This window comes from Sphingobacterium spiritivorum ATCC 33861, assembly GCF_000143765.1.
Lineage (GTDB): Bacteria > Bacteroidota > Bacteroidia > Sphingobacteriales > Sphingobacteriaceae > Sphingobacterium > Sphingobacterium spiritivorum.
This window is the reverse complement of the sequence record NZ_GL379772.1, coordinates 172,551-287,893: the sequence shown is the minus strand read 5'-3', so window position 1 is coordinate 287,893 and position 115,343 is coordinate 172,551. Positions and strand designations below refer to the sequence as shown.

Below are 115,343 nucleotides of genomic sequence, written 5' to 3'. Positions count from 1 at the left end.
AGTTTATGTCAGATCGGATAAAACAAAAACTGGAAATACTGGCCGATGCTGCCAAGTATGATGTAAGTTGCAGCTCCAGTGGAAGTAATCGTAAAAATACAAAAAAAGGATTAGGCGATACCGGAGCTGGTATTTGTCATACCTATACCGAAGATGGAAGATGTGTCTCTTTGCTGAAGATATTGCTGACCAATCATTGTATTTTTGATTGTGCGTATTGTGTTTCCCGAAGCAGCAACGATATCGAAAGAGCAGCTTTTACGGTACAGGAAGTTGTGGATCTGACCATCAATTTCTACAGACGTAATTATATAGAAGGACTTTTCCTGAGTTCCGGTATTTTCAAGAATGCTGATTATACAATGGAACGACTTACAAAAATTGCAAAAAAGCTAAGGCAGGAACACAATTTCAATGGGTATATCCATCTTAAAACAATTCCCGGAGCTTCAGATGAACTGATGTTTGAAGCAGGCTTATATGCAGATCGTCTGAGTGTCAATCTGGAAATACCCACAGAACAGGGGCTCAAACTTCTGGCTCCTGAAAAGAACAGAGCAGATATGGATAAGCCAATGGGCTATCTCAAAAACGAAATCATCCGTACCAAAGAAGAAAAGAAAATCATCCGTGCTGCACCCAAATTTGTTCCTGCCGGACAGAGTACGCAGATGATTATTGGTGCATCCGGAGAATCTGACCTGCATATTATGAAGACTGCGGATCATTACTATCAGCAATATAACCTGAAGCGTGTTTATTATTCAGGTTATGTGCCTGTTTCCAATGATAAAAGGCTTCCGGGGCTTGGCTCAGAAGTTCCGATAATGCGGGAAAACAGACTGTATCAGACAGACTGGCTGTTGAGATTTTACGGATTCAAGCGTGAAGATATCCTCAATGAAACACATCCTCATCTGGATCTGGATATAGATCCCAAGCTTGGATGGGCATTGCGGCATATGGAGCAGTTTCCTGTGGATATTAACCGTGCATCGTATGAGATGATTATGCGCGTGCCGGGTATAGGTGTGACATCCGCAAAGAAAATCGTAGCTGCAAGAAGATTTGGGGCCTTACGCCTGGAAAACTTACAGAAAATAGGAGTATCCGTTAATAAAGTTAAATATTTTATAAGCTGTCAGGGATTTGTACCCATTCGTTCGGACAAACCGGCAGAGGTGATCAAACACTATATTCTGACCTCCGGTAAATCCAAATATGAAAAAATGTTCAATCAACAGTTGTCTTTATTTTAAAAATATGATAATCGTACAGTATGATGGAAGCTGGCCTGGATTAATGTCATTAATCTTTGAGGTATACGAATTTAATATGGAAGTTCACGCCATCTGTAAAAGCAATGAAATAAGCCAGCAACATTTATTTGGTGAGACACATATAGTGTATACAGATGGGAATAAGGCTGAGCGGGTACTCAAAGGAATTGCGCTCAAAGCAGGTAAAAGTGTTGTGCAGGAGCTTTACTGCGCTTATCTTTCAGAACAGAATGATATAGAATTACTGATTCTGCGCCTGGTTCAATATTACCTGGGATCAAAGGTTAAGGTATCTGCTAATTACGGACATGAAGATGTGTTGAAGCTCAAGCAAATTATCAAGTCTGTATCCCGTGAACGTCATCGGTTTAAAGCCTTTGTAAGGTTCAGACAGATGGAGGATGGATTGTATATGGCCAAAATAGAACCTGATTTCAATATTTTACCGCTGATCAGTTCTCATTTCAAAAACAGATATGCAGATCAGTTGTGGCTCATCTATGATGTAAAGCGAAATTATGGAATTTACTATGACAAGTCAGAGGTGACGGAAGTTCAGTTTGATCTCATCCCTTCAGATCAGCATGTAATAAATAAGGCTCATGAGAGTGAAGTTTTATATGACGATTTGTGGAAGCGATATTTTCAGAGTGTAAATATTAAGGCGCGTAAGAATATGAAATTACATATACAACATGTTCCCAGGCGATATTGGAAATATCTTAATGAAAAATCGGTAGCTTTGGGGTGACGAATTCAGGATATTCAGTATATCCTTGTTTTCTTATGTATGTTGAATAATTTCATTACCCAAAGTTATTTTAAAAAGCGTTTGAAATCTATTAAGCAGTAACTATATTATATTTTAATGTGTATTTCCATGATAACATTTGACATTATACCTGCATATGTAAATGCATTTATTTTTGTTTTTCTTGCTGTTCTGCATGTATACTGGGTTGTGGGTGGAGAGTGGGGGATAGCGGGTACGATACCAACAGATAGTAATGGGAGACGAACATTTATACCCAGAAAGGGAGGTACTTTAGTCGTCGCTTTGGGGCTTTTTTTGTTTGCTGCGATCAATCTGATGTATATCGGTCTTCTTCGTGTAGATATCGAACAATCTATATTACGTTATGCCATTATCGGAGTCGGAGGCCTCTTTTTACTACGAGCAATCGGGGATTTTAGATATATAGGGATGACCAAGCGGTTTACACGTACTACTTTTGCGGTCAGGGACAAGTGGATTTATATTCCTTTATGTTTAGTGCTGGTGCTGGGACATGTATTGCTGCTGATGTGACAGTTACTCTTTGCTAAATCAAATGGCCCCGTCAGCAAGATCCTGACGGGGCCATTTGATGTATAAGATCTGTGTTGTCAACAAGGTTGATTTATTTCATTTCCAGTAACTGAGAGAATGTTTTTCCGTTCCAGATATAGGTTTCCTGTTTTTTTGTAATTGTCATTTTAGAATCTTCTTCCTCTGATTCGTACCCCTCACCCTCTTCAATTAGTTTGTATACCAGATTCGGGGCTTTTTTATGTTCTGAAGGAAAGAGTATTTTCTCTTCATGGTAGAATATTCCTCCGTCACTTACTGTATAACGATTTGGCATATCAACAAAGTTACTCCCGTTCCAGCCTACATAATAATACTCAGTCGGAATACCACAAGCCTCACCGGCAAATTGAAGTCTTAAAATGTTTTTCAATCCCTCCAATCCCATATTAGGTAAAAGTTTGCTTTGAAAATAGCCTTGATCAAGGTAATCATAGTGAAAATTATATTTACTGATCAGTTGTCCTGTTTTATCCAATAACTTGACATCGCAGCTATAATACGCAGGAGTTTCATTGCGTTCGGGAACGAATCTTTCAAAACCAAAGATATACCGATTACCTTCATTATCTACCTCCTGTCCCAATGCGAGTAATCCCAGCCAGATAAATCCTTTCTTTGTTTCGTTATTCTTTTGATAGGAAACTTCATGCCAGGGAGCATAAAAACCTTTTATTTTATTGCCATTATAACCAGGGCTCAGGATTTTTACAGCTGTTCCCATAGTCACCGAATCTATCAGTTTGGCTGTGGTATTCGGATAGGAGCGTATGTATGCCTGATCTGCTATTACATATGCTGTAGCTCCTTGCTCGAGATTCCAGAAATTATACTCGCTGGCTAATGCATATGCAGCAGGCTCCTGAGCATTACTTTTTAATGAAAAGATTAGAGTAAGTAAGAGTAAAATATAATTATTCATGCCGTGAAGTTAGGATTTAGTTTTTAGAATTAAGAAAATATATATTTAGGTGCTGTGTGGAGCGGATATTTCTTGTGTTTTTAATTTTAGTGAAAGTTGTCTTGGTTAAGAAAGTACGGCAAGTAATCCTTAAATCTTATATTTTTGCGGGTAAAGGATTTATAACAATAATACTATGGAAAGTCAGCCTATACGTATTGAGCAGGTGGTAGCCCCGCGTACCTGGAATATACGTCAACGTATTCTTTATCCGGATGGATCATTGAGAGATGTACAGATTGATGAAGACTTCGAGGGAACACATTTTGCGGCTTATCTGGATAACGAGATTATTGGAGTAATCTCGGTTTTTCGTGATGGCGAATTATTTCAGTTCCGGAAATTTGCGGTACTGGAAGATTATCAGCAAAAAGGTACAGGCAGTTAGTTACTGCTGGCTGTTTTTGAATTCTGTCGGCGTTTTGATGCTGCAGGTATCTGGTGCAATTCCCGTATTCAGGCAAAGACCTTTTATGAGAAGTTTGGTATGCAGCAGGTTGGGGATCCTTTTGTCAAGAATAATATTCAATATGTTCGAATGCAGTTAGCGTTCTGATAGCTTTATATGGAGTATTTTCAGGTTTTGAATACATAAAACTTTTATCTTTCATCATCCGGATGCACATTCACACGACTGTGCATTATTCTTTACAGTATATGATATTCATCATATACTGATTATTCTTTTATACTTCTAAAACATTTTTACAGTAGAAAGGGTTAACTTAGTTATTATCCTATTATTTAAATAAACTATATTACGAAGTATGGAAAACAAAAAAATATCAACATTCGGACGTCAATTTCAGTTAGCTTGTATCGGACTGGCCTGTGGATTATCTCTTTTACCCTCATCACTGGATGCATGTACACGACTGGTTTACAAAGGACCTTCTAACACGGTAATAACGGCCCGCTCCATGGATTGGAAAGACGATATTCCGGCTAACCTCTGGATTTTTCCAAGGGGGATGAAGCGAAACGGTGAAATCGGACAATATTCGCTGGAATGGACATCCCGTTACGGTAGTTTGATAACCAGTGCCTTTGATATTGCGACCACCGATGGAATGAATGAAAAAGGATTGGTCGCTAATGTGTTGTGGTTAGTAGAATCCAAGTATGAAGCGTTTAATCCGAAAGACGGCAAGAAAGGATTGGCTATATCTGCATGGGCACAGTATATGCTGGATAATTTTGCTACCGTACAGGAAGTTGTTGATGCCATGCGTAAGCATGAATTTGTGGTGGTGTCGGATGTAATTCCCGGAACGGATAAATTTACTGCTTTACATTTGTCTGTTTCAGATGCGGGTGGTGATAATGCTATTTTTGAATATATAGATGGTAAACTGGTCATCCATCATGATCCGTCTTATACCGTTATGACCAATTCTCCGGTGTTTGATCAGCAGTTGGCCCTGAGTAATTATTGGTCATCTATTCCTGGTAATATTATGTTGCCAGGGACCAATCGCGCTGCTGATCGTTTTGCCAGAGCCAAATTCTATCTCGGAGCTATACCGCAGACAGATGATACTCGGGTAGCTGTAGGAAGTGTAATGAGTGTTATTCGTAATTGTTCCGTTCCGTTTGGAATATCTTCCGAACAAGAGCCTAATATATCATCCACACGATGGAGATCGTTGTCGGATCATAAAAATCTGGTTTATTATTTCGAGACTGTGCTGACTCCAAATACATTTTGGGTAGATATGAAAAAGGTTGACTTTAGTGAGAAAGGTAAAGTATTAAAGCTTTCAGTTGCTCATAATGAAACGTATTCAGGTGAATCTTCCGGTTCATTTAAAGTCACTGCTCCGTTTAAATTTGCGGGTGCAACTTTTTAATATAAATTTACATTCTACTTTAGAATAAAAAAGCTCTCCATATGCAATTATGGAGAGCTTTTATCACTTTTTTTGTTAACCTCTTATTTTGGAAGTACGGGCTGCTTTTTGAAAGCAGTCAATGCTTCTTCAGCCTGCTTCATCAACCATTCATAAAGCTTGGCCCCGTGACTCAGTCTTTTGACTCCCAGTTCTCCCAATTCATCGAAGTTAGGAAGATTAGGTGTCAGAAAAACATTCAGCGGTAAGGCTACTTCAGTTGTAAATTGTTGAATATCTGTTTTTGTTTCTATAACTGGTACAAATATGCCATCTGCTCCGGCCTCCTGATAAATCAGTGCACGTTCTATAGATTGTTTGAGTGCATCTTCCTGTTTGGTTACATAGGTGTCGGTACGGGCATTGATGTAAATATCCGTTACAGATTTGATTGCTTTTATTTTGTCTGCCAGCAATTGTGCACTTCCAAGACTACGTTTCCCATTTTCAACCTGACCATCTTCCAGGTTGATCCCCGCTACACCAATATCGCTAAGTTGTTTCACATACCTGGCTACAGTTTCCGGATCATCAGCATATCCGGCTTCAAAATCTACGGATACAGGAATTTTTACGGCTTTAACAATTCGTTGTACAATGAAAAATAACTCTTCAAAGGTTATATTCTCTCCGTCTTCATAACCCAGAAGGTTAGCGATAGCATGACTGGAAGATCCTAAAGATGCGAATCCTGCTTTTTCTGCAAGCTGAGCGGAATGTGCATCCCATACATTTCCTAATAGAAGAGGAGTAGACTGTTGATGTAATTGTTTGAATAAGGGTTGTGACATAGACTTTTAATGTTGATAATACCTATTAAACGCCTGTAGGGTACTAATTGTTTGGATAAAAAGCGAACGGAGCTTATGGATGTGTAAATTATCGCTATCAAAATCAGACTAAACAAGATCCCGGTTTTACGCTCAAAAGCGATCATACATACCCAAAAAACCGGTCAGTCCGCCAGTATGAATAAGTAGAATACGGGATTCCGGCTTAAAATAATCCTTTCTGATGAGATCGTCTATTGCGAAAAACAGTTTGCCTGTGTAGGTAGGTTCAATCATAATGCCGGTATGGGATACGAATGCACGTATAAACTCCAGCAGCTCCGGTTTAGTTCTGGCATAACCACCAAAATGATAATCTGTATGTAGTATTATCCCTGAAGGATCTACAGCAAGGTTTTCCACTTCCTTACGAATAAATGCTCCTCCCTTCAAAACCGGTACAGTGTGTAATGTTGTCTTTAGGTTAGCTTTCTCGAGTCCCAGTTGTAATCCGGCTACAGTAGTACCTGTACCTGACGCACAACAGATATGGTCATAATCTTGCTGAAGCTCTTCGATAATATGAGCACAGCCTTCTGCAGCTTCTCTGCTGTATCCACCTTCATCAATAAAGAAGGTATTGTCCGACTGTTCACCAAAATAGTGCAGAAAAAGTGATGTTTTATCCTGATATTGATCCCGGCTTACAAAATGAAGTTTCATGCCGTATAGACGACAAAGTGCGAGTACAGGATTATTGACTTCTTCACCGCGTACCATACCATGAGTCCGGAATCCGAATTTAGCTCCTGCACAGGCTGTTGCCAACAGATGATTGGACCATGCACCTCCGAAAGTAACCAGGATCTGTTTGTTTTGCTTCAGCGCTTTCCGGAGGGGATACTGAAGTTTTCTCCACTTATTTCCCGAGATATAGGGATGAATAAGGTCATCCCGTTTGACATATATCCTTACTTTTTTTTCAATATAGAGAGGGGATACTATTTCTTCTTCAGGGCTGTGAAAATTGAATGTCAATTCCATTGTAAAAAATTAAACCTTATCTGTAGCGTCAAATGACTGACATATTCGGTTACTTTTACAAAAGTAAGAGGATTTTGTCTTAATTCAGTTATTTTTGTATGATGGCAGAAGATTTAGCATTACAGGAACAGGACGAGCAGGAGTTGTTCGAGCATTTGAGAATTGAGGTAGACAAGGGACAGGCTTTGCTGCGTATTGATAAGTTTTTAATGAACAGGGTCGAAAACGCTTCCCGCAATAAAATTCAGAATGCAATAGATGCTGGATCTGTGCTGGTCAATGACAGCGTTATCAAATCCAGCTATAAGGTGAAGCCATTTGATATTATCTCAGTGGTATTACCCGATCCGCCAAGAGATACGGAAGTATATCCGGAAGATATTCCGTTGGATATCATATTTGAGGATGATGAAGTGATGGTTGTTAATAAAGTTGCGGGCATGGTCGTTCATCCCGGATTTAATAATTATACAGGAACACTGGTCAATGCATTGACCCATCATTTCAATCAGTTGCCGACTATGCCGGGTAATGCCGGCCGTCCGGGATTGGTGCATCGGATAGATAAGGATACAAGTGGTCTGTTGGTGATTGCCAAATCAGAATGGGCAATGACCTATCTTGCTAAACAGTTTTTTGATCATAGTATTATGCGAAAATATGTGGCTATGGTATGGGGAGATATCGCAGAAGACGGTACAGTAACCGGTTATATAGGTCGCAATCTGAAAGACAGGAGAGTGATGACGATGTATGATGACTCGGAGAAGGGTAAATGGTCGGTGACTCATTATCGTGTATTGGAAAGATTGGGTTATGTAACGCTGATCGAGTGTCAGCTTGAAACCGGACGTACACATCAGATCCGCGCACATATGCAATCCATCGGACATCCTTTATTTAATGATGTTGCCTATGGCGGAGATCGTATTCTGAAAGGTACGGTATTCAATAAGTACAGACAGTTTGTTGAAAATTGTTTTGCTTTATTACCGCGACAGGCGCTTCACGCACAGGTTTTGGGATTTGAACATCCTAAGTCAAAAGAATTTTTAACATTTGAAACACCATTACCGGAAGATTTCCGTTTAGCATTAGAGAAGTGGCGTGGTTATTCCACAACATCAGGTCAGGAGATCAACTAATTTATATTTAGAATTTTTATGTCTACAACATATATTAATTGCAACGGGAAGATTGTGCCCGAAAGCGACGCTGTGGTGTCGGCAGACAACCGAGCTTTCCGGTATGGTGACGGTCTCTTTGAGACTATGCTTTGGAAAGACGGAGATATCCGGTTTTTACCCTTTCATATAGAGCGTTTACAGGAAGGACTCCGGATGTTACATATGGAAGACACGCATCGGTTTGATGCCTTTTTTATCAAATCCAAGACGGAAGAATTGATCCGTAAGAATAATATGCTGGGGCAGCAGGTACGGGTACGTTTGATCGTCTATCGTGACGGGGGAGGATTATATGGTCCTGAAACTAATAAAACGGCTTATGTACTTCAGATTGCACGTATACCAGAGTCGCTAAGAGATAAGAAGGTTGGCCTTATTGTAGATCTGTATACAGAATATCGTAAACCTTACAGCGATCTTTCTAAATTGAAATCCAATAATGCTTTGATATATGTCATGGCAGGTCTGCATAAACGAAAGCACCGTTTTGATGAAGTATTGTTACTGAATCAGGAAGGCTATCTCTGTGAAGCCTTGTCTTCGAATATATTTGTGTTTTATGAAAAGGTATTATACACCCCTGCGATTTCAGAAGGCTGTATAGCCGGGGTAATGCGCAGAGTCGTGATGGATATGGCTACGGATGAAGGTATAGCTGTAGTAGAGGCCCAGATCAGTCCCGAAATTATGAGCCAGGCAGATGAGATCTTTTGTACCAATGCCGTGCACGGCGTACAATGGGTAATGGGGTACAAGCAAAAAAGATACTTTAATAAAATATCCAGAATACTACAGGAAAAATTGCTGACCTGGAATTATCAAACTGAAGAGTAGAGGTTTATAAAGTTTCTGACTTTTTCTTCATTGTGTTATAAAAAAGCTGTCTTACCATTGGTCAGACAGCTTTTTTATTTACCTGGCTAACCAAGTTTCAATTAGCAATTTAAGTTTAGGGTCACTCGGTCTTGGACTGTCTGTCGTAATGATATTTCCTTTTTTATCAATCAGCATATAACGTGGAATACCGGTTACTTTATAGGCTGCTGAAAGATCATTTCCAGGGCCGGCATGTAGTTGTATACCTTTTAGATTTTTCTCCGGTACATATTTATCCCATGCTTTTTTATCCTGATCTACCGATATGCCGACAAAGGCGATATCTTTCCCTTTGAACTGCTCATTCAGCTTTTCCCAATAAGGTTCTTCCGCTTTGCAGGGACCGCACCATGTTGCCCAAAGATCTATCAAGACCAGCTTTCCTTTCAGGTCGGCCAGAGAAACTTTTTTACCGCTTATGTCCGGATAGCTAAAGGCAACCGCCTGCGTGCCTTCTTTCGTATCTGCCAGCTTAACGGCGATAGCCTGTGCGCGTTCCTGTTGCTCTTTCAATATAAAGTATTGCTTGTATTGATTATACAATTCCTGATATTCGCTATAGGAGCGGGTTGCTGTAAGTCGGGCTAATACATATTGTCCTTTTATGACATCTGCAGGAATAGCTTCTACCTGTTGTCCGAAGGTCGGTTTACTCGCCAGATCTATTTTTTTATACACTAAACTGGTCATGAAACGATCTCCATAAGGGAAGTTTAGCAAGTCTTCTGAAAGAAACGGATCTGATTTGAACTGGATATAGTAATCAGAAAGTTCTTCTTTGCTTGGATGTGCAGAACGAGGTGTATAGAGATAGCCGATAGCCAGATTGGCAAAATCAAAATCAACTATTTTTGGAAAAAAGGCATCAAATTTGGTGTTTCCCGTTTTATTCCGTGATTTGATTGCATCGAGTTGAGTATACATTTCTTCTACTTCAGGAAAGAAATCCATGTAGGTACTTATTGTGGTCCAATAGACAGATTTATCCAATAGCGAATAAGATGCCTTGAACCAGTCCGTCAGTGCAATGTTTTCAGGACTATTGTTTCCGGAAAGCGAATAATTTGCTTTTTCTAAGCGAATGTTCAGTTCGTCATTTCCTTTAAAATAGAATTTAAATACATGACGTAGACTTAGGGCATCCGATCCGCCGACCGCGTACAATCCCTGATATTCAGGCGTGAATTTGAAAGCAAAACGTTCGGATGAGTCAGGCGTAGCCGTAGCTATTTCCACCAGACGGCCATTCAGTACCTTGTAAAGAAATACTTTTGCATAGGCTTTCTTATCTGCAGTTCCGTTTATAATAGTGGCATTTTGGGCCATCAGGCTACTGGTCAGCAGACTCAGTAACAGAATGATTAAGGAAGTTCTCATATGATTTATAATATTATTTTAGTTTAAGGAGTAAGGAATCGTAGTTAATGCGTTGACTGGTTTTAACGCCATTACTGTATTACTTTTGATCGCATTTTCCAGTTCCGCGATTACTTGTGCGGAGATCAGCGGGTTTTCCTCTGCATTCATCTGATTCTTTTTTAATTTCAGAATCTGATCCATAGCGGCTTCTTTATGTCCGAGATATGCCTTGATCAGACTGTATTTATATTGATCAGCAGCGTTTGTTTTCGTGTTTGTCAATGCTGTACGGTATTTTAATTCCAATGCATTCAGGATATCAGTATGCTGTTTCTGATCAATAATAAGCTGTGCATATGCATTACTTTCTGCATCCCATGATGTGAAAGGTTTAAATTGTGCTATGAGTTTTAGGTAATCCGTAGCATTACCACCATTTTTGTAGTAATCTGTAATAAATATGGGTAAATATACAGACCACAGGCGCTCATTGTAAGCAGGTCTGATATAATCCAGAGTGGCCAATAAGCTGTCTTTTTGATTGTTTTTACCAAATCCCGCAATATTGGCTTTTGCTATTGAAGTAACCTTGTTTTGTAGAATGGATGCACCATATCGTTCCAGTAATTCAGGAAGATGATTGTATACAAGCTGATTGTAATGTGAGATATTGGAGTTCAGAATACATACAAAGGGAACCTCAGAAAGCGGATCAGATTGTTTATCCAGATATTCCTTTACTACTGAAGATTCAAACTTCTGTCCGGTCATCATATATCGGGCAGAATAGAAATCCGGATAAGATTTGTTCAGATCAGTATCGAAAGCTCTAAAAAGACCTTTAGATGCTTGCTCTTTAGCTGTCTCTAATAATGCTGCAAAACGATCAACTGCATAAAAGCCGGATTCCATTGTAATTAATTTTCCTGTTGCATCCAGCAATAAGAAAGTTGGGAAGCCACTCACCGAATATTTGCGGGACAAAAGCTTACCATCAATTTCTTTAAATACATCAGTTTTGAAAAGCAGGTAACCTTTATTTAATAGGGATACGATCTTGGGATCGGGAAAGACTTCGTTGTCCATTTGTTTGCAGGGCATACACCCCTCAAAATAAAGATCAATCAGAATAAGCTTATTTTCTTTTTGTGCCTGCGCCTTTAGTTGCTCAAATGAACCTTTGAAGATTTGAAGTTGCTGTGCAAATGATCCTGTACCGAACAATATCAGTATAAGGAGTATATAAATTTTACTGGTATATGTTTTCATATTATCGGCTAATGGTGTATGATTTTTTAACAGTATCAGATGATGATTCTACAGTAATAGAGGTGCCTTTTTCCAGATTCAAGATGCTCTCCAAAGCAGCCTTATCCTTTAAAAAAGTATGTGTCGGAATGCCGTTGATACTCGAGATGGCTGCTCCGGTTGCTAATTTTACTTTTTCATCCTCCGCACCAACTAGACTGAGTAAGCGTAATTTACCTTCCGAATCATAACCGAAGAGATAACTTCCGATTGAAAAATCCTGAGGATATGGATACAAGTGATTAGGTTCGAGATATATCTCCCGGTTTTGGAGATTGATTGTGAAATTATATCTGCTGATCAGGCGTACGCCAATAGATCCGTCAAATTCAGGTTTCCAGTTCTCATTGTTAGCGCCGCCAGCCATCAGGGTTACGGGCAAATCCGGCACTGCAGGCAGGTGTGAAAAAGAAAAGCTGTGACTTCTTCCTGTAAAAGTAGGTGAGACCATACCCATGCTCGCTGTGGTTCCCTGGTACTCCGGTTTAAATCCGCTGACCAGCAGTCTGTTTGTCCGTACAAAAGGTCTGAAGCATATCAATGAGTAAGATGCTCCTGTATCAAAGACAAAATTTCCGGGATAGGCTTTTCCGGGACGGATCTCCAGATTCCCCGGAATAATAAGCAATCCTGCAGGCATTTCAACAGGGATTGCATGTCCTTGTTGTTCGTACTGATAATCTCCAAAATCGTAGAGCAGCAATTCGCATTTGTCATAGTCAACTTTTGTGATAAATCGCTTTACCAGGCTATTGCCGATGATGCCATCTGTCTCTCTGTGCATCTCCGGGAATATCGCAATACCCTGACCCTGCAATTTCAGCGTATCTAAAGAAATCTTATTATTATCAGATACCTGAATCTGCATATTTCCTCCCACTACAGAGGCATTATTCTGCCGCGTTACTTTGAGTCCGATTTCATCCGCAAGTTGTTGGCTGACGGCCATACCGTCTGCTCCTGTGTCAAATAATAACCGCAAAGGGCGTTTAAAATCATTAATCTTTACAGACAGTATTATTGTCCCGTCGTGATTCTCAAATGGTATTTTAGCCCGTAATCGAGACGTTTGATAACGATTCATGCCGTAGAGCTGATCAAAAAGATCCATATAGAGTATACGATCTGCTGAGTCGGTATAAAAGGCTGTCTGTACAGTGCTCTTATCTGTTTTGCTGATCTCTATTGCTACCTTATGTCCTGAGTTCTGCTTTTGCATGGAGATGAATCTGACATTCTCAGCAGCATAGCTCGAGAGGATGTGATCCAGATAGCGTACTGCTCCTTGCTGCGTGTTGCCGGCAATAGAAAATGAGGGCGCTAATGCTGCTTTCAAATTAGCAGAGTTCTTGTCCTTAAAGGCTTGCCGGATTTGCTGTACAAGTTTGTGATCCTGTTGTGCAAATGCAAAATTTAAACATAGCAAGTGCAGGAAGATCAATATTGATCTAAAAAAAATACGATTCATATGCTTTCTTGGTATTGATAAATCAATACCGTCTGAAAAGAAGATTTTACTTTTCAGACGGTGTAATTATCAGGTTATTGTTGCAAAATTTTGTTTAACAATGTTTTCAACTCCGGATTAGAAGGTCTTGGAGAATCTGTTGTGACAATCTTTCCTTCTTTATCAAAAATCATAAAACGCGGAATGCCTTTAATTTTATAGTATTGTGCCAGATCGCCCCATCCTGAAGCAAACAACTGAAGGCCACCCAAATTTTCATCCTTGATCATCTTAGCCCATTTAGCCTTATCTTTAGCCTCGTCTACAGAGATACTTACAATCTGCAGGTTTGTTCCTTTCATCTCTTCTTCAAGCTTTTTCAAATAAGGAATTTCGGCTTTGCACGGGCCACACCATGTTGCCCATACATCGATCAGGACAACTTTGCCCCGGAGATCTTCAAATTTTACAGTCTTTCCGTTAGGGTCCGGATAGGCAAAATTCAAACCCGCATCTCCGGCTTTCAACTGAGCAAGTTCTGCCATAATATCCATATTACGTTTCTTCTGACTTGAGGTAACTATCAAAGAGCCATATTGATCCATAATTTCTTTATAAGCTTCAAATGTTTTCAGTCTGCTCACCGCATCTAATACAGCATCTCCCTTAAGAGTGTCATTTGGCAAAAAAACAAATTGATCTTTTACACCTTGTATTCCCTGAGCATATTTGATCTTTTCCTGCTTCATATTGAGCATTATAATACCCGAGAGCAGACGACGTCCCCACGGATTTTCGTAAACCAGTTGCGTGGTTGTTGCAAAATCCTTTGCTTTTATTGTTTCATAAAAGGGACTCAATTCATCCGTAGCCGGATGTGCTGATCTTGGAGTACTTAAAAAATTAGTAGCATATAGCGCCAGATCACTGTTCATGTAGCTTTTAAGATGTTTGTCGAATTTAGGGTTGCCGGATAATTTACCTTGTTCAAATCCTTTTGCTTTTTCAGTAATGCTTTCCAGATCAGGGAAGAAATCAACGAAAGTACTCTGCACTTTCATGAAGTTGATTGCTTTTTGTTCTAAGGGGAAGACCAGATCATGCCATTGGGTTAAAATCTGATTTTCTTTACTGTTTTCAGTTCCTGTCAATACATAGCTGGAGTCTAATAATCTTACTGATAATTTGTCTCCGGATTTGAAATAGAATTTATAATTATCATTCGGACTGCCTGAGTTTCCTGTTCCTAAAGCATATAATCCTTCGTATTGAGGATAGAAAATAAAACCAAATTTACCTTCACCCTGAGGAGTGGAAGTTGCGATTTCTACAGCATTTCCTTCCACAACTTTAAAAAGTTTGACTGGTTTAAGAAATTCTTTTTCCAGGCTACCTTTTATTTCTACCGGAGATTGGGCAAATGCTGCTAAACCGGAAAGGGCTGATATAAATATTAAGAGTGTTTTTTTCATGATAGATTAAATTAGGAATTAGGATATGTGTTTTCAGCGACTCTTGGCGAAATATAGAGGATGTTTTTCGGCGAACCTTTTCCTTCTAATGTTTGAAAAGGTGTAGATTCCAGATTGCCTGAATTCTTTTTGAACATTCTGATTTTATAATTTGACCCTATTTTAGATCCGATGATTACAAAATTGAAGTTAAAAGCTACATCAGCACTGTTAGTATATTTTAGATGTCGGATGAATGTAACTTCCTCACCAGCGGGAAGAGCATATTGTAATTGTTCAAATTTGTTACTCAGATTATAACTGTATATCTGCTGATTGCGGTTAGCAAAGTACAGCAAGTTTTCATCTTCAGTAAGTAAACTGTAATGAATCGCATTAAAGATCTGTCTGGAACTGGCAATAGTGTCATTTGTGATTTTTAATACCAGTTTGTCCTGTTCCAGATAAGATATGGTTTTTAGTGAAGGATTTGTTTTGTCCTGAAAAACACCATAACCTTTTACCAGATAATAAGAGCTTGGAGAAGGCAAATACACGGAATTTTTGTAACCCATATACAATGCTGTTTTATTATTATTCTTAACAGGTACCGGAGCATTTGCTGATGTTGAAAAATTTGTCAGAATAGATCCTGAGCCATTAGCCTGAGTAACGAATGAACTTGAAATATTGTCGAATAATATGGGATCAGCATTCGTACTGGTACAGAAGAACTTTGATAATTCGTATGTGGAATTGTTTGCATCTATCATTATCCTGTTTCCGAATTGTCCGGAGTTCGGAGAGAAGGCGTTAATATTATAAAGCTGCCCTTTGTTTAATACATGGTTAGCAGTAGAGGCTATGAATACAGCGGAAGCAGGTCCGACATCCTGAGCACCTCCTAAAAAAATATCCTCCTTATTACGAATAGTTTTGAGTGTATTGAGATTAATCGCTTGTATGTCTTGTTCCGTGGAAATCATGATCGCCCGTGTATTGCCTAACGTTCCTGTCACTGTACTTTTGTAAGCTGAGAAGAAACTTAAGGAAGTGGCTTTGCCGTCTATCTTTTTACCATTAACAAGACTAAATACATCTTCAACTTTTTCTTCCGCTTTGGCACTGGCCGGGGTTAGGAAAAGATCAAGGTCAGATTGAGTTCCATCGTCTTTTAACACATACCATCCACGGGTAAATTGTGTATTAACTGTGAGTGTAGAATTCTTGTATTGGGTGTATCCGGTCTTTTTGTTGCGTACCATAAATACCAGTACCCAGTCTTTGGCATCCTCCCTTACATAATAATTCAGATCTTTCGTCCTGCCAATAGTATCTAATGGCTCAATGCGCCCCTGAACATTCGTTTCATAAATCCCCCATCTGTATTCAAATTCTCCTTCTTTATTTGATCGTGCAGTAGGAGTGAGTTTTAATGTGTCTTTCTGGGAGATGAGAGAATAGCTATCCCGGATTCCCTCAATAGTAATCAGTTCTCCATCTGTATAGTCGTAATTACTTTTGTCTTTTGCACAAGAGAACAAGAGTAATCCTCCTATTATATGTAATAAAAAAATAGTTGTTTTCATATTCAGTAGATTAAGGAAAGAAAATAATTACACCGTTTTCATCCTTTAGTGGATTGTTAGGATGCTCTTTATTATAATTGATTAAGGCGGTCGCTAAGAACGATTTATAGTAATTAATAACATCCAGCGGAATGTTTGACATAAATGGCTGATCCCATCTTTCATTAGTTACTTCAATCATAAAGGCATGTTTTACCACACTGTATGGTCCCAGGTAATACTGACTATAGGAAGCTGTCCAGGCATCGGGTTTACTTAGCCGGTCTGTAAAACTAAGTTTACGCCATAACTTCGTTTGTTCACCAAACTTGAAATTGTCATTTTCCTGAACAACGATTCCCAGATTCAATGTTTTAGATTTTAATTCAGGATCTCTTTTAAGGATTACCGGAACCTGAGCATGTACAGAATCTGCTTTGATAACATAAAGTCGCTGAACAGAAGGATCATCAAAGGCAACATAGTGTTTACCTGGTACAGCATTCTCGAGACCAGCCAATTGCATTTGTTGGATTTTGTAAACACGATCTGTGTTTTTGATGCCCCCGATGGTGTAAATGTCAAAATATACTGTATCCAATTCTATATGATTTTCATCATAGTAAAAGGTCGCAGATTTACTGGTGTCTGCGTATTCTGAATAAATAGTTTTACCCGTATACTGCGGCGGTCCGAATTGAATTCTCGCTACATCATTAAAATAATAATACTGATCCTTCTGACAGGAAGCAATAGTTGCCATAACAAAACAAGCAACTATAAGAAAGTATGTATAGTTCTTCATTTTTCTATTGATTTGTAATTTCTACCGTTGGCATTGGTAGAAGGTAATTGACTGTAGCTGCCGTTGGAACAAATAAAATTTGAGATTTGGGAGCATTTGTACGTTTGAATGCAAAGAAGGCCTGTCCTTCAGCATAGAATTCTTTTCTATACTCTTTGAGAATTTGGTTATTCAGTTCCGGTTCATTCTGCGGTACGGCCAACTGTGAAATATTACGAGCAGCACGGAATTGTTTGAAATATTCTATGCCCTGTGCAAATGGTGCGGCTTCAGCTGCAATCAAATACATCTCACTGATACGTAGCATGGGTATTTGTTTGTAGTCGTTGTCGATTGAAGTTGCAGTGAGTTCCAGGGGCATGTACTTAGAGATAACATAATATTTGGAACCGTTAGTTAATGTTATTAAAGACCATAGCGATGCCTCACGCATATCAGTTCCTGTATTTCCATAGAGATCTCTGCTGATGGTCGTAACTGTTGTTCCTTTACGGTACATACCACTACCAAAATAATTAGTATAAGTTTTATTCATATTATTTTCATACAGTCCGAAGATATGTTCACCGGTAAGCACAAAATTCTTTGCCGTAAAATCGGCACCGGTCCCAAGTTTGAATTTCTGAGCGCCGTTTGAATCTTTTGCTTCGATCACTTCACTTGCTGCGGCAAAAGCCAGATCCTTTTCTCCATACCATAGATGAGCTCTTGCTTGCAGCGCTTTCACAGCATAGTAATTCATACGTAAAGGTCTGTAGGCGAAATACGTATCGTCCGGAAAGAAATCCCCGGTATTTGGTCTGCGGAGCTCTGTGAGACTATACTTAATAATTGGATCGAAAGGCTTTAGCAATGTTTCCGCGTCTTTCAGATCCTGAAAGATTCTTAGCTTAAACTGATCGTAAGGAATATGCTCGTTAATTCCTTTTCCAAAAGTGGTGACATATGCCAGTTGATTACCTTTTGAAGGCTCAAGAGGCATTGGGCCGTAAAGACGAATCAGATCAAAATGTAGATATGCACGAAGAGCCAGACACTCAGCTTTTACAAGCTCATACATGTTCTTTGTTTTTAGCACAGCCCTCTTAGATTCCAAATTTTCTAAAATCTGATTGATATGAGCAATAGTTCTGTATTGCTGACTGAAAGTACCGTTAAATACTGCTGTAACTTTTTCGTCCTGATAATTGAACAGACCCATCTGCTGTTCAAGTGTGCCTGATGAGACATCCCAGCTGGAAATAAGACTTTCTATTGCTCCGTAGCTTAATTGTCTTCCATATATGTTTTCATTTTTGGCATTGATATATACACCGGCTAATGCATCTTTAAAACCTTGTTCTGAATCAAAAAGAGCTTCTTCCGGTATTTGTGTCTTGGGTAGAACATCCAGATACTTATTGCAGGAGCATACCAGAAATGCTGCTGCTATACAGGTGATTATTAATTTCTTTTTCATTTTTTTAGAATGTTGCATTAATACTTAAGGAAAATTGTCTTGAGAAAGGGTAGGATGTACCTCTTTCTCTACGTATAGTTGACAAGTACACAGGCTCGGCTACATCGGCAGAAATATTTATATTCTCGAAACGCATTTTTTTCAACCATGTAGCACCTGCAAAATTGTATTGAATATTAAAATTTTGCATGATAAGTGTGTTTTCATCCTGAACGAAACGTGAAGATTTGTAGGTCGGAGTAGTATTTGTAATCCCTTTAAACGGAACATTATCTCCTGGTTTTTGCCATCTTTCAAAGAATACCCGTTCATCCATATTGTACTTATAGTTGGAGGTTTCTACCCGCTCTACCAAAGTATTGTTATATTGTTGTGCACCTATTCTATAACGAAAGGAAGTATTGAACACAAAACCTTTGTAGCGGATCATAGTACTGAAATTTCCAAATAAATCCGGATCCGTGTTACCTACAGCGATTACATCTTTCCCTCTCCAGGTGTAAGTCGGATTACCATCTGCACCCAGATAAAGCTCCTTGCCTGTGCTTGGATCTATTCCTAGAGATGGTACTACCCAGATCGCATTACTGGAATAGCCTTCAACATACATTTGTCTGGCATCTGACTTCATATCTTGGATAGCTTTTTGTGCTTCTTTCAGCGCTGCTGAAGTCTCTATAACTTTGTTACGGTTCTGTAGTAAAGATCCTGTGACAGACCACATAAATCCATCAGCATGTTTTTTAAGAAAAACTGTTGCCCTGACTTCAAAGCCCTTATTGCGTAAACGTCCTATATTAGCTGTGTAAGATGAAAAACCGTTGGAAGCAGGTGTATTTACAGAGGATACCAAATCGCGAGTAGTCTCTACATAATAATCCGTATTTATCAATAGATAGCGATTGAATAGCTCTATATCCGTTCCTATATTCATTTTTAATGCCTGCTGCCATTTAAGGTCTTCATTGCCGTAGCCTAATAAATATGCTCCGTTCCAGTTGAAATAACGGTCATCCGTAAAATATGCATAGGTGGTCAGTGCCTGATAGGAGTTGAAATTTGTGGAACCTGTAGTTCCGATAGATCCTCTTAATTTTAATCGGTTGATCTTAGGATTTTCCTTAAAAAAGTCTTCTTCATGGATATTCCATCCCAGACCTGCAGACCAGAAAGGGGCAAACCGCTGATTAGCTCCAAACTGTGAGGAACCATCTCTGCGATATACAAAATCTGCAAAATAACGATTGTCGTAAATATAGTTTAGATTCCCTACAAAGCCTATTGCTCTGTTGAATTGCTCATTTCCTGTAGGTTTTCCACCTTTGGCATATTGTAAACCCATGGTGATAAAGTCAAGGTTAGCATTGGGAAAACCTTCAGCAATAAAACTGTAAGCTGAAGTCTCGTCTTGTCGCATATTCAGACTGGCACCTGCATATATCGCATGTAAATCTTTAATTTTTTTGTTATAATCGACATTCAAAGATCCGTCATAGGAGAATCCATTTGCAATGGAATACTTATAATCACCTTTTCGTATCAGGTCAGCTCCGGAATAATTAGCAAATTCTGTGTGTTCAGCTGGTCTGAACCGATCTCCCTGGATATTCTGTTTGGTAATTCCGAATTGTGCCCGTAGGTTTAATTCAGGGATAATACGCCATTCAACAGAAGTATTATTAGTAATCGTATTCGAATTGTTTTTATCGTATGTGTTTAGCGTTGCATTGTACAATGGATTGGTTGGTAATGCACTCCAGTATTGATCGTAGTCCCGATTACCCGGATTTCCAAGTAACTTATTTACATTGCCGTTTTCATCATATGGACGCCAGTAAGGATTTTGCTTTACATATTCTGAAAATTCACCATAAGGAGATTCACTGCTTTTAGCATTGTTGATATTCAGGTAATTTCTGAAGAGTAAATTTCTATAGGTGTAGGATAGCGTAATGGTACCGTTGAATGTGTTTCTGTCGGAACCTTTCATTACTCCGGAAATATTGTTGTTTTGTACTGCAGCTGAATACCTGAACTGACCGTCACCACCTTCCAGACGAAGGTTGTTTCTTAATCCATATGAAGTCCGCAGAGGAAGAGCAAGCCAATCTGTTTCGACACCACTGTTTACTTCATTCAGAATAAAATTATAATAACGTTTTAATGGAATATCATTACTGGCATTTACGTTATCATAATATCCTGCTAAGCGTTCGAGTTCCAGTTTGTCTCTGGATTTCAATAAGTGATATCCACCCAAATCAGCGTTTTCCACATTAAGGTTAGAACCAAAGCTCACTCTTAATCTGCCTGGTTTAGGCAATTTGGTGGTGATGACAACTACACCATTTGCACCTCGCGAACCATACATGGCAGTTGCCGAAGCATCTTTTAAAATAGTGATGGAAGAAACATCATTCTCATTGATATCTAACAGTGTTCTTAAGTTAGACTGGAAACCATCCAGAATAATTAAAGGGGTATTCAGTTGTGTATTAGATTCATTCTGAATTTCTCCCACATTTGGAATACTGGAATTCCCTCGAATCTGTATTTCCGGCATCCGGTTAGGATTGGATCCGAAGGAATTACTTTCGATAATATTAAAAGAAGGATCAATATTTCTGAGTGAAGTAACTAAATTACGGTTGCCAAATTGCTTGAGTTCTTCGGAAGTAACTGTTCTGGAAGATCCCGTAAAACTTTTATCTTCCTTTTTGAAGATACCGGTCGATATGACAACTTCTTGCATGGTCTGTTCCAGTTTTTCTAGGCGGACTGTAATCGGAGATTGGTCCGTAGTTACCTTTACTTCAACAGACTTAAAGCCAAGATAAGAAACGACCACGGTCTTATGATCTGCAGATAATGGCAGAGTGAAAGTGCCATCATCCTGAGAAGAAACAGCTTTCTGAGGATCTGACTTTAATCGTACTGATGCCCCGGCTATCGGTTTTCCGGATTCGTCTACGACCTTTCCTCTGATATAAGTCTGTTGAGGTATCGATATGACAATGCTCTCATTCATTACAACCTGAGATCTCTGGACAGGTTTTTTCTTCAAAACCACCGTTTTATCAAAAAATTCATAACCGAACCCTGCATCCTTCAGGACCGTGTTTAATGCCTGTCTTAAAGGCGTCTTTTCCAGATGAACGGAAAGGTTTTTTACAGTATTTACATCCGTCTTTTTATAGAAAAAGACGTAACCGCTTTGCTTCTCAAATTCTTTGAGTGTACTTTCCAGCGTGATATTATTCTGCTTTAACGTAATATTTTGTCCATACGAATTAGCATGCACCTGTAATAGCCCTATCCCCATCAGGAAAGCTATAATTTGCACTTTCATAACTATAGTCGTTAGTGTTTTATTAAAATGCATTTTGCTTAGCTGATGAAAGAGACTGGTAGGTAATATATCGCTCTTGCCTCGCTGTACAGCAGGATGCATTTCGTCTTTTTTTGAAAGACGGTTTAGATTAATTTTCATTAACTTTGTTAAGTTTAGATGTAAAATTTAATTATTCGATAATTAGAAAAAACAATTGCCACTGTTTTTTTCGCAGCTAAACGCATCGGTCCGGATCGTGTTGGCGCACTTTCCGGATTTTTTGTTTTACTGCACTTTCCGGATTTAGCCGTGTTCGTAGTTATGATCTATTCTTTTCATTTTTAGTTAAGGTTAGTTTATGATTAATTTTCGTTTGTTTTGTTGATTGGTAACTGCCTGTACGTTTATATCTGCGTACTCCAATAGTTTTATAAGTTTATCAAGGGATAGATTTTTAGGAATCTTTCCGCTGTAAGTGATCGCATTTTTGTTGGCATACTCGATTTCTACATCATACCAGCGCGCAATTTGACGGAGTACCTCCTCAGAGTTGGTGCCGTCAAAGCAAAACTGTCCTTGTGTCCAGCCTATGGCATAGCTGGCATCTACCTGCTGACTCAGCATTTTATTTGCTTGTAGTACAGTTTGTTCATCAGGTTTTAAGGTGATTGGAGTAATGTTTTTGTTGTTTGGATTTACCCGGACAGATCCTTCTGCAAGTGTCGTCCTGACGACAGGTTCATCCTCGTAAGCATTAATATTAAACTTTGTCCCCAGTACTTCTGTGGTTTGTTTTGCGGTCTTTACAATGAATTTGCGATGCTGCGGATCTTTGGTTACCTCAAAATAGGCTTCTCCCTGCAGCGTGACAATACGATCCGTATTTCCAAATGTTTCCGGATAAGATAAACTGGATTGGGCATTAAGAAATACCTTGGTGCCATCAGAAAGCACAATACTGTATTGCCCGGCTTTAGGTGTTTTTAGTGTATTTAACTTATCCGGATGGGCAGTTGTAGTTTTATTGAAGTAGGTAATCCGGCCCGAAGCATCTTTGATAAACAGTCCGTTGCCCGCTGTCAGGGACTGTTCTGTATCCAGCTCATTCAGATCTATTACTTTTCCGTCCGCCAGTGTTATAGTCGCTTTATTTTCTCCCGGAGTTATAGCCGCGATTTCCTGAGCATCCATGGGACTGAAGCTATTGCGGGCACTAAAATATGTATATCCGAAATAACCGATCAGTAATAAAGCCGCTACTGCACCGAGTTTATACCACAGTGGTTTGATAACAGAGGATGACGGATTGATTTCTTTCAAAAGTTTTGCTTTTGTCCGTTTCTGAGAAGATCCGGGATCAGCATCTGAATGCACATGATCGAGCTCATCATACCATTTGTACAATGCCTGACGTTCCTCAACGCTTTCTTGCCTGCGCAAATATTTAGTTAGAATATGACTGATCTTCTTGTCTGCTTTCATAATATACGGCTGTTAGCTAATGACTTTACAGTTCGCTTGTATATATGTAGTGAGACTTGCGGGGGGCAGCACCTACTCTTTTTTTTATTTTTTTTGAAATATTAAAGAAAGAAATGAAAAAAATGACGTGTGACAGATTTTAATCTCTTGATAGCCTTATTGATATGGTTTTCTACAGTAGATTCAGAAATATCAAAATCTTTGGCTATCTCTTTATTTGTCTTGAATTCCTCTCTGCTCAGTCTGAAAATCTGCTTACATTTTTCAGGCAGATTCTCTATTTCCTGCTCTACGATATCCAGTACATAACGATAATGTAAGCGTTCCTCAAGAGGTTGTTCTTCCAGCAGAAGATCATAATCTGACAAATCATCATAATATTCTACTGCCGTTTTCTTTTGGTAGTAAGCAATGACTAGATAACGACAGGAAGAGTACAGGTAGGCAGGAAGAGATTCAATTTTTAATAAATTTTCCCTGTTTTTCCACAAACTCAGGAAGAGATCATGTAATAAGTCTTCGGCAACAGTGCTGTCATCAATTTTTTGGAGGATATGACGGGATAAGGAAGGGTAGAACAGATCATACAGTTCAGAAAAAGCATGCTCATCATGATTAACTATCTTAGCTAACAGAGGCAGGTAGGTATGTTCTGTACTTGTATTCATGTGTTGGGTGCGGGCAAATGTAATAAATTAGTGGCATTTAGTACAATAGATGCGCTTAAACTAATATATGAAGGATAAACTAAAGGTTGCTCAAACAAAATTAGGATATGTATATTACACTTTATTCTGTCAATTATTTTTAGTGACTTCATAACAGAAGATTAAAGCAATGACACCTACGGCTTACTTAAAAAATACATTCAGAATTTGTTTGCAAAGAATTCCTAATAGTTAGTTATATATTTTGTTGATATTTATTTAAAAATAGCAGAATCTATCTGATTTTAAAAATCTTTTGTGGAATTCTGTTGCTATATAATTGGATATTTCAGCGGAAAACCGAGTTTTTTTGACAATAAAAGATCTCCGTACAGGAGGGTGTTTACATCGTCTGTCTCAGACTTTTTGCCAGTTGATCCAGCTCATCCAGAAGATTGCTGATGGCTTGTATTCGAAGGTCAAGTTGCTGTGATTTTACTGCAGATTGATATTGTAATGTAACATTGATCGATAATCCTACGATCAGTGAATTGATACGATATGCAAGAGCATGGAAAGTATTCGCATCAGACCAATCTTTCTTTTTATTACCGGGTTCGTGTTGCAGCTGTGTTATTGTGTCTGAAAATGAAGCTAGTGCAGTCTGTGCTTTTTTTCTTGCCAGACGAATCTCGTATATATCCGGTTGATGATCCTGAAGCTGGCTGTCAACGACCTTAAAATATTGCTTATTGTGTTGAACGACCAAATCAGCCAGATTCAACATGCCGCGTTTCTGCCTTATCGGAACAAAGAAATAGCCTGCCACAGCCAGCAGACATCCGATCAGCGTAAATATAATACGGCTTCCCAATATGCGGTCAATATTTCCCTCATAACTATTTAAGGTAATGACAATCCCCGCTGTAATAAACAGTACACTAACCAGATAATTGGGTTTATTGAACAGAAAGAAACCATAAAGGCATACAGCTGCTATAATAAGTAGTACAGGTATATTAGAAATCAGATTCAGAATTAATATGCCTAATAGAATACCTGTAAGCGTACCCGTAATACGTTGGAAATTACGACGCTGAGTAGTTGCAAAGCCTGGGCGCGCCACAATAGCAATAGTCAGCAAGATCCAGTAGGTGTATCGGTATTCTGGCAGGATCATACCGAATAATCCACCTAATCCAAATAAAACCGCCAGTCGCAAGGCAAACGGAAATATGGTGGAATGAAAGCTAAGTTGATTTTTGACAGCTGTCCATCCTCTGGGTGGCAAAGAAAGAAAATGCTGGTATTCATTTTCCTTTACCGAATTGTATACCTTCGCATCCGATGTTGATCGGATACGTGTAATAAAATCAAGAATCAATTGGATGTTGCGAATAGTGGCATTTAAAATGGAGTACGCTTCGCCCTCCTGCTGATCCCGTATCGTGGTAAGCTGATGCAGCAATGGAGTAATCTGTATACAATTAGTATGCTGATCAGCGATCTTTTTTGATGGATTCGCTGCTAATAGATCTATCTCGCGGGCGATCATAATGATCAGCTTGCGGATATGTTCTAATGCTCCTGTAGGTTCCAAAGTCTTGCGGATAGACTCATAATCATGATCAAGAGCCATTAATAACTCGTACAGATCGATCAGCTGATAGACCTGATCCAGCCAGATTTTTCCATCTTCAGAAGAGATCAGTTTTTTTTCCCTTAGTAAGAGAAAACGTATGGTCTCTTGCTGATCACTTACCTGGATATGTAGCCTTCCGAGCTCTCTGTATGCTTTTTCTAACGGGATATGCTCATCATAACACTTTGCTTTGGCCTGAAGTAATACAGCCATACTTCGGAAACCGTCTGCCATAGCATGACGTAATGAACGGTAAGGTACGATATAAGCCTGCAATATACTGATCATATAAAACCAGACAGCACCTAAGGTAATTTCTATACTGAAGGACAGCGGGTGAGAGGGCCATAAACCAACTACAAAACTGATCAGAATAAGAGTTAAAGTCCCGTTAATCCCGACCCGCAGACCGAATACCGATAGCATGGCACAGACAAAGCCCGATATTATCAGTATGGGTAGAAGGAGCCAGGCGGAAGAAATTGCATAAGCAGTAGCAAATGAAGCAATAAAAAATAAGGGTATACACCATTTTGCGGATTTCCATTTATCCTGACGGTTGCCGGGAAGATCAGTCAGAGAGGATAATAATGCACCCATACCTACCGTAATGGCTGTGTCCAGATGACCGGTATAAAAGATTATAATGCTGGGTACTAGCGTTGTAAAAATGTTGCGGAAAGCATCGCCACTGTTTTCCCCTGCGATAAACTGGAAAACAAGTCTTGAGATGGAAGAAATGCTGTGCTTAAGTGCATGGAATGCCATATAATCAGACATTTAAATTTTGTGCAAAAATATAAATATTTATGGATCTATTATGCGTGCATATAAAATCAATCCTAAAAATGACAATGTAATCCTGAGATGCCGGAGGGTCACAGGATGAAAAAAATATTTGGCTGAACACCGAAATAAATAATGGAAATACCTACATTTAAAATATAATTGTCGGAAAATTTACTTTTTTATGAATTTCAGTATGTTTTAGTAAGAAATCCTTTTTTAGTACTGAACATTAAATTAGTTAGTAATACTATTTAAGAAATATCCCCCAACAATCGTTGATCGTTGTCTAAACCGCCTTGAGAAAGTTTTGGATTCGGAGACCTGACTTTTTTGTAATAGGGAAATTAATATTGAATAATAAACCGTAAGAGAGAATGCTCACAGAGGAACTTAGAAGTCTGTCAGTCGAAGAGGTATTGTTACCCATACTTAATGGCACCACTCATGGTATGATTGTATCACGTCCTGACGGCAGATTGGTTTTCTGGAATGAGAAGGCGGCGCAAGTCCTGAATATAGACAGAGGATCCACTTCAGTCAGGAATGTTTATGATTTGTTTGCCAATTTTTGTGATGAACATTTTATCCCTTTTACAAGTGAAAAATTTCCGGTTAGAATTACTGCAGAAACGGGCATAGCACAACAGGATGTGATTATGGTGTCGATGCAGCAGGATAATCAGATGTTTTGGCATTCGCTGAATGTCTCGCAGATATGTATCCAGGAAGTTTCTTATATCCTGACTTCCTTTTCGGATGTAAGCCGGATTATGAAAGTAAACCGCAAGGTCTTGGATAATGAAAAACAGCTTCATCTGTTGGTTGCATCACTTGATGATATTGTTTTCGAAGCTACTGCTGAGGGTATTATTCTCAATTATTGGGTAAATGACCTTAAAAGTCTGTTCTATATTCCGGATTATTTTCTGAATAAAAATATAGCGGAATTATTCCCTGCTGATCTGGCAGCCTCTTTCCTGTCTCTTATAAAAAATTCTTTGAAAGACAGAACTTCTAATGAACTGGAATATCAATCGCCGTTTGATTCCCACAAAGACAACTGGTACAGAATACAGACCCGTCCTATCCGACTAATGCAGGATCGTGTAGCTGTGATTGTTTCTGATATTACTGAACGTTTAAGACGGGAGGAAATGACACGAATAAATGAACAAAAATTCAATCAGGCTTTCCAGTATTCAGGCATAGGTATGGCGATGGTAAATCAGGATGGGGTATGTCTGGAAGTAAATAAGACACTATGTAAAATACTTGGGTATACAGTCTCCGAGCTGACTACTATGAGTTTCCATGAATATACGCATCCTGACGACCTGAATCTGGATGTGCAGAATATGGAAAAACTACGATTGGGCGAAATAGAAAGTTATACGATGGAAAAACGGTACAGGCACAAAAGAGGACATTTTATCTGGTGCATGCTCACCCTTTCCAAAGTTTCGGATGCAAAGGGGATTCCTGTTTTTTTTATAGCACAGGTGCAAGACATAAGTTTGTCTAAAAAGAATATGGAAATACTGGAACGTCAGAAGAACCAGCTGAAAACAGCCATGTTTGATCTTGAAACTAAAATCCAGCAGCTTGAAGAGTTTAACAAGATTGTAGCCCATAATCTGCGAGGACCTGTAGTCAATATAAAAATGCTTGTTCAGGAGATTCTGACAGCAGAGAATGAAGATGACAGAGAAGAATATCTGCAGCTGCTGGAGTTAAGCAGTGATGGTCTTACAGAGATCTTACAGGAATTAATTGAAGTCCTTGAAATTCGTAACCCACAGACTATTCCTTTTCATTACTGTGAATTTGATCAAATATATAATAAGGTTTTTCAGCAGTCCATTGTTGAGATACAAAGTAAAGAAGCTGTAGTAACAACGGATTTTGAAGTCAGGGGGATTTACTACTATAGAATATATTTGGAAAGTATTATGCTAAACCTGCTGAGTAATGCGTTAAAGTATTCTGTAGAAGGCAAACATCCTCATATACATATTCGTGCTTATCATGACCGGAATAATGTATGCCTGAGTTTTGAAGATAACGGCGTTGGTATAGATCTTCTCAAATATGGTAATCAGTTATTTAAATTCAGAAAAACATTCCATAGAGGATTTGATAGTAAAGGAGTCGGTTTATTCATGACTCGGTGTCAGATAGAATCGCTCGGAGGGAAAATCACCGTCACAAGTGAGCCCGGTAAAGGAAGTATATTTACTGTACATTTTTATTTACACCAGAATGCACCTATTCTAACGATATGATAAAGACCTTCCGTGTAGCTATTGTCGATGATGATATTATATTCCGCCTTATTTTCAGTAAAATGCTGGAAAGCTTTCCGGAGATATCTGTTCAGGTTCAGGTATTTGAAAATGGTCTGGAGGCATTGAACTACTTTCGGTTGTATCAGTATGAGAAGGATAAACTCCCGGATATCCTCTTTGTAGACATTGATATGCCCTTTTTATCCGGATGGGAGCTGATGGACGAAATGATGCAGGAAGGAATAAATTTTGTATTGCATATTCCTGTGTATATCCTGAGTTCATCTACCAGTACTGTTGACAAACAGAAAATTCACAATTACGTGTTTATTAATGAGTATATAGAAAAGCCTATCACAAAGGACAGGCTTTTCGGGTATATCAAAGAATATTTATCTGAAAATCACTAATGATCAGGATTCCGTCTGATTAGCTTGCCGTTTCTTGACAATCAGATATCCAAGATAGAGCAGAATCAGCCATATAGGGATAAGTTCTACAGAAATCTTAAGACCTGTGATCCACATCATCGCTAATATGCCGACAAGAAAAATCAGGCAGATATAGTTACTGACCGGATAGAGAAAGGAAGGGAACAGCGTTTTCTTACCTTCTTTAATTTTTTCCTTTTTGAAGTACAAATGCGTAATGGATATCATCAGCCAATTGATGATCAATGCGGATACAACCAGAGACATCAGAATACCCAAAGCCTTTTCCGGTATCAGTTTATTTATAATAATACAAATTGCAGCAAATGCTGCAGAAACCAATATTGCCATAATAGGCACATGATTGTTGTTAAGTTTGAGCAGGAAACGGGGTGCATTGCCCTGTTTTGCTAATCCGTAGAGCATACGACTGTTACTATACACGCTGCTGTTGTATACGGACAATGCAGCCGTCAGTACAATAATATTGAGTGCATTGGCAATGATGGAAGTAAAGTAGAACGTACTTCCGAAAAGCGAAAACTGAAATCCTTTGAGGTTCTCAAAGATCATGACAAACGGACTGCTACCGGCTGTAATATTCCGCCATGGCGACAGGGAAAACAGAATAATCAAAGCCCCGACATAGAAAATCAATATGCGGTAAATCACCTGATTGGTTGCCCTCGGAATATTTTTCTCCGGATTTTCAGCTTCTGCAGCAGTAATACCAATAAGCTCTAACCCTCCGAAAGAAAACATAATCAGCGCCATGGCTGCCAGTAATCCCTGAAATCCACCTTTACCATCTTCTGATAACCAGCCCTTGGGAAAGAAACCGCCGTCATTCCATAGATTTGTTACAGATGCCTGCTCACCTCCTGAACCGCTGAAGAGCAGATATGTTCCGAAGATAATCATGGCTACTATAGCCAGTACCTTGATTATAGAGAACCAAAATTCAGCCTCACCATAAACTTTGACTGAGGCCAGGTTAAGCGCATTGACAACGATGAAAAAGAATAAGCTGGATTGCCATAATGGAATTTCAGGCCACCAGAATTGTACATACACACCAATAGCAGTAAGTTCGGACATGCTGACCAGAATATACAGAAACCAATAATTCCAGCCGGAAGAAAATCCTGCAAACGGCCCCATATACTTATTGGCAAAATGACTGAAACTACCCGAAACAGGTTCATTTACCACCATTTCGCCCAACTGGCGCATAATAAAAAATGCAATAATCCCTGCTACTGCATATCCCAGGATAACAGCAGGGCCGGCTAATACCGCAGCGGGACCTATCCCTAAAAATAAACCGGTACCGATTGCGCCACCTAAGGCGATCAGTTGAATATGACGGTTTTTTAATCCTCTGTTTAACTCTTTTTTTTCTGAAGTGTTTTCTTCCACTGCTGTATGATTATTTACGATTATTAATACTGACTTCTCCAAAACCCAGAAGTTCATCCCAGAAGGTTCCTATTTTACGGTTGTAGAGAAGGATCTGATAGTTGTTGCCCGTCTGATAAAAGCTTCCTGAAAATGCATCAGTGATAACTTTTCCCGAAGGGTCTTGCAGGACATATTCGTAGTCATACAATCCTTGTTTGAGCGGCAATACCACCTGCCACAATTTGAGATTTTCATTATAGTGCAGTTTACCTGCTGATGTGCGCTGATAATTATTGAATCCACCCACAATATAAATGTCACCTTTTACAGTCTGATCTGTCTTTAAAGAGAAGGTGACCTGAGCATAGTCCCCTTCTAATGTAGCTTCCCGCTGATCCATATTACGGATATAGAATTTTCCGTTTTCATCAAATGTGGAAGCGTATGTCGAGGTACTGTTGTCTTCGTCCGGATGCAGGTCCACTCTCACCAGCGAATCAATACGTATACTGCTGACCCGTTCGGATCCCAATTTCAGACTGCGTAAGTCCACATATCTGAATTCATTATTGCCTTTGAAGTCCAGTGTCTGACTGTTGTTGTAGTTGATTTCTGATCCTCCGGCAAACATAGGGTCAGAAAGACTCATCATATTATCTGTACGTTGATTCTGTAAAGCGACCACACGCAGATCTCTTTGGGGATTGGTAATCGTAACGGCTCCGGTCTTTACAAATACATCCAGTTTCTGATTTTTATTGCGCAGACTTACTATTGTTGATGGAGTTACTTTGGCCGATAAGCTCATCAGCTTGCGGATCACATAGAACTTACGGGTCAGAATGAGTCTGCTCTTGTCTGCATCTTCATACACTTTCAACAAATAATTTCCGGGGAGCTTAGGCCCTACGTATTCATCCGGAAAATTGACCTGATAATTTGTGTAAGGCTGAAAAGTAGCTTTTGAACTGGAGTAATTATCTATACGTCCCTCATTGAAACCTTCTGCATATTCCAGAGGAGATAGTCTGCTGGGCATCCAGTTTGCGTCGCAATGTTCAATACTAAAATAAAAGTTACGGATATCAGCTCTCAGATCATCAAAGCTGAGCAACAATTGATTTTTTTGTTCCAGATCAATAACAGGAAGTGTAGACTCAGCAGTACCCGGATAGAGCTGTACCGATTGTATGGTAGGCAGGTAATTGATATTATCGTATATAAGCTCCTGTTTTGGGGAACGATCCGAATCATTATCTTTTTTCTTCTTTTTCTTCTGCCCATAGCTGATGCTGGCAATAAGGAAAAAGACCACACCTAGCGCTATACATTTGTTCATGCCTGCAAAAATAAGGACTTAAAGGTTTAAAACTAAAAAAACCGCTGTAAACATACAGCGGTTTTCTAAGATAATCATTTTTTAATAAATATTCAGTTGCTTATCTTTCGGATATTTGATCGTGTATCCGAATCTGACTTTCTTGGTTGTGCCCGAAGGAACAGTTATTTTCCATCTGAGTATTCCCGTCTCTCTGTTTACTTCTGCAGCACCGTCATCATCTAATGTGATTTCCATAGACTTGTCTGTAGAGATCGGGAATTGATCTTCCAGCAGAATCGTTTCACCGGTTTTCTTATTGTTTTTGATGCTTATCTCGTATACGAAGCTTTGTTTTTTACTGCCTCCAAATACTTTTGTCTGGGACAGATCATTTACTTTATCCCGTTTGATGCTGATCATTTTGTCTCTGCCCATACTTAATTTCAGGGTATCCGATGTATTGTTTGGGTTGATCGTTGTTTTACCCACCATCATATTTTCAAACATGATGTTTGCTGATCCCGGCATCAGATTCAGTTTTTCATAATCTGTAAGCTCTGCCATCAGATATACAGTCGGATCCAGACGGGGAACAGCCGTATATGTATAATTAGCCGTGTGGCTGTATTCTTTCAGGGATACACTATGCGGTTTACCATTAGAAGCAATGTCATACGGAATAGCAATATCGAAAGTGGTATTAAGTTGATTTTCGACTTGTTGCGTATAAGCACTGATGCTGCTTTTCGCTTTTGCTTTTTTATCATTCACGACAACCACTTCCTCAAGCTTATTCTCATCCAGTGCGATGCCAGCTACCCTTCCTCTGAGTTGAGCAGAATAACCGGGTAACGGCATATTGGATTGGTAATAAAGAGACCAGGGTTGTAATGTTGGGATCGTGCCATATTGGGTGGGGCTACCTGTTGCTAATGTAAGATGTACCTGTTTCCAATCCACACCTGTCAATTGTACGACATTTGCTTTATATATAATCTGTAAAGGTGAACTTGTATTTGCGGCGCGCAAATCATAAGATGCATACCATGATGCATTCGGACTTTGGTAAGTCACGTCAAAGGGCTGATTGCCGGCTTTATTATTTAACACCTGTACAATAAGCTGACCTCCAGAACCTGTATTCTGCCCTTTTACTTCATCAAGCTGAATTTCGGCTTTTTCCACTATCTGCTTCTGCTTCGTAATCTTGTCATCCAAAGCAGAAATATTATTTTTTACTTCCAGGTATTTTGTTTTGTAGTAATCTGCCATTTTAGAAAGCTCCAGTACAGACGTATTGCCATTTGTTCCGGCTATTTTTTGATTACTTTCCAATAATTTCAAAACGCTTTCTTCAGTAGACTTCTGATTCTGCAATGCTTTTAATATATCTTCCTCTTTTTGATAAGCCTCTTCCGCTTTTACGTAAGCATCAGTTTTTATATCCGTCTGTATATAGTTTTGGGCTGCACGTACAGACATGACAGTGACGTCCGGAGAAGTTCCGATCTGTATGCTGTTTTCATCTATTCCGTTAGCTACATGTGTAAATACAATCTCACTTGTCCCCGTGGGTAACATCAGGTCTGCATGATGATTAAGTTCTGCTGAATTAATATACAAGGTGACGTCTTTTAAATCAGCTTTAACAATTTTTGATTGTTGTGCGTTTGCTCCCGAGATTGCTAACAGGCAAGCAAGAGTGGTTTTTATTGTTGTTTCGATCTTCATAATAGTAAAATTTGGACAAGGATGCAGTACTCATCCACATTCCACAAAAAAATATTTCAATTTTTTCAAAATATTTTTTTTCGATATGCAGAGGGCATAGGGAAAGGGGAGTATATGCGTTGGGCTGTGTTGTGAAGGTATGGAAACAGTGGGAGGGATGTTATAAAAAAAGGGAGCTAGTACTTGCTCCCTCTGTAGATTCTTATTGTTGCTTTGCAGACTCGTTTACGTTGCAGCAGGCTCCTTTGGAGCATCCGCAGCCTCCTTTGGATGAACCCTTCATTTTGCGGTATAGAAAGATTACCGCTGCAATAAAAACAACTGCAATAATACTGTATTGTATAATTTCATTCGTCATAATCGTCTATTTTAAAAGTTGATAAGCGATGAATGCTGCTATATATGCAAGTCCTGTCATCATTCCTGTTTGTAACAGTGTCAGTTTCCAGGATCCTGTCTCTTTTTTGACAATGGCAATGGTACTCATACATTGCATAGCAAAGGCATAAAAAAGTAATAACGAAATTCCTGACGCAAAATTGTATGCCGGCAATCCGGTATTTCTATTAATCTCTTTACGCATCTGTCCCTGTATGGTAGATTCGTCTTCTGTATCACCTAAGGCATAGACCGTGGCCATCGTACTCACAAATACTTCGCGTGCCGCAAAAGAGGAGATCAGACCTATACCCATCTTCCAGTCATAGCCTAATGGTGCAATAGCCGGTTCTATAGTTGTACCCAATATACCTAAAAAGGAATTTTCCAGCTCAAATGATTTGATATGATTTTCCAGTTCTTCTTCTGTCGCATTAGGATACTGCTGATTGACTATTTCTTCAGCGCGATTGAATTTGCCGGGACCAAAACTGCCCAGTACCCAAAGAATAACGGACATCGCAAGAATGATTTTACCTGCATTAATAATAAAACCGGAAGATTTTTCCCACACATTCATGGCTACATTTCTCCAGTCCGGAAGTTTATAGGTAGGTAATTCGAAAATAAGGAAGGTCTTATGTTTGCTCTTCAGCATTTTGCTTAATAACCAGGCCGAACCCAGTGCACTTATTACACCGAGGATATATAGTGCAAACAAAGTGATACCCTGGATATTGAAGCCCAGAAATTTGGTGTCCGGGATAACAAGCCCTATAATAACAATATAGATCGGGAGTCTTGCAGAACAGGTCATGAATGGGGTCACCAGCATGGTGATCAGCCTTTCTTTGCTGTTTTCAATATTTCGTGCCGACATAATAGCGGGAACGGCACAGGCTGCTCCGGACATAAGCGGAATAACGGATTTGCCATTAAGACCGAATGGACGCAACCATCTGTCCATGAGAAAAACCACACGGCTCATATACCCTGTCTCTTCCATCAAGGAGATAAACAGGAATAAGATGGCAATCTGCGGAACGAAAATAACAATACCTCCTATACCAGCGATGATACCATCCGTAAGAAGACCTGTGAGAGGCCCTGCAGGAAGCAATTCCTGAACGTATGCAGAAAGTGATGCAAAGGTCTCATCAATAAAATCCATCAGTGGAGCAGCCCATGCAAATATGGCCTGAAACATTAAGAAAAGAAGACTGAAGAAAATAACGTACCCCCACAGCGGATGTAATAATATACGGTCAATGCCATGTGTTGCACTTTTTTTCTCCTGATGATTATAAGAGATAATGCCTTGTAACTTTTCATCAATCAGTTTATGCCGGATCAGAGATTCACTTTTTTGAAGCATAGCTGTATCGAGATTATATCTCAGGCGTATATCGTTTAATGCGGCTCTTTTGTCGTTGGATAAAAAGTCAACATTATTTTGAGCAAGAAACTGCCAGGTAGAATATTCTGTTTCCAGCGGGAATAGCTTTTTGGCTTCATCCAGTGCGGGATGAAACTGTTCATCAATTGCTAAACTGCCAAAATAATTTCCGGGTATAGATTTAAATTGTTTGATGACTTCATTTATCCCTTCTCCGGTGCGGGCATTGGTTTGATAAACTTTAGTCTGTAAGTATTGCTCTAACTTTGGAAGATCGATATGTATGCCTTTAGTTTTGGCTTCATCGATCATGTTCATTACAAAAATAGCAGGCAAACCAAGCTCTCTGGCTTGCTGATAGAGTACGATTGATCGTTTCAGATGCGTAGGTTCACTCACAACGACGACCAGATCCGGAAAGTTGCTTCCTTGTTTGTTATGCAAGGTGTTGAATACAATTTCCTCGTCAAGAGAATTGGGAAACAGGGTATAAGTTCCGGGAAGATCGATAACACGGTAGGTTTGGTTTGCATAACTCACCGTTCCTTCACGTTTTTCTACTGTAATACCGGGATAATTTCCGACTTTTTGATGTAACTTTGTAATTTTGTTGAATAGGGATGTTTTTCCGACATTGGGATTCCCTAAGAGGGCTATTATAGGGGACTTCATGCTATTTCTCGACAATTATATGTTTAGCTTCGGATTTGCGTAATGCAATAAGGGCGTTATTCTGAAGAATGTTGACACAAATTGGACCATTGAACGGAGCAATATGTTTTATTTCAATATCAATACCCGGAAGAAAGCCTATTTCAAAAAATTTGGCAGGGATATCTGTAGAAGTATAACTAAGTATTTTTGCTCTTTCGCCTTTTTTTAATTTATCCAAGCTATTATTGTGCTGCATTTTGTATATTTAAAGTTAATGAACAATTAAACCCCAAATATAGTAATTGTTTTGAGGAAATGGGGGGAGATCATGTCATTTGAGTGTATTAAATTTATTTAGACTAATTATGAAGATTGAGGAAGAATTAAAAGTCAGACAGTTCAAAAGCGAGTGGCATAAAGTGACGGTTAATCTTGTTTTTACTGCGAATAAATTGACCGAGATTCTGGAAAAGCGGGCAGAAAAACAGCAAATTACTTTGCAACAATTCAATGCGCTGCGTATTCTTCGTGGGCAATATCCGAATCCCGCGACCAATAATTTGCTGAAAAGCCGATTGTTAACCAATACACCGGATATTTCGAGACTGATGGATCGTCTGGTTGCGAAAGATCTGATCTCAAGATGCAAAAGTTCAGGAGATAAGAGGTCTGTAGATCTTCTGATTACAGATAAAGGTTTGCAGGTTCTGGAAGAACTGGAAGAGGTCATGCTGCTTAATGACATTCTACCTAAGAATTTTAAGGAAAAGGATTGTGAAAAACTCAGTGACCTGCTGGATAAGCTAAGAGGCTCGCTCTGCTCCGGAGAAGAATAGAAGAAATAACAGCTTATAAAAAAAGTGTCATTTGTCTGAAAACGAATGACACTTTTTTAGATACCTGCTATTCAGGATATCTTTTTACTAATGCTGATGATCATGCTGTTCGGTATGATCATGGCCTTTATGGTCTGCGTGATCATGACTGTCAAATAAGAAGTTGAACAGAGATACCGCTACCCCCAAAGCTACAGCAATCATTTTTTTCTTGTTAAAATGATGATGATCCGCCGAACCGGATTCAAACAGTATAGTCGTAGAAATGTGTAAGAATATACCGATAACAACGGCCATGATCTTATCAAAGTACAATTGAATATTTCCTACTTCACCTGCACTGATACCCTTGCTTAATAAAAAGCCCAACGGTGTCATTGCTGCAAAAATAATGATGAACACACTAATCTTTGTTTTGGTCAGTTTGGTGTTTAGCAATAGACTTCCCAAGGCAAATGCTGCAGGAATGTGGTGTATAGCGATACCAAATACCAGCTCGCTCTGATGTGCGGATGCCAGCGGCATTCCTTCCAGAAAAGCATGCAGACACAGACTTATCATAATCCCGATCGGGAATGCCTGATGTCCGTGATTGTGAATATGCCCGTGTTCTATACCCTGAGAAAACTGCTCCAGTACAAGCTGAAACAAAAATCCGCCCAGTACATACAGCCCGATAATTTCGGGATCGGTATTGGAAGCCTGATACACATGAGGTATCAGATGAAGTACAGTGATCGCAAACAGATAAGCCCCGCTAAAGGAAAGTATCAGTTTGAGGTTGCTGGTATTGTCTCTTTTGACAAAAAAGACAGCGATTCCGCTGGATAAAGCAGAAATAAATAAAATTGCTATGATAAGGGTTGCGCTCATTCAGTAATTGGAGAAATCGAATTAAAAAAGTCCGGCCTCAGTTTTTTGAACAGATTTCCGGTCAGTAATCCGATGCAAATTCCCAGAAGTGCCCCGCAGAGGACATCAAATGGATAATGTACACCGACATATATTTGAGATACACTGATCAGTGTAGCCCAGGTAATCGCCAGCCAAAGTGTATGTTTCCATTTTCTGCGGAAAAGTACAATCCAGAAAAAGGCCATTGCAAAATGATTGGTGGCATGTGAAGAAGTAAAGCTAAAGCCGGAGCCACACCTGACCCGGATATTGACTTCTTCTTTGAATTCAATGTCATTACACGGACGTACACGTTTCACCGTTTTCTTGATCAGATGGGAAGATACGGCGTCCGAAATACCAAAGTTTGCAAGTGTAAAAACCACGATCAGAATTCCCATTTTTCCGTATGTCTTGATAAAGAAGATCACCAGGAATAAGTATAAGGGCGCCCAGGTATATGGATTTCTGAGAATAGGAAGTAACCAGTCAAAAAAGGGATTACTAAGTCCCTGATTAATGGCTAAAAAGATAGCCTGGTCAATTTCAATAAGTTGTTGAATCATGTTTTCTATTTAATGATGAACAGTGTCTGTATGAGGTAAACCAATATCAAAAGTAAGAATAATTTATACCTACAGAAATAATTCCATCAAATGAAACTTTGTTGCAACAAATATACGGTTAGTTCAGCAAAAAAGAAATAGTTAATTATAAAATATACAGCTATTCTCTTAAATTTACCCGGTAAACATAATTTGAGATGACATTAATAAAATCAATATCAGGTATTAGAGGCACGATCGGCGGTCGTGCAGGAGAAGGTCTGACTCCGATTGACATAGTTAAATTTACAGCTGCATTTGGCAAAATCATTGTCAAAAAAAGCGGAAATAATAAAATTGTTGTAGGACGCGATGCCCGTATTTCGGGAGAGATGGTCAGTAATCTTGTGATCGGCACCTTACAAAGTATTGGTATTGATGTGATAGATCTTGGATTGTCGACTACACCTACTGTAGAAATAGCGGTTCCCAAAGAAAATGCGGGGGGAGGAATTATCCTGACTGCTTCCCACAATCCGGGGCAATGGAATGCCTTGAAGTTATTAAATGATAAAGGGGAATTTATCAATGATGCAGAAGGTAAAGAAGTTCTGAGCCTGGGTGAAAGCCTTGATTTTGACTTTGCTGAAGTAGGGCAACTGGGTAAGGTCGAAAAGAATGATTCTTATCTGCAAAAACATATCGCTGATGTATTGGCCTTAGATCTGGTTGATGCAGAAGCTGTGCGTAATGCGAATTTTAAAGTAGCTGTGGATGCGGTGAACAGTACAGGAGGATTATTTATTCCGGCACTACTGGAAGCTTTGGGTGTACAGACAGTATATAAAATCCATTGCGAGCCAAACGGACAATTCCCACATAATCCGGAACCTCTTAAAGAACATCTTACTGATCTTTCGAAAGCTGTAACCGAAAATGCTGCTGATCTGGGTATCGCTGTGGATCCGGATGTAGATCGTCTGGTATTTATGATGGAAGACGGAGAGCTGTTTGGAGAAGAGTATACTCTGGTCGCTGTTGCAGATTATATTTTACAGCATACAAAGGGTAATACAGTATCTAATCTTTCTTCTACCCGTGCCTTGCGTGATGTAACTGTCAAACATGGTGGAGAATATTTTGCAGCTGCTGTAGGTGAAGTGAACGTGGTGACCAAAATGAAGGAAGTGAATGCAGTGATCGGTGGTGAAGGTAATGGAGGAGTCATTTATCCGGCGTCTCACTACGGTCGTGATGCACTGGTCGGAGTAGCTATCTTCCTTACGCACCTGGCCAGATTAGGTAAGAAAGTGTCTGCGTATCGTGCAGAACTGCCTCAGTATTATATGTCCAAAAATAAAATTACATTGACACCAGAATTAGATATTGATAATCTGCTGGCTAAAATGGAAGAAAAGTATAAACACGAAGATCATTCGACTATTGATGGATTAAAGATAGATTTTGCCAATGAATGGGTACATCTCCGTAAATCTAATACCGAACCTATTATTCGGATTTACTCAGAGGGTCCGACAGCAGATGCTGCAGAAGCCATTGCGCAGAAGATTATCAGAGAGATTGAAGAAATTATTAAATAATGGAAAACGGGCACTGAAAAGCGCCCGTTTTTTATTGCAGCAGATTAGTCTTCACGGCTCCCGTCATCAGCCATTCTTACAATTTTTGGTGAGAAAGTAGCCAGTACATCGATCAGATCTGTCTGTGCTTCCATCACAGTATGGATATTTTTATAAGCCATAGGCGCTTCATCCATTCCGGCACCAAGCAAAGTCACTCCGTGATCCTCCAGCATTTGTTTCCATGCTTTTTTGGATAAAGTCTTGATGGCCTGTGTACGTGACATCTGACGTCCTGCTCCGTGGGAAGCAGAATTAATAGCGTCTTGTTCACCTTTGCCTCTTACCAGAAATCCTGGTGCAGCCATGGATCCCGGGATAATCCCCAGTACCCCTTTACCTGCAGGAGTTGCTCCTTTTCGGTGTACAATGACCTCTTCTTCATGCCATTTCTCTTTCCAGGCAAAATTATGGTGATTTTCTACCTTTGCCAATACTGTTGCCCCCAGTGCTTCAGCCATTTTTGTGTGTATGATCTCATGGCAGGCAGAAGCATAATCACCCGCAAGATGCATCGCCAGCCAGTATTCCTGTCCGGCCTCACTGTTCAGATCCAGATAAGCAAGGTTGCTGGCCGAATACGGTAATTTACATAGCTCTTTAGCGATCTTTGTGTAATGACCGGCAATCGTTGCACCAAGACCACGGGATCCGGAGTGTGTCAGTAATGCGACATAAGTACCGGCCTGAATTCCTGATGTCTTATCAGCCTCTTTGAATTCAATAATTCCGAATTCCACAAAATGGTTACCTCCTCCTGAAGTTCCCAATTGAGACCAGGCTTTATCCTTTAGCGTACTGATCAGAGGATGCTCATCAAACAAAATATTGTCCAGGACAGCATGCTCACTTCGCTGATATTTTAAGAATCCTTGTCCGGCACCAAAACGTGAATTGTCAAGTACCGCTTTCTGAAAGATTTCTTTGTTTTCCGTTAGCTTATCCGCTGGTATATCGTAAACAGATAAAGCCATTCTGCAACCTATATCTACACCTACACCATAAGGGATGACTGCATTTTTTACGGCAAGTACGCCACCTATGGGAAGACCGTATCCCTGATGCGCATCGGGCATCAGCGCACCGGCTACTGTTACCGGCAGCTTCATTGCGATATTCATTTGATGTTTGGCTCCGTCTTCGATTTGTTCTGAACCATAAATTTTATAGTCCTTCGGATCTTCATTCAAAGGAATCGTTTCATCGGCAGGTTGGTTGTTTTCATCTATAATCACCTGAGCCAGCGGAGAAAAAATAGGGTCACTCAGAAAAGATTCCGGATCTCCCAGAATTTCTTTATAACGGTTTAGCATTTCCTCCCTACTTAATCCTAATCTTTTCTTGTTGATCTTGAGCGCGGTACCTAATGAATAGTTTTCTTTATATCCCAGGGCAAGTAAATCATTGCCATTAATTCGTTGTGTCATATCTGTAAAATGCAAATTATTAAAAATTTTGTTGTTTCTAACCGGCGCTTTATGCCTTTAAGCTACACCTCTCGCAGGTGACAGGATTCCAACCTGTATCTCAGGATCTCCTCAAGTCATCGACCTGACAATACAAAGATGCAAGAGGTATGACGCAGTGCTTTTGCGTAGATAGGTGTTATTTTGTTTTAAAGTATTAAGTGTATGTTTGTTAGTATTTTAATTTTAAAATTCAGATTTCATAATCTATTTATTTGCTTTATTGCGCAGTTTGATTGCGTAGATGTAGTGCGAATTGATTACTTTTAAAAATCAAAATAAACGATAACAGTCTCATTCATTAAAAAACCAGGTAATATGGCAACCAACAAGCTCGCGCTGATACGCTATAAAACGATTGATGATTGCCTCCGAAACAGGCACCGAAAATGGACATTGGATGATCTCATCGAAAAAGTAGCCGATGCCCTGTACGAGTATGAAGGAATTACAAACGGGATTTCCAGACGGACGGTACAGGCGGATATTCAACTCATGCGAAGTGATAAGCTGGGATATAATGCCCCGATTGTCGTTACAGACCGCAAGTTTTACAGTTATTCGGATCGGGAATACAGCATCAGCAATTCTCCTGTGACAACTGCCGATATGGACAAAATGAAAGAAATAGTCGATGTACTGAAGCACCTTAATGGCTTTTCTTATTTTGATGAAATGAGCGATTTAATTGCCCGGTTGGAAAATAGTCTTCATAAAACAGGCAAAACAGAAAGAAGTACCATACAGCTGGAAGGGAATAAATTGCTGCGGGGTCTGGACTGGATTCCTGTTATCCATCGGGCTATACGGCAGAAGATTCCGTTGTTGATCGGTTATCAATCCTTTAAGTCTCAACATCCTACAGAAAGTGTCTATTATCCGTATTTACTAAAGGAATATCGTAACCGCTGGTTTATGATATGTAAACCCCGGAAAGGAACAATGTTACTGACACTGGCACTTGATCGTATGAAAGAGATACAGGAAATGGCAAAGGATGGTTTTGTGGAATATGACGGTGTGGATTTTGAAAGATACTATTCTGATGTCATTGGTGTCACCAAGACGGAGAAAGACAGAGGACAGCGGGTCATCCTGGAAGTGGATGCTTACAATGCAGATTATGTGCTGACCAAACCCATACACAGTTCACAGCAGTTGCTGGATCGTAAAGAAGACGGAAGCATATTGATTCGTCTGGATGTGGTACTCAATTTTGAGCTGGAACGCGAAATCCTGGGTTTCGGCGAATGTATTAAAGTACTTTCTCCCCGTAATCTGCAGACCCGGATTGCGAGGAGAATCAACAAAATGAATGAACTTTATAGCTCAGCCGATAAGAGGTAGTTTTTTTGTAAACGATTTCATTTGAAGAGGCAGGGAAGTCTGACAATATTAAAAAAAGCCGCTGTTTTTATAACAGCAGCTTCAGTTTTTTTATTAAACCTTTAAGACCATCTCCAGGCCAGGATACGACTTATCTTATTTCCTTGTTCCATTTTGATGATTTCAATATCTTTTGCTTTCTTAAATTCAAGAACTGCAACCAAAGGCTTCAGATTATCTTTGTTCGCGACCAATGTTGTACACCAGCCCAGTTGTGCCTGGTAATCCATACTTTCATAGATCATTTTACGGATAAAAGCTTTTTCACCGCCTTCATACCACAGTTCGTTGGCATTACCTCCGAAATTCTGAACCGGAAGAGCTTCTTTATTCTTATTGACATTCTGGAATTTCTTTGTTGTGCTTTTCCAGTTCTCTTCCCGTGAACCATAAAAGGGAGGGTTGCAGAGCACCAGATCATATTTTTCACCCGGTAATATCACACCTGTAAATACATGTGCCTTATCTTTCTGTTCTCTCAAAACGATTGATTTTTTCAATGCTTCGTTTTTGGAACTGTTCATATAAGCATGATGCAGAGACTGTGCATCAATATCTGTACCTACAAAGGACCATTTATATTCCTGATGTCCGATGATCGGATAGATCAGGCTGCTTCCGGTACCGATGTCCAGCACTTTTACCTGAGGGCCACGCGGAATATTTCCATTGTGGTCTTTCGCCAGTAAATCAGCGACATAATGTATATAATCCGCTCTGCCCGGAATTGGCGGACAAAGACTGTTTTTGCCAATTTCCCAGTGCTGCAGATCGTAATGTAAGAGCAATAATGTCTTGTTAAGTTCAAATACGGCCTTTGGATCTGCAAAATCGATAGTCACCTGTCCTGCCGGATTGGTGATTAAGAATCCGCTGAGTGCCGGATTTTTTTTCGTTAAACGCTGAAAATCGTAACCCGAAATATGTTTATTACGCGAATGAAGGGTCTTTTTTATTTCTTTTGGGGACGGTTTCATATGATGATTTTTAAAAAAACAAAGGTAAGATTTAAATCCTTACCGGCATGTATAAAATTATAAAGCTGTTATTCATCGTCAGCAGCTGCAGATTCTTGATCTCACGGAAACAAAAAGATTACATTTTGTTAAACTGGAATTCTTATTTTCACTGTCAGAATAATACCTGTGAAATATTCATATCGGCAAGGCTGTACAAATACAAGTGAAATAATAGTTTCATACGTTCTTTACCCCCGGTTCGGATATTCCTGTAATCCTTAAAAATAAACTACATACATATGAACACCTATTGCAAGCTGTTTCTGACACTATTTCTGTTTACCTGTTATACTATTTCAAATGCTTTTGCACAGAAACTTCATACACAGAATTATAAAACGGTAGCGGATATGTACAAGGCTTTTCAGTATGCACCTGGAAAAAAAATAATAAGCGGACATCGGGGGACAATAGAGCAGGGACTTCCTGAAAATTCTATTCCGGCTTTTGAGGCAGTGTTGAGACATACGCCTGCTATCTTTGAGATTGATCCCCGGCTTACAAAAGACAGTATTGCTGTGCTGTTGCATGATGCTGAGCTGGAGCGGGTCACTAACGGCAAGGGAAAGGTATCAGATTACACCTGGAAGGATCTGAAAAAGCTGAAACTTAAAGATCATGCCGGTAACCTGACTCCTTACCGTATCAATACACTGGATGAAGTCATAGAATGGGCCAAAGGAAAGACAATCCTAAATCTGGATAAAAAAGATCTTCCTATTGAAATGACGGCCGGTATTATCAAAAAACATAATGCCTATAATTGGGTCTGGGTCACAGTACATCATGTAGATCAGGCTAAATTTTATCGGGATAAAAATCCTGATCAGTATATGTCCATGCATATCAAGGATCAATCGGCACTGGACAAGTTTAAATCGTCAGGATTGCCTTATAACCGGATGATAGTGTATATAGGTCCTGAAATAAAAGAAGCAAATCAGCAGATGTACGCCTTTTTTCATGCCAAAGGAGTCATGTGTATGATTTCTACAGCGCCGACTTATGATAAGTTGAGCAGTAAGGAGGCCAGAGCAGAACGATACCGCGCTGTCTTTGAAGACGGAGCTTCTATACTGGAATCTGATCTGCCTATAGAAGTTGTGCAGGCTTTGAGATAAGGAAATGTTTAATTCATTGCTTAAAATACCAAACCTGTAGCTCTTTTTTTAAGCTCCCCGTTAGCTTTTTGGTCTATTATTTAGAAATTCAATTATATTTGAATTATGACCTATAAGCCGAAATTAGTATACTTTCTTTTTTTGTTGCTGTTATTTCTACCTGATGTATTGTTTGCTCAGTACCGTTTTGACCATTTATCTGTAGCAGACGGATTATCCAACAGTACCGTACTTTCTATCGGGCAGGACCGGAGGGGTTTTATGTGGTTTGGGACACGGGATGGACTCAATCGTTATGACGGTCGTACTGTCTCGCATTACTCTAATACTGCCGACGATCCCACCACACTTATTGACAATGATTATATCTACAGTATTAAAGAAGATGATACCGGTAATATCTGGTTTGGTTCACAGAAAGGACTAAGCTACTATTCACTGGCCCAAGACCGTTTTGAACAGATCAATTATCAGGTAGCAGGCAAAAGCAGACCGCATTCATTTGCTATACTTTGCATTTACATCACAAAAGATAAAAGAATATTTTTCGGCACGAATGAAGGCTTAAGTTATCTGGAGAACAACAAATCCCGGAAATTTATTCATATAGGTGATAAGGAAGGGCTTGTCGGTCAGCAGGTGAATACAATCTGTGAAGATGCTTCAGGGAATATTTGGGTAGGGACAGATAAAGGACTAAATAAAATTCAAATCGGACAAAACCATAAAATTGCAATAGAGCAGGCTCAGCTACTGCAACCTTCCGGACCTTACTTTGTCAGAGCATTGGCATGCGTTGATGATCAACTCTACACAGGAATAGATAATAAGGGAATTATAAGGTATGACCTCAGGAAAAGTACGCTGCATAAGTATACAAAGGAGAATGGAAAATTAAGCAATAATATTATCCGCAAAATTATCTATTCCAAAAGATCCGGTAAATTGTATATCGGCACAATGAGCGGATTGACGATAGAGGACCTGAAAAGCGGTCGTATAGATCAGATACACAAAGATCTTTCCAATAGCAGCAACCTTTCAGATAATTCCATTAAAGATATTTTCGAAGATAAAGACGGTTCTATCTGGCTGGGAACCAATTTCGGAGGTGTATCTGTATTCCATCCAACCAAATCCTATTTTAAGATATACAGGGCTAATCCGTACGTCAATAGTTTAAGCGGAGATCTGATCAGCCAGTTGAAGGTAGACCGCCTTGACAACCTCTGGATAGGGACAGAAGGAAACGGTCTGGATTATCTGGACCGGAAAACCCAGCGGTTTACCAGTATATCCGGGACTTACAGGCAGATTCGTTCTTCCACAGTCAAATCCATATGGGTAGATACAGACCGTATATGGATTGGTTTATTTGACGGCGGAATAGATGTGCTGGGGCAGAATGGAAATAATATACTGTCCTTATCTCCCGGTTTGCATAGTCTTAATCAGGGATATATAAGCAGTATACAACGGCATCCGGACGGGAAGTATTGGATCGGCACCGCCTCCAACGGAATCAATATTTATGACAGCATACATCAGCGCTTTTCTTATATCAACGATACCTCCAAAGTTCGTTTGTCCAACAATTATATAAAGGATATACTGATTGATCAAACTGCGAATGTTTGGGTTGGGACAGTTAAAGGATTAAATGTCCTGTGGAAGAATACGACCCAGTTTGAGCTGTATGAGATAGGAGAGGAAGGGTTGACATCATCTTATATCCATTGTATCCGGGAAAGTCCATCCAAAGAAATATGGATAGGCACCTACAAGGGAGGCGTCTATAGATTTGATAAATCCACACATAAATTTGATCGCTGGAGTACACAGGAAGGGCTGCCAAGTCCTAATATCATGTCGCTTGAATTTGATGAACAGGGAATGGTATGGGTAGCAACGGATAAAGGGTTGGCCAGACTTAATCCCAAAACCGGAAATATCCAGCTTTTTGATACACATGACGGATTGCCCTCTTCCGAATTCAGTCTTAACGCTTCCACCCGTGCGCATGACGGTCGTTTGTATTTCGGGACCTATAAAGGACTTGTGGAAATCAATCCACAGCAATTCAGCGGACAAACTAAGAATCCCGAAATCCGGCTTTCAGCACTCAAGCTGTTCAATACCATTGTACACCCTCATGATGCTACCCATTTGCTGGATCAGGATATAAGTCTGATGCCCGGGCTCACCCTTAATTACGACCAGAATTACTTCACTATAGATTTTATTTCCATTGACTATATCAATCAGTTTAAAATAAAATATAGGTACAAACTGGATGGTTTTGATCAGGAATGGAACAATGTAGACCAACCTGTGGCCAGTTATACTAATCTTTCCCCGGGTAATTATACCCTGCTGCTCAATGCGACAAATGCAGATGGTAAATGGGGGGATAAACCGTACGAACTGACCATCAAAGTTCGGCCCCCGCTATGGCAGACCTGGTGGGCTTATGTGCTCTATGCGCTGATCTTGCTTTCCGGAGGATATCTTTTTGACCGCTTCAGACGCCGGCAGATCCAATTAAGCAATGAACTGCTCTATCAGCAAAAGTATGCAAAGGATCTGGATGGTCTCTATCAGGCAAAACTAGACTTCTTTACTAAAATTTCACATGAAATCCGTACACCACTGACACTGATTGTCGCTCCGCTGGATAAATTGATGGAACAACTCCGGGAAAAAGAAACGGGATCATATTACCTCAGTATCATCAAAAAGAATGTAGATCGCCTCTTGCTGATGGTCAATGAATTGCTGGACTTCCGGAAAATAGAAGAAGGTAAAGTGGAGTTAAAATTACAACAAGTCATGTTGTTGCCCTTTATACAGGAACAGGTTGAACTGTTTCAGGAGGCTTTTCATACGGGTGAGATCCGGTTCACTCTGAAATGTACCGTTACAGAGCCTGTTTATCTCGATCCGTATCAATTCAGTAAGGTAATGTCCAATCTGCTTGTAAATGCGATCAAATTTACACCTGCAGGCGGATCAATCAGTATAGTGGCAGAGAGACAGCAAAGTCAGGTGGCTGTCGTCATAGCAGATACAGGTATGGGGATCGCTGAGGAAGATCTGGGTAAAGTATTTGCCAATTTTTATCAGAGTGACCAGGTGCGTGAAAAAGGCTGGGGAATAGGGTTGTCGCTTTGTAAAGCCATCGTTGAACAGCATGGAGGAACAATCCGTGTCCAATCTACGGCTCAAAAGGGAACCGCATTTACCATTTTACTGCCAGCCTCCTTACCGGACTTAGGTGCTGTAAATCCGGAAAATACAATATTCCGGCATGACAACACGGAGGTCAGTGCTCCGTTTGCCGGGCAGACCCTCATACATCCTAAGTTGAAAAGAAGCCTTCTGATTGTGGAAGATAACAGAGATGTCGCTGACTTTTTGCTCAAATCACTGGAGCTTGAATATGATGTATATACGGCAGCCAATGGCGAAGAAGGTGTGCAGATGGCATTAGAGATCCTTCCCCAATTGATCATTTCTGATGTATCTATGCCAAAGATGGACGGTGTGGAGCTCACGCGTATACTGAAGTCTGATCCCGCAACCAGTCATATTCCTGTAATTCTCTTAACTGCAATGGACAAAGAGGTACAGATCACAGCGGGATATCTGGCCAAAGCCAATGCATATATTATCAAACCATTTAGTATACAGGTATTATTACTGCAGATAAGCAACCAGCTGGATCATGTAGACAGGTTGAGAGAAAAATATACGGAATCACTCTTAAATCCTTCTTCAGAAGAAACGTATACGGATTTGGATGCTGTTTTTCTGAAAGAATTGAAATCACATATAGAAAACAGGCTGGAGGATGCAGATCTGCGTGTCACGGATCTCATAGCACATATGGGAGTTTCACAAACTGCCTTTTATAAAAAAGTCAAGGCACTTACCGGACTGACGATAGGTGATTTTATAAAAATACTACGTCTCAATCGTGCAGCGGCATTATTACAGGAAACAGATTTGCCGGTGTCGCAGATTGCCTATAAAGTTGGTTTCAACGATCCTAAATATTTCAGTAAAGAGTTCAAAAAATATTTCGGAAAGAACCCTACGGATTATTCAAAAAAATAGCTTCTAAAGCATAACAGAAGCATATTGTAAAATTTTCACCCTAAAAAAGTAAAATATTACCCCGTTCAGCTCTCCGGATCTTTGAATATTTGACTATCGGAATGCAGATACACGCTATACCGATACGACCAAATTGTAGATAAACTTAATATGTGATCAATGGGAACCTTGAACCAAATTGTTTTTCTGTTCACCTTATTCATGCTGACAACAGGATCTGTTAGCGCGCAGCAGCGTCCTAATATTATTCTTATTCTGTCAGACGACGGAGGATACGAAGACTTTGGCTGCTATGGCAGTCAGGATATTCCTACTCCACATATAGATGCCCTTGCTAAGGGCGGAGTTCGTTTTACTAACAGCTATGTAACGGCTTCTGTATGTGCACCCTCACGTGCAGGCCTCTTAATGGGACAATATCAACAACGAAGTGGATTTGAACACAACGTTTCTGATTTACCTGCAGATGGCTATCAGATGCAGGATATCGGTTTGTCTGATACCGTTCGTACCATTGCAGATCAGATGCAATCAAACGGATACGAAACAATGGCTATCGGGAAATGGCATCAGGGAAATGAGACAAAGCACCATCCTCTCCACAAGGGGTTTAATCATTTTTTTGGATTTATAGGTGGCCACCGAAGCTTTTTTCCTATCCGAACCGCTATTAAGCAGGAAGAAAAGATCCTGAATGATTATACTGAAGTAGATGAAAAAGATGTCTATTACCTTACAGATATGTTTACGGACAAAGCCATATCCTACATGCGCCAAAAACGTGATAAACCATACTTCATATACCTTTCCTATAATGCAGTGCATACCCCTGTGGAGGCAACTCCTCAAAAGTTAGCACAGTTTGCACACCTCAAAGATGCTCAGCGCCGGAGTTATGCCGGACTTATGTCCGCTATGGATGACGGTATAGGACGTATCGTAGAAGAGCTAAAGAAAACCGGGCAACTGGAAAATACTTTACTTATTTTTCTCAATGATAATGGTGCTGCCACCAATAACGGCGCAGATAATGGTCCTCTGAGAGGACTTAAGGGATCCAAATGGGAAGGCGGAATCCGTGTTCCTATGATTATGCACTGGCCGAAACAGTTACCGGCAGGAAAAGATTACAAGGGCTTAGTCAGTTCGCTTGATCTGGTTCCTACCTGCGTTGCTGCGGCACAAGGAACAGTAAGATCAGACATGCAGCTGGACGGGGTAAATATTTTACCGTTTCTGACCGGCAAAAATAAGCAGGAACCTCATGATTTTCTCTGCTGGAGAAGAGGAGTTGCAGCCGCTATCCGCAAAAAACAGTGGAAACTTATTCAGGTCCGGGGAGAATCACCCTTATTATTTGATCTCAACTGGGATAAAGGGGAGACTAGAAATCTGGCAGAAACCCATCCCCAAAAGGTAAAAGAACTGACTGCACTCCTGCAGCATTGGGAACAGGGACTGGACAATCCGCACTGGACAAGTTCCTATGGAGATTATAATCAGATTATGAAACATAAAATGGACGTCATCGGAAGAAAGATGGAACGCCAGTATCCTTAATAATATTCACTTACCTATGAAATACCTACAGATAATTATGTGCTTTCTTGTGCTGATACTGACCAAGTCAGTATCAGCACAGGCTACCTATCCTTTTGGAACAATCAGCAAACGTATCGTTGATGATCACCTGCGAACGGATGCCGGTGCGGATAAGCGGGCAGAAGATATGCTGGCCAGAATGAGTAAAAACGGAAGCTGGGAGGATATCGATTATGCAGATGTCGTCTTTACAAAATGGACACCTTCTGATCATCTTACACGGCTGTCGCTCCTTATTCAGTCCTATATCAACAAGGATGGAAAACATTACAATGATCCTAAGTTTTATAATGCTATCGTACAAGCCTATCAATTCTGGTATGATAAAGACCCAAAAAGCGGCAACTGGTGGCACAACGAGATCAGTGTACCACAGCAACTGGGAGTGCTGTTGATATTATCCCGCTACGGAGCGGAAAAACTTCCGGCAGATCTTGATCAAAAGTTGATAGAACGCATGAAAAGGGGAGATGCTGCCGCAAAGACCGGTGCAAATAAAACAGATATAGCCATGCACTATTTTTACAGATCACTGCTTACCGAAGATAAAGAACTTCTGAGCTATTCTCTGAGTGAGCTGTATCAGCCCGTGCAATTAGTGGACGGAGAAGAGGGATTGCAATATGACTACTCTTATTTACAACACGGTCCTCAACTCTATATTTCAGGATATGGAAATGTGTATCTGACCGGATTATTCACGATTTTAAAATACGTTTACAATACACCTTATTTTATTGCTGAGGATAAGCTGGCGCTTCTTACAGGTTTCTATCGTCATACTTTTCTCAATATGCACCGCGGTAAATACATGGATTTTAATGTTGAAGGAAGAGGGGTAAGCCGCAAAGATATCTTGCTGAAAACCAATGAACCTAAACGTCTGGATATCGCTATGCAGATCGATAGTAAGAATGTAAAAGCCTACGAATCAGAGAAAGCTAAATTTGAAAACCCTTCTAATCTTTCAAAGGAGGTAAAACCAGTTCACCGCTATTTCTGGAAAGCCGATTTTACTCTTCACAATCGTCCTGAATATCATGTGTCCGTGCGGACAGCAAGTGACCGTACCAACAGAAGTGAGGCCGGGAATGGGGAGAATTTATACGGAAGATATTTGTCAGACGGCGCCATGAATATACAGCAGAACGGACCAGAATACATGAATATAATGCCCGTCTGGGAATGGGATAAAATCCCGGGCACAACATCTCCTGATCACAAAGAAGATAAATTGATGGATACCGAATGGGGGGTACGCGGCAATAACCAATTTGCCGGAGGAGTATCCGACAGTCTGTATGGAGTTACAGCTTATCAGATGAATTATGATGCAGTACAAGCCAAAAAATCATGGTTTTTCCTGGATCAGGAAATTCTGTGTCTGGGTGCTGATATCAACAGCGATCTGGATGTTCCGGTTACGACTACCATCAATCAGGCCTGGTTACAGGGGCCGGTTCAGTTAGATGGCAAAACGACTGTAAAGAAACAAGCTCCTGCGCAGGTTTCAGCTTCACAGTTGTGGCATAACGGATCAGGCTATGTAATTGCAGAAGGGCAGCGGACATTTCTTTCTGCTGAAACACAGGAGGGATCCTGGAAACGCATCAATAAATCAGTAGAGGCTGCCCCGGTCAAGGGAGACGTATTCAAACTGTGGATAGATCACGGAATACGTCCTAAAGATGCACATTATGAATACCGTGTATTGCCTGCTCTGACCAATGCCAAAGCATTTGCTAAGATAAAGAATCCAGCTCAAGTTATCGAAAATACAAAACGTGCTCAGCTAGTCTATCATTCCGGAAGTCAGCTGCTGATGGGAGTCATGTACGAAGCAGGAAAAATTGAGCATGAAGGATTGATATTTACAACAGATAAACCCTGTGTTTTTATGTTGAGAAAAACAGGAAATCAGGTGATTCTGGATATTTCGGATCCGCTTTATAAGGAAACGCAGATCACCGTTAGTGCAGGACTGGGGACAGCAGGACAACCCCGGACGATATCCCTTCCGCAAAAGGAGCTGCAAGGCTCTACGGTGAGACAGATTATGAATTAAAACCCAATAAACCACTATAAACCAACTATATTTATGAATAGTATTCGAATAATAAGCCTGTTCCTGATGCTGCTTATATGGCAGACAGGATATGCCCAATCCGGCAGGACCGTTACCGGGACGGTCTATGATGAGGAAAACCGGCAACCTTTACCCGGGGTGTCCATTTCCCTGCAAAATGCAAAGGCAGGAACAGTCACCGACACACAGGGTAAATTTAACTTAACGATATCCGGCAACGATGCTGTATTAACGTTCAAATACATAGGATATGAGTCAAAAGATGTCAGTATTCCCGCTACTGGCGCTATGTCTGTGACTATCCGTAAAGACAACCGATCTTTAGATGAGGTCGTTGTCATAGGCTACGGAGAAGTGCAGCGTAAAGATGTGACAGGATCTGTAGGTTCTGTCAAAATGGAGGACATCAAAAGGGCGCCGGTAGGTTCAGCACTTGAAGCTCTTGCAGGACGGGTTGCAGGTGTACAGGTTACATCTGAAAGCGGCAAACCGGGATCCGGAGTTAATATCGTCGTACGGGGAGCCAACTCACTTACACAATCCAACGAACCACTCTATGTTATCGACGGATTTCCGATGGAAGATGCCAATGCCAATGTGTTGAATCCTGCGGAGATCGAATCCATAGAAATCCTGAAAGATGCTTCAGCTACCGCCATATACGGAGCCAGAGGAGCTAACGGAGTTGTACTGATCACTACCCGAAAAGGTAAGGAGGGAGCACCCGTTATCAATTATTCCGGCTATGTAGGTGTGCAGCAGATTATCAATAAAATGGAGCTGATGAACCCTTATGAATTTGTGAAATTGCAAAGGGATATTGACTCTGTCGGAATCAAACTCACCTATTTCAGAGATGGGAAAGGACTTGAAGATTATCGTAATGCTGCCGGAAATGACTGGCAGGATCTGCTTTTCAAAACAGCGACGATGCAGGATCATTCCTTATCGGTAATGGGTGGAAATAAATCCACTAAATATTCCTTTTCCGGAAACGTATTCGATCAGGACGGTATTATTATCAACTCCGGTTTCCGGAGATACCAGGGTAAGATGACCTTAGATCAGACGTTCAATAAACTCAAAGTGGGCGTTAATGCAATGTATACGGCAACCAGGACTTCGGGTACAAATCCATCGGCACCGGATGCTACATATTCAGCGATGAATTACCTGATGTACAGCGTCTGGGGATACCGCCCTGTCGGCTTCGGAAGTGATACCGATCTTGTTAACTCCCTGATAGATCCGGATGTAGATGCCAGTAACGATTATCGTATCAATCCAATTATGTCTGCTGAAAATGAATACCGCGCCAATTTTAACAACAGGCTGATTGCTAATGGTTATGCTGAATATGCTTTTACCAAAGATCTGAAGCTTCGTATCAACGGAGGTATCAATAAGACTGACTGGAGACAGGAGTCTTTCAATAATTCCATGACACGCTATGGTTACTGGGCCAGTATCAATAAAGTAAACGGCTCTATAATGTATACAGATAGCTATACCTGGCTGAATGAAAACTTGCTGACCTATAATAAGAAATTTGGCAAAGATCATACACTGAATGCCGTAGCAGGTATCACATTTCAGGAAAATGTATGGAAGCGATATGGTCTGTCAGCTATCCAGCTTCCCAATGAAAATCTCGGGCTTGCCGGATTAAGCCAGGGTATTGCGCAACCTGTTACCTCCCTGAATACAGAGTGGTCACTGATGTCTTATCTGGCCCGTGTAAATTACAGCTATCAGAATAAATACCTCCTTACAGCTTCGTACCGCGCTGATGGTTCTTCCAAATTCAGAAAAAACAACAGATGGGGATATTTTCCATCGGCTGCATTCGCATGGAGACTGATCAATGAAAGCTTTATGAAAGAACAAACCCTGTTTTCAGATGCGAAAGTACGTCTGGGATATGGTGTGACGGGGAACAACAGAGTCAATGAATATGCGACCTATGCGCAGTTGAGTTTTGACAATACCGGACCGGCAACAAATGGCTATTATCCCTTTAACAATACCATTACGCAAGGGGTATATTTAAGTTCCATTGCTAATCCTGACCTGCGTTGGGAAAGTACCAAACAATCAAATATAGGTGTTGATCTCGGTCTATTCAAACAACGTTTGTTAGTAACGGTAGATTATTATAAGAAAAAGACTACGGATCTGCTGTTGAATGCCAGCCTGCCCCTAAGTACAGGATATTCTACTGCTTTCAAGAATATAGGTGCGACTACCAATCAGGGTCTGGAGATTAGTTTGTCGGGAGATGTTATCAAGAAAAGCGATTTTAACTGGAATTCATCATTCAATATCGCCTTCAATAAAAACCGTGTGGTATCATTGACCGAAAATCAGGAAAGCATTACAAGTACAGTGCCGTGGGATCAGAACTATACCTCTATTCCACTCTATATAGCGAAGATCGGACAGCCAATCGGACAGATATACGGATTCATATGGGATGGAGTATATCAGTATGAGGATTTTAATCAGTTGCCTAATGGGACTTATGAGCTTAAATCCGGTGTGACGACAAATGGCAATTCCAGATCCAATATCCGCCCGGGAGATATCAAATACCGTGATCTGAATGGCGACAATGTAGTAGATAACTATGATCGTACAGTGATCGGTAATGCTTATCCCATTCATCAGGGAGGATTCTCCAACAACTTCAGATATAAAAATTTTGATCTGAATGTCTTTATGCAGTGGTCATATGGAAATGATGTAGTCAATGCAAACAGACTTTGGTTTGAGGCCGGAAATAAAACCAATCTCAATCAGTTTGCAACATTTGAAAACAGATGGACTCCCGATAATCAGACCAATGATATGTTTAGAGTCGGAGGAATGGGGCCTTATGCCTATTCATCACGTGTAGTAGAAGACGCATCTTATCTCCGCCTGAAAACAGTGTCATTTGGATACAATTTTGATCCGAAGGTATTAAGTAAATTAAAAATCAGAAGTCTGCGGGTATATGCGACCGCTCAAAACCTGTATACGTTTACAAATTACTCCGGCTATGATCCGGAGGTAGCAGTATACTACTCGGCGCTGACTCCGGGATTTGACTATTCGTCTTATCCTCGTCCTAAGACATTTGTATTTGGTGTAAATGTAGGTTTGTAAGACTATGAAAAAGAAAAACATGAAAACAACGATAAAAAATATTCCTTCAACAGCGTTTTTGCTACTGTTGATGCTGATCGTATTCCTGTTGCCGGGATGTAGTAAGTTTCTCGATAAGGATCCTACTTTCATTGTTAAAGAAAACTATTATAAAACGGAAGCTGATGTACAGGCCGGACTTACTGGCGTATATGATATACTGGGTAAGGAAGAAGTATATGGCAGCAACCTGTCGGTTTACCTTCCTATTTCAGACGAAGGTGTGTATTACCGGAGTGCTTATGTGACCGGATTATCTGTCTATAATTTTGATGCTTCGGAAAGCAATGTACGTGCATTGTGGCGCTATCTCTATGAAGGTATTGAAAGAGCAAATACACTGCTCTACCGGATCAATGAAGTACAGATGGATGAAACGGTCAAAAAAGTGACGATCGGAGAAGCTAAGTTTTTGAGAGCCTATTATTATTTTCTGCTGGTTAGCCATTGGGGAAGTGTTCCGTTGAAAACATTACCTACCGCGTCTGTAACGGATGTCAATATCGAAGGCACCCCGCCTAAAGATATTTATGCCTTTGTGGTATCCGAAATGGAAGCAGCAGAAGCCATGGTCAAGAATATCAATGAATACGGATATTCAGGTCGTGTAACCAGAACTGCTGTACAGGGTATTCTGGCACGTGTCTATCTTAAGATGGCGGGCTTTCCGCTCAATGATGTGTCCAAATATGACAAAGCATTAGAGTGGTCCGGAAAAGTAGTACACTCTTCAGGCTATCAGCATGCGCTGATCAGTGATTATGCCAAACTGTTTAAAGATATGGCATCAGACAAATACAACATTCAGGAATCTATATGGGAAGTTGAGTTTGCAGGCAATCGTGCTGCAGATTTTGAAGCCGGACGTCTGGGAAATGCGATCGGAATTCAATGTAATGATGAGGCATATGGCTATTCATACGGATTTATAGCAACCACTAAACGGCTGTATCAGGCATATGAAAATACAGACCTGCGCAGAGACTGGAATATCGCTACCTACAAATATTCTTATGTGAATAACAAAGTAACAGATTCCGTGTATTATGCCGCTACAGATATTGAAAACCGGCATGCTGCCAAATACCGCAGACCATACGAGCGGGTATTGCCACGCAATAAAAACTATACGCCTATTAATTTTCCTTTATTACGTTACTCCGATGTACTGCTGATGTATGCGGAAGCTGAAAACGAAGTCAACGGAGCTACAGCAGAAGCCAAAGCAGCCGTTAAGCAGGTACGTGATCGTGCAAAAGCATCTGATAAGAGTACAGCTATAGGTACTAAAGATGATATGAGACAACTCATCCGCGATGAGCGTTTCCGCGAATTAGCGTTCGAAGGTATCCGTAAGTATGATCTGATTCGTTGGGGAATCTTTCAGTCAAATATGAAATCTCTGGCAAGCGAGATCGAAACCTCTGCACCTGCAGCAGTCAGATACATGGCTTTGGCAGGAAAAAATGTAGCGGAGAGGGATCTTTTGCTTCCTATTCCTATTGCTGAAATATCATTGAATAATGCTATTAAACAAAATCCGGGTTGGTAATGATCAGTTGATACTAATATGAAAAAGATAGTCTATATATTGTCACTATGCTATATTCTGGTAGCATGTGAGAAAAGAGAAAATTTACCGGTATCCCTATCGGTCAGTACAGAAAAAGCAAATTATAAAGTCGGTGATACCGTTCGTTTTACATTAAGCGGTAATCCGGATCAGTTGGTATTCTGGTCAGGAGAAGAAAGTCACCGGTACATCTATCGTGACCGGACACGTGCTGAGAGTGAAGTTATCCAGCTTTCATTTGCGACAAACAGACGATATGGGGCAGATGCCCAGCAGCCGGGTTCTTTGCGCTTACTTGCTACTCAGAATTTTAATGCAGTATATGATGCTACAGGTATCAAACCATCCGATTGGGTGGATATTACAAGTGCTTTTACACTCTCACCCATTCAGTCTAATGATGCTACATATGCACCTTCAGGTACAGTCAATATATTGGCATTACAACAGACAGGTCTGACTGTGGATGTTCAAAAACCAATCTATTTTGCTTTTAAGTATACCGGTGTTACAGGATCTACACAGCCCCGCTGGTGGATCAATGCATTTAATATCAATACCATCACCAGTGACGGACAGGTGCTTGCCGTATCAGGGATCAAAGAAGCCGGATGGAAGTTCGTAAAGGTGCTGCCATCTTCTCAGGTTACCTGGATTTTCGGTACAGATAATATCCTCAAATATGCCGGAGGAGCCGCTGCAGTCGGAAGCAATCAGGTGTGGGCAGTGACCGCAGGTCTCAACCTGACAAGTGTAAGTCCGGATACAGGAGTTCCACTCAAAAATATGGCCACCCGTATGGATACCTATAGTCATGTATATACCAAACCGGGTAAATATACCGTGACCTTTGTGGCAGCCAATGCCAATATATACGGACAGGATCAGGTTACTAAAGATGTAACGATTAATGTGGCGGAATAAGAACTTAACCGAACTCAAATCATAAAACAAATTATATATCTATATGACACTATTATTTAAAGCCACAGCACTATCCATGTTAGCCCTTACGCTGGCTTGCTCTTCCACTTCAGGCAATTTTGTTGCGAAAGATTTCGAAAGGGCTGAAGAGCAGTATACTTTATTACTGAACAATTCCAAGGATATCACCATTTTTCCGCGGACATTGGATTCTGCAGGTAATGTGAAAGGTACAGATGTGTGGGACTGGACAGGAGGATTTTTTGCAGGAAGCCTTTGGAATATATACGAATACAGCAAAGATCCCAAATGGGAAGCTGCAGCCATAAAATGGACAGAGGCACTGGAAGAAGGAAAATTTCTGACGCAGCATCATGATATCGGCTTTGTCATGTATTGTTCTTATGGTAACGCTATAAAAAATCTGAAAGACACAGCAAAAATCAATGCATATAATAAGATCCTGATCCAGTCCGGCGAATCGGCTCTGACACGATATAATCCGAAGGTAGGGTTAATCAAATCGTGGAATTCAAAGATGTCATGGGACAAGAAAACACTTTGGAATTATCCGGTCATAATCGATAATATGATGAATCTGGAAATGCTTTTTTATGTAAGCAAACTGACAGGCGATGATAAATACAAAAAAGTAGCCATCAGCCATGCTGATCAGACTATGAAATACCATTTCCGTCCGGATTACAGCACTTACCATGTGGTTGATTATGATACCACCTCCGGTAAAGTATTACATCAGCAGACCAATCAGGGTTTTGCGGACAATTCTACCTGGTCCAGAGGGCAAGCCTGGGCAGTATACGGATATACAGTGATGTATCGGGAAACCAAAGATCCGAAGTATCTGGCGACCGCTGAACATGCAGCAGATTTTTTTCTGAATCATGCTAATTTGCCGGAAGATAAAATACCATACTGGGATTTCAATGTGAACCAGGAAGGATATAAACCCGACTGGGCATATGATTCAAAACGATTTGATGTCATACACCGCGATGCTTCTGCTGCTGCCGTTATTGCCTCAGCACTACTTGAGCTCAGCGGATACGCAGAGGAAAAAGGAAGAACATATCTGAATGCGGCTGAACAAATTCTTAAATCTCTTTCTTCAGATGAATATCTGGCCCAAAAAGGCACAAACGGAGGCTTTCTACTTTTACATTCTGTAGGCAGTATGCCACATAACAGTGAAATCGATGTCCCGTTGACATATGCAGATTATTATTTTCTGGAAGCACTCAACCGCTATCGCGAACTGAAAAAGTAAATAAAGATTAGTTGCTATAATAAGAATCAGTCGTACTGTTCAGACTGTAAATAAAAATACCCTCTCTTTTTTAAGGAGAGGATATTTTTTCTGTTTTGAGCTGTAGTCAGTCGTCTCTCTTATCAGCATAACACATATCTCGTTTTTTACTATTAATAACTTACTTCGTATTTATACAGGCATTTTTCTGTGTCATCACGACTAAAATCAAAACTTCATACTACAAATAAATAGACCCTGAACACTTGATTACTCAGAGGTAGATCGGTTCAGGGTCTTATTTTATTTGAGCTTATATATCTTTTGAAAATTAATAATTAAGCGACAGGCCGGCACCGAATCCCATATCACTATCATAGTGTGTCCGTATACTCATATTCTTTGTCAAAATATAGTTAAGTCCCAGCATATACTCCTGATCCGTATTGTACATAAAATCACCACGCAATCTTTTAGATAGCGGAATATCCTCACGCATCACTGCCAGACGAACAATACCATCATGGTATACCTCTGCCTGAAAATTAACGAGCATCGGCAAGGTGTACATAAATCCTAAACTGACTGCACTTCTATTGTCTTTCTTATTGGTCTGTCCGAATATATTCTTTTCATGTTCATCTTTTCCCATTTTACGGTAACGCCAGTCAAAACCTACAAAAGGCATCAGCCACTGCATTTTCCCGAGATATCTGCCGACATGCGTTTCTACTTCATAGCCATGCATGTCATTATAGCCCAGTCGCCATTCCGTTCCGACACTCCATCTTGCATTCTGCAACATCGCCTGACCGTCATTACCATTTGTGGCAAAATCATTCTGCGCCATAAAGTGCCACATATTACTTTCTTTTTGCAGCATTTTATAAGCTCCTGCCTTGTCAGGCAGGATAGGATTTTGATAATCGCCGACTTCAAATACTCTGTTCATCCCGGACATCATGTGGTATAAGATATGACAATGGAAAAACCAATCCCCTTCCTCATTAGCCAGAAATTCAATCGTATCGGTCTCCATTGGCATAATATCCAGTACATTTTTTAACGGAGACTTATCACCCTTACCATTAATCACTCTGAAATCAAATCCGTGCAAGTGCATAGGATGTCGCATCATAGAGTTGTTGTACAGCGTAATGCGTAGAATCTCTCCTTTTTTTACCGGTATTTTGTCTGTTTCTGAAAGGACTTTGTTATCCATACTCCATACATAGCGATTCATGTTGCCGGTCAGAACGAATTTCAATTCTTTAACAGGGGCATCCTTCGGAAGTCTGGTGTCGTAAGGAGAGGACAACATGGAATAATTGAGAGTCACGATATCACCTAAAGCATTTGCATTATAGCGGTTCGAATCAGCATCCATATTGTGCTTGCTATGATCTTGTTTTTTTGAATTACTTCCTGTAATTTCAGGATACATGACGACATTCATATCCATTTTATTGAGACTCATCTGCATACCCATATCATCCAGATCGCCATTCATCTTCATCATATCATTCATCATCTTCATGCCTTCAAAATACTTGAGACGCGGAAGAGGAGAGAGCAGTTGTTTGACACCATTACCGATAAAATAACTGGACGAATTGGTACGGTCTTCTGTAGTCGCCATAAATTCATAGGCTATACCATCTTCCGGGATAGTCAGGACCACGTCGTACGTCTCAGATACAGCTATAATCAGCCGATCTACTTCTACAGGTTCTACATCATTACCATCATTAGCGACCACAGTTATTTTTCCTCCGGCATAACGGAGCCAAAAGTAAGAAGATGCGCCCCCGTTAGAGATACGAAGCCTTACTTTATCTCCGGCTTTGAGCGGTTTGCCGTCTACGCTTTTGAGATCCGTAAATGGATTGCCATTCATTAGTATCTTATCATAATATACATCACTGACATCCATTGCCAACATTCGCTTCCACTCATTTTTAAGTTTGATTTTCAGCTTTCCCTCTTTGACTGCTTCAGCATAGGATTGCGTTGCACCTTTCTTTATTGCAGCCCAGTCATTTGCATTGTGCAGCATCCGGTGTACATTATCCGGATTCAGATTCGTCCATTCACTGAGTATGAGCGGTACAGCAGGTAAGTCGTCAATACCTTTTCTGAATGTTTTGTCGTTTGCTCTTTTTTTCATGATAAAACTTCCGTACATACCGATCTGCTCCTGGAGTCCCGTATGGGAATGATACCAGTGTGTCCCGTTTTGAATAATCGGAAACCGGTACGTAAATGTGGTTCCGGGTGCGATCTGGGGTTGAGTCAGATAAGGTACGCCATCTTCCTTATTCGGAAGAAACAAACCGTGCCAGTGTAAGGATGTATTTTCTTTGAGCTCATTATGAACTACAATCTCCGCAGTATCACCTTGTGTAAATTCCAGTGTAGGCATAGGTATCTGCCCGTTGACGGCGATTGCCCTTTTGTTTTTGCCTGCATAGTTTACGATAGTATCTCTTACATACAGATCATAACGCTTGACTTGCTGAGCTCCTGATTCCTGCAGAATGAACAGAGCGAAAAGAGATATAAAGATTAATCTTAGTTGATGTTTCATTTAAATTTAAATTATGAACCGTTCGCGGAACAGTTCAAAATGAAGTTGTTATTTGTCGTTTTAGCATAGTTTACAGTTTTTCTTCTTTTATGATCAATTCATTAAAATAAGAAATCAGTTTGTTACGCTCATCTTTCGAAAGCGATCCATGTATCAGACTGTAAGAAGTCAGCGGCATGCTTCCATCTTCGAGTACCTGAATTATGCTGTTGAATTTAGTCAGCTTCTTACGTTTTCTGTATGTAGTAAACTCATCAAAATTCAACCTTTCTTTTCCTTCAGTTATATGTGCAGACATCATATACTCTATCGGTTGAATACTTGTATACCAGGGATATTCAGTATAATTGCTGTGGCAGTCAAAACAAAAGGTTTTTAACAAACTTGTTATATTTTCCGGCGGTAAAAAATGCGTTGTAAAATTAAAACTGTTGTCCTCACGGGTATTTTTAGGAGTTGCAGGAATAAACTGGAGGACAACAAATATCCCTGTAATTACACCTGCAACTATTCCCCTGGTTTTCATTAGTTTAGAGTTTCTGTCAGTGTTCCACAGACCTTTTTCTCTATTCCAAGATATGGATTTTGTACCTCTCTTGTATCCGATAACCAGGTCTGAGGTTTACTACTCAGCTTACAATCAAATTTGTAAAGGGTATGTTGTATACCCACTAACTTGATATAGTCATATATATCCTGGCTAATGATTTCATAATGCTCTCTTTGATGGATAAGATTGTCTTTACTGTCAAGAATATGTTGAATATTTTCAGTTGTATTCTCCAATATATCTTTTATATCTTCCCTTGAATTTACATTTGTCTCGTCCGGATGTTGTATTTTCAATATTTGAGCAAAGAAGTTTGCCGCTTTCATGATTTTATCCTGATCCTGAATATAGAGCGATTTTCCCAGATCTAAATACGCGGTAACGACAGAACTGGAAGAGTCTGTGCCCGAAGTCTCTGCCGAATATGCTTCTAATGAATCTTTCAGCGATGAGGCTGAATCTTCAGGATGGCTTTTGTTTGATGTGGTTCCGGATTGGCAAGCCATCAACAATAACGGAGCCAATAGTAATATGATCATTCTTTTCATAATGTGAACTGATATATGCGTTAACTATTCTGATATCTTATTTAATGGTCTCTTTTGTTGATCCGCATGTCAGCATCTGTGATCCATAATATGGATTCTGTATTGATTTTTCTTTGCTTAACCAATTGGCTCCCTTGCCGTCATTGAACATCGGACAATGATTATAGTATACAGTATAAGCAGGATCGGTAGCCTTGATCAGTTTATAGATCTGTTCTGAAAGCGACATGAAAACTACGCGTTGTTTTTCCAGTCCTTTTGATGAATGAAGAGCAGCAGTCTGTTTCTCAAGATCTTTCATCACCATCATCCATACATCATGTTCTTTTGGTTGAAGTTCGCCCATTTTAATTGCTGCAATTGCCGTTTTTAAGTTTGCAGCACCCGCTGTTACAGCCTTGCTGTCACCTTTTATGAATGCATCTTTTATTGTAAAATAATTCTTGTACAAAGATTCAAGTTTAGACTCCTTGGCAGTATGTTCGTTGGTACCCTCTGTGGTTGAATGATCCATTTTAGAATGGTCCATTTCTTTTGATGCATGATCCGCCCGCTTAGCTGTTTTGATGGTACCTTTATACTGACATTCAGGGCTGAGTGCCTGATAAACATCAGTAGGTGCAAGATACATTTCATTGTCGAATCCAGCCAAAGCTATACGTTTCAGAATTTCATCTTTTGATGTTTTCTGACTGTTATAAGTGAGTTCAGCTTTCTTTGTATCTGTATTCCAGTCAAGTTCAGCTTCACCTTTTTTACTTCCCGCTTTTTCAATCAGGGTTTTACAGGCTTCTGAATTTCCTTCAATGCGGATAGATTCGGTTTTTGCATTTTTGATCTGTGCAGCCGCCAGCACAGGCGTAGCTGCGATTCCTGATAACAAGATCAGTGATAATATATTTTTAAATGATTTCATGTCAATATTGTCTTTTGATACCCATGTTTCCAATAAGATTCAGGGTATGATGTCCATATAGATTAATTAGTATTATAATGTCACGAGTAGATAGAATGTTTTAGATCTATCCGTAATGAGAGAAGGTACCATCCTTGCGGATAGGGCACACTTCTGGCTATACATTACCTTTTAAACTAGTCGCGGCGGCTGCCAGATGGATAAGACAACAGAGAGTATCGACATGTCATTTTTCCAGAATACGGAATTACTAATGTCGAAAAGCTGAGGATTGAATGTTAAATGGGATGATGCAGAAAGATCTACCTTTGCCGGAATGTGGCAAATTTGGTTGCTGCATTTCTGATCGCAATCTTTTGTTTCGTCATGTTTTTGCTGATCATCACAACAAGACTTTTGGGACTTGCTGTTACGATCGCTGTTGCAGCTTGAAGATGATACAGGCATATGTTTTGCCTCGGACTCACAGGAGAAAGCCTGCTGCGGTGAGAAGATCATACCGAGCCATAGGATAGAAAATATGATATACCACGTTCTATACATCAATACAAAATTAGTGTATAAAGGTTTAAGAATAAAATCAATCTGTTATATTATTACAGAAAAGATGTGTAGAATTATAGCGACAGCCGCTGTGACTTACAACCCTTAGTAAAAGCGTTGTAATTAAGGTTTTTAAGATGTTTTAATCTTTTTAGTATTAAAATATTGAAGGATCATCCTGCCGGAATCTTCGAAATTCTATAACCATTATCCGAAATAATATAACTCCGATCGTCCTTAATTGAGCATTTTTGTGCCGTATATGAAAAAAATATTTCTGCTTTTTCTTTCTTACCTGTATCTGATGTCAGCCTTTGGTGTGGCTATTCAGACACATCTCTGTAAAAAAGAAACTGTTCAGGAAACGAGCTTTTTCACCAGATCCATTCCTCCGGAGGAACCTTGTGCGATCTGTGTAAGTAAAAATAAGGGACAGACCAGGAAAAAAGATGGCTGTTGCCAGCATGAGACAAAAGTACTCAAGTTAACAGATGAGCAGCAGAAAGTTGTCAAAACGGATTTGTCTTTCAAATTCTGGAACGAAGCCATTCTGCACCGGTTCTTTGGAGCTGTATTCGAATCCCCTTCAGTTCATCTGATCTCTGCCTTTGATCACTATCCTCAACCTCTTCTTTCTGTACAGGCAACTCCGCTGTACATTTATCATTGTGTATATCGTATTTAGACAATAATCTCTTCGGATTAACAGTCTCCTTACATTTTTAAGAATGTAAAACCCTGTCAGCAGATGCTGTTACGGGCCGGACTCTATTTATTGTCTACTTTTACTTTATATGATATGTATCTAAAAATAATAGCATCAGGGATACTGTGTCTTGGATTTACTCTTGTACAAGGACAGATTCTGACACTCCCGGATGCAGCAGAACGATCCGTTCAAAACTATCACAAAATCAAGGCTAAGAAGTCTTTAACAGATGCCGCTTCGGAAAATGTATCTTTCCGTAAAAGTATGTACCTGCCCGATGTAACGGCTATGGTACAGCAGTCATTCGGCTCTGTGAATGCACAGAATGGTCCCCTGTACGCATATGGCGGGTTGGGTGTGGCATCGACGTCTATGCCTTTGGCCGAGCAGAATTGGAATTCAGCATTCGGATCCTTGTATCTGGCGAATATCAACTGGAATATTTTTACTTTCGGCAGACTCAAAAGCGAGCTTTCCGCGGCACGCGCCGGTTATCAGGTACAGGTTTCCGATTTGGACCAGGAGATTTTTCAGCATCAGATCAAAGTAGGTGCCGCTTACCTCAATCTTGTAGCCAGTCAACGTCTCAGATATGTTCAGGAGCGCAACCTGTATCGGGCACAGGTATTTTATGAAATGACGGAAAGCCGTGCAAACAGCGGTTTGATTCCGGAAGTTGATGCTTCCTTAGCCAAAGCAGAAGTATCCAACGCGCGTTCTGCGCAGATCAAAGCGCATGATAAGGTGTTGGCGTATTCCACAGATCTGGCTGTGTTGATGGGCGAACCTTTTCAACATTACAGCATAGATAGCCTTTACTATACTTCTGAACCTCCGGCAGCATTGGTATCCGGGCTATCGGCAGGACAACATCCGGCACTATTGTTTCAGCAACATAAAATCGATGAAAGTGTGGAGCAGGAAAAAGTAGCTCTTGCCACAAAAAGGCCTTCATTGTCTGCATTTGGTGTCATTCAGGGAAGGGGTACAGGCTTTGACTGGAACTATGTCCAGGATAATTCGGCTTATTCCTCTTCTTACTGGAAAGGAGCAGGTATAGACAGAGGCAATTATATAATTGGGTTCAATCTGAGCTGGAACATCAGTAATATCTTTCGTAATGACCACAAAAAGAAGCAACAACAATACCTTACACAAGCTTTCAGACATGATTATGAGCGGATGAATGAAGAGTTACTGGCGCAGGAAGCGTTGGCAAATGCACAATACGCGAATGCCAGAGATAACCTCAAAGAGACGAAGGTTCAATTAGAGTCTGCGACATTAGCGTATCAGCAACACAGCGCACTTTACGAAAATGGATTAACAACTCTGATTGACTTTACACAGGCACTCTACACACTCAACCGTGCCGAAATAGAGTATGAGATCGCAAAGAATAATATCTGGCAGGCCCTGCTGTTGCAGTCGGCCGCAAACGGTGATCTCAATCTGTTCCTTTATTCACGTTCAAAATAATTCCGGAAAATGAATCTGATACGTTTCGCATTAAGAAAGCCTGTCTCCATTATGGTAATGGTAGTGGGACTTTTATTCTTTGGAATCAAGGCCACCAAAGAAGTTCAGGTCGATATACTTCCTGAAATGGACTTGCCCGTAGTCTATATTGCACATTCCTTTCACGGATATACTCCGCAACAGATGGAAGGATATTTCACTAAAATGTATGTGAATATGATGCTTTTTGCCAATGGAATCAAAAGCATTGAAACTAAGAATACGCAGGGACTGACCCTGATGAAAATAAACTTTTATGAGGGTACGGATATGGGAGAAGCTATTGCTTCCATCAATGCGCTATCCAGCCGTTCGCAGGTATTCCTGCCGCCAGGGGCGCCTCCCCCGTTTATTATTCGTTTTGATGCCTCTTCGCAGCCCGTAGGGCAACTGGTATTCAGAAGTGATACGAAAACTAATAATGAGCTGCAGGATATAGCCAACTTCAATGCCCGGCCATTTCTCATCGCTATTCCTGGATTGACTACAGCACCGCCTTTTGGCGGCAGTCCCAGGACGATCGAAATCAATATCGACCCCAATAAACTGAGAACACACGCGCTGTCTCCAGAACAGGTAGTGGAGGCTATCAGCAGACAGAATATTACCTCTCCGTCCGGAAATGTGTATATCAATGATATCAACTACCTGACCCCGACCAATAATACCCTGAAGACGGTAGAAGAATTTGGAGATATTCCGATTTTTAAAGGACAGGTTGATAATGTGTATATCCGGGATGTGGCTACGGTAAAAGATGGAGCAGATATTACGACCGGCTATGCATTGATAGATGGCAAACGCTCTGTTTACATCAATATCGCTAAGTCCGGTAATGCTTCGACCTATGATGTCGTGCGTAATCTCAAAAAAGCGATTCCGAATATCCAGCGCAATTTGCCTGAGGGAGTATCGATCTCCTATGAATTTGATCAGTCTGTCTATGTGATTAATGCCGTGAAAAGCCTGGTCGTGGAGGGTGTATTGGGCGCGCTACTAACCGGATTAATGGTCTTGCTTTTCCTGAGAGACAGACGTGCTGCCCTGATTGTAATCCTGACTATCCCTATTTCCATTATAGCAGGTGTGCTGTTTCTAAAGCTATTCGGACAGACTATTAATATCATGTCGTTATCCGGACTGGCACTGGCCATCGGAATATTGGTAGATGAAAGTACGGTTACCGTAGAGAATATCCATCAGCATTTTGCAATGGGGAAATCCAAAGCACAGGCCATCTGGGATGCATGTAAAGAAATAGCATTTCCCAAACTGCTGATTCTGTTGTGTATTCTGGCTGTATTTGCTCCGGCAATAGTGATGACCGGGATACCGGGTGCATTATTTATGCCACTTGCATTAGCCATTGGGTTCTCCATGATAATATCTTTTCTGATGTCCCAGACTTTTGTGCCAGTAATGGCCAACTGGCTGATGGTGAATAAACAGGAACATGAAACGAAAGAAAATGGATTTGACAGGTTTAAAGTACGGTTTTTACACTTTTTAAGTCATCTGATGCAGCGGAAGAAAATTATCTTTTCATTAAGTATGATTGCTGCAATGATAACGGTTTCTTTTATGTATATCCATATCGGAAAAGATGTATTGCCATCGGTAAATTCCCGTCAGTTTCAGGTACGGATCACTGCACCAGAGGGTACACGTATAGAAAAAACCGAACAAAAGATCAAAGCTGTGTTAGGAGAACTGGATACTTTACTGGGTAAAGACAATGTGAGTATCTCATCCACCTTTATCGGACAGCACCCTTCGACTTTTGCCGTGAGTCCGATCTATCTCTATAATGCCGGACCGCATGAAGCCCTGATGCAGGTTGCCCTTCGGTCGGTAGAAGGGGATACAGATGCTATGAAAGATAAAATCCGAAAGCATCTGCAGAAGCGAATGCCTGAATTGAAATTATCTTTTGAACCTATAGAACTGACCGAAAAAATACTGAGTCAGGGAGCAAATACCCCTGTTGAGATCCGTGTTTCGGGAATGATGAAAAAAATGAATATGATGTACGCCAATAAGCTTCTGACTAAGCTTAAGGAACTGGACTACATGCGTGATCAGCAGATACCTCAGTCTATGAACTATCCGGCTCTGGAAATCCAGATTGACCGTACGCGCGCTGCTCAACTGGGGTTAGATGCTCAGGATATTGCCAAATCATTGGTTGCGACTACAGCTTCTTCCCGCTATACCAGTAAAAATATGTGGGTAGGGGGGATGATGCATATTGCATATGATGTACAGGTACAGATGCCTCAGCATCTGCTGACTTCCGGAGATGAACTTGCCAATATTCCATTATCTAAAAATTCGGACAGGCCGGTACTCGGAGATGTCGCAACGATCACACCTGTCAAAACAATGGGTGAGAGCTACAATGACGGAACAATGGGATATACTACTGTTACCGCTAATCTACATCAGGCCGATCTGGAAAGAGCGAAAAAGGATGTAGAACTTGCGATCGCATCTTTGGGCGAACTGCCTAAAGGAATCAATATCAAACTGGCCGGAATGGCTCCTGTACTGGATGATACATTCAACAGTCTGCTGAGCGGATTATTAATAGCTGTCATCGTGATCTTTTTGATGCTGACCGCCAATTTTCAATCCTTTAAAGTTTCATTTGTCATCTTGACTACAGTACCTTTCGTGGTACTGGGATCATTATTACTACTTCGTCTTACCGGCTCTACTCTCAATCTGCAGTCCTTTATGGGTATTATTATGTCGGTAGGCGTTTCTATTGCCAATGCAGTCCTGCTGATCAATAATGCAGAGACCCTGCGCCTGCAGACGGGAGATGCGGCCACATCTGCATTACAGGCTGCTAATCTGCGCATGCGCCCTATTATAATGACAACCCTGGCGATGGTAGCCGGCATGTTGCCGATGGCTATCGGATTCGGAGAAGGAGGAGATCAGGTATCACCGTTAGGCAGAGCCGTTGTAGGCGGACTCTTTGCTTCCACATTTTCCGTACTCATTCTCCTGCCATTACTATTCAGTTGGATACAGCAGAAGAGCAGCATCACTTCAGTATCCCTAGATCCTGAAGATGAATCCAGTATCCATTATTCACCCTCCCATACTAATCTTTAATCATATGAACAATTTAATATATATGTTGGCTTCGGTCATCCTGTTTACCTCCTGTTCCGGCTTTAATAAAGACGAAAAACAAACCTCAGAAGAAAAGGCTATGCCAATGCCCCAAAACCTGGAGACAATCGCTATTCAAAAAAGTAATCCCCTTGTCCGGCTGAAGCTGGCAGGAGAGCTGTCGCCAGATCAGCAAACGGATCTGTACGCAAAAGTCAACAGCTATGTAAAAAGCATTCGTGTGGATATAGGCGATCGTGTCCGCAAAGGGCAGATTCTTGTAATTCTGGAAGCACCCGAGATTCAGTCTCAGCTGGCTACTGCAAAGGAAAAGTGGAAAGGGCAAGAAGCAATTTATGCGGCGACAAAAGCTAATTATGATCGTATGCTGAAAGCGAACGAGACAAAGGGAGCTATTTCACGGGACGCACTGGATCAGATTACGGCCAAACGTCTGGCTGACGAAGCACAGCTCAATGCGGCCAGAGCAAGTTATCAGGAATTGAAAAATATAGAAGACTATCTGCTGATCCGTGCACCGTTTTCAGGAGTTATCACCGATCGTAATGTAGATCTCGGAGCATACGTCAGTCCAATGGGCAAAGGAAGTGAGAAACCACTGCTTACCATACAGAATACGCAAAAGCTGAGACTATCCCTGTCCGTTCCGGAAGCAAATACGGGTTTCCTGAATCTGGGTGATACCATTCATTTTACCGTACGTTCCCTGCCACAGAAAAAGTATTTCGCAAAGATATCCCGTAAATCAGGAACGCTGGATCTTAAACTTCGTTCTGAAAAAATCGAAGCTGATTTCGATAATGTACGGCAGGAACTAAAGCCATTTATGGTGGCGGAGACGCTCATTCCTTTGCAACATGCTGAAGCGACCTTCTTTGTTCCGAAAACTGCATTGGTAGAAAGCAATCTGGGACTATACATTCTCAAAGATGAAAATGGAAAAGTAAGAAAAGTTCCTGTTTCCAAAGGACGCAGCCTACCGGACCGGGTAGAAATATTCGGGGATCTGGAAGAAGGAAACCACATTATACGGAAAGCTTCTGAAGAAATTCAGGAAGGCACAACAATTTCAAATATAGAAAACAAAAAATCATGAAAATTTTAAAAATGTTAAGTGGATCAGTTATGCTGCTGATCCTGTTATCAGGATGTCAAAACAATAATACTCCTGCCAAAGAGACAATTGTAGAAGAGAGCAGTCCGGCTGAACCAATAGCGTTGGCAGAGACGGTTAAAAAAGGAGACCATGTGCCTTCAGAATTAGTCTGTATGGTCAATGACGCTTATATGGGTAAAGAACAGATTAAGGTAGATTTTGAAGGAAAGACCTATTACGGATGCTGCAATATGTGCAAAGAACGGATACCAAAAGACGCTGCTGTACGGACAGCTATAGATCCGCAGACTATGAAAAGTGTGGATAAGGCTTCGGCTTATATTGTCATGATCGGCGATAACGGAGAGGTAGCCTATTTTGAGAGTAAACAGACTTATGATCAATTTCTGGAAAAGCAGCAGAACTAAGTCTTAGTGCATGAATGACCTATAACTGTCAACTGTATCACAATTTCCAAAAGCCCGTCAGGGCTTTTGGTTTTTAAGGAAAGAAATGCAGGTTTGTCCCAAATTATACGTCAGATTTTCCAATTTTGAAAAAATCGCTATATTTGCAGCATATTTTTAAAAACACACATCATCATGTGGATAGTTGCACTATATAGAATTTACACCTTTCGTGACAGACTTGTCGCCTAGCTGGGTATAGGATTTCTTTTTAAATTCTATCACAATGTTTCAGTTCCGGAGCATTGTAAATCATTTTTTTATTTTTATTGATCGGAGTGTGCCTTTTGGGGTATTCTCAAAATTATTTTATATGCAAAATTCCTGGAAAAAGAAATTTTCTATTATATGGGTGGGGCAGTTTATCTCCCTGTTAAGCAGTACAGCAGTCAACTTTGCTGTCATTATCTGGTTGAGTCTGGAAACAGGCTCTGCTGAAGTATTGGCATACGCAGCTATTGCAGGTCTGCTTCCGCAGGCGATTATCGGTCCGATAGCAGGTGTCTATATTGATCGTTGGGACCGTAAGAAAACAATGATGTTTGCAGATGGTTTCGTCGCATTCTGTACACTGATTATGTCGGTCAGTTTTTATATGGGTAATGAAAGTTTGTTGTTACTCTATGTTATGCTTGCACTGCGTTCTGTAGGTTCGGCATTCCATATGCCGGCTATGCAGGCTGCGATTCCTATGCTTGCACCTCAATCTGAATTGTTGCGTATAGCAGGTATTAATCAGATTATACAATCCGTTTCGAGTATTGCCGGACCTGCACTTGGAGCGCTGGCAATCGGATTTATGTCTATCGGCAATGTGTTGCTTCTGGATATTGCCGGAGCAGTAGTGGCTATTGCCTCCTTGCTGTTTGTGCATATTCCCAATCCGGAAATCGCAGAGAAGGCCAAAGCAAGTGTACAGCAGGTGTGGAAGGATATTAACCTCGGATGGGAAGAAATACGTAAAAACAGAGGACTTTCTTATCTGTTTTTATATTCGGTCATAGCTACTTTTTGTATTATGCCCGTTGCTGTACTTTTTCCTCTGATAACCATCAATCATTTTGGTGGAAATAAAACTGAGATGAGTATAGTTGAAATGGCCTGGGGCGTGGGTATGCTGGTTGGCGGCGGATTGTTGGGGATATGGAAACCTGATATTCATAAAGTCATTATTATTAATATCATGCATATGCTGCTTGGTATTAGTCTGGCGATATCCGGCTGGCTTCCGGTTTCCGGATTTATCCTGTTCGTCGTGCTTACGGGTATCGGTGGATTAGCCGCTTCAGTATACAACGCCAGTTTTATGACGGTACTGCAGGAAGAGGTAAATCCTGCCATGATGGGACGTGTATTTTCTATGTTCTTTAGTATTGTGGTGATTCCTTCTGTAATCGGGCTGTTAAGTACGGGTTTTGTAGCAGATACCATAGGTGTGAATCTTACCTTCATTATCCTCGGACTGGTCGTGGTAGGAGTAGGATTGCTTTCTTTCTTTACGCCATCACTGATGATGTTGGGTAAAGTGAAGGAAACGACACACAAAGAAGCCGAACCGTCAGAAGAGGTCTGATAGCGGTCTGTATACAAGAGGCTGTGTGAAAGGTACTGTAAAACCAGAACCTTCCAGACAGCCTCTTTAATTTTTATATCTTTTTACTGAATCACTTCACTGATCTGTACGACCGGCATGACATTGGTATATTTAGGGAAATCGGCTGCAAAAGTTTCTCTGTTCTTTTTTAAACCTTCTTCATAAGCGGCTATATTCTCAAAGTATAAATGCCCTATCGCCATATAAGGCGCCGGAGTATCCGGAGATCCGCCTCCGATTCCTTTATCTATCGTAAGACCTTTTAATGCATTGCCATACACCCGCTGAACTAAAGGCATATGCTTGTTGATATAATAATCCATGTCAAAAGTTTTGCCTTCCCCGTTCGGATAGAATATGGTCACTTTAATCATGCCTTTCTTATGAAAGGCTAAAGATGGAGCAGAACTTTGCTGACAGCTGATCAGCAGAGCCAGCATAACAATCAGTAATCCGGTTTTTGTTTTCATAATGTTTGATATGACAAGAGTTTATAATCTTTATTGGTTAAGATTTACGAATATAAAGATGCTGATTTTTCATTTAATTAAATGACAGAGAATTTGAGCTGGAACAATTCCTTCTCTTTAGAAAGGAGAGGGTTAGGGAGAGGTTTTAATAAAAAAATACCCTCTTTAAGCTAAAGAGGGTATTTCTATAATATACGTCCGAAAGACTATTTTTTATTTTCAATCCATTTGCGGGCATTGACAAATGCTTCGATCCACGGAGATACTTCATCTTTGCGACCATTCGGATAATAAGCCCAGTTCCACTGGAACGCCGAACGTTCGATGTGTGGCATCGTTACCAGATGACGACCGGTTTTGTCACACAGCATAGCCGTATTGTAATCTGAACCGTTAGGATTTGCAGGATATTGTTCATAAGCATATTTCGCTACGATCTGGTATTGATCTTCAGATTGCGGCAGATTAAATTTACCTTCTCCGTGTGAGATCCATACCCCTAAAGTTGATCCGGCAAGCGTAGATAACATAACTGAATTGTTGTCCTGAACTTTTACAGATACAAAGTTAGACTCATGTTTCTGTGAAGTATTGTGAAGCATTTTTCCATGTACCTCATGATCAGGATTTATCAGTTCCAGTTCCATAAACAACTGACATCCGTTACATATACCTACAGATAAAGTATCCGGACGGGCAAAGAAATCTGTCAATGCTTTTTTCGCTTTTTCATTGTAGAGAAACGCACCTGCCCAGCCTTTGGCCGAACCTAAAACATCAGAATTAGAGAATCCGCCTACTGCTCCGATAAACTGAATGTCCTCTAATGTTTCACGACCTGAGATCAGATCGGTCATATGTACATCTTTTACATCAAATCCGGCAAGATACATTGCATTTGCCATTTCACGCTCGGAGTTTGAACCTTTTTCACGTAATATCGCTGCTTTTGGTTTAGGACGGCTGTTATCAATAGTTGGTTTTCTGCCATCAAAATGAGCAGGAAACACATATTTCAACGGCTGGTTTTTGTAGTTGTTATAACGTTCCTGAGCCATTCCGTTCTTAGATTGTCTGGAATCTAAGAGGAATGATGTTTTATACCAGGTATCTCTTGTTTCTGCGACGTTGAATGTAAACAGATCTTCATTATTTTTGAATGTTACAGCAGCACCTTCGACAGCTTCACCGATCTTCACCGCTTCAATTCCGTTTTCCGTTAATGCTTTTTCAAATGCAGCATCGTTTTTAGCCTGAAGGACAACAGCGATATTTTCATTAAATAATGCTTTTACGCTATCTGTTTCCTGTAGTCCGGACAGATTATAGTTTGCTGCAAGATTTACATCTGCAAAACACAATTCAAGTAAAGTGGTTACCAAACCACCTGAACCTACGTCATGCCCTGCTGCGATCTGATCCGCTTTGATAAGATCCTGAATTGTATTGAACGCTTTTCTGAAATAAGCTGCATCCGTAATTGTCGGTACTTCTGTACCTACTTTATTTAAAATCTGGGCAAAAGAAGAACCGCCTAATTTGAAAGTGTCTTTTGAAAGATTGATATAGTAAACAGAACCTGCATTTTTATTCAGGACTGGCTCTACTACTTTATTGATGTCTGTACAATTTCCCGCTGCAGAAATAATCACAGTTCCCGGAGCAATCACATCTCCGTTTGGATATTTTTGCTTCATGGACAGGGAATCTTTTCCCGTAGGGATATTAATGCCCAAGGCAATAGCAAAGTCTGAACAGCTTTGTACTGCTTCATACAGACGGGCATCTTCTCCTTCATTGTTACAAGCCCACATCCAGTTGGCCGATAAGGATATACCTGACAGTCCGTTTTTGATCGGAGCAAATACAATGTTGGAAAGTGCTTCGGCAACAGCCGTGCGTGAAGCTGCAGCCGGATCTACCAATGCAGCAACCGGCGAATGACCTACAGTCGTGGCAATACCTTCAGCAGATCTGTAATCCAAAGCCATTACACCGACATTGTTCAGCGGCAATTGTAACGGACCGGCACATTGTTGTTTTGCAACACGCCCTCCTACACAACGGTCTACCTTATTTGTCAGCCAGTCTTTGGAAGCTACTGCTTCCAGTTGCAATACCTGATTCAGATAAGTAGGGATATCGTTTTTCGTATAATCCAGTTCAGCGTATGTACGGTTAACCGTGCTATCGTTCATAATGGTTTTAGGAGAAGATCCGAAGAAATCTTCCAGTGCAAAATCCATTGGCTTTTCTCCCGAAGTTTTAGATTCGAAAGTAAAGCGATGATCGCCGGTGACATCTCCGACAGTATACATCGGTGAACGTTCCCGATCGGCTACTTTTTGTAAAGTAGCAATGTCTTTTTCACCGATTACCAGTCCCATACGCTCCTGAGATTCATTACCTATGATCTCTTTTGCGGATAGAGTAGGATCCCCGACAGGTAATTTGTCCAGGTCTATCAATCCACCGGTTTCTTCTACCAGTTCAGAGAGACAGTTTAAGTGTCCGCCTGCTCCGTGGTCATGGATGGATACGATCGGATTGTGATCCGATTCTACCAGTCCGCGGATGGCGTTGGAAGCCCGTTTTTGCATTTCTGGATTGGAACGTTGAATGGCGTTCAGCTCGATACCCGATCCGAAAGCTCCGGTATCTGCAGAAGATACAGCTGCTCCTCCCATACCAATGCGATAGTTTTCACCACCCAGGATCACTACTTTATCTCCTGGCTGTGGCTTATGTTTTTTTGCCTGATCCAGCTTGCCGTAGCCTATACCTCCGGCTTGCATTATTACTTTGTCATATCCGATCTTACGGGCATCTTCTTCATGCTCGAACGTCAATACTGAACCTGTAATAAGCGGTTGGCCAAATTTGTTGCCGAAATCTGAAGCTCCGTTGGATGCTTTGATCAGGATATCCATTGGTGTCTGGTACAGCCAATCTCTTTCCTGCATTGCTTTTTCCCATGGACGCTCTTCATTGAGGCGGGAATAAGATGTCATATAGATGGCTGTCCCTGCCAGTGGCAAAGAACCTTGCCCACCAGCCAGACGGTCGCGGATCTCGCCTCCTGAGCCTGTCGCAGCTCCGGAGAAAGGTTCTACTGTAGTCGGGAAGTTGTGTGTCTCTGCTTTTAAGGAAATCACAGATTCAAACTCCTTTTCTGTGTAATAATCAGGCTTATCAGCAGATTTTGGTGCAAATTGTGTCACAACAGGACCTTTTATAAAGGCCACATTGTCTTTATATGCTGAAACGATATCATTAGGATGTGTTTCAGAAGTTTTTTTGATCAGTTTGAATAGAGAAGTCGGTTTAGCCTCACCATCGATCACAAATGTCCCGTTAAAGATTTTATGACGGCAGTGCTCTGAATTGGCTTGCGAAAATGCAAAAACCTCAGAGTCTGTCAGCTTACGACCCAGTTTTGCGGAAAGGTTGTTGAGGTATTCTACTTCTTCAGGATTTAGTGCCAGACCCTCCTGCTTATTGTAAGCAGCAATATCATCCACATCCATAATAGGCTCAGGAGTAATGTTGATACTGTACATTTCCTGTGTAAGTGCACTATACTTCTGGGAGATCATCGGGTCGAAGTCGGTGAAATCAGCTGTCACCGGTTGAAATTCTTCAATGCGAATAATGCCTTCAATGGCCATATTTTGGGTGATTTCGACCGCATTGGTACTCCACGGAGTGATCATTGCAGCACGAGGGCCTACATAGTAATCATCAAGAGTGGTTCTTTCAATTTTGGTTGCGTTGCCAAATAGCCAGTTGAGTTTAGAGATATCTTCGGTTGATAAATCTTTTTGAGTTTGAACAGCATAAACAGTGTTCGATTGGTTCACAAAGAAATGAATCATTACTATGAAATTGTTGTCTTGTAGAATTAAAGTACAAAAATACGTTAATCCTTTGACTTAAATAGCATAACAACGTAAAAAATGGAAGTAAGTATGGAGATATTTGTATTTCGCAGTCAGAGCAACAAGCAGGGGTAAAAAAAGAAGGCGAGTTGCCCCGCCTTGAATGTTTGCACAACGGAATAATCCTTATTGTGAATTGCTTTCAAGACAAAGTTAATAAATATTTTTTATTTGAAATACGGAAAACCGTAATTAGGATGTATTTTATTTTTTATATATTTAGGAAACTATAATTGCGAATAAATTATGAAACATATACTTTAGGTGTAGGATGAAAAAGGCTACTCAAAATAGAGTAGCCTAAAATAAAAAGCAATTCACAACTAACTCTGCACGATCTAAAATTTTATGAAATTTTAAGTTTGTGTACAGTTATTTGTTTGGATATTGAAATAGTTAAATGCCCTTGGGGAGCATTTATGATAAGTTTGGACCTTACCAAGCTCAACTCGTCAGTCAAGCTACTAAACCAATATCTATTGCAAATATAAAAAAATATTTTAAATTTGTGCAGAGTTATGAAATTTATTTAAAAAAAATAATTCATTTTTAAATTTCATACTATAAATATATAAACAAAAATGACTACTTCAAATGGATTGGTTTCAGAAGCAGTCTTTAAAGATTACAAATTATGAAACATATACTTGGACTTGATTTAGGGACGAATTCTATTGGATGGGCGTTAATCAAACAGGATTTTGAAAATAAACAGGGAGAAATCCTCGGAATGGGCAGCCGTATTATCCCAATGTCACAGGATATTTTGGGGGATTTTGGAAAGGGAAATTCCGTTTCTCAAACCGCTGAACGTACCAAATACAGAAGTGTAAGGAGATTACGTGAGCGGTTTTTATTGCGTCGGGAACGACTTCACCGGATTCTGAATGTTTTAGGTTTTTTGCCTGAACATTATGCTTCACAGATTGATTTCACTAAGAGATTTGGAAAGTTCAAAGAAGAAACGGAACCAAAATTAGTGTACAGTAATGAAGGATTTATTTTCAAAAAATCTTTTGAAGAAATGCTTTCGGATTTTAAAACTCATCAGCCACAGCTTTTAGAAGATAACAAAAAAATCCCTTATGACTGGACTATTTATTACCTGCGCAAAAAAGCATTGAGTCGAAAAATAGAAAAAGAAGAATTAGCCTGGATTCTTCTGAATTTTAATCAGAAACGTGGGTATTATCAGCTTAGGGGTGAAGAGGAGGAAGAGAACCCTAATAAATTAATTGAGTTTTATTCTCTTAAAATTGTTGATGTTCTGGCAGATGAACCGCAGAAAGGAAAATCAGATATCTGGTATTCATTGATTCTGGAAAATGGATGGATATACCGACGTTCGAGCAAAACACCATTGTTCGACTGGAAGGAAAAAACAAGAGATTTTATTGTAACGATTGATTTGAATGATGACGGTTCTGTAAAAACAGATAAAGAAGGTAATGAAAAAAGAAGTTTCCGAGCACCAGGCGAAAACGACTGGACTTTGGTTAAAAAGAAAACCGAACAGGAAATAGATAGCTCGCGTAAAACTGTTGGAACTTATATTTATGAAACGCTTCTCAAAAATCCTAAACAAAAAATAAAAGGAAAGCTGGTTCGTACCATTGAGCGGAAATTTTATAAAACGGAGCTGAAACAAATTCTGGAAAAACAAAAAGAGTTTCATCCGGAGCTAAGACAAGATGATTTATACAGCGATTGTGTCCGTGAACTCTATAAAAATAATGAAGCGCATCAACTGACATTGAGCAAAAAAGATTTTGTCCATCTTTTTATGGAGGACATTATTTTTTATCAGAGACCATTAGGAAGCCAGAAATCATCCATTTCCAACTGTACTCTGGAGTTTAGAAAATATAAAGATGAAAATGGAACAGAGCATACACAATACCTGAAAGCTATTCCAAAATCCAATCCATATTATCAGGAATTCCGTATCTGGCAATGGATGTATAACCTGAATATTTACAAAAAAGAGGATGATACGAATGTTACAAAGGATTTTTTGAACACCAAAGCCGATTTTGAAAGTCTGTTTGAATTTTTAAACAATAGAAAAGAAGTTGACCAAAAAGCGTTGCTGAAGCATTTTAAGCTCAATGATAAAACGCATCGCTGGAATTATGTAGAAGATAAAAAATATCCATGTAACGAGACGAAGACAATGATTTTATCAAGATTGGATAAGGTCGAAAATATTTCTGATGATTTCCTGACAAGAGAAATGGAGCAGAAAATCTGGCATATTATCTATTCTGTTAATGATAAAGTTGAGTACGAAAAGGCACTGAAATCTTTTGCCGGCAAAAATAATCTGGAAGATAATTCTTTCTTCGAGGCTTTCAAAAAGTTTCCACCTTTTAAAAGTGAATACGGTGCTTTTTCTGAAAAGGCCATTAAGAAATTGTTGCCATTGATGCGAATGGGGAAATTTTGGAATTACAATAATATTAGTGAACAATCAAAATCCCGAATTCAAAAAATTATTACAGGAGAATATGATGAAAATATTAAAGATAAAGTAAGAGAAAAAGCTATACATCTCACCACAGAAACCGATTTTCAGGGGTTGCAATTGTGGTTAGTACAATATATTGTTTATGGAAGGCATTCAGAAGCAGCAATGTTGGGCAAATGGAACTCCGCTGACGATCTGGAAGAGTTTTTAAAAGAATTTAAGCAACACTCACTTCGGAACCCAATTGTAGAACAGGTAATCACAGAGACACTTCGTGTAGTGAAAGACATCTGGCAGAAATATGGAAACGGCGCAAAAGATTTCTTCCGTGAAATTCATATTGAACTGGGAAGAGAAATGAAACTTCCTGCTGAAGAAAGGGAAAGGCTGACCCGACAAATCTCTGAGAATGAAAATACCAATTTCCGCATCAAGGCATTATTAGCTGAAATGATGGATGATAATTCAGTAGAAAACGTCCGGCCTTTTTCACCTATGCAACAGGAAATTCTCAAAATTTACGAAGAAGGTGTTTTAAATTCTGATATCGAAATTGAAGATGATATTCTGAAAATAAGTAAAACTGCACAACCTTCTTCTTCTGATTTAAAAAGATACAAACTCTGGCTGGAGCAGAAATACAAATCTCCCTATACCGGACAGATTATACCGCTGAATAAGTTATTTACACCGGAATATGAAATTGAACACATTATTCCGCAAAGCCGTTATTTTGATGATAGCTTTACGAATAAGATTATCTGCGAATCGGCAGTAAATAAGTTGAAAGATAATTATATAGGTCTGGAATTTATTAAAAAGCTGGGTGGTAGTATTGTAGAATGCGGAAACGGAAAATCAGTTGCTATTTTAAAACATGATGCTTACGAGGATTTTATAAAGAAACATTACGCTAATAATCGAAGTAAAAGGAATAAACTGCTTTTGGAAGATATTCCTGAAAAGATGATTGAGCGGCAGATGAATGATACACGTTATATCAGTAAGTACATTTCGGGGGTTCTTTCCAATATAGTAAGGGTAGAAGACGGAACGGATGAAGGCGTGAATTCTAAAAATATAGTGCCGGGGAACGGAAAAATTACCACACAGCTTAAACAAGACTGGGGGCTGAATGATGTCTGGAATGATTTGATTTTACCTCGTTTTGAACGGATGAATCATTTGACAAATTCTACAGATTTTACTGCCTGGAATGAAAACCATCAGAAATTTTTACCAACCGTTCCCGTAGAATTTTCAAAAGGATTTTCAAAGAAAAGGATAGATCACAGACATCATGCCTTAGATGCATTGGTGATCGCTTGTGCTACAAAAGACCACGTCAATTTATTGAACAATCAATCGGCTAAATCAGATACGAAACGATATGATTTGAAAAAGAAACTGATGAAGTTTGAGAAGGTAGCGTATAATCATCCCCAAACTGGTGAAAGAATAGAGCGTGAAGCTCCAAAACAGTTTCTGAAACCCTGGGAAACTTTTACAATTGATGCTAAGAATCATTTGGAAACCATAATTGTGAGCTTTAAACAGAATTTGCGTGTTATCAATAAAGCGACCAACTACTATGAAAAATATGTAGAAAAAGAAGGTACGAAAGTAAAAGAAAGGGTAGAACAAAAAGGAACAAACTGGGCGATAAGAAAGCCGATGCATAAGGAGACGGTTTCAGGAAAAATTGATTTGCCACGAATAAAAGTACCGAAAGGAAAGATATTGACAGCAACCAGAAAAAGCCTTGATACCTCTTTTAACCTAAAGACGATAGGAAGTATTACAGATACAGGGATTCAGAAAATTCTGAAAAACTATCTTCAATATAAAGACAATAATCCCGAACTGGCATTTTCTCCTGAAGGAATTGAAGATATGAATAAGAATATCGAAAAATTTAACAATGGAAAAGCTCATCAGTCAATCAGCAAAGTCCGAGTTTTTGAATTGGGAAGTAAGTTTCCTTTAGGACAATCGGGAAACAAAAAAGAGAAATATGTAGAGGCTGCAAAAGGAACCAATTTGTTTTTTGCCATATATCAAGATAAAAACGGAAAAAGAAGCTACGAAACCATTCCTTTAAATGAAGTTATTGAAAGACAAAAACAAGGATTATCAGTTGTTGATCTAAAAGGAGTGGATGATTTTTATCTGTCCCCAAATGATTTAGTGTATGTTCCGTCAGAAGATGAATTGGAAAATATTTCAATGATAGATTTTAATAAGATGTCCAGTGAAAGAATATATAAAGTGGTGAGTTTTACGGGAAATCAGATTTTCTTTGTGAGACAGGATATTGCAACTTCTGTTGTTAATAAAGCTGAATTCTCCACATTAAACAAAATGGAACGAGCGATTGATGGAACTATGATTAAAGAAACCTGTGTAAAATTACAAATAGATCGTTTAGGAAATATTTCAAAAATCTAAACCATGATCAAGCGTACCTTGATGTTTTCTAATCCGGCTTATCTGAGTCATGCTAACAGGCAATTAGTTATTGATCTTCCCGGAGAAGATAAGAAAAGGACAGTGCCTATTGAAGATATTGGTGTGGTTGTTCTTGAAAATCAACAGATTACTATCTCGCATGGTTGCATTGCGGCTTTATTACATAATAATGTAGCGGTGATTTCATGTGACAGCACATATATGCCTACAGGTCTGATATTACCTTTAGATGGGGGACAAACACAATCCGAACGCTTTCGCTATCAGATAGAAGCATCCGTACCCTTAAAAAAACAGTTGTGGCAACAGACGATTCAACAGAAAATCTATAATCAGGCCAGAGTATTGGAAGATACGGGCCTGCAAGTGGATAATATGTATTACTGGGCTAAATCTGTACGTTCCGGCGATCCCGATAATTACGAAGCACGAGCTGCCGCTTATTACTGGCAACATATCTTTCGTGAATTTTTTGATTTTAACCGGCATCGTACAGGAGACCCGCCTAATAACCTGCTTAACTATGGTTACGCTATATTACGGGCTGTAGTAGCCAGAGGATTGGTTTCCTCAGGCCTCCTGCCGACCTTTGGAATTTTTCACCGTAATAAATATAATGCATATTGTCTGGCTGATGATATTATGGAACCCTATCGGCCTTATGTAGATCGAATGGTTTACAATATGTTGTCAGAAGGATTGAATTGCAATGAATTGGATACTGCATTAAAAATGAGACTGCTGCAATTACCCCAGGTTGATGTACAGTTTGAGAATATTACAAGCCCGTTATTAGTCGCAGTTTCCAGAACTACGGCTTCATTGGCGAGGTGTTTTGAAGGAGTTGTCCGAAAAATCAATTATCCTACTTTATAAATAAGATCAGTCAATTAATGTTGTGAACCGTTTAAATCAATATAGAGTTTTGTGGATATTAGTTTTTTTTGATCTTCCTACTGAAACGAAAAAAGATCGTGCGGTTCATGCCCGGTTTCGAAAAGAAATTATGCAGGATGGCTTTACTATGTTTCAATTCTCTATTTATCTGCGACACTGTAATAGCAGGGAAAACGCTGATGTACATGTTAAAAGGGTTAAGCGATTACTGCCTGAAAAAGGACATATAGGGATATTAACGATTACAGATAAACAGTTTGGTGATATAGAACTCTTTATAGGTAAAGACAAGAGTAAGCGACCTGATACACCACAACAACTCGAACTGTTTTAAAGAACAGGATTTAAAAAACGGTATCAAATAAAAAAATACGGATCATATTGATCCGTATTTTTTTATTCTAATTTTTGATTTAACTAATTGATTTTTATGAATTTACGGTTCGGTATGTTGTTGTAAATATCATTAAATCAAAGAATGAAAGCAATTCACAACCTGATATGAAAATAAACGATACCTTAGCTTGTTGTTGTAAATATCATTAAATCAAAGAATGAAAGCAATTCACAACACTTGTTCATCAATTACACCAGGAATAGCCGTTGTTGTAAATATCATTAAATCAAAGAATGAAAGCAATTCACAACTAGGAATAATTAACTGAAGTGAGGGGGAGCGTTGTTGTAAATATCATTAAATCAAAGAATGAAAGCAATTCACAACACTATATAAATAGTGTGGCACAAGAGATGGGTTGTTGTAAATATCATTAAATCAAAGAATGAAAGCAATTCACAACATAGGATTAAAAACAATTCACAGGCCACCCGTTGTTGTAAATATCATTAAATCAAAGAATGAAAGCAATTCACAACAAACCACTGCTAAACTAAAAAATTATTATAGTTGTTGTAAATATCATTAAATCAAAGAATGAAAGCAATTCACAACCTTCGGAAGATGAAGCAATTGAATACGCTGGTTGTTGTAAATATCATTAAATCAAAGAATGAAAGCAATTCACAACTAACGGTGGTACTTGTTTCACCGAAATGCGTTGTTGTAAATATCATTAAATCAAAGAATGAAAGCAATTCACAACTCAAAATGTAACAACTTATAATAGATCACAGTTGTTGTAAATATCATTAAATCAAAGAATGAAAGCAATTCACAACTGCTAATACTAGGATAGGTAGGGAAGGACTGTTGTTGTAAATATCATTAAATCAAAGAATGAAAGCAATTCACAACCATGACAAGTTTATTTTTTAATTTTAGTAAGTTGTTGTAAATATCATTAAATCAAAGAATGAAAGCAATTCACAACTGGTGTAAGTCATTCCAAAGCCTCGGCGCAGTTGTTGTAAATATCATTAAATCAAAGAATGAAAGCAATTCACAACGACCTAAGTATTGGAGGCAGGAACTATATAGTTGTTGTAAATATCATTAAATCAAAGAATGAAAGCAATTCACAACAGTCTCAAGATTAATTGTCATATAAACTATGTTGTTGTAAATATCATTAAATCAAAGAATGAAAGCAATTCACAACCGGAAACTATCCAAGTGAGGAGCAACTTGAGTTGTTGTAAATATCATTAAATCAAAGAATGAAAGCAATTCACAACCACCGGTGCGCCCTGGTGTGCATTCTTTACGTTGTTGTAAATATCATTAAATCAAAGAATGAAAGCAATTCACAACGCAGCGGTGACGGCGTCGTGAAGACCTTGTGTTGTTGTAAATATCATTAAATCAAAGAATGAAAGCAATTCACAACTGCCGCCCAATCTTTAAGCGCGTCGATCGGGTTGTTGTAAATATCATTAAATCAAAGAATGAAAGCAATTCACAACTATGAATCGATGGGAGATTTAAAAAATGCCGTTGTTGTAAATATCATTAAATCAAAGAATGAAAGCAATTCACAACTGGTAAAATGAGCTGAGCAAACATCATTTGTTGTTGTAAATATCATTAAATCAAAGAATGAAAGCAATTCACAACAAACCACATATAGCACTGCTGTTGTATGTAGTTGTTGTAAATATCATTAAATCAAAGAATGAAAGCAATTCACAACTCGGCATGAACTGAAAGACAATAACGCCCTGTTGTTGTAAATATCATTAAATCAAAGAATGAAAGCAATTCACAACGAAACAGGAAATACTAGACAGCATACGTCTGTTGTTGTAAATATCATTAAATCAAAGAATGAAAGCAATTCACAACCCCCTGGCTAAGATAGGTTCCAAACTCTTCGTTGTTGTAAATATCATTAAATCAAAGAATGAAAGCAATTCACAACGATGATAAGATTAACAGAAAACCTATTCAGGTTGTTGTAAATATCATTAAATCAAAGAATGAAAGCAATTCACAACAACAAATTACAACCACAGCAGTACAACAAAGTTGTTGTAAATATCATTAAATCAAAGAATGAAAGCAATTCACAACAAGAAGGTAAAGAGGTACATTTAGATGTCAGTTGTTGTAAATATCATTAAATCAAAGAATGAAAGCAATTCACAACGACTCAGATATGAATCTCTCATTTTCCCAAGTTGTTGTAAATATCATTAAATCAAAGAATGAAAGCAATTCACAACTTGGAGCGTCTGAATCCAGAAAAGCCACCGGTTGTTGTAAATATCATTAAATCAAAGAATGAAAGCAATTCACAACCAGGTTATGAAATGTTTTCTTTAGGATCAGGTTGTTGTAAATATCATTAAATCAAAGAATGAAAGCAATTCACAACGAAAGAAGCGCGCAATTTTCTGGAATCCAGTTGTTGTAAATATCATTAAATCAAAGAATGAAAGCAATTCACAACATATATCTACTGTAAAAGATAGATTTTTAAGTTGTTGTAAATATCATTAAATCAAAGAATGAAAGCAATTCACAACGTACAATTCCTTTTTCCAAGAACAACCGAAGTTGTTGTAAATATCATTAAATCAAAGAACCGACCGCATGGGAGCTCAGCCATTCCATTAAAGAACAAATCATTAATGGCTAATGAAAGCAATTCACAACCAGGGCAGCTTGTTGCCGGAATAGCTGTCAGTTGTTGTAAATATCATTAAATCAAAGAACCGACCGCATGGGAACTCCGCCATTCCAGTAATGTACAGTTTGTAATAAAACAATATTTGAATTTACTCAAAAAATCATTCATTCCATCTATAGAGTTATTCAAATTTTACCGGTTGCGGAATCCGTATTTCGTTACAAAGTTCTATCTTTGTGCTTCATATAGATTAGACAATGAATATTTCATATAACTGGTTAAAGAATTTTGTTGATATAAAGGATAAGACTCCTGAGCAAATCTCTCATATTTTGACAGATATTGGTCTGGAAGTAGAAGTGCTGGAAACCTTTCAGAGCATACCCGGAGGATTGGAGGGTCTTGTTGTAGGTGAGGTGAAGACTTGTGAACAACATCCTAATGCGGATCGTCTTCGTGTGACTACTGTCGATGTAGGACGAGAAGAATTGTTGCACATAGTCTGCGGTGCACCCAATGTAGCTGCCGGACAAAAAGTAATAGTAGCTACTGTCGGAACTACTGTTCATCCACTGGAGGGAGAGCCTTTTAAAATCAATAAATCTAAAATCCGTGGTGAAGTATCAGAAGGGATGATCTGTGCAGAAGATGAAATCGGTCTGGGCAAATCTCATGATGGTATCCTGGTACTGCCGGCTGATACACCGGTAGGACAGACAGCCCGTGATTATTTTCACATTACGGATGATTACCGGTATGAAATCGGTCTGACACCCAATCGTGCTGATGCCGCTTCTCATCTCGGAGTAGCGCGTGATCTGGCCGGTTTTTTCAGAACCTCTTTTACATTGCCGGATATTTCTGCATTTCAATCTGCTGAAAGTGCTGTGCAGACAACAGTTTCTGTTAGAAATACAGATGCTGCGCCCCGTTATACCGGTGTGAATATTTCAGGAGTGACAGTAAAAGAATCTCCGGATTGGTTGAAAGAAAAGCTGAATGTTATCGGTATTCGTCCGATCAACAATATTGTGGATGTTACCAATTATGTTCTTCATGATCTGGGACAACCACTACATGCCTTTGATGCCGATCAGATTGCCGGTCAGCAGGTCATTGTGCGTAATGCTGCAGAAGGAGAAGCTTTTACAACATTAGACGGAGTTGCACGTACCTTGTCAGCAGAAGATCTGGTTATTGCAGATGCAGAAAAACCAATGTGTATTGCCGGAGTATTTGGCGGATTGCATTCCGGAGTAAGTGCCTCTACCGTAAATGTATTTTTAGAAAGCGCATATTTCAATTCCGTATCTGTTCGTAAAACAGCAAAAAGACACGCTTTGAAAACGGACTCTTCTTTCCGTTTTGAGAGAGGAACAGATCCGAATATGACAGCGTTTGCACTCAAACGTGCAGCATTATTGATTCTGGAAGTTGCAGGTGGTACAGTCAGTTCAGCGATTACAGATCTGTATCCTGATCCGGTAGCTCCGTTCGAGTTTACCGTGAATTATGCAAATGTACAACGCCTTATCGGAAAAGCGATTCCGACGGAAGATATTCGCTCTATCATTACCTCTCTGGGAATAGCAGTTGCTAAAGAAAATGAACATGAACTGCTGGTACAGGTTCCTCCTTTCAAAGTGGATGTAACCCGTGAAGTGGATATTGTAGAAGAAGTTCTGCGTATATACGGTTATAATAATATAGAGATCAAGCAGCAGATCAATGCCTCTTTAAATACTTCGGAAAAACCGGACAGAGAAGTCGTGCTGAATCAGATTGCGGATTTATTGATCGCTAACGGCTATAACGAGATTTTATCGAATTCATTGACTAAATCCGAATATGTGGATGATGTGGATACAGCTGTCAAATTGTTAAATCCCTTAAGCAGTGATCTGGACACCATGCGTCAGAATCTGGTGTTTTCTGCTTTGACAGCGGTTTCTTACAACCAGAAGAGAAAAAGTACCGATCTGAAATTCTTTGAATTCGGGCGTACTTACCACTTACTGGAAGAAGGTTATCAGGAAAGACAGCATTTTGGACTCGCTCTTGCAGGAAGACAGACTGGCGAAAAATGGAGTGGAGAGGCGAAGCTTGTTACATTTTACAACATTAAAGCCGCTGTGGATACTATTATCCGCAGATTGAATATACAGGGACTGGAAGTCACAGATACAGACTCTACTTATTTTGATTACGGATTATCGTACAAAAAGGGTCAGAAAACCTTAGTTGCATTTGGTGCAGTAGCACAGACTAACCTGAAAAAAGCGGATGTAGACGGACAGGTGTTTTTTGCTGATTTTGACTGGGATCAGGTCCTGAAAGTAATTCGTAAAAACAGCATTAAATACAAAGAAGTTTCCAAATTCCCGGCTGTTCGCCGTGATCTGGCATTGCTTGTTGATGAGGCTGTTACATTTGATAAACTACGACAAGTGGCAGTTAAAACAGAACGTAAGTTGCTTACAGAAGTCAATATTTTTGATGTCTATAAAGGCGATAAACTGCCTCAGGGTAAGAAATCATATGCCTTGAGCTTTGTTTTGCAGGATGAAGAAAAAACTTTGGCGGACAAACAAATTGACGCTATAGTTCAAAAATTAATTCTTAACTTTGAGAAAGAATTAGGCGCAGTAGTGCGCTAATAGTGGAGTATAACTTTAATTGCAGTAAATAAGTATGGCATCTTTATCAACACAAATGAATATTATCGTTGAGAAAACGAAAAATTTAATTCAATTGTGTGAAGCCTTGCAGGAAGAGAATGATTTACTTAAATTAGAAGTGCAATCGTTACAGGTGGCTTTGGATACAAGCTCCGAAAAAGTAAAGCAGGCAGAAGAAAAGGTAAAAGCCCTTGCTGTCGCGCGTACTTTGGAAGATCCGAATGTAGATAAAGACGCAATAAATGAGAAAATACTTGACACGAAGCAAAAAATTAACGATTTTGTTAAAGAAATAGACAAGTGCATAGGCTTATTAAAGTAAGATACGGAGATAAGGGATTACAAAAACAGCATTTGTTTACTATAAGCTCAAAGAAAAAATGGGAGATATTTCCATAAAAATAAATATCGCTGATCGGGTATATCCGTTGAAAGTGGATGCAGGTGAGGAGGAAATTATCCGTCATGCAGCGAAATTGGTTAATGAGAGAATAAAAGAACTACAAGACAACTATGCAGTTCGGGATAAACAGGATTTATTGTCCATGTGTGTCCTGCAATATGCAACAGGGATGCTGAAAGCCGAAAAAAATGCGCAAAACCACGAAGAAGGGGTGGAGCAGGCTGTTCATGAACTGGATCAGTTGCTGACAGGTTTCTTTAATAAATAACAAAATCGTTCTTATACAACGCTTTGTAACTACGAATTTGCCGCAATTAAATTCGGGTTGTCACTATTTTAAACTTAACGCTTCAATATCACGGGCGAAAAAAAGATGTAGACCATTTTGCGTAAGCCATCTAGGTCATGATCAATCGCTTAATCATGTGTAATGGAAGTTTAATAATACTTGGTACCCGTTTATATTTAATTGCGGTTTTTTTTTGCAAAAAATTTAAATCAAAATATATAGAAACAATTTTTATCAACTAATATAACATACATAAAAACAAATGAATATACAGATCATAATAGCAATCATAGTTTCCCTTATCGTGGGTGTTCTGATTGGTCGTTATGTGCTGCAAATGTTGTTTAAAAGGCAAGAACAAGCTGCACATGAAAACGCCAGGAAAATAGTGAAGGAGGCAGAACAGGAAGGGGAGCATATCAAAAAGAAAAGACTTCTGGAAGCAAAAGAGAAGTTTTTACAACTAAAGGCTGAGCATGAAAAAGAAGTAAATCAGCGCAATAATACCATTGTCCAAAAAGAGAATGCTATACGCCAGAAAGAGCAATCTGTTAACCAGAAACTGGAAAACCTGAACCGTGAGAAACAAGAACTGGACAATACCAAAAAACAATTGGAAAAACTTGTCGAGCTGAATGAGAAGAAAAGCGAAGAAGTGGACCATTTGAAATCTCAACAAATCAAACAACTTGAAAATATTGCCGGAGTAACGGCTGAAGAAGCCAAAAATCAACTGGTTGATTCTTTACGGGAAGAAGCCCGTTCTCAGGCGATGATTCAGATCAAGGATGTAGTTGATGAAGCCAAACTGACGGCAACAAAAGAAGCTAAGAAAGTCGTTATTCAGACTATTCAGCGTACAGCAACCGAATCGGCTATCGAAAATACAGTTTCCATCTTTAATATTGAAAATGATGAGATCAAAGGACGTATTATCGGTCGTGAAGGTCGTAATATACGTGCGCTGGAAGCTGCTACCGGGGTTGAAATCATTGTAGATGACACACCGGAAGCTATCATCCTGTCCGGTTTTGATCCGGTACGTCGCGAGATTGCCCGTCTGGCTTTACACCGTCTGGTCACAGATGGTCGTATTCACCCGGCGAGGATCGAAGAGGTAGTAGCGAAAACAAGAACACAGATCGAGGATGAAATCGTCGAGATCGGTGAGCGTACAGCTATAGATCTGGGTATTCATGGGCTTCATCCGGAACTTATCCGTATGGTAGGACGTATGCGTTACCGTTCATCTTATGGACAAAACCTGTTGCAGCACTCTCGTGAAGTGGCCAATTTTGCAGCAACGATGGCAGCAGAATTAGGACTGAATGTGAAACTTGCAAAACGTGCAGGTCTGTTGCATGATATTGGAAAAGTGCCTGATGATAATCCTGAACTGCCACACGCAATCTTAGGGATGCAGCTGGCCGAAAAATATAAAGAACATCCTGACGTATGTAATGCAATCGGAGCCCACCACGATGAGATAGAGATGACTTCATTGATCTCTCCGGTAGTACAAGCCTGTGATGCGATCTCAGGCGCCCGTCCGGGAGCTCGCCGTGAGGTGGTGGAAAGCTATATCAAACGTCTGAAAGAACTGGAAGACCTCGCGCTGTCGTACCCAGGTGTAGAGAAAACATTTGCGATCCAGGCCGGACGTGAATTGCGTGTTGTAGTCGAAAGTGAAAAAGTAACAGATGCACAGGCTGAAATTTTGGCTGCAGATATCTCTAACCGTATTCAAACGGAAATGACTTATCCGGGACAGATCAAAGTAACTGTAATCCGGGAGACACGTTCTGTGGCTTACGCGAAATAAGATAATAGTAAATTAAAAAGGAGAGCTGTCTGAGAGAATTATTCTTTCAGACAGCTTCTTTCTGTTAAAAGAGTCTCATGAGTAATAAAAAGAAAAACAAACCGAGCCCTGCTCCTCAGGAAGTCTTAAGACCGGTAGATATTTATTTTAAAGAGTTGTCAGCTATATTTGCAAATCCTCAAAACAGAGGATTGTATGCTGTTTTTTTAACTTTATTTTTCTTTGGGCTAATGGGACTGATCTGGATGATTCCATTTCCGCAATTTGATTTTATGATCAAAATGGGGTGGCATACTTTTCTTAACTGGGGATCAATTTTTATTGCCATTATTGTTTATTCTTATCTCCGTCTTGCTCCTACGCTGTCTTATGCTATGCTGATTGAGATCGGTGTTATGAGTTTTTTTATTGTTCAGCTGGAATATCTGGAAAGAGCAGGAGGGCCGGCAGTATGGCTGGTAACAGGACTGATTATGCTGGTTTCATTGGCTGCGCTGATTGCAATCTCAAAAAGAGAAACAGGTACGGTATCGACCAGTAATCTGATCAGATTGATCACAATAGGACCGATATGGTTGTGGAGCTTTGTTTTTAAGAAACTTAAGCTGAAGTTTTAGTTTTTATATCCTATAAAAAGTATACACAAAGAGAGGATGGCCGTCAAGCTATCCTCTCTTTTGTTAGATGCCGATTTATTTCTTATCTCTCCGCGTCAATTGACATCCCTGCCAAATGATAAAACAAGTTTCCATGCAATGTGGAATATCTTTTTTTATAATGCCGGTGAGAACAGCAGCAGACGCAGTTATGAAGAATTACTGATGTCTATTTGGCTACTGAGTAATTCAATTAAAACTCTCCGCGTCAATTGGCGTCCCTGCCAAATGATAAAACAAGTTTCCATACAATGTGGAATATCTTTTTTTATAATGCCGGTGAGGACAGCAGCAGACGCAGTTGTGAACAATTATTGATGTCTACTTTGCTATTGAGTGATTTGATTACATCCCTTAGCGTCAATTGGCGTCCCCGCCAATTGCTAATATAAGTTTCTATGCGACGTGGAATATCTTTCTTTTGTAATGCCGGTGAGAACAGCAGCAGACGCATACGTATATAATTACGCGTCAATCCGGCGCACAACCTAAACAATTTGATACCTTTTATTGTCTTATACTAAATGTAGCATAAGAAAGGAAGCCTGGGATTATATGAAACTACTATCTGTGACGAGCAAAGGTCTGTATTGTAAACAAGCTAATATTTATATTGATCCGTGGAAACCTGTTGATAATGCCCTGATTACTCATGCTCATAGTGACCATGCCCGCTGGGGAATGGGACACTACTGGTGTCATCCGGACAGTATTCCGATACTGCGTCTTCGTCTTGGAGTTGAAAACAATGTTACAGGGATGGAATATGGTCAGGTAATGTCTGTCAACGGGGTAAAGATCAGTCTGCATCCTGCAGGACATATTATCGGCTCGGCTCAGGTACGTCTGGAATATCAGGGAGAGATCTGGGTATTTACAGGTGACTATAAATGGAGTGATGACGGTCTTTCACAACCTTTTGAGTTGCTGAAATGTGATCATTTTATCACAGAATCTACATTTGGACTTCCGGTATACCATTTTCCTTCTGCATTTGATGTTTATGAGGATATCAACCGCTGGTGGAAGCAGAACCAGAATAAAGGATTGAATACAGTATTGCTGGGATATTCGCTGGGTAAAGCACAAAATATCTTAAAACATCTGGATACCTCTATCGGTGAGGTGTACCTGCACGGAGCAGTAGCGAACGTTAATCAGGCACTACAGGAGGTGGGGTATCAGTTTCCGGGACAACGGATTCTTGCGGAGACGGATCGCTCAGCTATAAAGGGCGCGCTTATTGTCGCACCGCCATCTGCAATGGATACACCCTGGATACGAAAACTAAGACCTTACAAGATCGCCATGTGCAGCGGTTGGATGCAATTGCGCGGAGCAAGGCGAAGAAGGGGAGTCGATCAGGGATTTGTCCTGTCTGACCATTGCGACTGGACACAGCTTAATGCTGCTGTACAGCAAACAGGTGCCCGTCATGTGTATGTGACACATGGTTACGAAGCTGTATTTTCAAAATGGATCAATGAAAATCTGGGCGTAAAAGCTTCTGTTCTCAAAACACTGTTTCATGATCAGGAAGAGGAGGATATGGAATGAAAGATTTTGTAGAACTTTTCGAAGCGCTGGACAGTACGACGCGAACAAATGAAAAAATAGACGCTATCCACCAGTATCTGATAAATGCAAGACAGGAGGATCAGTTGTTTGGTATCGCGCTGCTTATGGGTAATAAACCAAAACGCCCTGTCAAGACCAGTCTGCTAAAAATCTGGGCTGCAGAGCTGGCAGATATTCCGCTATGGCTCCTGGATGAAAGCTACTATATAGTGGGAGATCTCGCTGAAAGTCTGGCTCTGGTATTACCAACGTCCAATACCGAAGCCCTATTTGAATTGCATACGATCTATCTGCAATTAATAAACCTGTACGGACAGCCTGAAGACGTACAGAAAGAAGTGATTTTGGGATATTGGACACAATTATCCGGAACCGCGCTTTTTCTTTTTAATAAGTTTCTGACCGGAAATTTTCGGGTTGGAGTGTCCAAAAAGATTGTAGGAAAGGCGCTGGCCCGTTATCTGGAAATGGAAGAACCCGTTGTGGAACACAGGTTGATGGGGAAATGGAGTCCACTTACTGAACAAATGGACTCTTTATTTTTCAGTGATCTGAATGCAGATAAGCATTTCCTGCCATATCCTTTTTATCTCGCATATGCTATTGATTCTCCGGTAGAAGAGCTGGGAGATCTCGAAGACTGGATATTGGAGCCTAAGCTGGATGGTATCCGCGGACAGCTTATCATCCGGAAAGATGAATTGTTTGTCTGGAGCAGAGGAGAGGACCTGATGACAGAGAAATTTCCGGAATTTCATAAATTAAAGGATTTGCTGCCCAACGGTACGGTGATCGATGGAGAGGTAATTCCGTGGAAGGAGGGTGTACCACTTGATTTTAATGTTATGCAGACCCGTATTGGTCGTAAAAATCTATCTGCTAAAACATTGGCAGATGCTCCGTTAGTGATGGTGTGCTATGATCTTCTGGAATGGGAGGGAAAAGATCTGAGAACTCTTCCATTGGAGGAAAGACGCAATCTTCTGCAATATGTGCTCGATACAGCCGGTGTGTCGGATGTCCTGTTGCTGTCTCCGGCTTTACAGTTCAGGGATTGGGAGGAAGCGGCATCTTACAGAGTACATGCGAGGGAACATAATGCTGAAGGACTTATGATCAAACGGAAATCGAGTCCTTATGAAACAGGAAGGAAGAGAGGGAACTGGTGGAAGTGGAAAACAGATCCTATGACCATAGACGGGGTATTGATTTATGCGCAGTCCGGACATGGAAGAAGAGCAAATTTGTTTACAGATTATACTTTTGCGGTGTGGGACGGAGAGCAGTTAGTCCCTTTTGCGAAAGCATATTCCGGATTGACCGATAAGGAGCTGATCAGTATGGACAACTGGATCAAACGGAATACCATTGAAAAATTCGGGCCTGTAAGAAGTGTCAAACCGGAGATGGTCTTTGAGCTGGCTTTTGAAGGGATTAATCTCAGCAGCAGACATAAATCGGGTGTCGCTTTGCGGTTTCCCCGGATTCTGAGATGGCGAAAGGATAAATTACCAAAGGATGCGAATACAAAACAAGATTTGTTGGACTTAATCGAATCGTTGAAATGAACCAGTTTGCAGAGGTATGGTTTCATAATCAGGGATGGAAGGCTCACGGTTTTCAGCAGCAAACCTGGAAAGCTATCCGTGAAGGACATTCCGGATTGCTGAATGCTCCTACCGGATACGGGAAGACATTTGCTGTATGGTTTGGGATTCTGGATCATTATTATGCGCATCATGCAGGTGCAAAGAATAAGAAATTACATACACTTTGGATAACACCTTTACGGGCTTTGTCCAAAGAGATATATAAAGCTGCTAATGCAGTTTCGGAAGAACTGGATCTGGATTATACCATTGAATTACGTACAGGCGATACTACTGCATCGGTCCGGCAGCGACAACGTAAAACTCCTCCTCAGGCCATGATCACCACGCCGGAGAGTGTACATCTGCTGCTGGCTTCCAAAGATAGTACAGCGTATTTCAAATCACTGGAATTTATCGTGATTGACGAATGGCATGAATTATTAGGCAGCAAGCGCGGTGTATTGGTAGAGCTGGCTTTAAGCCGGCTAAAGGCTATCAATCCCCGGCTGAAGATATGGGGTATTTCTGCAACTATAGGTAATCTGGCCGAGGCTAAGGAAATCTTGCTGGGGGTAGAAAATACCGGTGTGATGGTCAAAGCGGATATCAAAAAGAAACTTCATATCGAGACCGTTCTGCCGGATTCACTGGAGAAATTTCCCTGGGCCGGACATTTGGGAATCCGGTTACTGGATAAGGTCATTCCTATCATTAACGCACATCAGTCTACTCTGATCTTTACCAATACAAGATCTCAGGCTGAAATATGGTATCAGCAGATTATTCTGAATTACCCAGAGTTTGCAGGATTACTGGCAATCCATCACGGTTCACTGAGTGATGAGATCCGTTTTTGGGTGGAAGAAGCATTGCATGAAGGTCGCTTAAAAGCCGTTGTGTGTACCAGTAGTCTCGATCTGGGGGTTGATTTCCGTCCGGTGGACTGTGTGGTACAGGTAGGTTCTCCAAAAGGCGTTGCCCGTTTTTTGCAGCGGGCAGGCCGTTCGGGGCACAGGCCTGATGAGACCTCAAAGATCTATTACGTTCCTACCAATTCGCTTGAAATTATAGAAGGAGATTCGTTGAAATATGCTGTAAAAGAGCATATAGTCGAACAACGTATACCTTATATCCGAAGTTTTGATGTGTTGATCCAGTATTTAATGACACTGGCGGTGGGAGATGGGTTTGATCCGGATCAGATCTTTGCAGAGATCGTGCAGACACATTGTTATGCGTCGGTATCCAGAGCAGAATTTGACGAATGTATGGCGATGCTTATCCACGGGGGGAAATCACTTACAGCATATGATGATTTTCACCGTTTGGAATATACTGACGGATTATATAAGGTTACATCCCGCAAACTGGCTATGCGACATCGGCTCAGTATCGGTGCGATTGTATCGGATGCCATGATGCGGGTTCGGTTTATGAACGGCAAATATCTGGGGTCTATAGAAGAATCCTTTATCTCCAGACTGAAAGAGGGAGAAGTGTTTTGGTTCTCCGGAAGACAACTGGAATTGCTGCATACCAGAGGAATGGATGTGACCGTTAAACCATCTACAAAAAAGAAAGGAGTAGTACCGTCGTGGATGGGTGGACGCTTTTCCATTTCACCCGATCTGGGAGATGCGATCCGGCATAGTTTTCAGCATATTCAGAAAAGAAGCTATCAAAGTGAAGAGATTCGTTTTTTACAGCCTCTTTTTAATGAACAGAAAGTCCGCTCTGCTTTGCCGTTAGAAGACGAATTGCTGGTCGAGTATATGGAAACCCGATATGGGCACCATTTATTTGTTTATCCTTTTGAAGGTAAGCTTGTACATGAAGGAATGTCTCAGGTCATCGCTTACCGGTTAGGTAAGATTCAGCCCGCGACCTTTAGTATTGCGACGAATGAGTATGGATTTGAACTGGTCTCTGAGACGAAATTTGATATTACTCTTCAATTATTACAAAAAGTGTTTTCACCGGAACATCTGCATGCCGATCTGTCAAGCGGAATTAATGTGCAGGAAATGGCTAGAAGGCGTTTCAGAGATATAGCCGGTATCGCAGGACTGGTTTTTCAGGGATTCCCCGGTAAGAATGTGAAAACAAAACATCTGCAGGCTAATTCAGGATTGTTTTTCTCTGTATTTCAGGATTACGACCCAAACAATCTGCTGCTGAGAGAGGCCTACGATGAAGTGTTTGATTTTCAGTTGGAAGAAGGGCGAATGCAGACGGCTTTCAACCGGATCAGCGGGCATCGTATTATATTGACGCATCCTGAAAAGCTGACTCCGTTTGCTTTTCCTGTTTTCTCCGAGTCTTTTCGCGAACGCTACAGCAATGAAGACTGGCAAAGCCGTTTGGAAAAACTGAAAATGCAGTTAACTTTGGAATAATGGCAAAGAAGATTGTATTGAATGGATTAGATTGCTTTTTACTTCCCCAAAAAGTCCTGTATATTCCCTTCTATCATTTGTTGGTCGTGTCGGACTGGCATTTGGGTAAGATGAAGCATTTCCGGAAGGAAGGACTATTTGTCCCTCCTGTAGAAGTTGAGGAAGAAATCAGCCGGCTGGAATTGCTGTTTCAGGAACTGACAGTAGAACGGGTGATACTGCTGGGTGATCTGTTTCATTCAGACTGGAATGAGGACTGGACCGCATTTGCCCTGTTTACGCATCGTTATCCGAACATCAGTTTTTTGCTTACCCGCGGAAATCACGATATTTTGGTAAATGCACACTGGGCTGAAGCTCGTTTACAGATTATTCCACAATATATTCTGGCTGAAGGGCTGCTGTTTTCACATGAACCAGTCGCTGATCTGCCCGCCTATATGTTCAACATTGTAGGGCATCTGCATCCTGGATGTGTCGTCCGGGGAAAAGGAAGGCAACAGTTCCGGCTTCCATGTTTCCATTTAAAAAACAATGTTCTGACATTGCCAGCCTATGGCAAATGGACCGGACTGCATATATTGCCGAAGGAAGATAATGCCCGTTTTTTTTCTGTTATTTATGATGAAGTTGTGGAAATAAAGGAATTTATCTAGCCCGGATACAGCACAACGGAGCCTTGCAGAACAGCTTAATATACCTGTTAAATCTTTCTTTTGATATGCTGCAAAAGTGCTATCTTTAATCCATATAAACTTGAAAAATATGGGATTGTTAGATAAAATCAGAAATGAATTTATAGATATTATCGAGTGGGTGGATGATACCAAAGACACCATTGTCTGGAAATTTCCCCGCTACCAGAATGAGATAAAAATGGGTGCGCAGCTTACTGTGCGTGAAGGTCAGGCGGCTGTATTTATGAATGAAGGCCGTATAGCCGATGTATATTACTCCGGCCGATACGAACTTTCAACGCAGAATATGCCTATTATGACGACTTTGCAAGGTTGGAAATATGGTTTCAACAGCCCCTTCAAAGCAGATGTATTTTTTGTGAGTCTGCGACAGTTTGTGAATCAGAAATGGGGAACCAACAATCCTATTATGCTGAGGGATGCTGAATTCGGCCCGGTACGCCTGCGTGCATTTGGTAACTATGCTTTCAGCGTCAAGGATCCCGGCTTGTTTATCAAGACGATTTCGGCGACCAATCCTACATTTACAGTAGATGATATAAATGAACAATTGCGTAATATTGCGGTTACCCGTGGTATGGATGCTGTAGCCGAATCAAGGATTCCGGTTCTGGATCTGGCCTCCAATTATGATGAGGTATCTGGTCTTATTCAACAGAAGATAAGTCCAGAATTTGAAGAGATCGGGTTACTGCTTAATAAATTCTTGATTGAAAATGTCTCTCTTCCCGATGAAGTCGAAAAGGTATTAGACAAACGCAGCAGTATGGGAATCGTAGGTGATCTGGGGGCATATGCGCAGTATCAGGCGGCTAATGCAATGGAAAAAGCTGCTGAGAATCCAAGTAGCGGCGGATTGATGGGTGCCGGTATGGGCGCCGGACTTGGAATGGGAATGGCCGGAAATATGGCCGGAGTCTTTCAGGAACGTAAGTTTGAAGGTAATCAGCCTGCTGCTCAGGAAGGAGCGGCAGTGCCGCCGCCGCTTCCTGTACAGGTCGCGTATTATGTTGCTGTCAACAATAAGCAGGAGGGACCATTTGATATGACGCAGCTTAAAGATATGATTGCAAGTGGCAAACTCACTTCTAATATGCTGGTCTGGAAAGCAGGATTTGATAATTGGATAGCGGCATCACAGACTACAGACCTTGCCCTCTTGTTCCAGCAGACTCCTCCTCCGATACCAGGCGCCTAAGCAAATTCAATCATTGTTCATGGCATTTGAAGAAAAAACTGCTGAAATAAATAAAACATTTAAATGTACCGGATGTAGTGCTCCTCTGGCCTATAAACCCGGTACAGATTATCTGTTATGCCCGTATTGCGGAACGCGTAATACGATAGCGCAAACTGCGGAGAATGCTCCTCCGCTTACCTTTCCTATAGATTATGAGCATTACATTGCTTCTATAAAAGATGTCAATGACAACAGGTACGAAGAGCTGCAGGAAATTGCGAAATGTACAAACTGCGGGGCATCAACAACACTCCCTTCGCATGTGGTTGCTGCAAAGTGTGCCTTCTGTTCATCACCTCTTGTTATAGATCATCATACTGAACATATTGTAAGACCCCAGGCGCTGGTTCCTTTTTTTATTGATAACAAGCTCGCTTATCAGCAATTTAAAATCTGGGGAGGTAAGCGCTGGTTCGCCCCTAATGATTTTAAACGAATTTTTGATACATACTCTCTGAATGCATTGAAAGGGGTGTATATTCCTTTCTGGGTTTTCAATGCAAATACAGTCACCGATTATACCGGAGAGCGGGGAGATCATTATTATGTGGAGCGGACGGTAAGAGATAAGGACGGGAATACAACCACGGTACAGGACCAACGTACACGCTGGCGATATGCCTCCGGAAGAGTATCTGTAACCTTTAAGGATATTACGATATGTGCTTCTCAGTCACTTTCTCAGGCTTCCAGTGACAAACTCGGACCCTGGCATCTAGAGAGACTCGTTCCTTTCAATGAACAGTATATCAGCGGATTTTCAGCACAGACCTATCAGTTGGATCCGCAGGCAGCTATGGCTGAAGCCAAAGCGGTCATGCAGTATCAGATCAGGGGATATATAAAAGACGATATAGGTGGTGATGAACAACGTATTGATTCTGCAGATACATATTTTAGTAAAGAAGGGATACGGTATGTGCTGTTGCCGGTATGGCTGACTTCCTACAAGTATAACGGAAAGTACTATCAGATCATGATCAATGCCTTCAGTGGAAAGGTGTACGGGGATCGTCCGTATAGCACATGGAAAATTGTTGGTGCTATTTTGCTGGGAATTATTATTCTGTATATTATTGGTCTGTTTTTAGGAGTAGGGTAGATGTGAATATTCCATAGTTCAGGATTCAAATTCTGTACTATGGAATGCTTGAAAGACCTTAGAAATCCCGGTATTCGTCAAACCATTGACTGGCTTTTTCAGTTGAGATTGCTAAGGAGGACGATTGTATAAGCTGATCTACAGCCAGACCTGCGTCTTCACGCTCTGTGGTCTCTATATCCTGCAAGGTATTGATAACCCGGATTACTTTACCAATAGATACTTTCACTTCATCTTCCGTTTTTGCCTTGCAGATTTCCTTTAACGCTGTTTTGTAAGCTTTGGTCGCCGGTTTTGCATTCTTATCTGCCCAGCCGGCAAACGGGATTCCGTATTCTGTTGTAAACCAGATCTTTTTCTTTAGTTTGGATACTGAAGCATACGTAAATACTTTTTCTTTGCTGAGTTGCTGGAGTTCTTTCTTCAGTACTTTTCCTGCCTCTTCCTCTATATTCCATCCGATAAAATACGTTAGTTGAGGCCATGTTGTGAGTGCCGGCATAGCTGCCAGATCAGGGACATATCTCAGTTCTATAGATTTCAGGTGTTTCAATTCTTTCAGTGCATGAAGGTTTGTCAGATTTCCGCTCAGGCTTAAAGACTTGAGATTTGCGAATTGCAGAAGACTTTCACAGTCAAATGCCTGACCTACAGGAGGGACATTTACGTCTATGTGCGGTACTTGCTCAAAATTCCTGAATACTGGTAGCTTATAGGAGATTATCTCTTTCTTTGCTGTGTCCGGAGAGAAATGCAGGTAGGGAATCCGGGCAGACTGCTTTATCTGGAACTTTGCCAGATTGCCGGACAGATAGAGTCTTCTGATCTTGCTTCCCAATGTTAATTCGACCTGTTCTCCTGATGAATGAACATGAAAATTTCCTATATCGGCTTTTGTCAGATCTGCCGAAACAGATTCATATGGAAACCAATGAAAATCTTCAACAGGTCTTTGATCTGACCATCCCACAAATCCGTTATCATTACCCGCATAATACAAAAATCTTGGCCAGCGCGATCCTGCAGGTGTACTGAATTCATCAAAGCAATTCCATTGTATCACCTCTCCCTTTTCTACCCAGGTATCATACTTACCTTTGGAAATACCTTTAGTACCTATAGAAAAGCTTCCCTGTCCTGCAGGGATAGTTATTTTATGACTTTGAGCTGCGGTTAATGAAATACAGACAGGCTGGTCTTTTTGCATAGGAGAGAGGTTTTGTTCACGTTTATACAAAGCAGATAGTGCTGCAAAGTTTGGACTCTGCAGCACTATTCTTATTTAATAATCCTTTTGATCTTATTCGATTTTTTGATCAGTTTGTACAGCTCATCATAGTCTTCTTCTTCAATGGCCTGATGCAGCAATTGCAGCTGTTTGATATGTTCATCAAGTACTTCCAGTACATTTGCCCTGTTTTGTTTGAATATCGGCGTCCACATGTCCGGCGAACTTTTAGCCAGACGTACAGTAGATTCAAATCCCGAACCTGCCAGTTCAAAAATACGCCCCTGTGATTTTTCTTTCCCCAATACCGTGAGTGCAAGAGCAAAAGAAGTGAGGTGTGAAATATGGGATACATATGCCGTGTGTACATCATGTTCATTGGCATTCATATACGAGGTTTTCATCTCCAACTGCTCGGTAATGGAGTCTGCAAGTTCGAAGGCATCTTCGTCCGAACGGAAAGCTTCAACATATACCATCATTTTATCTTTAAAAAGATTAGGTATAGCCGCTTCAGGACCAGAATACTCTGTTCCTGCCATCGGGTGTGCAGCTACATAGCGTCCTCTTTTAGGATGGTTCTCTATAAGTTTGAGAATATTTTCCTTTGTAGAGCCCATATCAATGACAACCTGATCTGTGACCAGATCCAGGATTGTAGGTGCAAGTTGTAAAATTGCATTTACCGGAGCAGCCAGAATAATCACCTTACAGCTTTTTACAGCTTCTTCCAGAGAGGCGATCTCATCAACCAGATGAAGCTGAAGAGCTTTTTTCTGATTAGATTCACTCTTGTCAACTCCTATTATTTTAGAAAAATTTCCTTTTTCTTTCAATCGGATGGCTACTGATCCTCCGATCAGTCCGATTCCGACAATTGCTAAATTCATTAGAAAATGATAATTAAAACGTAAAAATTAAACAGACGTTACACATCAGCTTTTGTATCGCTTGTATGTACCGGCTGTTTTCAAGCTATCCCCTGATCCGTGCTATTGCTTCTTCAAATACAGCTTCTGTAGCACATAAGCTGACGCGTATATAACCATTGCCGGCATGCCCGAAAATTCCTCCGGGAGTGATAAAGACACGAGCCTTATTTAAGACTTCATCGCTCAGTTCATATCCGTTGGCATACTTTTCCGGAACTTTGGCCCATATAAACAGACCTACCTGATCTTCACGGTAGCTGCAATTAAGCAGGTTTAGCAGTTCCAGAGCTTTATCTTTCCTTTTCTGGTAAGCTGCATTCAGTTCTGTGTACCATGTGCTATCCAGGCTAAGGGCTTTAGCTGCGGCAAGCTGCAGGGGCAGAAACATTCCTGAATCCATATTGCTTTTGAATCGCAGAATCTCATTGATGCGTTCTTCTGCTGCGCATAGCATACCTATTCTCCAACCGGCCATATTAGACGATTTACTTAGTGAATTAAGTTCTATAGCTACATCTTTGGCTCCTTCTGTCTCCAGAATACTCTGCGGATGATCGTTCAGAATAAAGCTATACGGATTATCATGACAGATCAGGATATTATGTTTTTTACCAAAGGCGATCACAGCTTCAAAAAAAGAAGCTGTGGCTTTAGATCCGGTCGGCATATGCGGATAGTTGATCCACATAATCTTGACTTTGGACAGATCTGTTTGCTCCAGCTCTTTCAGGTTGGGCAGCCAGTCATTTTCCGCTGTCATCGTGTAGGGAACAGCTGTTGCACCACTGAGACGTACAGCCGCTGCATAGGCCGGATATCCCGGATTAGGGATAAGGACTTCATCTCCATCCTGCAGATAGGTCATACAAATATGGACGATGCCTTCTTTGGAGCCGATCAAAGGTAAAATCTCTTTTTCAGGATTAAGATATACGCGATAATATCGTTCATACCAGTCAGCAATAGCTTTGCGTAATACGGGGCTACCTTTATAATTTTGATAACCATGGGTATTTGGCAAGCTGGCTTTCTCATGAAGGGTTTGAATAACTTCGGGATGTGGAGGCAAATCGGGGCTTCCAATTCCCAAATTGATCACGCGGGCTCCGCTTTTGTTGAGCTCGTCAATCTCTCTCAATTTTTTAGAGAAGTAGTACTCTTCGGTCTGTTGCAACCTTTTGGCAACGTTAATTTGCATTTTAATTTGTGTTTTGAAAACTCTAAAGTAAAAATAATGAACCTATTTACGCTAAAATATAATAAAAAAGCGAAAGGAAAGTGGCGGATAAAGCTATTTACTTTTTGGAGCACATTTCCTTTTTTGTACATTTATCATTCATTCAACATCAACCAACTAAATGAATACATCGGGCAGAAGAGAGTTTATCCGCACAGGTAGTGCAGTTCTGGGTGCAATGATGATACATCAGCTGCTGTCCGCAACCGCAGTAAAGGGTAAAAGAATAGGGATTATCGGTCTGGATACTTCCCATGCAGTCGCCTTTACCAGGGCGATCAATACAAATCCAGCTGCGTACAGAGATTATCATGTTGTAGCGGCATATCCTTACGGAACAAAGACTATCCCTTCAGCAACAGACCGTATTCCTAAATATATAGAAGAAGTAAAAAGTCATGGAGTGGCCATTGTAAATTCAATAGCAGAATTGTTGAAGAGGGTGGATGCTGTACTGCTGGAAACGAATGACGGACGCTTACATCTGGAGCAGGCTACTCAGGTTCTTAAAGCCGGTAAACCTGTTTTTATTGATAAACCTATCGCTGCCTCCTATGCAGATGCTTACAAGATTATGAAACTCTCCCGTCAATATAATACCCCGATGTTCTCCACATCTTCGTTGCGGTATATTGGTGGAATGGAAGAAATCACCGGAGGAACATATGGAAAGGTATTAGCTGCTGATGTTTTTACACCTGCAACGCTCGAAAGTACACATCCTGATTTTTTTTGGTATGGCATTCATGGTGTAGAAATGTTATTTGCCGCAATGGGAACAGGATGTAAATCGGTATCACGTGTACATACTACAGATTCGGATCTGATCGTAGGGGTGTGGGAAGGAGGACGTATAGGTACAGTACGTGGTATGCGTATCGGAAAGAATGATTTTGGCGGAATAATTTTTTGTGAACAGGAAAATGTGAAGCTGGGGGAATTTAAAGGCTATGAGCCGCTGCTGCATAAAATTGTTGATTTTTTTGACTCAGGAGAACCCCCGGTAGACGGGGCGCAGACATTAGAAATCTGTGCTTTTATAGAAGCTGCAGATATCAGCAAAAATAATAACGGAAAGGCCGTCGAACTGTCCGGAATAAGCGCTGTATCTGAATAGTTAAATTGGCGTTAGCGAATTAAAAAATAAGCGGTATTCCTGTCTTAATTGTGTAACATTGTTTATTATAATGTTCAACTTTATGCGTAAGGTTGACAATTTTACTATTTTTGTTGGCTTATAACATTAAATGAAGACTTATTTTAGACTACTTTCATTTGCCAAACCCATTGAAAAATATGCGATCCCGTATATTATATGTACATTGGTCACAGTCATATTCAGTACGCTCAATCTGGCATTGTTAGCTCCTTTACTGCACACGTTATTCAATACGGAAGGAGAAGTAAAGGCCGCTTTAGTCGAGCCGGATGGTATGTTTGATATTCTGGGCTATTTTAATTACTACGCCAATTGGGCTAATCAGGAATATGGTCCTTATGAAGCACTAAAGATTGTGTGTATCGTGATCGTCATCTCGGTGCTGATCAGTAATGCTTTCCGATATTTTTCTCAACGAATCATGGAAAATTTACGAATTCACACGCTGTTGAATCTTCGTAAAGCTGTATTCGGGAATGTCATGGATCTGCATCTTGGATATTTCAGCGGACAGCGTAAGGGCGATGTGATCTCCAAGATAGCTTCGGATGTACAGGTGGTACAGTTTTCAGTTACAGGTACACTGCAGGTAGTGTTTAAAGAGCCGTTGCAATTGATCGCCTATCTGGTCATGCTATTTGTGATATCGGCCAAGCTGACTTTATTTTCCATGTTAGTGATCCCGGTCTCTGCATTTTTCATTTCACGTATTGTTAAGACATTAAAAGCTCAGGCACAGGAAGGACAACAGTCTTATGCCAATATGATTACCTATCTGGATGAAGCATTGTCCGGTGTCCGTATTATCAAAGCATTCAATGCAACAGATTTCGTAAAGAACAGATTCAATCATGAAAACCACCGCTATGCGAATATTATGCGACGCATGGTTCGCAGACAGCAGATGGGATCTCCTGTATCTGAATTGCTTGGGGTAGTCATGGTAGCCGTCATTCTGTTGTATGGGGGGAGTCTGGTGTTAAGTGGAAGCGGTGATCTTCCGGCAGCAGATTTTATAGCGTATATTGCTATCTTCTCTCAGATTATGCGTCCTGCAAAAGCGATTACCGATTCATTCAGTAATATTCATAATGGAGTCGCCGCAGGTGAACGTGTATTGGAGCTGATCGATGAAAGAAGTGAAGTGGTGGATAAAGCAGATGCAGTGGTAGTCGATAATTTTAATTCAGATATCCGTTTTGAACATGTGGATTTTGCTTATGGCGAACACAAGGTGCTTTCGGATATTAATCTTACGATTGAAAAGGGAAAAACAATTGCGCTGGTGGGTCCGTCTGGTGGTGGTAAATCCACATTAGTCGATCTGATACCGCGCTTTATGGATGTGACCGGAGGAAAAGTATTGTTCGATGGTAAAGATCTCCGGGATCTCAACCAGGAATCCCTGCGCCGATTAATAGGTGTGGTGAATCAGGATTCCATATTATTTAATGATACGATCTTTAATAATATAGCTTTTGCCAACGAATCTGCCTCACAGGAGCAGGTAGAGGCCGCTGCAAAAATTGCGAATGCGCACCAGTTTATCCTGAATACGGAAGAGGGCTATCAGACCAATATCGGTGACCGTGGGGCTAAGTTGTCCGGAGGTCAGCGTCAGCGCCTTTGTATTGCGAGAGCTGTCCTGAAAAATCCGCCGATTATGTTACTGGATGAAGCGACTTCAGCATTGGATACTGAGTCCGAAAAACTGGTGCAGGAGGCGTTGTATAAACTTATGGAAAACAGGACTACTGTGGTCATTGCACACCGGTTGAGTACCATTCAGAATGCGGATAAAATTGTCGTTGTGGAAGGCGGTAAGATCGTGGAATATGGTACACATTCTGAACTGCTGGTTAGACAGGGACTGTATAAGCGCCTTATTGATATGCAACAGTTTGGCGAATAGTAATCTTTTTGTAAACTGAATGTTTTAACAAGAATCCGCTCGCATTTTTATTCTAATATTGGTACATTTGTCTAATAGGAGAAGAGAAATGGAAGCTAGACATAAAATAGATTTTTTAATCAACGATAGCCGTTTAGACCCCGAATTGCGCCGCATTGCAGAGAAAGTTGTAGCAGGAGAGCGCATCACATTTGATGAAGGGGTATTGCTCTACGAAAAGGGAGAATTAAGTTACCTGGGGGTATTAGCAAATTATATCCGGGAGAAGAGACACGGTGATATCACCTATTTCAATCGAAATTTTCATATCGAACCTACTAACGTATGTGTATACGATTGTAAGTTCTGTTCGTACTCACGCATGATCAAACAGCGTGAAGAGGGATGGGAGATGGATGTGGATGCTATGATCGATATTGTCAAAAAATACGATGATGAGCCTGTCACTGAAGTGCATATCACAGGAGGTGTTGTACCCAAGCAAAACCTCGAATTTTATGCTGATTTCTTCCGTAAGTGCAAAGCGCACCGTCCGGAATTACATATCAAGGCATTGACACCTGTTGAATATTATTATATCTTCAAAAAAGCTAAATTAAGCCACTTTGATGGTATGAAATACCTCAAAGAAGCGGGGCTGGATTCTATGCCGGGAGGCGGAGCCGAAATCTTTCATCCGGAAATCCGAGAGCAGATTGCACATGATAAATGTACTGCTGAACAGTGGCTGGATATACATGAACAGGCGCATCTGCTGGGTATGAATACCAATGCAACCATGCTTTATGGGCATATTGAGAAGTTCTGGCATCGTGTAGATCATATGGAACGCCTGCGCCAGTTGCAGGATAAAACAGGAGGATTTCAAACATTTATACCGCTGAAATTCAGAAATAAAGAAAATCAGATGTCTGATGTAGATGAGGTTTCTGTGATTGAGGATTTGCGCAACTATGCCGTTGCCCGTATTTATATGGACAATTTTCCACATATTAAAGCATACTGGGCTATGATTTCCAGAGACACGGCACAGATGTCTCTGAGCTTTGGTGTTGACGATATCGATGGTACATTAGACGATACGACCAAAATATACAGTATGGCCGGAGCGGAAGAGCAGACACCTGCGATGAGCACGCAACAACTGGTCGAACTGATCAAGAATGTAGGACGCCATCCAATAGAACGGGATACGCTATATCATGTAGTTACGGATTATAAGGATCATGTATTTGATGATGAGTCTGCAAAGAAGAAAAACTATTACGCTTTGCCGGTTCTTAACAGCTGATTTTTTTGAAAAAGACATTTTATTTTATACGCCACGGACAAACAGATCTCAACCTCAAAGGGATCGTACAGGGAAGGGGAGTTAATTCTCCGCTTAATGATAACGGAAGAAAACAAGCTGATGCTTTTTATAAAGCTTACAAAGATGTACCCTTTGATAAGGTATATACTTCGACTTTGTTGCGTACTCACCAGACAGTAGCGCCTTTTATCGAGCAGGGATTAGACTGGGAACAGCTTATCGGACTGGATGAGATCAGTTGGGGAATTTATGAAGGTCGCGAACAGACTCCGGATATCATGTCGGGATTTGAAAAGGTTATACAGGCCTGGCGCAGCGGAGAACTGGATCTGAATATTGAGGATGGCGAATCGCCTAATCAGCTGGTGGAGCGTCAGAAGGAAGCTATCGCATATATGTTGGATCAGCCGGAAGAAAAGACTGTTCTGGTCTGTCTGCACGGACGTGCTTTGCGTATTCTGATGTGTGTCCTTACGGATACGGATGTATGTATGATGGATGATTTTCCACATACAAATACCGCACTTTATATTGTTGAATTTGAAAATGGCAAATTCAATGTCATAGATTATTATAATACCAAACATTTGGAAGAAATAGCCGAGCATGAATAAAATAAGAATATCTGCCGTATCCTATACCAATACATTGCCTTTTTTAAACGGAATTAATCATTCCGATATCAAAAATAAAATAGACCTTCGCGTAGACCATCCGAGTGCCTGTGCACAACGTGTGATTGATAATGAAGTGGATATGGGAATTATTCCCACAGCAGCTTTATTGAGTCTGCCGGAATATTATATCAATACGGATTTTTGTATCGGTACCGAAGGTGCGGTAGATTCGGTATTTATCTTTTCGCAGAAGCCTGCAGACCAGATTTCTTCTATTCTTCTGGACCCGCAGTCCCGTACTTCCAACGGACTCGCGCGTATTCTTTTGAAATATCATTGGAAACGGGATGTGGAGATTCTTACCGAAGGAGAAGCAGATGCTTATGTACTGATCGGTGATCGTACATTTGGTAAAAAAGGTACAGTTCCTTATGTATACGATATGGGATTGGAGTGGAAAAACTTTACGGGTCTGCCATTTGCTTTTGCTTTATGGGTTTCTAATAAGAAACTTCCGGAATCCTTCGTTGAAGAGTTTAATGAAGCCCTGAAGTATGGCGTAGAGCATGCAGAAGATGTGATAGCCGGTCTTCCTGTTTACGAAGGCATGGACTACAGACAATACCTGACGCAAAATCTGGATTTTCATTTAACAGATGCTAAACGTGAAGCAGTTGATCGCTATCTGGAGCTCTACAGATCATTATAAGCTAATGGTTATATAAAAGAATAGAAGGCTCCGGATTTTAATCCGGAGCCTTTTTAATTAGTTTCTCTCTCCTTTGTAAGGAGAGATGCCCGTAGGGCAGAGAGGTTTTGGTGGAATTCTAAAGACTACAGCGGCACAAGTAAGATTCATCTTAAGAAATAGATCAAAATCTCCATATTACAAAATGTTGGCGATGACGCCAACATACGCTGGTTGAAGCAAATGGATCAGCTTAACAAGTGTTTTGCAATATGCTCACCGTGCTGCCGTGCACCGCATCTTTCTCTCTCCTTTGTAAGGAGAGATGCCCGTAGGGCAGAGAGGTTCTGGTGGAATTCTAGAGATTGTAGCGGCACAAGCGGACGCTTGCGCCATAGAAGTGACACGGATCAAACCAGATTAATTCTCTCCTTTTCAAGGCCAGAGGTTATTGTATCAAAAGTTTGACGGTAACAGCTAACTGAATTTTAGTATTTTAGAATAACCAAATACGAAGTACTAAACCGAATATGATGAATGACACCGATTTTGATGTGATTGTAGTGGGCTCAGGTATCAGCGGAGGATGGGCTGCAAAGGAATTTTGTGAGAGGGGATTTAAAACGCTGGTAATCGAACGTGGCCGAATGGTCAAACATATCAAAGATTACCCTACAGCCAATACGGATCCCTGGCAATTTCCGCATCACAATGCCAAAACCCGTGAAATGATTGAACAAAATCCGGTGATCAGCAAACACTATAATTACAGCGAGGCTACACAGCATTTCTATATTAAAGATAAAGATCAGCCTTATATTCAGGAAAAGCCTTTTGACTGGATCAGAGGATATCAGGTCGGAGGTAAATCCTTGTTGTGGGCAAGACAAACCCAACGTTGGAGTGATTTTGAATTTAACAGGCCCTTACGTGACGGATTTGCGGTAGACTGGCCGATCCGTTACAGTGATTTAGCGCCATGGTACAGCCGTGTAGAAAAATTTGTAGGAATTTCAGGTGAAAGAGACAATATAGATAGTCTGCCGGATAGTGAAGTAGTCGGTGCATTTGAAATGAATGTGGTAGAAAAATATATCAAAGGGAAAATCAACACGCACTTTAAAGACAGACATGTGATAATAGGTCGTTGTGCGAATCTCGCAGAGTTAACCGAATTTCATCGTCAGCAGGGACGTATGAAATGTCAGGCACGCTCCCTTTGTGAGCGAGGATGTCCCTTTGGCGGTTACTTCAGTTCCAATGCTTCTACGTTGCCTTTTGCCGAGAAGACCGGTAATCTGACTTTAATGACAGATACCTTAGTGGAGTCAATTGTATATGATGAAGTGTCGAAGAAAGCTACTGCAGTACAGGTAATTGATGCCAGGACAAATCAAAGGAAACAGATTACAGCCAAAGTTATCTTTCTGAATAGTTCGACCCTTAACAGTAATCTGATTCTTATGAATTCGAGATCTGCAGCTTTCCCCAAAGGACTGGGAAACAGAAATGATATTCTGGGACGTTATATTGCTTTTCACAATTACAGAGGACGTATCTCTGCTACCATAGACGGATTTGAAGATGCATATCATTACGGCAGAAGACCAACCAATCTATATGTGCCGTCTTTCCGGAATCTGTACAGCAGAGATGCGGATTTTCAGGGAGGTTATATGATGACACTGGGGGCTTCCAGGTCGGGATGGAGCCGGAGTCTGGAAGGGCAGGAGTTGGGTGCAGCCTATAAAGATGCTCTGACTCAACCCGGCGGATGGTCTGTATATATGTCTTTACAGGGGGAGACCATTCCCATTTACGAGAATCATGTGCGCATCAGTGATACGGAAAAGGATCCTTATGGCATCCCTCAGCTTATTACTTCTGTTGCCTATACGGAGAATGATGACAAAATGATGCATGATTTCTTTAAGGAAGGGGTATCTATGTTAGAAAGAGCTGGTTGTAAGAATATTCAGCCTACAGATCATAAAATAACCGGTAACCGCACTCCGGGTCTTGAAGTGCATGAGGTGGGAGGTGTACGGATGGGACGTGACCCGCAGACTTCTATGTTGAATGCAAACAATCAATTGCACCATTGTCCGAATGTGTTTGTGACAGATGGCGCCTGTATGACTTCTATGGGGGTTCAGAACCCTTCATTGACCTTTATGGCGCTTACGGCAAGAGCAGCCAACTTCGCCGCAGATCAGCTTCGTGAAGGTATATTATAAGATGTTAAAATGCTTTATCATTGATTAATGTCACGGCTACGTTGGTCATCATACGTACACTTTCGGGAAGAATATCTTCATCGATATTAAAATGGGGATTGTGCAGTTCAGCTGTCAGATTCTTTTCCGGGCATTTTGTGCCGATCAGATAGAATGCCGCCGGATAATGCTTAGCATAATAGGCGAAATCTTCTGCAGCCATCCATAGATCCGTCTCTGTAATCTGCTCTGGAGCGAAAACTGAAAGGGCAGCTTTCTTTATTTTTTGAATCAGTAACTCATTATTGAATAAAGCCGGGTATCCTCTGCGGATTTCGACCTCTACTTCCGCACCCAGTGTTTGTGGAAGTTCTTTGATGATGTTTTCCATCAGGCTGAGGGCTTTTTCGCGCCAGGATTCATCCATAGTTCTGAAAGTACCCTCCAGATGGACGGTGTCAGGTATAACATTCGCAGCGCCGTTGGCAATTACCTTTCCAAAAGAAAGTACCGTGGGGATAGCCGGGTTGGCATACCGGGATACAATCTGCTGTAAGGTTACAATAAGTTGTGCAGAAATACTTACCGGATCTATATTCAGATGCGGTTGTGCACCATGGCCTCCCTTTCCTTTGATATCGATATACAATTCATCACTCGAGGCCATAAATTTTCCGGCACGGTACCCAAACTTTCCTACTTCAATTTTCGGAGAGACATGTTGTCCGATGACACCAATCAGGTTAGGTACATCCAGTACACCTGATGCGATTACAGCCTGTGCACCTCCCGGGATCTTTTCTTCCGCAGCCTGAAAGATCAGGATAATGTTGCCGTCTAACTGCTGTTCCATTTTCTTGAGTATAGTGGCTACACCCAGTAAAGTTGCTGTATGGAAATCATGTCCGCAAGCATGCATGATTCCTGTATGAAGTGATTTATAGACGACGTCATTTTCTTCAGTTATCGGCAATGCATCTATATCTGCACGTAATGCCAGTGTCCTGTCACTCTTGCCGTTTCCATTAATAAAACCAATGACACCTGTCTCCGAGACTGAGCGAAAAGGAATAGCTAATTGGGTGAGCATATCCGTGATATAACGGGTAGTTTCGTATTCCTGAAAAGAAAGTTCAGGATGTTGGTGAAGATGTCTTCTCCAGGTTACTATATCATCTGTTAATGCAGCTAAATGGATGTTTATCTGGTCTTTCATGTTGTTTAGGTTCAGGTAGAGGGTATCCGTCTCCGGGCTAAAAATATAATTATTTATGGAGATATGCTAAATAAACCTAATCATTAGCGCAATCCAGCCAATAATCATCAGTAATCCTCCAAGAGGAGTTACGGGACCTAAAAATCTTAAATTTTTCTTCCAGTACTCTGCAAAAGAAAGGAAGTAAATGCTTACCGAGAACAATAGTGTACCGGCTGTGATGGTATAGTATGCTGTTCTCTCGGATGGCAGATCAAAAGAAAGATTAAAACCAAGAATCAATAATGTCAGTGCTGCATACATCTGATAACGTACACCTGTCTCAAATGAAGCTAATTTTTCTTCACTTAATAATTTTTTAAAGGCATGCGCACCAAATGCACCCAGGATAATGCCGGATGACCCCAATATTGCTGCAGTAATAATAACCAGTTCTTTCATCTGTTTTGGATTTTTATGCTATCAAAGGTAGTAAAACCCTCTTATAAAGAATCAATAGAATCGTGCAGTTGAGGTGTTTTATTGTTTTGATCCATAAAACTGTATTGCAGATCCAGTAACTCTTTTTTAGCCGCAAAGTATTCAAATGAGATCAGGCTGGAATATAAAATTATACTATTCATGAGCAGATCTAAGTTTTCGTCGCTGTATGTCACACCGTTAAAATAAGACATCTCATCCGCCGAACTGTATTTTTCCAGTGTTTCTAATGTTTTTCCTGAAAATTCTTCCCTGATCATAGGGTTTTCGAGCAAGGTTTTGATCTCTTCTCTTAGTCTCACCTCTTTTCTGCTCAGGTCACTCAGTCTGGCAGTTATTTCTTCAAAAGGAGTCTGTTGAAAGGTGAATTTAGTGTCCTCTATAAGCTGCTTGTAAAAATCATATTTATCATTGAAGAGCTGATCGAGTTTGTAGAAATCATTATACTTCTTTTTGAGAACCGCTGCCTGTCCTGTTTCTTCTGCCTTCTTAATAAAGAATCGGTAGACATTCTTGTTGTATCGGATTATTTCTGCTTTTTTCTCTTCAATCTCCTGATTGATGCGTTCGATGAGTTGTGGTATATCATCAAGTGTGTATTTTGCATGATCGTAGTCAAAGGTTTTGATTGTATGCACTTCCTGTAATAAACTTTCGAGTGTAGCTTTGTCATTTTCAAGAGCTACGAGTTCATAGGTTGTATTGGCACGGGCACTCGAAAACAACTCTTCCGGTGTATATCCGGATTCCGGTTCTGTCCCGGCTTCTGCATCTTCAACCAGGGGGTTATTGTAATCATAAAATCCATTGTAGATCTTTTGGAAGGTATTGCGTTGATGTTTTTTGCAAAACTGTTCCATGAATTCATCATGGCTGAGGGTCGAAGTGACATCCGAATAGCTGACCCTGTCAAACAACTGCTTAGTAATTGTTTCACTCAGTTGTTCACGTTCTTCCAATAAGAGAAATGCAGGGCTGTTGACTGTATTCTCTTTATGGATATTGAGTTTGTCCAGAGCTGCTGCACGTTCCTGCATACTGGGGTGAGA

General features: G+C 40.4%; 83 protein-coding genes, 1 pseudogene and 1 CRISPR repeat array (1 of these 85 only partly in view). Of the genes and pseudogenes, 47 read left to right on the top strand and 37 right to left on the bottom strand.

What is annotated here, in order from left to right; genetic code table 11:
• Positions 1–5: 5 nt before the first annotated feature.
• The 3 genes from HMPREF0766_RS15695 to HMPREF0766_RS15685 all read left to right on the top strand — a co-directional run bounded on the left by HMPREF0766_RS15695 (position 6) and on the right by HMPREF0766_RS15685 (position 2,589).
• Positions 6–1,259 (top strand): putative DNA modification/repair radical SAM protein, encoded by a 1,254-nt coding sequence (locus tag HMPREF0766_RS15695; RefSeq protein ID WP_002999304.1) that lies wholly within the window; start codon positions 6–8, stop codon positions 1,257–1,259.
• 4 nt (positions 1,260–1,263) lie between these two features.
• Entirely contained in the window at positions 1,264–2,031 is a 768-nt protein-coding gene (locus HMPREF0766_RS15690) for a TIGR03915 family putative DNA repair protein (protein WP_037460643.1), read from the top strand.
• Between the two features lie 129 nt (positions 2,032–2,160).
• On the top strand, positions 2,161–2,589 hold the full coding sequence (locus HMPREF0766_RS15685; protein ID WP_002999299.1) for a DUF3995 domain-containing protein: 429 nt from the start codon (positions 2,161–2,163) through the stop codon (positions 2,587–2,589).
• 91 nt (positions 2,590–2,680) lie between these two features.
• Here the strand turns inward: HMPREF0766_RS15685 and HMPREF0766_RS15680 are convergent, their stop codons facing one another.
• Complete coding sequence (locus tag HMPREF0766_RS15680) at positions 2,681–3,550, bottom strand: hypothetical protein (protein WP_002999296.1); 870 nt, start codon at positions 3,548–3,550, stop codon at positions 2,681–2,683.
• Positions 3,551–3,725: 175 nt separating this feature from the next.
• Between HMPREF0766_RS15680 and HMPREF0766_RS21955 the strand changes: the two genes are divergently transcribed.
• From HMPREF0766_RS21955 to HMPREF0766_RS15670, 3 genes are all read left to right on the top strand, one after another.
• The gene (locus tag HMPREF0766_RS21955; RefSeq protein ID WP_002999293.1) at positions 3,726–3,977 is read left to right on the top strand and encodes a GNAT family N-acetyltransferase; all 252 of its coding nucleotides are present in this window, start codon (positions 3,726–3,728) and stop codon (positions 3,975–3,977) included.
• A gap of 3 nt (positions 3,978–3,980) precedes the next feature.
• Entirely contained in the window at positions 3,981–4,145 is a 165-nt protein-coding gene (locus HMPREF0766_RS22735; RefSeq protein WP_081454861.1) for a GNAT family N-acetyltransferase, read from the top strand.
• Between the two features lie 211 nt (positions 4,146–4,356).
• The gene (locus HMPREF0766_RS15670; protein WP_002999289.1) at positions 4,357–5,439 is read left to right on the top strand and encodes a linear amide C-N hydrolase; all 1,083 of its coding nucleotides are present in this window, start codon (positions 4,357–4,359) and stop codon (positions 5,437–5,439) included.
• A gap of 83 nt (positions 5,440–5,522) precedes the next feature.
• Here the strand turns inward: HMPREF0766_RS15670 and HMPREF0766_RS15665 are convergent, their stop codons facing one another.
• Together HMPREF0766_RS15665 and HMPREF0766_RS15660 are read right to left on the bottom strand one after the other, a co-directional pair.
• On the bottom strand, positions 5,523–6,269 hold the full coding sequence (locus HMPREF0766_RS15665; RefSeq protein WP_002999286.1) for an isocitrate lyase/PEP mutase family protein: 747 nt from the start codon (positions 6,267–6,269) through the stop codon (positions 5,523–5,525).
• A gap of 132 nt (positions 6,270–6,401) precedes the next feature.
• Positions 6,402–7,292, bottom strand: coding sequence for a 1-aminocyclopropane-1-carboxylate deaminase/D-cysteine desulfhydrase (locus HMPREF0766_RS15660; protein WP_002999283.1), 891 nt, complete (start codon positions 7,290–7,292; stop codon positions 6,402–6,404).
• A gap of 98 nt (positions 7,293–7,390) precedes the next feature.
• Between HMPREF0766_RS15660 and HMPREF0766_RS15655 the strand changes: the two genes are divergently transcribed.
• Positions 7,391–8,437, top strand: a complete 1,047-nt coding sequence (locus tag HMPREF0766_RS15655; protein WP_002999280.1) for an RluA family pseudouridine synthase — start codon at positions 7,391–7,393, stop codon at positions 8,435–8,437.
• Between the two features lie 18 nt (positions 8,438–8,455).
• Entirely contained in the window at positions 8,456–9,313 is an 858-nt protein-coding gene (locus HMPREF0766_RS15650) for an aminotransferase class IV (RefSeq protein ID WP_002999277.1), read from the top strand.
• A gap of 78 nt (positions 9,314–9,391) precedes the next feature.
• On the opposite strand, the gene HMPREF0766_RS15645 is transcribed toward HMPREF0766_RS15650, so the two are convergent.
• The 11 genes and pseudogenes from HMPREF0766_RS15645 to HMPREF0766_RS15595 form a co-directional block, all read right to left on the bottom strand.
• Complete coding sequence (locus tag HMPREF0766_RS15645; protein ID WP_236590433.1) at positions 9,392–10,732, bottom strand: TlpA family protein disulfide reductase; 1,341 nt, start codon at positions 10,730–10,732, stop codon at positions 9,392–9,394.
• An 18-nt stretch (positions 10,733–10,750) separates the two neighbouring features.
• Entirely contained in the window at positions 10,751–11,983 is a 1,233-nt protein-coding gene (locus HMPREF0766_RS15640) for a thioredoxin family protein (protein WP_002999272.1), read from the bottom strand.
• Positions 11,984–12,770: 787 nt separating this feature from the next.
• Positions 12,771–13,106 (bottom strand): annotated as a pseudogene (locus tag HMPREF0766_RS22730) (retropepsin-like aspartic protease); the annotation flags it as partial.
• Between the two features lie 458 nt (positions 13,107–13,564).
• Positions 13,565–14,941, bottom strand: a complete 1,377-nt coding sequence (locus HMPREF0766_RS15630) for a TlpA family protein disulfide reductase (protein ID WP_002999266.1) — start codon at positions 14,939–14,941, stop codon at positions 13,565–13,567.
• Positions 14,942–14,952: 11 nt separating this feature from the next.
• On the bottom strand, positions 14,953–16,509 hold the full coding sequence (locus HMPREF0766_RS15625) for a PKD-like family lipoprotein (RefSeq protein ID WP_002999263.1): 1,557 nt from the start codon (positions 16,507–16,509) through the stop codon (positions 14,953–14,955).
• A 10-nt stretch (positions 16,510–16,519) separates the two neighbouring features.
• Complete coding sequence (locus HMPREF0766_RS15620; RefSeq protein WP_002999259.1) at positions 16,520–17,293, bottom strand: DUF4843 domain-containing protein; 774 nt, start codon at positions 17,291–17,293, stop codon at positions 16,520–16,522.
• Positions 17,294–17,297: 4 nt separating this feature from the next.
• Entirely contained in the window at positions 17,298–18,752 is a 1,455-nt protein-coding gene (locus HMPREF0766_RS15615; protein WP_169311220.1) for a RagB/SusD family nutrient uptake outer membrane protein, read from the bottom strand.
• A 4-nt stretch (positions 18,753–18,756) separates the two neighbouring features.
• The gene (locus HMPREF0766_RS15610; protein WP_002999253.1) at positions 18,757–22,242 is read right to left on the bottom strand and encodes a SusC/RagA family TonB-linked outer membrane protein; all 3,486 of its coding nucleotides are present in this window, start codon (positions 22,240–22,242) and stop codon (positions 18,757–18,759) included.
• A 192-nt stretch (positions 22,243–22,434) separates the two neighbouring features.
• Positions 22,435–23,565, bottom strand: a complete 1,131-nt coding sequence (locus tag HMPREF0766_RS15605) for a FecR family protein (RefSeq protein WP_002999250.1) — start codon at positions 23,563–23,565, stop codon at positions 22,435–22,437.
• A gap of 101 nt (positions 23,566–23,666) precedes the next feature.
• A complete protein-coding gene (locus HMPREF0766_RS15600) occupies positions 23,667–24,233 on the bottom strand; it encodes an RNA polymerase sigma factor (RefSeq protein ID WP_002999247.1) in 567 nt (188 codons plus the stop codon).
• Between the two features lie 382 nt (positions 24,234–24,615).
• Positions 24,616–26,622 (bottom strand): FUSC family protein, encoded by a 2,007-nt coding sequence (locus HMPREF0766_RS15595; protein ID WP_236590434.1) that lies wholly within the window; start codon positions 26,620–26,622, stop codon positions 24,616–24,618.
• Between the two features lie 395 nt (positions 26,623–27,017).
• Between HMPREF0766_RS15595 and HMPREF0766_RS15590 the strand changes: the two genes are divergently transcribed.
• Positions 27,018–28,925, top strand: a complete 1,908-nt coding sequence (locus tag HMPREF0766_RS15590) for a PAS domain S-box protein (protein ID WP_002999242.1) — start codon at positions 27,018–27,020, stop codon at positions 28,923–28,925.
• Positions 28,922–29,338: a response regulator gene (locus HMPREF0766_RS15585; protein WP_002999239.1), complete on the top strand. Its 417-nt coding sequence runs from the start codon at positions 28,922–28,924 to the stop codon at positions 29,336–29,338. The genes HMPREF0766_RS15590 and HMPREF0766_RS15585 overlap by 4 nt, the downstream gene beginning before the upstream one ends.
• Positions 29,339–29,341: 3 nt before the next feature.
• Here HMPREF0766_RS15585 and HMPREF0766_RS15580 read toward each other — a convergent pair whose 3' ends face one another.
• The 6 genes from HMPREF0766_RS15580 to HMPREF0766_RS15555 all read right to left on the bottom strand — a co-directional run bounded on the left by HMPREF0766_RS15580 (position 29,342) and on the right by HMPREF0766_RS15555 (position 36,496).
• The gene (locus HMPREF0766_RS15580) at positions 29,342–30,835 is read right to left on the bottom strand and encodes an amino acid permease (RefSeq protein ID WP_002999235.1); all 1,494 of its coding nucleotides are present in this window, start codon (positions 30,833–30,835) and stop codon (positions 29,342–29,344) included.
• Entirely contained in the window at positions 30,789–32,099 is a 1,311-nt protein-coding gene (locus tag HMPREF0766_RS15575) for a type IX secretion system plug protein (RefSeq protein WP_002999233.1), read from the bottom strand. The genes HMPREF0766_RS15580 and HMPREF0766_RS15575 overlap by 47 nt, the downstream gene beginning before the upstream one ends.
• Before the next feature lie 81 nt (positions 32,100–32,180).
• Positions 32,181–33,812, bottom strand: a complete 1,632-nt coding sequence (locus HMPREF0766_RS15570) for a DUF4139 domain-containing protein (protein ID WP_002999230.1) — start codon at positions 33,810–33,812, stop codon at positions 32,181–32,183.
• A 202-nt stretch (positions 33,813–34,014) separates the two neighbouring features.
• Positions 34,015–34,170: a hypothetical protein gene (locus tag HMPREF0766_RS22410; RefSeq protein WP_169311219.1), complete on the bottom strand. Its 156-nt coding sequence runs from the start codon at positions 34,168–34,170 to the stop codon at positions 34,015–34,017.
• 6 nt (positions 34,171–34,176) lie between these two features.
• Positions 34,177–36,258 carry a ferrous iron transport protein B gene (feoB, locus tag HMPREF0766_RS15560; protein ID WP_002999225.1) on the bottom strand — a complete coding sequence of 694 codons (2,082 nt, stop codon included), beginning with the start codon at positions 36,256–36,258 and terminating at the stop codon, positions 34,177–34,179.
• A gap of 1 nt (position 36,259) precedes the next feature.
• The gene (locus tag HMPREF0766_RS15555; RefSeq protein WP_002999223.1) at positions 36,260–36,496 is read right to left on the bottom strand and encodes a FeoA family protein; all 237 of its coding nucleotides are present in this window, start codon (positions 36,494–36,496) and stop codon (positions 36,260–36,262) included.
• A gap of 109 nt (positions 36,497–36,605) precedes the next feature.
• On the opposite strand from HMPREF0766_RS15555, the gene HMPREF0766_RS15550 reads away from it, so the two are divergent.
• Positions 36,606–37,076 (top strand): MarR family winged helix-turn-helix transcriptional regulator, encoded by a 471-nt coding sequence (locus HMPREF0766_RS15550; protein ID WP_002999220.1) that lies wholly within the window; start codon positions 36,606–36,608, stop codon positions 37,074–37,076.
• An 87-nt stretch (positions 37,077–37,163) separates the two neighbouring features.
• Here HMPREF0766_RS15550 and HMPREF0766_RS15545 read toward each other — a convergent pair whose 3' ends face one another.
• Positions 37,164–37,949 carry a ZIP family metal transporter gene (locus tag HMPREF0766_RS15545; RefSeq protein ID WP_002999215.1) on the bottom strand — a complete coding sequence of 262 codons (786 nt, stop codon included), beginning with the start codon at positions 37,947–37,949 and terminating at the stop codon, positions 37,164–37,166.
• Positions 37,946–38,536 (bottom strand): phosphatase PAP2 family protein, encoded by a 591-nt coding sequence (locus HMPREF0766_RS15540; protein ID WP_002999211.1) that lies wholly within the window; start codon positions 38,534–38,536, stop codon positions 37,946–37,948. The genes HMPREF0766_RS15545 and HMPREF0766_RS15540 overlap by 4 nt, the downstream gene beginning before the upstream one ends.
• 197 nt (positions 38,537–38,733) lie before the next feature.
• Between HMPREF0766_RS15540 and glmM the strand changes: the two genes are divergently transcribed.
• Positions 38,734–40,116, top strand: a complete 1,383-nt coding sequence (gene glmM, locus HMPREF0766_RS15535) for a phosphoglucosamine mutase (protein ID WP_002999208.1) — start codon at positions 38,734–38,736, stop codon at positions 40,114–40,116.
• Between the two features lie 44 nt (positions 40,117–40,160).
• Here glmM and HMPREF0766_RS15530 read toward each other — a convergent pair whose 3' ends face one another.
• The gene (locus HMPREF0766_RS15530; RefSeq protein ID WP_002999206.1) at positions 40,161–41,582 is read right to left on the bottom strand and encodes an RtcB family protein; all 1,422 of its coding nucleotides are present in this window, start codon (positions 41,580–41,582) and stop codon (positions 40,161–40,163) included.
• A 357-nt stretch (positions 41,583–41,939) separates the two neighbouring features.
• Between HMPREF0766_RS15530 and HMPREF0766_RS15525 the strand changes: the two genes are divergently transcribed.
• Positions 41,940–42,968, top strand: coding sequence for a helix-turn-helix transcriptional regulator (locus HMPREF0766_RS15525; RefSeq protein WP_002999204.1), 1,029 nt, complete (start codon positions 41,940–41,942; stop codon positions 42,966–42,968).
• Positions 42,969–43,069: 101 nt separating this feature from the next.
• Here the strand turns inward: HMPREF0766_RS15525 and rlmF are convergent, their stop codons facing one another.
• Positions 43,070–43,984 (bottom strand): 23S rRNA (adenine(1618)-N(6))-methyltransferase RlmF, encoded by a 915-nt coding sequence (rlmF, locus tag HMPREF0766_RS15520; protein ID WP_002999202.1) that lies wholly within the window; start codon positions 43,982–43,984, stop codon positions 43,070–43,072.
• Between the two features lie 281 nt (positions 43,985–44,265).
• On the opposite strand from rlmF, the gene HMPREF0766_RS15515 reads away from it, so the two are divergent.
• From HMPREF0766_RS15515 to HMPREF0766_RS15480, 8 genes are all read left to right on the top strand, one after another.
• Positions 44,266–45,147 carry a glycerophosphodiester phosphodiesterase family protein gene (locus tag HMPREF0766_RS15515; protein WP_002999200.1) on the top strand — a complete coding sequence of 294 codons (882 nt, stop codon included), beginning with the start codon at positions 44,266–44,268 and terminating at the stop codon, positions 45,145–45,147.
• Positions 45,148–45,252: 105 nt separating this feature from the next.
• The gene (locus tag HMPREF0766_RS15510) at positions 45,253–49,263 is read left to right on the top strand and encodes a hybrid sensor histidine kinase/response regulator transcription factor (protein WP_002999198.1); all 4,011 of its coding nucleotides are present in this window, start codon (positions 45,253–45,255) and stop codon (positions 49,261–49,263) included.
• Between the two features lie 159 nt (positions 49,264–49,422).
• Positions 49,423–50,823, top strand: coding sequence for a sulfatase-like hydrolase/transferase (locus HMPREF0766_RS15505; protein WP_002999196.1), 1,401 nt, complete (start codon positions 49,423–49,425; stop codon positions 50,821–50,823).
• A 16-nt stretch (positions 50,824–50,839) separates the two neighbouring features.
• A complete protein-coding gene (locus HMPREF0766_RS15500) occupies positions 50,840–52,930 on the top strand; it encodes a polysaccharide lyase 8 family protein (protein ID WP_002999194.1) in 2,091 nt (696 codons plus the stop codon).
• Between the two features lie 66 nt (positions 52,931–52,996).
• Positions 52,997–56,098 carry a SusC/RagA family TonB-linked outer membrane protein gene (locus tag HMPREF0766_RS15495; protein ID WP_002999192.1) on the top strand — a complete coding sequence of 1,034 codons (3,102 nt, stop codon included), beginning with the start codon at positions 52,997–52,999 and terminating at the stop codon, positions 56,096–56,098.
• A 19-nt stretch (positions 56,099–56,117) separates the two neighbouring features.
• Positions 56,118–57,689, top strand: a complete 1,572-nt coding sequence (locus HMPREF0766_RS15490) for a RagB/SusD family nutrient uptake outer membrane protein (protein WP_037460628.1) — start codon at positions 56,118–56,120, stop codon at positions 57,687–57,689.
• Between the two features lie 18 nt (positions 57,690–57,707).
• Positions 57,708–58,634, top strand: a complete 927-nt coding sequence (locus HMPREF0766_RS15485) for a DUF5017 domain-containing protein (RefSeq protein WP_002999186.1) — start codon at positions 57,708–57,710, stop codon at positions 58,632–58,634.
• A gap of 43 nt (positions 58,635–58,677) precedes the next feature.
• Positions 58,678–59,922 (top strand): glycoside hydrolase family 88 protein, encoded by a 1,245-nt coding sequence (locus HMPREF0766_RS15480; RefSeq protein WP_002999180.1) that lies wholly within the window; start codon positions 58,678–58,680, stop codon positions 59,920–59,922.
• 310 nt (positions 59,923–60,232) lie between these two features.
• On the opposite strand, the gene HMPREF0766_RS15475 is transcribed toward HMPREF0766_RS15480, so the two are convergent.
• The 4 genes from HMPREF0766_RS15475 to HMPREF0766_RS15460 all read right to left on the bottom strand — a co-directional run bounded on the left by HMPREF0766_RS15475 (position 60,233) and on the right by HMPREF0766_RS15460 (position 64,502).
• Positions 60,233–62,488 carry a multicopper oxidase family protein gene (locus tag HMPREF0766_RS15475; RefSeq protein ID WP_002999177.1) on the bottom strand — a complete coding sequence of 752 codons (2,256 nt, stop codon included), beginning with the start codon at positions 62,486–62,488 and terminating at the stop codon, positions 60,233–60,235.
• Positions 62,489–62,558: 70 nt separating this feature from the next.
• Positions 62,559–63,014: a heme-binding domain-containing protein gene (locus HMPREF0766_RS15470; protein WP_002999168.1), complete on the bottom strand. Its 456-nt coding sequence runs from the start codon at positions 63,012–63,014 to the stop codon at positions 62,559–62,561.
• On the bottom strand, positions 63,014–63,586 hold the full coding sequence (locus tag HMPREF0766_RS15465; RefSeq protein WP_002999165.1) for a DUF3347 domain-containing protein: 573 nt from the start codon (positions 63,584–63,586) through the stop codon (positions 63,014–63,016). Before HMPREF0766_RS15465 ends, HMPREF0766_RS15470 begins: the two co-directional genes overlap by 1 nt.
• Before the next feature lie 37 nt (positions 63,587–63,623).
• Positions 63,624–64,502 carry a DUF3347 domain-containing protein gene (locus HMPREF0766_RS15460; RefSeq protein ID WP_002999163.1) on the bottom strand — a complete coding sequence of 293 codons (879 nt, stop codon included), beginning with the start codon at positions 64,500–64,502 and terminating at the stop codon, positions 63,624–63,626.
• Positions 64,503–65,307: 805 nt separating this feature from the next.
• Between HMPREF0766_RS15460 and HMPREF0766_RS15455 the strand changes: the two genes are divergently transcribed.
• From HMPREF0766_RS15455 to HMPREF0766_RS15430, 6 genes are all read left to right on the top strand, one after another.
• Entirely contained in the window at positions 65,308–65,730 is a 423-nt protein-coding gene (locus tag HMPREF0766_RS15455; RefSeq protein ID WP_002999160.1) for an HYC_CC_PP family protein, read from the top strand.
• 114 nt (positions 65,731–65,844) lie between these two features.
• Complete coding sequence (locus HMPREF0766_RS15450; protein ID WP_037460625.1) at positions 65,845–67,233, top strand: TolC family protein; 1,389 nt, start codon at positions 65,845–65,847, stop codon at positions 67,231–67,233.
• Positions 67,234–67,242: 9 nt separating this feature from the next.
• Positions 67,243–70,395 carry an efflux RND transporter permease subunit gene (locus tag HMPREF0766_RS15445; RefSeq protein ID WP_002999158.1) on the top strand — a complete coding sequence of 1,051 codons (3,153 nt, stop codon included), beginning with the start codon at positions 67,243–67,245 and terminating at the stop codon, positions 70,393–70,395.
• Between the two features lie 4 nt (positions 70,396–70,399).
• On the top strand, positions 70,400–71,512 hold the full coding sequence (locus HMPREF0766_RS15440) for an efflux RND transporter periplasmic adaptor subunit (protein ID WP_002999157.1): 1,113 nt from the start codon (positions 70,400–70,402) through the stop codon (positions 71,510–71,512).
• Positions 71,509–71,940, top strand: a complete 432-nt coding sequence (locus tag HMPREF0766_RS15435; RefSeq protein ID WP_002999156.1) for a hypothetical protein — start codon at positions 71,509–71,511, stop codon at positions 71,938–71,940. Before HMPREF0766_RS15440 ends, HMPREF0766_RS15435 begins: the two co-directional genes overlap by 4 nt.
• A gap of 352 nt (positions 71,941–72,292) precedes the next feature.
• Positions 72,293–73,552 carry an MFS transporter gene (locus HMPREF0766_RS15430; protein ID WP_037460622.1) on the top strand — a complete coding sequence of 420 codons (1,260 nt, stop codon included), beginning with the start codon at positions 72,293–72,295 and terminating at the stop codon, positions 73,550–73,552.
• A gap of 83 nt (positions 73,553–73,635) precedes the next feature.
• On the opposite strand, the gene HMPREF0766_RS15425 is transcribed toward HMPREF0766_RS15430, so the two are convergent.
• The gene (locus tag HMPREF0766_RS15425) at positions 73,636–74,043 is read right to left on the bottom strand and encodes an EthD family reductase (RefSeq protein ID WP_002999154.1); all 408 of its coding nucleotides are present in this window, start codon (positions 74,041–74,043) and stop codon (positions 73,636–73,638) included.
• Positions 74,044–74,249: 206 nt separating this feature from the next.
• The gene (purL, locus tag HMPREF0766_RS15420) at positions 74,250–77,918 is read right to left on the bottom strand and encodes a phosphoribosylformylglycinamidine synthase (RefSeq protein WP_002999152.1); all 3,669 of its coding nucleotides are present in this window, start codon (positions 77,916–77,918) and stop codon (positions 74,250–74,252) included.
• 697 nt (positions 77,919–78,615) lie between these two features.
• On the opposite strand from purL, the gene cas9 reads away from it, so the two are divergent.
• The 8 genes from cas9 to HMPREF0766_RS15380 all read left to right on the top strand — a co-directional run bounded on the left by cas9 (position 78,616) and on the right by HMPREF0766_RS15380 (position 92,652).
• On the top strand, positions 78,616–82,896 hold the full coding sequence (cas9, locus tag HMPREF0766_RS15415; RefSeq protein ID WP_002999145.1) for a type II CRISPR RNA-guided endonuclease Cas9: 4,281 nt from the start codon (positions 78,616–78,618) through the stop codon (positions 82,894–82,896).
• Positions 82,897–82,899: 3 nt separating this feature from the next.
• Positions 82,900–83,793 carry a type II CRISPR-associated endonuclease Cas1 gene (cas1, locus tag HMPREF0766_RS15410; protein WP_002999143.1) on the top strand — a complete coding sequence of 298 codons (894 nt, stop codon included), beginning with the start codon at positions 82,900–82,902 and terminating at the stop codon, positions 83,791–83,793.
• 49 nt (positions 83,794–83,842) lie between these two features.
• Positions 83,843–84,148 carry a CRISPR-associated endonuclease Cas2 gene (gene cas2 / locus HMPREF0766_RS15405; protein ID WP_236590438.1) on the top strand — a complete coding sequence of 102 codons (306 nt, stop codon included), beginning with the start codon at positions 83,843–83,845 and terminating at the stop codon, positions 84,146–84,148.
• A 116-nt stretch (positions 84,149–84,264) separates the two neighbouring features.
• Positions 84,265–86,739: a CRISPR direct-repeat array (repeat unit 46 nt; unit sequence GTTGTTGTAAATATCATTAAATCAAAGAATGAAAGCAATTCACAAC).
• 361 nt (positions 86,740–87,100) lie between these two features.
• Complete coding sequence (gene pheT / locus HMPREF0766_RS15400) at positions 87,101–89,500, top strand: phenylalanine--tRNA ligase subunit beta (protein ID WP_002999127.1); 2,400 nt, start codon at positions 87,101–87,103, stop codon at positions 89,498–89,500.
• A 34-nt stretch (positions 89,501–89,534) separates the two neighbouring features.
• Positions 89,535–89,843, top strand: coding sequence for a hypothetical protein (locus tag HMPREF0766_RS15395; protein WP_002999125.1), 309 nt, complete (start codon positions 89,535–89,537; stop codon positions 89,841–89,843).
• Between the two features lie 58 nt (positions 89,844–89,901).
• Complete coding sequence (locus HMPREF0766_RS15390; RefSeq protein WP_002999122.1) at positions 89,902–90,192, top strand: cell division protein ZapA; 291 nt, start codon at positions 89,902–89,904, stop codon at positions 90,190–90,192.
• A gap of 283 nt (positions 90,193–90,475) precedes the next feature.
• Positions 90,476–92,035: a ribonuclease Y gene (gene rny, locus HMPREF0766_RS15385; protein WP_002999119.1), complete on the top strand. Its 1,560-nt coding sequence runs from the start codon at positions 90,476–90,478 to the stop codon at positions 92,033–92,035.
• 77 nt (positions 92,036–92,112) lie between these two features.
• On the top strand, positions 92,113–92,652 hold the full coding sequence (locus HMPREF0766_RS15380) for a DUF962 domain-containing protein (RefSeq protein WP_002999115.1): 540 nt from the start codon (positions 92,113–92,115) through the stop codon (positions 92,650–92,652).
• 307 nt (positions 92,653–92,959) lie between these two features.
• On the opposite strand, the gene HMPREF0766_RS22300 is transcribed toward HMPREF0766_RS15380, so the two are convergent.
• On the bottom strand, positions 92,960–93,187 hold the full coding sequence (locus tag HMPREF0766_RS22300; protein ID WP_138944209.1) for a hypothetical protein: 228 nt from the start codon (positions 93,185–93,187) through the stop codon (positions 92,960–92,962).
• A 59-nt stretch (positions 93,188–93,246) separates the two neighbouring features.
• Between HMPREF0766_RS22300 and HMPREF0766_RS15370 the strand changes: the two genes are divergently transcribed.
• The 6 genes from HMPREF0766_RS15370 (at position 93,247) to HMPREF0766_RS15345 (ending at position 101,297) form a co-directional block, all read left to right on the top strand.
• Positions 93,247–94,248 (top strand): ligase-associated DNA damage response exonuclease, encoded by a 1,002-nt coding sequence (locus HMPREF0766_RS15370; RefSeq protein ID WP_002999105.1) that lies wholly within the window; start codon positions 93,247–93,249, stop codon positions 94,246–94,248.
• Complete coding sequence (locus HMPREF0766_RS15365) at positions 94,245–95,837, top strand: ATP-dependent DNA ligase (RefSeq protein ID WP_002999102.1); 1,593 nt, start codon at positions 94,245–94,247, stop codon at positions 95,835–95,837. The genes HMPREF0766_RS15370 and HMPREF0766_RS15365 overlap by 4 nt, the downstream gene beginning before the upstream one ends.
• Positions 95,834–98,257, top strand: a complete 2,424-nt coding sequence (locus HMPREF0766_RS15360; protein ID WP_002999098.1) for a ligase-associated DNA damage response DEXH box helicase — start codon at positions 95,834–95,836, stop codon at positions 98,255–98,257. The genes HMPREF0766_RS15365 and HMPREF0766_RS15360 overlap by 4 nt, the downstream gene beginning before the upstream one ends.
• The gene (gene pdeM / locus HMPREF0766_RS15355) at positions 98,257–98,913 is read left to right on the top strand and encodes a ligase-associated DNA damage response endonuclease PdeM (protein ID WP_002999094.1); all 657 of its coding nucleotides are present in this window, start codon (positions 98,257–98,259) and stop codon (positions 98,911–98,913) included. The genes HMPREF0766_RS15360 and pdeM overlap by 1 nt, the downstream gene beginning before the upstream one ends.
• A 109-nt stretch (positions 98,914–99,022) precedes the next feature.
• Entirely contained in the window at positions 99,023–100,153 is a 1,131-nt protein-coding gene (locus HMPREF0766_RS15350; RefSeq protein ID WP_002999091.1) for an SPFH domain-containing protein, read from the top strand.
• A gap of 19 nt (positions 100,154–100,172) precedes the next feature.
• Positions 100,173–101,297, top strand: a complete 1,125-nt coding sequence (locus HMPREF0766_RS15345; RefSeq protein WP_002999088.1) for a TFIIB-type zinc ribbon-containing protein — start codon at positions 100,173–100,175, stop codon at positions 101,295–101,297.
• Positions 101,298–101,355: 58 nt separating this feature from the next.
• On the opposite strand, the gene HMPREF0766_RS15340 is transcribed toward HMPREF0766_RS15345, so the two are convergent.
• From HMPREF0766_RS15340 to HMPREF0766_RS15330, 3 genes are all read right to left on the bottom strand, one after another.
• A complete protein-coding gene (locus HMPREF0766_RS15340) occupies positions 101,356–102,504 on the bottom strand; it encodes a leucine-rich repeat domain-containing protein (RefSeq protein WP_037460509.1) in 1,149 nt (382 codons plus the stop codon).
• 71 nt (positions 102,505–102,575) lie between these two features.
• A complete protein-coding gene (locus HMPREF0766_RS15335; RefSeq protein WP_002999084.1) occupies positions 102,576–103,415 on the bottom strand; it encodes a prephenate dehydrogenase in 840 nt (279 codons plus the stop codon).
• Between the two features lie 85 nt (positions 103,416–103,500).
• Complete coding sequence (locus HMPREF0766_RS15330) at positions 103,501–104,655, bottom strand: pyridoxal phosphate-dependent aminotransferase (RefSeq protein WP_002999082.1); 1,155 nt, start codon at positions 104,653–104,655, stop codon at positions 103,501–103,503.
• A 160-nt stretch (positions 104,656–104,815) separates the two neighbouring features.
• On the opposite strand from HMPREF0766_RS15330, the gene HMPREF0766_RS15325 reads away from it, so the two are divergent.
• The 6 genes from HMPREF0766_RS15325 to HMPREF0766_RS15300 all read left to right on the top strand — a co-directional run bounded on the left by HMPREF0766_RS15325 (position 104,816) and on the right by HMPREF0766_RS15300 (position 112,619).
• Positions 104,816–105,811, top strand: a complete 996-nt coding sequence (locus tag HMPREF0766_RS15325; RefSeq protein WP_002999080.1) for a Gfo/Idh/MocA family protein — start codon at positions 104,816–104,818, stop codon at positions 105,809–105,811.
• 130 nt (positions 105,812–105,941) lie between these two features.
• Positions 105,942–107,765: an ABC transporter ATP-binding protein gene (locus HMPREF0766_RS15320; protein WP_002999078.1), complete on the top strand. Its 1,824-nt coding sequence runs from the start codon at positions 105,942–105,944 to the stop codon at positions 107,763–107,765.
• Positions 107,766–107,853: 88 nt separating this feature from the next.
• A complete protein-coding gene (gene mqnE / locus HMPREF0766_RS15315; RefSeq protein WP_002999076.1) occupies positions 107,854–109,056 on the top strand; it encodes an aminofutalosine synthase MqnE in 1,203 nt (400 codons plus the stop codon).
• Between the two features lie 5 nt (positions 109,057–109,061).
• Positions 109,062–109,691 (top strand): histidine phosphatase family protein, encoded by a 630-nt coding sequence (locus tag HMPREF0766_RS15310; protein WP_002999073.1) that lies wholly within the window; start codon positions 109,062–109,064, stop codon positions 109,689–109,691.
• Entirely contained in the window at positions 109,684–110,403 is a 720-nt protein-coding gene (locus HMPREF0766_RS15305; protein ID WP_002999071.1) for a menaquinone biosynthetic enzyme MqnA/MqnD family protein, read from the top strand. The genes HMPREF0766_RS15310 and HMPREF0766_RS15305 overlap by 8 nt, the downstream gene beginning before the upstream one ends.
• A 509-nt stretch (positions 110,404–110,912) precedes the next feature.
• Positions 110,913–112,619 (top strand): GMC oxidoreductase, encoded by a 1,707-nt coding sequence (locus tag HMPREF0766_RS15300; RefSeq protein ID WP_002999067.1) that lies wholly within the window; start codon positions 110,913–110,915, stop codon positions 112,617–112,619.
• Positions 112,620–112,623: 4 nt separating this feature from the next.
• Here the strand turns inward: HMPREF0766_RS15300 and HMPREF0766_RS15295 are convergent, their stop codons facing one another.
• From HMPREF0766_RS15295 to HMPREF0766_RS15285, 3 genes are all read right to left on the bottom strand, one after another.
• Complete coding sequence (locus tag HMPREF0766_RS15295) at positions 112,624–113,814, bottom strand: M20 metallopeptidase family protein (RefSeq protein ID WP_002999064.1); 1,191 nt, start codon at positions 113,812–113,814, stop codon at positions 112,624–112,626.
• 66 nt (positions 113,815–113,880) lie between these two features.
• A complete protein-coding gene (locus HMPREF0766_RS15290; protein ID WP_002999061.1) occupies positions 113,881–114,255 on the bottom strand; it encodes a DUF423 domain-containing protein in 375 nt (124 codons plus the stop codon).
• Between the two features lie 41 nt (positions 114,256–114,296).
• On the bottom strand, positions 114,297–115,343 hold the 3' portion of the coding sequence (locus HMPREF0766_RS15285; protein ID WP_002999058.1) for a M48 family metalloprotease. Its footprint extends 1,044 nt past the window's final position; the window shows 1,047 of its 2,091 coding nt (coding positions 1,045–2,091); its start codon lies off the right edge, out of view; the stop codon is at positions 114,297–114,299.

Bases quoted from the DNA above. Each gene is read 5' to 3' on its own strand.
- HMPREF0766_RS15370 (WP_002999105.1), top strand. From the start codon at position 93,247: ATGAAACTACTATCTGTGACGAGCAAAGGTCTGTATTGTAAACAAGCT.
- HMPREF0766_RS15665 (WP_002999286.1), bottom strand. From the start codon at position 6,269: ATGTCACAACCCTTATTCAAACAATTACATCAACAGTCTACTCCTCTT.
- HMPREF0766_RS15640 (WP_002999272.1), bottom strand. From the start codon at position 11,983: ATGAAAACATATACCAGTAAAATTTATATACTCCTTATACTGATATTG.
- HMPREF0766_RS15440 (WP_002999157.1), top strand. From the start codon at position 70,400: ATGAACAATTTAATATATATGTTGGCTTCGGTCATCCTGTTTACCTCC.
- HMPREF0766_RS15330 (WP_002999082.1), bottom strand. From the start codon at position 104,655: ATGCAAATTAACGTTGCCAAAAGGTTGCAACAGACCGAAGAGTACTAC.
- HMPREF0766_RS15295 (WP_002999064.1), bottom strand. From the start codon at position 113,814: ATGAAAGACCAGATAAACATCCATTTAGCTGCATTAACAGATGATATA.
- HMPREF0766_RS15305 (WP_002999071.1), top strand. From the start codon at position 109,684: ATGAATAAAATAAGAATATCTGCCGTATCCTATACCAATACATTGCCT.
- HMPREF0766_RS15340 (WP_037460509.1), bottom strand. From the start codon at position 102,504: ATGCAAAAAGACCAGCCTGTCTGTATTTCATTAACCGCAGCTCAAAGT.
- HMPREF0766_RS15395 (WP_002999125.1), top strand. From the start codon at position 89,535: ATGGCATCTTTATCAACACAAATGAATATTATCGTTGAGAAAACGAAA.
- feoB (WP_002999225.1), bottom strand. From the start codon at position 36,258: ATGAAGTCCCCTATAATAGCCCTCTTAGGGAATCCCAATGTCGGAAAA.
- rlmF (WP_002999202.1), bottom strand. From the start codon at position 43,984: ATGAAACCGTCCCCAAAAGAAATAAAAAAGACCCTTCATTCGCGTAAT.
- HMPREF0766_RS15515 (WP_002999200.1), top strand. From the start codon at position 44,266: ATGAACACCTATTGCAAGCTGTTTCTGACACTATTTCTGTTTACCTGT.
- HMPREF0766_RS22410 (WP_169311219.1), bottom strand. From the start codon at position 34,170: ATGACGAATGAAATTATACAATACAGTATTATTGCAGTTGTTTTTATT.
- HMPREF0766_RS15695 (WP_002999304.1), top strand. From the start codon at position 6: ATGTCAGATCGGATAAAACAAAAACTGGAAATACTGGCCGATGCTGCC.
- pdeM (WP_002999094.1), top strand. From the start codon at position 98,257: ATGGCAAAGAAGATTGTATTGAATGGATTAGATTGCTTTTTACTTCCC.
- purL (WP_002999152.1), bottom strand. From the start codon at position 77,918: ATGATTCATTTCTTTGTGAACCAATCGAACACTGTTTATGCTGTTCAA.
- HMPREF0766_RS15510 (WP_002999198.1), top strand. From the start codon at position 45,253: ATGACCTATAAGCCGAAATTAGTATACTTTCTTTTTTTGTTGCTGTTA.
- HMPREF0766_RS15670 (WP_002999289.1), top strand. From the start codon at position 4,357: ATGGAAAACAAAAAAATATCAACATTCGGACGTCAATTTCAGTTAGCT.
- HMPREF0766_RS15365 (WP_002999102.1), top strand. From the start codon at position 94,245: ATGAAAGATTTTGTAGAACTTTTCGAAGCGCTGGACAGTACGACGCGA.
- HMPREF0766_RS15345 (WP_002999088.1), top strand. From the start codon at position 100,173: ATGGCATTTGAAGAAAAAACTGCTGAAATAAATAAAACATTTAAATGT.
- HMPREF0766_RS15490 (WP_037460628.1), top strand. From the start codon at position 56,118: ATGAAAACAACGATAAAAAATATTCCTTCAACAGCGTTTTTGCTACTG.
- HMPREF0766_RS15620 (WP_002999259.1), bottom strand. From the start codon at position 17,293: ATGAAGAACTATACATACTTTCTTATAGTTGCTTGTTTTGTTATGGCA.
- HMPREF0766_RS15335 (WP_002999084.1), bottom strand. From the start codon at position 103,415: ATGAATTTAGCAATTGTCGGAATCGGACTGATCGGAGGATCAGTAGCC.
- HMPREF0766_RS15495 (WP_002999192.1), top strand. From the start codon at position 52,997: ATGCTGCTTATATGGCAGACAGGATATGCCCAATCCGGCAGGACCGTT.
- HMPREF0766_RS15290 (WP_002999061.1), bottom strand. From the start codon at position 114,255: ATGAAAGAACTGGTTATTATTACTGCAGCAATATTGGGGTCATCCGGC.
- HMPREF0766_RS15595 (WP_236590434.1), bottom strand. From the start codon at position 26,622: ATGGCATTCCATGCACTTAAGCACAGCATTTCTTCCATCTCAAGACTT.
- HMPREF0766_RS15530 (WP_002999206.1), bottom strand. From the start codon at position 41,582: ATGACACAACGAATTAATGGCAATGATTTACTTGCCCTGGGATATAAA.
- HMPREF0766_RS15540 (WP_002999211.1), bottom strand. From the start codon at position 38,536: ATGATTCAACAACTTATTGAAATTGACCAGGCTATCTTTTTAGCCATT.
- HMPREF0766_RS15300 (WP_002999067.1), top strand. From the start codon at position 110,913: ATGATGAATGACACCGATTTTGATGTGATTGTAGTGGGCTCAGGTATC.
- HMPREF0766_RS15450 (WP_037460625.1), top strand. From the start codon at position 65,845: ATGTATCTAAAAATAATAGCATCAGGGATACTGTGTCTTGGATTTACT.
- HMPREF0766_RS15430 (WP_037460622.1), top strand. From the start codon at position 72,293: ATGCAAAATTCCTGGAAAAAGAAATTTTCTATTATATGGGTGGGGCAG.
- HMPREF0766_RS15320 (WP_002999078.1), top strand. From the start codon at position 105,942: ATGAAGACTTATTTTAGACTACTTTCATTTGCCAAACCCATTGAAAAA.
- HMPREF0766_RS15425 (WP_002999154.1), bottom strand. From the start codon at position 74,043: ATGAAAACAAAAACCGGATTACTGATTGTTATGCTGGCTCTGCTGATC.
- HMPREF0766_RS15465 (WP_002999165.1), bottom strand. From the start codon at position 63,586: ATGAAAAGAATGATCATATTACTATTGGCTCCGTTATTGTTGATGGCT.
- HMPREF0766_RS15435 (WP_002999156.1), top strand. From the start codon at position 71,509: ATGAAAATTTTAAAAATGTTAAGTGGATCAGTTATGCTGCTGATCCTG.
- HMPREF0766_RS15655 (WP_002999280.1), top strand. From the start codon at position 7,391: ATGATGGCAGAAGATTTAGCATTACAGGAACAGGACGAGCAGGAGTTG.
- cas9 (WP_002999145.1), top strand. From the start codon at position 78,616: ATGAAACATATACTTGGACTTGATTTAGGGACGAATTCTATTGGATGG.
- HMPREF0766_RS15525 (WP_002999204.1), top strand. From the start codon at position 41,940: ATGGCAACCAACAAGCTCGCGCTGATACGCTATAAAACGATTGATGAT.
- HMPREF0766_RS15460 (WP_002999163.1), bottom strand. From the start codon at position 64,502: ATGAAATCATTTAAAAATATATTATCACTGATCTTGTTATCAGGAATC.
- rny (WP_002999119.1), top strand. From the start codon at position 90,476: ATGAATATACAGATCATAATAGCAATCATAGTTTCCCTTATCGTGGGT.
- pheT (WP_002999127.1), top strand. From the start codon at position 87,101: ATGAATATTTCATATAACTGGTTAAAGAATTTTGTTGATATAAAGGAT.
- HMPREF0766_RS15680 (WP_002999296.1), bottom strand. From the start codon at position 3,550: ATGAATAATTATATTTTACTCTTACTTACTCTAATCTTTTCATTAAAA.
- HMPREF0766_RS15455 (WP_002999160.1), top strand. From the start codon at position 65,308: ATGAAAAAAATATTTCTGCTTTTTCTTTCTTACCTGTATCTGATGTCA.
- HMPREF0766_RS15660 (WP_002999283.1), bottom strand. From the start codon at position 7,292: ATGGAATTGACATTCAATTTTCACAGCCCTGAAGAAGAAATAGTATCC.
- HMPREF0766_RS15575 (WP_002999233.1), bottom strand. From the start codon at position 32,099: ATGAACAAATGTATAGCGCTAGGTGTGGTCTTTTTCCTTATTGCCAGC.
- HMPREF0766_RS15625 (WP_002999263.1), bottom strand. From the start codon at position 16,509: ATGAAAACAACTATTTTTTTATTACATATAATAGGAGGATTACTCTTG.
- HMPREF0766_RS15650 (WP_002999277.1), top strand. From the start codon at position 8,456: ATGTCTACAACATATATTAATTGCAACGGGAAGATTGTGCCCGAAAGC.
- HMPREF0766_RS15610 (WP_002999253.1), bottom strand. From the start codon at position 22,242: ATGAAAATTAATCTAAACCGTCTTTCAAAAAAAGACGAAATGCATCCT.
- HMPREF0766_RS15570 (WP_002999230.1), bottom strand. From the start codon at position 33,812: ATGAAGATCGAAACAACAATAAAAACCACTCTTGCTTGCCTGTTAGCA.
- HMPREF0766_RS15550 (WP_002999220.1), top strand. From the start codon at position 36,606: ATGAAGATTGAGGAAGAATTAAAAGTCAGACAGTTCAAAAGCGAGTGG.
- HMPREF0766_RS15485 (WP_002999186.1), top strand. From the start codon at position 57,708: ATGAAAAAGATAGTCTATATATTGTCACTATGCTATATTCTGGTAGCA.
- HMPREF0766_RS15480 (WP_002999180.1), top strand. From the start codon at position 58,678: ATGACACTATTATTTAAAGCCACAGCACTATCCATGTTAGCCCTTACG.
- HMPREF0766_RS15615 (WP_169311220.1), bottom strand. From the start codon at position 18,752: ATGAAAAAGAAATTAATAATCACCTGTATAGCAGCAGCATTTCTGGTA.
- cas1 (WP_002999143.1), top strand. From the start codon at position 82,900: ATGATCAAGCGTACCTTGATGTTTTCTAATCCGGCTTATCTGAGTCAT.
- HMPREF0766_RS15360 (WP_002999098.1), top strand. From the start codon at position 95,834: ATGAACCAGTTTGCAGAGGTATGGTTTCATAATCAGGGATGGAAGGCT.
- HMPREF0766_RS15585 (WP_002999239.1), top strand. From the start codon at position 28,922: ATGATAAAGACCTTCCGTGTAGCTATTGTCGATGATGATATTATATTC.
- mqnE (WP_002999076.1), top strand. From the start codon at position 107,854: ATGGAAGCTAGACATAAAATAGATTTTTTAATCAACGATAGCCGTTTA.
- HMPREF0766_RS15500 (WP_002999194.1), top strand. From the start codon at position 50,840: ATGAAATACCTACAGATAATTATGTGCTTTCTTGTGCTGATACTGACC.
- HMPREF0766_RS15555 (WP_002999223.1), bottom strand. From the start codon at position 36,496: ATGCAGCACAATAATAGCTTGGATAAATTAAAAAAAGGCGAAAGAGCA.
- HMPREF0766_RS15350 (WP_002999091.1), top strand. From the start codon at position 99,023: ATGGGATTGTTAGATAAAATCAGAAATGAATTTATAGATATTATCGAG.
- HMPREF0766_RS15390 (WP_002999122.1), top strand. From the start codon at position 89,902: ATGGGAGATATTTCCATAAAAATAAATATCGCTGATCGGGTATATCCG.
- HMPREF0766_RS15470 (WP_002999168.1), bottom strand. From the start codon at position 63,014: ATGAAAACCAGGGGAATAGTTGCAGGTGTAATTACAGGGATATTTGTT.
- HMPREF0766_RS15545 (WP_002999215.1), bottom strand. From the start codon at position 37,949: ATGAGCGCAACCCTTATCATAGCAATTTTATTTATTTCTGCTTTATCC.
- glmM (WP_002999208.1), top strand. From the start codon at position 38,734: ATGACATTAATAAAATCAATATCAGGTATTAGAGGCACGATCGGCGGT.
- HMPREF0766_RS15645 (WP_236590433.1), bottom strand. From the start codon at position 10,732: ATGAGAACTTCCTTAATCATTCTGTTACTGAGTCTGCTGACCAGTAGC.
- HMPREF0766_RS15685 (WP_002999299.1), top strand. From the start codon at position 2,161: ATGATAACATTTGACATTATACCTGCATATGTAAATGCATTTATTTTT.
- HMPREF0766_RS21955 (WP_002999293.1), top strand. From the start codon at position 3,726: ATGGAAAGTCAGCCTATACGTATTGAGCAGGTGGTAGCCCCGCGTACC.
- HMPREF0766_RS15580 (WP_002999235.1), bottom strand. From the start codon at position 30,835: ATGAACTTCTGGGTTTTGGAGAAGTCAGTATTAATAATCGTAAATAAT.
- HMPREF0766_RS15475 (WP_002999177.1), bottom strand. From the start codon at position 62,488: ATGAAACATCAACTAAGATTAATCTTTATATCTCTTTTCGCTCTGTTC.
- HMPREF0766_RS15505 (WP_002999196.1), top strand. From the start codon at position 49,423: ATGGGAACCTTGAACCAAATTGTTTTTCTGTTCACCTTATTCATGCTG.
- HMPREF0766_RS15690 (WP_037460643.1), top strand. From the start codon at position 1,264: ATGATAATCGTACAGTATGATGGAAGCTGGCCTGGATTAATGTCATTA.
- HMPREF0766_RS15630 (WP_002999266.1), bottom strand. From the start codon at position 14,941: ATGAAAAAAACACTCTTAATATTTATATCAGCCCTTTCCGGTTTAGCA.
- HMPREF0766_RS15445 (WP_002999158.1), top strand. From the start codon at position 67,243: ATGAATCTGATACGTTTCGCATTAAGAAAGCCTGTCTCCATTATGGTA.
- HMPREF0766_RS15600 (WP_002999247.1), bottom strand. From the start codon at position 24,233: ATGAATACAAGTACAGAACATACCTACCTGCCTCTGTTAGCTAAGATA.
- HMPREF0766_RS15605 (WP_002999250.1), bottom strand. From the start codon at position 23,565: ATGAAAGCAGACAAGAAGATCAGTCATATTCTAACTAAATATTTGCGC.
- HMPREF0766_RS15590 (WP_002999242.1), top strand. From the start codon at position 27,018: ATGCTCACAGAGGAACTTAGAAGTCTGTCAGTCGAAGAGGTATTGTTA.
- HMPREF0766_RS15380 (WP_002999115.1), top strand. From the start codon at position 92,113: ATGAGTAATAAAAAGAAAAACAAACCGAGCCCTGCTCCTCAGGAAGTC.
- HMPREF0766_RS15325 (WP_002999080.1), top strand. From the start codon at position 104,816: ATGAATACATCGGGCAGAAGAGAGTTTATCCGCACAGGTAGTGCAGTT.